This window comes from Curvibacter sp. EU05-FHT14A10 (genome assembly GCF_058791075.1).
Window position 1 is genome coordinate 223397 of sequence record NZ_JBYTDE010000007.1, and the last position, 114002, is coordinate 337398.

Consider the following 114002-nt stretch of genomic DNA (forward strand, 5'->3'; position numbering starts at 1 on the left):
TTTCTGTATCAAAGCCCAGAAGTTCGCATGTCTCTATGCCAACTGCCTCGAGGGCAGAGTAGTCGGCAATGAGGTTGTTGCGTGTGGTTAACATTACATTTGAGCTGCCAAGCTGGTCATGCAATTGTTTGAGAGATTCCAGAAAGGTCTGGAGGTCAAAGCCCTCCTGAAATAGTGATGCTAATTCGTCTAGGCCATCGATGATTACAATTAGATTGCCACATACCACAGCTAGGTCGAAAGTCGACCGATCGAACAGACGGCCGTGTCCCTGCAATTTGGCGTAGATTTCATAGATGTCGTATATGGTATGAATCCGCGTATGTGCGATACCGTGCTCAGCGACGTACTTCTTGATCGACTCGGCTTGGATCAAGATCACTGATGATCGTAGATCATCTCGAAAATGAAGTTTCTCTGCCACAGAGAGGCAAAGTGAAGTTTTTCCCATGCCGCCAGGTGCAACAACTAAGTGCGCCGACGTCCGTGAAGGCTTCAATAGTGTGTCGACCATATAGTCGACAGCGGACTCCGCCTGACGAGGTTCTCCGGTCTCTGGGTCAAGGTATGAAAGCACCTGATTGGTGTAATTTTCGATCGGACTGGGAGGATCGATTGCCTTCAGAGAGGCATCGATGCAGTAAGTCCAGATGTATTCTTTGTATGTCAGTTCGTCCACGGCTGTTCTAAGCTTTGATTGCTCAAAAAGCCCCGCGACCAACTCTTGACCCGGTGCAGGCGCACGTGGACGTAGCACTGTAATATGTCTTGGTCGGATTTTGGCATTGCGAAAAGCCTCCGCAGCCCTCGGTATAATTTGACTGATGGTGCCACTCGGTAGCAACGCCAGAAAGTAGCTTATTGCTGGTGACTTAGTTTCCCATAGTTCGAACTTTATGCGGTTTACGCCGGAATAATCAGTTCCCTGTTCCGAATTTACGATTGCCCTCCGGTTGGGATGTGTTACCTGAATTAGTTCTTCGACTCGCGTGAAGTCGTATAAAGCATCCGGGATGCCAGTGATGCTCCGACGTTTCTTGGGGCGCTCGTACGCAGCCTGTCCTTGCAGGAGTCGCAGAAGCTCGTCGAGTTTGGTCGGAAACAAAACATCTTGAGTGAAGTCGATATGGAAATGCCCCTCGAGATAGCGAGGCGTGGAGTCCGGTTCGCGTTGCACAGTGATGATATTGCTACGCTTGTCTTTGAGCATGCCCTTCCAATGTAGATTGCTCATCAGGAACGTCTCGATGCCAACACCACCTATTCTTTTGTCAGCTTTAGTTTTGTAGGAGGATGTCGTGATCGCCACGACGAAGTCGACGTCATGAACAGCGTTCTCCATGAAAAAGTTCTTATCGATCAAGCTGTCGAGGTCGTACCCATCCCAGACTGTTGTGATCTCCTCGATCTCTTCTAGTGAATCCACGAGCTTCTTTACCCATGCACGATGCAGATCACCATCCCAGCTATAAGAAACAAAGACCTTGATTTTTTTCATGTTCTCTCTTTGTGGCGTATCTCCCCATTTCTGCAACAGCTCAGTGAGGAGATCACTATGAAAATTGGCTACTTATAGCGATAAATGTATCACTGCATCAGGCATCGGAATGCAGTGACATCTCGCCCATTGGTTGTAGTTCCACCGGTCAGCCCATGCTAGTCCCAATGGCTGGTTGAGATTGCTGTCACCCTTTGCAGTCTCCCGGATATAGCCATTCGGCCTTCACCGGCCTTTCAACACGCGACCTGGATTTTTTGAACGGAATGGGTACATGAGTGGGCACCGTTTTATCGTGCTGGTTTCAGCTTAGCCACGGCCCCATAGTGCCGCTGTGTCAGTCGCTTGTCGTCATGCTGCAGCAGTGCACTGGCTTCGTCCAATCCTCCCGCCAATTGAGCTGCCCGCTTACGCATGTCGCGCAGGACCATGCGCCGAATCTGGCGCATGAATTCGTCATCGTTGGCGATGGCCGCTTTGACGTAGGCCTGGTTTCGGGCTTGGTCATACCTGTACCGCAGCATGCCATGGGTCACACGCTTGCCGTCCATTGTGGACAGTAGGAACATGTGCGTGGCCTTGATCGATTTTCGGCGGGCAATCAGCCCAGGCAAAACTTGGCTGACGTTGAGGTCGTAGTCGGCCTCCTTGCCTGTTTTGCTGGCTTCCAGGCGCAGCGATTCTGTGCGCGGCATCAGCACATTAATGCAGTCGGTTAGGCGCATGCCAGTGGCTGTGCTGAGGTCCATGCAGTCGCGCAGCAACTGATCGCCCTCGTTGTAGACGGCTTCGAATAGCTCATCGAACACGACCATTCGGCGTGGCGTTTCCTTGTTTTTCCACTTCGATCGCTCCATGCCGGCCGCCGGCCAGGGCACGCGCGTAATGCCTTCGCCCCGTGCCCAGTTCCAGATGATCGATAACAGCGACATCTCTCGGTTGCCTTGGGTCTTGGCCGTGCGGGCCTTCAGATACGACTTGATCGCTGGCAGATCGACTTGATCCCAGGTGGAATCTTTGAACACCGGGCGTATGGTGCGCAGGTTCTTGGTGTAACCCTTGACGGTTTCCCTGCTGGTGTAAGTCGGTAGCACCTCTTTCTCCCATCGGGCAAAGGCCTCTTCGAGCGTTCCAGCGAGACGCGGCGCTTGGTTGTGGAGTTCATCCCATTTCTTGATGGCCTCGTCATAGTTGGTGCCCAGTGGCACGTCTGGCTCGCCAAGCAAGCGTCGATCGTAGAAATAGTAGGTCACCACACGTCCGCTTTTGCGCTTGCGCGTGTGTGACCTTAGGCGGGGGTACTTTCCAGTCATTTCACCAGAGCCAGGTTGATGCCGCGGGAAGGCGTTACGACTCGCCCGGAAAGCCATTCGCGAGTGTGGAAGCGGGACACGATCATTTGCCGGCCGCGGCGTTTGTATGGGATGCCATCGGCTTTCAAGACGCGCTCCTGATCATCGAGGCGGCGCACCCCGGTGATTGCCCGGACCTCATCTGGCGTCAGAAACTCGTTTTCCATGGTCCTCTCCGGTTTTCAATGGCAGGCATGAATCGATGGACTTCAACTTCCTTTTGGTTCGCGCGGTCCTTGAGTGGGGCTGCAGCCGGGTGGCCCCCGGCGCCAAGCGCGAAAGTGACTCGTTGGGTCATACGGCAGCCTCCGACCGCCCGCCGCGGTAATGCAGTGTCTTGCTCATCCGACTCGGCAGCGCAAACGCATCCATTGCCCTAGGCCGCCCATCAAAGGGCCGCAGCTCTGGGGCCTTGTAGGACTCGACAGACGCCCGGCAAGCCGATACCGGCTGCAGATGCGCCGTTTGGGGGGGGGCGGCGGGCGTCGGCACCGCCACCACCAGCGTGTGCGGCACCAGGTTGCCCTGACCATTGGCCACGGCGTTGACGGCCTAGAGGCCCCTCTTGGTGATGGCGTAGCGGGCTGGCCTGCTCATGTCCACGCGGGCCACCGTGCCGCGCTTGGGCTGCTGCCGGCTCGCAGGACACCTTGTTAGGGTGGGCTCGGCGTAACCTTCAGGGCGCAAAAAAGCCACCTCAATGGGTGGCTGTCGGTCAAAAGCGGAACATCACGTTGAACGGATGCAGAACGTTTCTTTGCTCTTACCCATCAATCGCACGTAAGTGCTTGATCTGTAAGTGGTGCCCGGGGCCGGAATCGAACCGGCACGCCTTGCGGCGGGGGATTTTGAGTCCCCTGCGTCTACCAATTTCACCACCCGGGCAAAAAAACGCTAGAACGAAATTATGGCACAGTGTTGGGCATGAATTACCCAACCATTGAAGATGCAGTCGGCAAAACGCCGTTGATTGCGCTGCAGCGCATCGGTGTGGCCGACAACCAGCGGCGTGGCAATGTGGTGTTGGCCAAGCTGGAGGGCAACAACCCGGCAGGTTCGGTGAAAGACCGGCCGGCACTGTCGATGATCCGCCGTGCCGAGGAGCGGGGCGAGATCAAGCCCGGCGATACCTTGATCGAGGCCACCTCGGGCAACACGGGGATTGCGCTGGCGATGGCGGCGGCCATCCGGGGTTACCGCATGGTGTTGATCATGCCCGAGGACCTGTCGATCGAGCGTGCGCAGACCATGAAGGCTTTTGGTGCCGAGTTGTTGCTGACGCCCAAGAGCGGTGGCATGGAGTACGCCCGCGATCTGGCCGAGCAGATGCAGCGCGAGGGCAAAGGCCGGGTGCTGGATCAGTTTGGCAACGCCGACAATCCGCGCATCCATTACGAGACCACCGGCCCCGAATTGTGGGAGCAGACCGGCGGGCGCATCACCCACTTCGTGAGCGCCATGGGCACCACCGGCACCATCACCGGTGTGGCCCGGTTTCTGAAAGAAAAGAACCCGGCGGTGCGCATCATCGGTGCCCAGCCCAGCGAGGGGTCGCGCATCCCGGGCATCCGCAAGTGGCCAGAGGCTTACCTGCCCAGCATCTATGACGCCAGCCTGGTGGATCAATTGGTCTACGTGTCGCAGGACGATGCCGAAGAGACCTGCCGTCGCCTGGCGCGTGAAGAAGGTATTTTTGCCGGCATTTCTGCGGCCGGGGCCTGCTGGGTCGCGCAAGAGATTGCACGGGGCTGCGAAAACGCCACCATCGCGTTTGTCGTGTGCGACCGGGGCGATCGCTACCTGTCCACGGGCGTGTTTCCGGCCTGACAGCGCAGGCCAACGCCGTTCAACACCGCTTGCCGATCGCCCGAGGAGGGGTTTCATGGCTGCAGAATTCCGCTTTTGTCCGCAATGCGCCACGTCGCTCGAATGGATCTCTCAGGCTGAAGACGGGGGCGACAAGCTCCGGCTGCGTTGCATGGCCTGCGACTGGACGCACTGGAACAACCCCACGCCGGTGCTGGCCGCCATCATCGAGTACCGGGGGCAGGTCTTGCTGGCCCGCAATGCGGCCTGGTCGGGGCGCATGTTCGCCTTGATCACGGGCTTCATGGAGGCCGGCGAAACCCCCGAAGAGGGCATTGCGCGCGAGATCAAGGAAGAGACCAACCTGGATGTGTTGTCGCTGGACCTGGTGGGGGTGGCTGATTTTCAGCGCATGAACCAGGTCATCATCACCTACCACGCGGTGGCCGAGGGCGAGATCAGCCTGTCGCCCGAGTTGGTCGAATACAAGTTGCTTGATCCGCAGGATGTGATGTGTTGGCCGGCCGGCACCGGGCTGGCCCTGGCCCAATGGTTGCGGGCGCGTGGCATCGAGCCGCGCTTCATCGAGTTTCCACGACGCGAAGATTGATCGGCCATGATCGCCATCCACCGGGCTGGTCCTGCGTAGAATTGCCCAAGACTGAGGAACCCAGATGGACATCCACAAAGAAATCGACACGCGTGGCCTGAACTGCCCGTTGCCCATCCTGAAGGCCAAGAAGGCGCTGACGGACATGCTGAGCGGCCAATTGCTCAAGGTGGTGGCCACCGACCCGGGCTCGACACGCGACTTCCAGGCCTTTGCCAAGCAGACCGGCAACGAGCTGGTGGAGCAGAAGGCCCAGGGCGACGAGTTCATTCACGTGCTGCGCCGCCGCTGAGCCGGGCACGTCGCCAAACAAAACAGCCACCCGGGTTGGAGCCCGGGTGGCTGTTTTTTTAAGCGTCACGTTGACTGGGGGCAGCGCTTTGGGGCCAGGCCTGGCCCCGGGGGCCTCAGAGCGTCAGGCCCTTGAGGTATTCGCGGAAGCCGGCGCCCACCTCGGGGTGTTGCAAGGCCAGTTCCACGGTGGCTTCCAGAAAGCCTTCCTTGCTGCCGCAGTCGTAGCGCTTGCCTTCGTACTGCCAGGCGTAAACGGCCTCGGTGGTCATCAGGCGGGCGATGGCATCGGTCAGCTGGATCTCACCACCGGCACCGCGGGGCTGGTTGGCCAGCATGTCGAAGATGGCCGGGGTCAGCACGTAGCGGCCCGCCACGCCCATGCGTGAAGGGGCAACTTCGGGCATGGGCTTTTCAACAATGTGGCTGACCTTGAGCACGCGGTCATCCACCGGCTCGCCCACCACGATGCCGTAGCGGCGCACGTGTTCCAGCGGCACTTCCTGCACGGCCAGGATCGATCGGCCCAGCTTGGCAAACTGGCGTGTCATCTGCGCCATCACGGGCTCGCCACCGGTGGGGGCGGACATCAGGTCGTCGGCCAGCAGCACGGCAAACGGCTCGTTGCCCACCAGGTGGGCGGCGCACAGCACAGCGTGTCCGAGGCCCATGGAGCGGGGCTGGCGCACGTACGAGAAGGTCATGCCCTCGGGGCGCAGCTCGCGCAGTCGGGCCAGCATCTCGGTCTTGTGAGCGGCTTCGAGTTCGGCTTCCAGTTCGTAGGCGGTGTCGAAGTGGTCTTCGATGGCACGCTTGCTGCGGCCGGTCACGAAGATCATGTGGTCGATGCCCGCGGCATGGGCCTCTTCAACGGCGTACTGGATCAGCGGCTTGTCGACCACGGGCAGCATTTCCTTCGGGCTGGCCTTGGTGGCCGGCAGGAAGCGCGTGCCCAGCCCTGCGACCGGAAAAACCGCCTTGCGAACAGTCTGCTTGATATTCATTTATTTCATCCTCCTGAGTTGATCTTCGATACCGGCCAACTTGGTCGAGAAGTCGGCCATCCGCTTTTTCTCTTGTTCAATCACCGCCGGTGGGGCCTTGGCCACAAAGGCTTCGTTGGACAACTTGCCTTGCGCCTTCGCAATCTCGCCTTCGAGGCGGGCCGCCTCTTTGGCCAGGCGGGCCTTCTCGGCGGCCACATCGATTTCCACGAACAGGCACACCCGGGCCTGACCCACCACGGCCACCGGGGCGGCCTGGGCGGCTTCGGCCCATTCGGCTTCGGTGGCGAACAGCTTCACTTCGCTCAATTTGGCCAGTGCCTGCAGTATGGCGGCCGATTGTTGCAGGAAGGTGGCTTCCTCGGGCTGGCTGGCCACGGCCAGCAAGGGCAGGCGGGTGGCGGGCGACACGCCCAGCTCGCCACGCAGGTTGCGGCAGGCATCGACCAGGGCCTTCAGGCGCTCGACATGTGCGATGGCGTCGGGGTCGATCTTGGACGGCTGCGACTCGGGGTAGCGCGTCACGCTGATCGATTCGCCCTGGAGGCCGGCCACAGGGGCCACGATTTGCCACAGTTCTTCGGTGATGAAAGGAATGATGGGGTGCGCCAGACGCAGGATGGCTTCCAGCGTGCGGATCAGCGTGCGACGGGTGCCCCGTTGTTGTGCCACATCACCGGTCTGGATCTGCACTTTGGCGATTTCCAGGTACCAGTCGCAAAATTCGTTCCAGACAAAGTCGTACAGGCGGTTGGCCACGTTGTCGAGGCGGTATTCCTCAAACCCCTTGGCCACATCGGCCTCGACCTGTTGCAGCACCGAGGCGATCCAGCGGTCGGGCTGGCTGAAGCTCATGTAGCCATGGGCCTTGCCACCCACGGCGCAGTCGGCCTTGGTGTGCTCCATCAGGCCGCAGTCGTGGCCTTCGCAGTTCATCAGCACAAAGCGGGTGGCGTTCCAGAGCTTGTTGCAGAAGTTGCGGTAGCCCTCGCAGCGCTTGCTGTCGAAGTTGATGCTGCGCCCCAGCGAGGCCAGCGCCGCAAAGGTGAAGCGCAGCGCATCGGCACCGTAGGCCGGAATGCCTTCGGGGAACTCTTTCTGGGTGTTTTTGCGCACCTGCGGGGCGGTTTCGGGCTTGCGCAGGCCGGTGGTGCGCTTCTCCAGCAGGGGCTCCAGCGAGATGCCGTCGATCAGGTCCACCGGATCGAGCACATTGCCTTCCGACTTGCTCATCTTCTTGCCCTGTGCATCGCGCACCAGGCCGTGGATGTACACATGCTTGAAGGGCACCCGGCCCGTGAAGTGGGTGGTCATCATGATCATCCGGGCGACCCAGAAGAAGATGATGTCGTAGCCCGTCACCAGCACGGTGCTGGGCAGGTACAGGTTGAAGTCGTCGGTGGCCGAATCGCCCTGGTTGGGCCAGCCCAGTGTGCTGAAAGGCACCAGAGCCGCGGAATACCAGGTGTCCAGCACGTCTTCGTCGCGGCGCAGCGTCTTGCCCGGGGCCTTGGCCTGGGCTTCGGCTTCGTTGCGGGCCACGATCACGTTGCCGTCTTCGTCGTACCAGGCCGGAATCTGGTGGCCCCACCACAGTTGGCGGCTGATGCACCAGTCCTGGATGTTGTTCATCCACTGGTTGTAGGTGTTGACCCAGTTCTCGGGCACAAACTTGACCTCGCCGCTGGCCACGGCGTCGATGGCCTTCTGGGCGATCGATTTGCCCGTGGGGTCTTGCTCGCTGACCTTGCTCATGGCCACGAACCATTGGTCGGTCAACATCGGTTCAATGACCTGGCCGGTGCGGGTGCAGCGCGGCACCATCAGCTTGTGCTTTTTCACCTCGACCAGGGCGCCGGCGGCTTCCAGGTCGGCCACCACGGCCTTGCGGGCCACAAAGCGGTCCAGGCCCTGGTATTTGGCGGGGGCGTTCTCGTTGATCTTGGCTTCGAGCGTCAGCACGCAGATCATCGGCAGGCCGTGGCGCTGGCCCACGGCGTAGTCGTTCTGGTCGTGCGCCGGGGTCACCTTGACCACGCCGGTGCCGAACTCACGGTCCACGTAGTCGTCGGCAATCACCGGGATCTCGCGGTCGGTCAGCGGCAGCTTCACCATCTTGCCGATCAGGGCGGTGTAGCGTTCGTCTTCGGGGTGCACCATCACGGCCACGTCACCCAGCAGGGTTTCGGGGCGGGTGGTGGCCACGGTCAGGCTGCCCGAGCCATCGGCCAGCGGGTAGGCGATGTGCCACAGGCTGCCGTCTTCTTCTTCGCTTTCAACTTCGAGGTCGGACACGGCCGACATCAGTACCGGATCCCAGTTGACCAGGCGCTTGCCGCGGTAGATCAGGCCTTGCTCATACAGGCGCACAAAGGTGTCGGTCACCACGCTGGAGAGCTTGTCGTCCATCGTGAAGTACTCGCGGCTCCAGTCGACGCTGTCGCCCATGCGGCGCATCTGGGTGGTGATGGTGTTGCCGGATTTCTCTTTCCACTCCCACACCTTGCTGACGAAGTTCTTGCGGCCCAGGTCATGGCGGCTGAGCTTTTGCTCTTGCAGCTGGCGCTCCACCACGATCTGGGTGGCGATGCCGGCATGGTCGGTGCCAGGCACCCAGACCGTGTTGAAGCCTTTCATGCGGTGGTAACGCGTGAGGCTGTCCATGATGGTCTGGTTGAAGGCGTGACCCATGTGCAGCGTGCCGGTCACGTTGGGGGGCGGCAGCTGGACGGCGAACGAGGGTGCTTCGGCCTGGGCCGCGCCGGTGCCGCGGAAGCCGGCGGCACCGTAGCCTCGCTTTTCCCATTCGGGGCCCCACTGGGCCTCGATGGCAGCAGGTTCAAAGGATTTCGAAAGGCTGTTCAGCCCGGGCTGTTGAATGGTGTCGCTCATGGCGTGGCAAATGGAAACGGCACCCTGGGGTGCCGTTGGAGACTGTTGCAGGATGAGGCCGATTTTAGCGGCCCAGCGGCCCATATCCCCGGCGCCCGTTCAGATTCGCATGGCCCGGCCCGTGCTGGCGGGTCAAACAGCACCTGCTATTGAAACTGAAGCGGCGGCTGGGCCCCTGGCCCACAGGGCGCTGCGGGGGCGTCTGGGGGCCTTGTGAGTGGGGGCTTGGTGGGCGGGCGCATGCCGCTCAGCAGCGCTGGCCGGTTGATCCGGACCCATAATTGCGATCTTATGAACTCGATCGTCACGGAGCATCGCCTGGCCTGGCCCAAGGTCTTGGCTGCGCCATGGGGCAGCCGGGGGTGGGGGGCGCGGATGCTGGCTTGTGCGGCCTTCAGCAGCCTGCTCGGCGCCGCCTGGGCCGATCAAGGCACTGCCGACGCGGCAGAGCCTGCGTCGGCGCCCACCTCGGCTGCGGCACCCGATCACCCCTACAAACTCACCTTCGGTCTGTACCCCATGCAGGGTGGCGGGCAAGCTGCCAGCACGGGTGCCGACCTGAACCTGCGCTATGGCTACGGCAGTGGCAATGTCTGGCTGGGGCGCTACCAGGCCGATGGCCAGGGCACGCAATGGCGTGGCGGCTGGGACCGATCGGTGCCGCTGCCCGGGGGCTGGCGCCTGCAACCCTCGTTGCAGCTGGCCTCGGGCGGCTTTGCCGGGGGCAGCCTGGGCCTGGAGCGCGGGGAGCATTGGGTGGCGGGGGCGGGCCTGGGGCGCACCAATCTGCGGCCTTATGTCAACCTCAACTTCGACCCCAACGATGCCTGGATGGCCTGGGCGGCTTACCGCCCCTCTGAATCCCGCTCGTTGTCGGTGCTGGTGGTGCGCGACAACCGGCAGAACCCCGATCAGCAGCACCTGCACCTGGTCTATCGAGGTCCGGTGGCCGATGGGCTGCGGCTGACGGTGGATGTGTTGCGCAAGACCGGGCTGGTCGATGGCCAGGGCATCCGGCGCCTGGGGTGGTCGCTGGGGCTGGACGGCGCGCGCACCTTTGTGCACCTGGCCTGGGACCCCAACGTCAATTTCAGCAGTCAGAACATGTGGCGCCTGTCCACGGGCTGGCGGTTTTGAGGGAGCCAGAACAGATGGACAGGATCGACATCGATACCTCGGCCCAGGCCTTGCGCGTGCAGGCCCTGGTGCGCCGTGACACCGGGCAGGTGCTGAGCCCCGACGGCCTGGCCGAGTTGCTGGCGCTCACCGGCCAGGGCGTGCAGGCGCCCTGGAGCGGCCCGGTGCATCAGCGTGAGGTGACGGTGGTGCTGGCCGATCTGCGCGGCTTCACGGCGCTCACGGCCACCCAGCCCGCCGGCGTCATCATCGCTTTGCTGAACCGTTGCCTGGCCGTGCTCAGCGAAGTGATCCTGCGCCACGGCGGCACCATCGACAAGTTCATGGGTGATTCGGTGATGGCCTTGTTCGGGGCGCCCGAGGGGCGTCCGGACGACGTGGAGCGGGCCCTGGTGTGCGCGGTCGAGATGCAGCTGGCCATGGCCGAACTCAATCGGGAGGGGCCGCCGCAGGGCCTGCCCGAGCTGTACATGGGCATCGGCATCAACACGGGGCAGGTGATCGCGGGCCGCTTTGGCTCGGCTGCCTATTCGCAGTACACGGTGATCGGCGATGAGGTCAACCTGGCCTCGCGCATCGAATCCTTCAGTCTGCGCGGGCAGGTGCTGGTCAGCGAGCACACCTACCAGCGCTGCGCGCATCTGGTCGAGGCCTCCGGCCCCATGGAGGTGCATGTCAAGGGCAAGAGCGAGGCCGTCCGGGTGCGTGAGGTGGTGGCCATCCCGTCGCGCGGGCTGCATGTGCCACGCGCTGAAGTGCGGCGCAGCCACCGTGTGGAGGTGCGCCTGCCCTGCACGATGCAGGAGCTGCAGCACAAGGTGGTGCTGCCGTCGCACTGGCCTGCCGTGATCATCGACGTGGGCTACTACGGACTGCAGATCGAGCTGGACCAGCCACTGGAGCCCTTTTCCGAGCTGAAGCTGGAGTTCCCCTTGCTGCTGGTTGATTTCACGGTCAGCGATGTGTACGCCAAGGTGGTCAAGTGTCGCCCCTTCGAGGCGCGTTGGCGCGCCGGGCTGGAGTTCACCGCCATCGGCGTTGAGAGCAGCGCCCGGCTGCAGACCTTTGTGCAGCTTTTGGTGGCGGCGCGCTGAGGCGGCCCCAGTGCAGGGCAGGCGCCAAAAAGCCGCCGGCACCCAGGGGCTGCGGCGGCTTGTTCAGGCAGGCATCAATGATGCCCGCTGGCCGATCACTGCTTGACGGCTTCCACTTGCACCACCAGGTGCACGTTCTTCGGGAAACCCCAGTCGATGCCGTAGTTCATGCCCCATTGGGTGCGGTCGATGGTGGCTTCGAAGTCGCCGCCGCACACTTCGCGCTTGAGCATGGGGCTTTGGTAGCAGTTGAACTGCTTGGCGGTCAGGGTCAGCGGGGCGGTCTTGCCCAGCAGGGTCAGGTTGCCGGCCACGCTGCTCACCTTGTCACCGTCGAAGGTGAACTTGTCACCCACGAACTTGAAGGTGGGGAACTGCGGCGCGTTGAACAGGTCGGCGCTTTGCAGGTGCTTGTCGAAGGCAGCGGTGCCGCTGTTGATCGAGGTGGCGTCGAAGGTGATCTCGACCTTGCCGGTCTTGGCGGCCTTGTCCAGTTGCACGGTGCCTTCCTTCTTGTCGAAGCGGCCACGGTTCACGGCGGCACCAAAGTGGCTGATTTCGAAGGTCGCGAAGGTGTGGGTCGGGTCAACGCCGTAGGTGGCGGTTTCAGCCTGGGCCAGACCGGCAGAGAGGGCGGCAGCAGCGGCCAGGGCGATCATCGAAATACGCATGGTAGAAAACTCCTGTTGGAAAGGAAAAGGGAACGGGGGAAAAGAAAATGGACGGGATTCAGGAAGCAGCACGGATCAAAGCTTGCCCACGCCAGTCAGCGCAAACTTGAACTTCACCTGCACGTCGTCGGCCACCATGCCGGTGTCCGACCATTCGCCCTCGCCGATCTTGAAGACCAGGCGCTTGATGGGCAGCACGCCAGTGGCCAGGGTGGTGGCGCCGTTCTGGGTCAGGGTCACGGGCACGACCACATCCTGGGCATGGCCCTTGATGCTCAGCTTGCCGCTGATTTCAAACTTGCCGCCGCCCAGGCCCTTGGCCGAGGTCGACTGAAAGGTGGCCTGCGGGAACTTGGCGGTGTTGAACCAGGGGGCCTTGGGCAGTTCGGCATCGCTTTCAGGCACGCCCAGGGTGGCGCTGGCCACATCCACCGTCATGGCGATCTTGCTGGTTTCGGGCTTGGCCGGGTCAAAGCTCAGTTGGGCGTCGAACTTCTTGAAGCGGCCTTCCACCGGCACACCCATCTGCTTGCTGACGAACACGATCTCGCTTTGGGCGGGGACCAGCTTCTGGTCGGCGTGAGCCGGGGAAAAGGCTGCGATGGCACTCAGGGCCAGTGAGGCGGCGAGAGCACGCTTGAAAATCGTCGTCATGGTTCACTCCTGTTGCGGCCAACGGGCCGGCTGGAAAAGATGGAAATCGGAGAGCAGAAAGAAGGGGCCCGGTTCAGCCGCGGCCTGGCAGCATGCGGTTGATCAGACCGTCGCGGTCGATCAACTGGTGCTTGAGGGCGGCCGCCACGTGCAGGGCTGCCAGGGTCGCCAGAGCCCAGGCTGCGATCTCGTGCCAGGGCTTGACCAGCTCGGCCAGGGCCTTGTCGGGGGCCAGCAGGTCAGGCATCGGCAGCACGCCAAACAGCACCACCGGGAAGCCGGCGGCCGAGCTGTAGGCCCAGCCGATCAGGGGCACGGCAAAGAACAGCAGGTACAACAGGTGGTGGGTGCCATGGTGGGCAGCACGCTGCCAGGCCGGCATGGCTTGCTCGACGGCCGCCGGCAGTGCGGGCGGGCGGTGCGTGAGGCGCCACAGCAGCCGCAGCACCGACAGGATCAGGATCGACATGCCGGCCCATTTGTGCCAGCTGTAGTACTTGAGACGTTGCGGTGAGAAAGGCAGATCAGCCATGTACAGGCCGAGGCAGAAGGTCCCCAGCAGCGCAGCCGCCAGCAGCCAGTGCAGGGCCATGGCCAGCGCGCTGTAGCGCTTGGGGGTGCCGTGTGAAACAGAGGTCATGGATGAAACCCGGATTGAAGACGTTGTGTGGACTGTTTGATCAACAACAAGTTCCTGAACTGTCTGCAGTGTAGGAAGCGCGTCCGCCTCCGGGTTTCAGCGTGATTGACGCTTCGATTCAAAAAAATTGAATGCCCAACGCGATGGCGCGGCGGCCAAACCGCCTTCAGGGCATGAAGCGGCGCTCAAGGGCAAAGGGCGGCGTTGCGCCAGGCAGCCGCCGCGGCAGGCTCATCGCCGCGCCGTTCGGCCAGCAGGGCCAGTGCCCGCCAGGCGTTGCGCTGCATGGGGCCGGCCTCCAGGTGCTGGCTGGCCTGGCTCAGCAGTTGCTGGGCCTTGCCCCACAGCTGGCGCTTGAGGCAGGCCACGCCGGCCAGATACTCCAGCCGGGCGTTGCGCGGGTTGGCCTGCTGGGCGCTTTCGATGCGCGCCAGCCAGGAGGCGTCCAGCGATTCCATGCTGTGTTCCAGGGCTTCGATCAACTTCTGTTGCAGGTGCTCCGGCAGCGAATCGGGCAGGCTGACCATGCGTTCCCACACCGGCAGCAGCCAATGCCGGGCCTGCACGTCGTCACCGCCGAGGTGGTTCAGTCGCAGCGCGGCCTGCAGGGCCAGTTCGGGCATCTGGCGTTCAGCCGGGTCGAGCTGCTGCCAGACCTGCTGCAACTGGGCCGGGTCGTGGGCCGAGTTGAGCAGCTCGGCCGCCAGTCCGCGCACGATGCTCTGGGCGGCGGCCGTGGAGAAGGCGCGGTGCTTGGCCAGCAGGCGGGCGGTTTCCAGGGCCATCAGGGTCTGCCCGGCCAGGCGCGCTGCCTTGAGGCGGGTGCGCAAGGCAATGGTGCGCCGCGAGGCGCCCTGGGGCAGGTCTTCGAGTCGGGCCAGGGCCCCGGAGGCGTCGCGGTCGTCCAGCATCCAGCGGGCCGAGCGCAGCTGGGCGCCTTCGTGCAGTTCCTGGGTCTGCGCGTTCTGGCGCAGCGCGGTTTCTTCCAGCGCCTGGCGCAGGTGCTCATCGCGGCGGGGTCGGTCTTGCAGCGCATGGGCACCATCGGCGGCCACCAGGTGGGCCAGGGTGCGCAGTTGGTGGCCGGCACCGCCGTAATGGGCACTGGCGCTGAGCGAGTGCTCCTGCGCCAGCGCGGCCTCGGCGGCCTTGCTGGCCCGCACAAAGCGGCCCGACAGCAAATGCATCATGCCGTCGAGCAGGGCGCCATGCATGGCGCGCTCTTTCTGCTGCAGGCGCCAGCGGCGCGCCTGGTGGGGCATCTCGAACAGGGCGGCCAGGGCCTGCAGGGCGGCATGCAGCACCACGAAGCCGCCCACCAGCAGCAACAGCACCATGTTCAGGGACAGGTCGATCCGGTAGGGCGGCCAGAACAGGGTCACCGTGCCCTGGTTGTTGCCGGCAAACAAGGCCATGGCGACGGCAATGCCGAACAGGGCCAGAAACCACAAGGCTGCGCGCATGGTGGGCCTCTTTTCCTCAGCGGCCCGCGGCGGCCGTGGCCAGCGCGGTCAGGGTTTCGTCCAGGCGCGGCAACTCGACCGCCTTGAGCTGGCTTTGCAGTTGCTGCAGCAAGGTGGCGGCGCTTTGGGTGCGGCGCGAGGCTGGATCGAAATACTTGTTGATCTGCGTGGCGGCAGCGGCCAGATCGGCGCGGGCCGACTCGGTCTGGCGCGCCAGCACGCCCAGGCGGGCATTGAGCAGCTTCAGCTTGAGGTTCTCGCGCAGGAAAAAGCTTTGTTCAGGCGCCAACAGCGCGGCTTCGGGCTGGTCGATGCGGCTCACGCGGACCAGGTTTCGCATTTCGTCGCGCACCAGGGCCAGGGCCTTGCCGGCGGTGTTGTCCCACCAGTCCTGGGCCTGGGCGGCAGCGCTGGCCGGGGCGGTGGCGGTGGTGGTGGTGGGTGGGGCCGGTCGGCGCCCTGGGGCATTGGCCACGGCATTGAGCACGGGCAGTTCGTCGACCTGGCGGGCCAGCTCGTCCAGGCGCGCCAACAGGCCGGGCGTGTCGGTGACGCTGGCCGACTTGATGCGGTCGCTGTCGTGCTGGATCGCCCGCTGCAAGGGGGCCAGGCGGGGTTGTGCCGCGCGGGCGATGCGTTGGTCGGCCGTTTTGAGGGCGGCCAGCATGGGCTCGACGCTGCCTGTCAGCTGGGCCTGTTGCTGGGCCAGTCGCAGCGAGGATTCGATGTCGACCACCAGGTTTTCGTCGCGTGAGCGCGACAGGCTTTGCATCAGCTCTTCGAGCTGGGTGCGCTGCAGGGCCACTTCACTGAGCCGGGTTTCATTGAGGCTGACCCGGGCCGCGGTATCGCGTGCCTGCTCCTGGGCCTGGCGGGCCAGGGCGCGGGCTTCAATGGCCTGGCTGCTGCTGTCGGCCGACTGGCGCGCCAGCTGCTCTTGCAGGTTGCCGATCTTCTGCCACAGGGAAACACTGGCCACCAGGGCCAGGCCCGCCACGGCCAGGGCAGCCCAGGTCAAGGGCTGGCCGGGCCGGCTGAAGGCGGTGCGCGGTGTTGCCGGCGCGTCCGCAGTCGGCTGAGGCGGACGGGACTCGTCGGTCGGGGTGTCGATCGGTGGCACTGAACTCATGTCAGGGATTCTATCGAGGCCGCCACGTCTTCGAGCGTCGGGCGGGTGGCGAGCACCTGTCCAAAGCCCGCGCGGGCCGCCGCTTCGGCGATGCGTGGGTGGGTCACCAGGGCGCGTGCGCCTTGCCAGCGGGCCTCGGGCAACCAGCTTTGCAGGTTGCGCACCGCTTCGGAGCTGCTGAACAGCCACACCGTGCCATCACCTGCCGCGGCCAGGGCGCGCTCACGCAAGACCCCGGCCGGGGCCGGTGGGCGGCGCTCATAGGCCACATGGTGGCTGACCTGGCCACCCGCCTCGGTGATGCGCTGGCTCAGCCACTCGCGCCCCGAGCCCCGGCCGGCCTGCTCTGGGGGCAGGGCCGCAGCCGGATCGGCAGGGGCGTCGACGCCGCGCACGATCAGCACCTGATCACCGGGCTGGATCTGGGCCTGCACCTGGGGCCACAGGTGTTCCGAGTCAAACTGCCCGGCTTCGGCGGGCGGGGTGTCAATGCGTTCAGCCGGCACGCCGGCGGCCAGCAGGGCGCGGGCCGTGCCCGGCCCGGGGGCCCAGCAGCGGGCCTCGCTCAGGCAGGCCTGGGCGCCGGGTGTGGTGGCAAAGTGATGCACCGCATTGCCGCTGACAAACATCAGGGCGCGCCACCGGGTTTGCGCCAGGTGCTGCCCGCCGGCGCGGGGCGCGGCGATCTCGATCAGGGGCAGGGCTTCGGCCCGCAGGCCGCGCAGGCCCAGTTGCCGGGCCCAGTCACTGGCCTCGGGTTCGGGCCGGGTGACCAGGACGCGCGGGGCGGACATGGCGTGGCGGGTGTTCAGGGGATTTCAGGCGTGGGCAGCACGCGGCGTGCGCCGCCGGCTTGCAGCAGCTCAGCCACTTCGTCGCCCAGCTCGGCCGCACTGGCCAGGGAGTCGAGGCTGCGTTGGCCGCTGGCCTGGACCAGGGCCACGTTGGCGCTGTCCGGGTCACCCCAGGCCGCGCGCAAGCGCAGTTCGTCGCCGTGCCATTCGCCGTGGGCGGCCAGCGGCATGGAGCAACTGCCACCCATGGCGCGGCTGATGGCGCGTTCGGCGGTCACGGTCAACCAGGTGCGCTGGTGGGCCAGGGGCGCCAGGGCCGCACGCAGGTCGGCGCGCCCACTTCGGATCTCGATGCCCAGGGCGCCCTGGCCGGCGGCCGGCAGCATGTGGTCAGGTTCGAACACGGCGCGGATGCGCTCGGCCAGGCCCAGGCGCTTCAGGCCGGCGGCCGCCAGCACGATGCCAGCGTACTGGCCGTCGTCCAGCTTCTTGAGGCGGGTATCCAGGTTGCCGCGCAGGGGCTCGATGCGCAGATCAGGGCGCAGCGCGCGCAGCAGCACGGTGCGGCGCAGGCTGGAAGTGCCGACCACGGCGCCTTCGGGCAACTCGTGCAACGAGGCGTACTGGGGCGAAACAAAGGCGTCGCGCGGGTCTTCGCGCTCCATCACGCAGGCCAGCTCGAAACCGTCGGGCAGGTCCATGGGCACATCCTTGAGCGAATGCACGGCGATGTCGGCACGGCCTTCTTCCAGGGCCACTTCGAGCTCTTTGACAAACAGGCCCTTGCCACCCACCTTGGACAGCGAGCGGTCCAGGATCTGGTCGCCCTTGGTGGTCATGCCCAGCAGGGTGACGGTGTGGCCTTGCGCTTCCAGCAGGGCCTTGACGTGTTCGGCCTGCCACAGGGCGAGCCGGCTTTCGCGCGTGGCGATCACGATCGGAGCGCGTTGGGGGGTGACGATGGGGGCGGCTGGCTGGCTCAAGCTCGTAACCTTTTTGTAATCTTCAAGCGGTCTTGGATGCTAGCATGCCCCGCATTACGCCCTAAGCCGACCGCCTGTGTCCCAGCGGTCGGATTTGAGCCGCGCCCGCCACACCCTCTTGGAGACAGACGCATGAAACGATCCGACAAGGACCAGCCCCTGATTGACGACATCCGCCTCTTGGGGCGCATTCTGGGGGACGTGATCCGTGAGCAGGAGGGCGTGGCCGCCTACGAACTGGTGGAGCAGGTGCGCAAACTGTCGGTGGCCTTCCGCCGCGACGCCGATCAGGAGGCTGACCGGGCGCTCAAGAAGCTGCTGAAGTCGCTGTCGGGCGACCAGACCGTGAGCGTGATCCGCGCCTTCACCTACTTCAGTCACCTGGCCAACCTGGCCGAGGACCGGCACCACATCCGGCGCCGCACCGTGCACGAGCGCGCTGGCGACACGCAAGAGGGCAGCATCGAAGTGGCCATGGCGCGCCTGCGCTGGGCGGGCATCGCCCCCAAGACCATTTCGCAGACCCTGGCGCAGAGCTATGTGGCGCCGGTGCTCACGGCCCACCCGACCGAGGTGCAGCGCAAGAGCATCCTGGACGCCGAGCGCGACATCGCCCAGTTGCTGACCGCGCGTGATGAGATCCGGCTGCGCGCCCTGGTCTACAACACCTCCAAGGATGCCCTGACCCCGCGTGAGCTGGCTGCCAACGAAGCGCTGCTGCGCGCCCGCGTGATGCAGCTGTGGCACACCCGTCTGCTGCGTTATTCCAAGCTCACCGTGGCCGACGAGATCGAGAACGCGCTGAGCTACTACGAGGCCACCTTCCTGCGCGAGATTCCCAAGCTGTACGCCGATCTGGAGCGCGAACTGGGCAACCATCCGGTGGCCACGTTCTTCCGCATGGGGCAGTGGATTGGCGGGGACCGCGACGGCAACCCGAACGTCAGTGCCGGCACGCTGGAGTACGCGCTGAAGCGCCAGGCCGAGGTGGCGCTGCGCCACTACCTGACCGAGGTGCACTACCTGGGTGGCGAGCTGTCGATGTCGGCCCGCCTGGTGGGCGTCACCCCCGAGATGCAGGCCCTGGCCGAACATTCGCCGGACACCAATGAACACCGCCAGGACGAGCCCTATCGCCGCGCCCTGACCGGCGTCTATGCCCGCCTGGCCGCCAGCCTGAAAGACCTGACCGGGGGGGATGCAGCCCGCCATGCCGTGGCGCCGCAGAACGCCTACCCCGATGCCGCCGACTTTTTGGCCGATCTGCGCGTGATCGAGGCCTCGTTGAATGCCCACCATGGCGAGGCCCTGGTCAATGAGCGCCTGCACCCGTTGATCCGCGCGGTCGAGGTGTTCGGGTTTCACCTGGCCACGGTCGATTTGCGCCAGAGCTCGGACAAGCACGAAGAGGTGGTGGCCGAATTGCTGGCCACGGCCCGGATTGAGCCGGACTACAGCAGCCTGCAGGAGGCGGCCAAGCGTGCCTTGCTGGTCAAGCTGCTCAACGACGCGCGCCCGTTGCGTGTGATGGGCGCCAGCTATTCGGCCCACGCCCGCAGTGAGCTGGCCATCTTTGAGGCGGCGCGCGTGATGCGCCAGCGCTATGGGCATCAGGCCATCCGCCACTACATCATCAGCCACACCGAGACCGTCAGCGATCTGCTGGAGGTGATGCTGCTGCAAAAAGAGGTCGGCCTGGTGCGCGGGCTGCTGCAGGAGCCGACGGCCAGTGCAAGCCCTGCGGTCAGTGACCTGATCGTGGTGCCGCTGTTCGAAACCATCGAAGACCTGCGCAATGCCGCGCCCATCATGCGCGAGTTCTATGCCCTGCCGGGCATGGCCGAGCTGGTGCAGCGCAGCGGTGGCGAGCAGGACATCATGCTGGGCTACTCCGACAGCAACAAGGACGGCGGCATCTTCACCAGCAACTGGGAGCTCTACCGCGCCGAAATCGCCCTGGTCGAGCTGTTCGAGGAACTGGCCGCCAGCCATGGCATCCAGTTGCGCATGTTCCATGGCCGTGGCGGCACGGTGGGGCGTGGTGGTGGTCCCAGCTACCAGGCCATCCTGGCTCAACCCCCGGGCACGGTGCGGGGCCAGATCCGCCTGACCGAGCAGGGCGAGGTGATCGGTTCGAAGTACGCCAACCCCGAAATCGGGCGCCGCAACCTCGAAACCCTGGTCGCCGCCACGCTGGAGGCCACGCTGCTGCAGCCCACCAAGCCGGCTACCAAGGCCTTTCATCAGGCCGCGGCCGAGTTGTCGCAGGCCAGCATGGGGGCTTACCGGGCCCTGGTCTATGAGACCAACGGTTTCACCGACTATTTCTTCGGCTCCACCCCGATCCGGGAGATTGCCGAACTCAACATCGGCTCGCGCCCGGCTTCGCGCAAGGCCAGCCAGCGCATCGAAGACCTGCGCGCCATTCCCTGGGGCTTCAGCTGGGGCCAGTGCCGCCTCACCCTGCCGGGCTGGTTCGGCTTTGGTTCGGCCGTCGAGGCCTTCCTGTCCCGCCCGGCAGCCGCGGGCAAGGATGGTCGCAAGGAGGCCCTGGCCCTGTTGCAGCGCATGTACCGGCAGTGGCCTTTCTTCCGCACCCTGTTGTCCAACATGGACATGGTGCTGGCCAAGAGCGACCTGGCCCTGGCCTCGCGCTATGCGGAACTGGTGAGCGATTCGCGCCTGCGCAAGAAGGTGTTCGCGATGATCGAAGCCGAGTGGCACCGCACCGCCGAGGCGCTGACCCAGATCACCGGCGACAAGCAGCGCCTGGCCCACAACGAGGCGCTGGCGCGTTCCATCCGGCACCGCTTCCCCTACATCGACCCGCTGCATCACCTGCAGGTCGAACTGGTGCGGCGCTACCGCTCGGGCAGCGACGCGGACGAGCGTGTGCAGACCGGTATCCACATCTCCATCAACGGCATCGCCGCCGGTTTGCGCAACACCGGTTGAGGGTGTTGTGGCCGGTTTGAGGCCGGCGGGGTGCACACTGGCGCACAAATTGCAAAGAACAAAAGCAGGCCCTCGGGCCTGCTTTTGTTCTGGCGTTTCTGTTTTTTGCAACAAGGTATTCAAGAGGGTGGCCCGATGTGGAGTCCGATGTGGAGTTCGATGTGGCACTGGGGTTGGCAGCCCGGCTGGCACTACAAATTTCTGCTCAAGGGGGTGCGTGCCCTGATCGCGCTGGGCACGGTGGTGGCCGGCGCCTGGTGGCTGGACCAGACGGCGGCGCTGATCCCGTTGGTGCTGGGGGTCAATGCCAGCGCCCTGGCCGAGACCGATGACAGCTGGCGCGGGCGCCTGCGCGCGCTGCTGATCACCCTGCTGTGCTTTGCCGCCATGGCACTGGCGGTGCAGTTCACCCTGCACAGCAAACCGGCCCTGATGGCGGTGCTGGCCCTGGCTGCGGTGGGCCTGGCCCTGCTGGGTGCCTTGAGCGAGAGTTACCGGGCCATCGGCTCGGCGACCCTGATCCTGGGCCTGTACACCGCCTTGGCCGCGCATGGCAACGACTCGGCGGCCCCCGGCTTGCCGCATGCGCTGTTGCTGTTGGCGGGCGCGGCCTGGTATGGGCTGCTGTCGGTGTGTTGGGCGGCCTGGTTCCCCAACCTGCAGGTGGTGCAGAACCTGGCCCTGCTGTACGAGGCCCTGGGGGAGTACCTGCGTCTGAAGTCGCGCCTGTTCGAACCCGTGCGGGGGGTGGACATCGAGCGCCGCCGCGTTGGCCTGGCCTTGCAGAATGGCCGCGTGGTACAGGCCCTGAACCAGACCAAGGAAAGCCTGCTGAGCCGGCGCCCGCGCCACGCTGGCCCGACGCTGGAGACCGCTGGCCCGCGCTGGCTGCGCCTGGCCTTGCAACAGTACCTGGTGGCACAGGACCTGCACGAGCGCGCCAGCTCTTCTCACGAAAACTACGAGTTGCTGGCGCAGAGCTTCTTCCACAGCGATGTGCTGTACCGCTGCCAGCGTGTGCTGGCCGGGGTGGGGCAGGATTGCACCCGGCTGGCGCAGGCGCTGCGCCTGCAAGGCCCGGTCGAGGCGGTGAACGACAGCCAGCCGGCCCTGGAGGACTTGCAGGGCTCGATCGCTTTGCTGGCGTCTTTGCCGGAGCTGGCCTGGGCGCAGCGTGAGCAGGGTGTCGGGGCACCGCTGCGACTGCGCTCGCTGCGCGCCCTGGCGCGCAATCTGGCCGGCATGCAGAAGGTGATCCGCAGTGCCCTGTGGCCTGAGCAGTACCCCTTGCTGGAGGCGGACACGAGCCTGCTGGACAGGGGGCCGCGCAACCTGGCCGAGGCCTGGGGGCGCATCCGCCAGCAATTCAGTGCCAGTTCGGTGCTGCTGCGCCATGGCCTGCGCCTGGCGGTGGCGCTGATGGTGGCCTTTGTCTGGATGACGGTGAGTGGCGACGAGCACGGCTTCTGGATCCTGCTCACCATCGTGTTCGTTTGCCGGCCCCATTACGGCGACACCCTGCGCCGCCTGGGGCAGCGGGTGGGGGGCACCGTGCTGGGCCTGATGGTGGGCTGGGCCTTGCTCAAGCTGTTTCCGGGGTTGTTGCTGCAATCGGTGTTCACCGTGGTGGCCGGCGTGGTCTTTGTGGCGGCGCGCCAGACCCGTTACACCCTGGCCTCGGGGGCCATCACCATCCTGGTGCTGCTGGCCTTCAACCAGGTGGGCAATGGCTTCGACCTGATCTTGCCGCGCCTGCTGGACACCTTGATCGGTGCCTTGATTGCCGGCCTGACGGTGTGGTTGGTGCTGCCTGACTGGCAGTCGCGGCAATTGCCCAAGCTGTCTGCCCAGTTGCTGCGCAGCCAGGCGGCCTACCTGCGCGAGATTGCGCGTCAGTACCAGTCTGGCAAGCGCGAGCACCTGGACTACCGGCTGGCCCGGCGCAACGCCCACAACGCCGATGCGGCGCTGTCCGGGGCTTTGCGCGAGGTGTTTGACGAGCCAGCCTACCTGCGCCGCCATGGTGCGGCCGGCATGCGTTTCATGGTGCAGGCGCACACGCTGTTGAATTACCTGTCGGCTCTGGGGGCCCATCGGCTGGAGGGGCAGGCCCAGGAGTTCGCCCCCGATGTGGCCCAGGCCGTCGAATGGCTGCAGAACGCGCTGGCGGACACGGCCACGGCCATCGAGGGTGGGGCCTTGCCCTCGGCCCCGATCGATGCTGCGGCACTGGCCGCACCGCCGGTGGCGGATGCTGATGCCGGGCCTGATCTGGTGCTGCGTTCGCAGCTTCACCTGGCGCTCAGCCTGGTGCCCGAGTTGCAACGTCAGGCGCTGGCGCTGGTCGGGCGCTGAGGGCGCCCCTCGCCCAAGGTGCGGGGGAGGGGGCTCGTCTATTCGGCCTGGATGCCGGCCCGCAGCGCGATGGCGCGCATGCGCGGCAGCTCGGCATCGATCAGCTTGCTGACGGACTGGGCCGAGGCCCAGTCCTTTTGCATGCCGGCCGCTTGCAGCTTGTCGCGCAGTTCGTTGTCGCTCAGGCTTTCTGCCAGCGCCACCTGCAGGCGCTGCCGGGCCTCGGCGGGCAGGCCACGGGGGGCCATCAGGGCCAGCCAGGCATCGAAGGCGAAGTCGGTGCCGGTGCTTTCAGCCACCGTGGGAACCTCGGGCAGCAGGGGGGAGCGCTGGGGGCCCGTGAGCGCGATCACCTTGATCTTGCCGCTGCGCACATGGGGCAGGGCCGCAGCCACCGTGTCGATGCTGATGGGCACCTGGCCGCCGATCAGGTCGCTCATGGCCGGGGCGCTGCCTTTGTAGGGCACGTGCAGCAGCTTGATGCCCAGGGCACTCCAGACCAGCTCACCGGCAAAGTGCGAGCTGGTGCCACTGCCGAACGAGGCATAGGCATAGCGATCGGGTGCCTGCTTCACGGCGGCCACCAGTTGCTTGAGCGTGTCGATGGGGACTTGTTTGTTGACCAGCACCGCCATGGGCACGCGGGCGGCCATGCCGATGGGCTCGAAGCTTTTCACAGGGTCGTAGGGCAGGCGGGGGTTGAGGGCCGGGTTCAGGGTGAAGGTGGAGCCCGAGCTGAGCAGCAGGGTATAGCCGTCAGCCGGCGCGTTGGCCACCACGGTGGCCCCGACCACGGTGCCGGCGCCAGCCCGGTTGTCGATGACCACGGCCTGGCCCAGGCGTTCGCCCAGCTTCTTGCCGATCAGGCGGCCTGCCACATCGGTGGCACCGCCGGGCGGGAAGGGGATCACCAGCTGCAAAGGGTGGTTGGGAAAGGTCTGGGCGCGGGCCTGGCCGAGGGGGAGCAGCGAGGCCGCCAGGGCCTGGGTGAACTGACGCTTGGTGAGTTTCATGGTGGGGCAGCGAGGAGAAGGACTTGGGGGGGGGGGGGTGGGGTCTGCCGTGCCAGGGCAGACCGGCCCGAGGGCCAAAGGCACATGTCTCCTTGTCGCTGCGCGGGCCCTGTGAGCGTCAGGGGCGCCGCGCGCCGGGGGCGGCCTTGGCGGGCCGCCGCACCATGGATCAACCGTTGCGGAACAGGAAGCTGTAGGCGTTGAGCGCTGGCACGCCGCCGAGGTGTGCGTACAGCACACGCGAGCCAGCCGGGAATTCGCCGTTGCGCACCATGTCGATCATCCCGTGCATGGATTTGCCCTCGTACACCGGGTCGGTCAACATGCCCTCCTGGCGGGCGCACAGGCGGATGGCCTCCAGCGTGCCTTCGTTGGGCAGGCCGTACTCGGGGCCGCCGTAGCGGGTGTCCAGCACCACGTCTTCGGCCGTGATCTCCTGGCCCAGTTCGACCAGCTTGGCGGTGTTCTGTGCAATGCGCAGCACCTGGGCATGGGTTTGCTCAGGCTTGGCCGAGGCATCAATGCCGATCACGCGGCGGGCCCTGCCGTCGGCCGCAAAGCCCACGACCATGCCGGCCTGGGTGCTGCCGGTGACCGAGCAGACCACGATGTAGTCGAACTTGAAGCCCAGTTCGGCTTCCTGGGCCCGCACCTCTTCGGCAAAGCCCACAAAGCCCAGGCCGCCGTAGGGGTGCTCGGAGCAACCTGCGGGCACCGGAAAGGGCTTGCCACCGGCTTGGCGCACGTCTTCCATGGCCTGCTCCCAGCTGGGGCGGATGCCGATGTCAAAGCCGGCTGCGTCCAGGCGCACATCGGCGCCCAGAATGCGCGACATCTCGATGTTGCCCACCCGGTCGTAGACCGCATCGCTGTAATTGACCCAGTTCTCTTGCACCAGCACGCACTTCATGCCCAGGTGGGCAGCGACTGCGGCCACCTGGCGGGTCTGGTTGGACTGGATGCCACCGATGGACACCAGGGTGTCGTAGCCGCCGGCAATCGCTTCGGGGATCAGGTACTCGAGCTTGCGGGTCTTGTTGCCGCCAAAGGCCAGGCCGCTGTTGCAGTCCTCGCGCTTGGCGTACAGCTCGACCTTGCCGCCCAGGTGGGCGCTCAGGCGCTTCAGGGGCTGGATCGGGCTGGGGCCGAAGGTCAGGGGGTGGCGGGGGAATTTCTGCAGGTTCATGGTTTTCTCAAAGGGTTGAAGGGTGGCGACCCAGGCCTCGAAGCTGGCGAAGAAGCTAGGCATCGACACACCTTTCAGGGGCTGGGTTGGTGTGACAATGCTATGAAATATGGCGATTAACAGGATTGCAAAATCAATCGATTCAATCATCGAAAATGACGACAATATCAATCTGGTGATTTGAAAATTTTTTGAAAATGACCATGAGCACAACAAAAATTCGTTCAAAGAGTGCGCCTGAAAAGAGCGATTCAGCCCCGCTGAACCCCGAGCTGGACCGCACCGATCGAGCCCTGCTGAAGCTGCTGCAACGGGATGCCTCGTTGTCGAACGTGGCATTGGCCGAGAAGGTGCATCTGAGCCCGCCGGCCTGCCTGCGCCGGGTCGATCGCCTGCGCCAGGCCGGCTACATCCAGCGCACGGTGGCCTTGCTCAACCCGCAGTCCTTGGGGGCCGGCATGGTGGTGCTGATCGGGGTGGTGCTGGACCGATCCACGCCCGAATCCTTCGAGGCCTTCGAGAAGGCGGCGGCCAGGATCTCGGGCTGCATGGAGTGCCATGTGGTCACGGGCGAGTTCGACTACTTCATGTTGGTGCGCACACGCAACAGCGAGACCTTCAACCAACTGCACGCCGAACAACTGCTGTACCTGCCCGGGGTGCGGCAGATCCGCTCGTTCATGGGGCTCAAGCAGGTGCTGTCGACCACCCAACTGCCCCTGTCTTGAGGAATGGCAGGCATTCCGGGCTTTCTTTGGCCGATGCGGCCGGCGCCGGGCCGATAGCATCGGGTGCGATGACAAGCGTTAAAAGGTGTGTGAGCATGAAGCCAAGCTGTTGGACCCCTCTGGTGCTGGGTGCCGCCCTGCTGGCAGGCGGCTGCAGTTCGCTGGACGTGCCGCGCGCCGACAACTACCCGATCAGCAGCCAGAAGAAGGCGCGCTCGGTGCACCACTGGGACGTGCTGGCCGATGATTCGGCCCGGCGCATTGCCGACAAGATCCGCAGCTACCCGATGGCCTTGCCGGCGGTGTATGTGGTGCCGGCTGCACCGGGCACCTTCAACCAGAGCTTTCGCGAGTTGTTGCTGACCCGCCTGGTGGACCATGGCGCCATCGTGTCGCGCCAACCCGGGCCGCTGGTGGTGCGTTTTGAAACCCAGTTGATCGAACACCCCAGCGAGGTGGAGAACCAGAGCCCCATGCCCGCCTTGGGCCTGGCCGCAGGCATCTCGGTGGTGCGCGACCTGTATGCCTACGACCACGTGACCGGCAACTATGTGGGCAGCCTGTTGTCTCTGGGGGCGATCACCGACCTCTCGCGTCGCTGGCGCGATGGCACGGCAGCGGGCGGCCCCACGCGCACCGAGGTGCTGATCACCACCTCGCTGGAGCGCGAAGACACCTTTTTGGCCCGCACGGCCGATGTCTATTACATCGACGGTGAGGACGGGGGCCTGTATGTGCCCAAGCCGCTCAAGGCGGCCGACGCCGGCCCGCCCCCGGTGGCCACGCGCAACTGGAAGGTGGTGGGCCCATGAGGCAACCCCGACGCCGCCACCTGCTGGGCGTGGCCGTGGCGGGCGTGACCGCCCTGGGCCTGGGCGCCTGCTCGTCCACCCCGCCGGTGGACGAAAACGTGCGCACCGACCTGATCGATGTCAACTACAAGGCCGCCGACGCCTTGGTGGCCGGCCTGCAACTGGACCGCAAGCAACCGTTGTTGGTGGCGACCTTTGTGAACCTGGAGGTGCTGACCGAGTCGTCGCGGCTGGGGCGCCTGTTCTCGGAGTTGGTGGGCGGGCGCCTGGCCCAGCGCGGTTACGCGGTGAAAGAACTCAAACTGCGCGAGAACCTGTTCATGAAAGCCTCGCAGGGCGCGCTGCTGTTGTCGCGTGAGGTGCAGGACATCAGCCAGACCCAGTCGGCCCAGGCGGTCATCGTGGGCACCTACACCTCGTCGGGCAAGATGCTTTACCTCAGCGTGAAGCTGGTGGTGCCCGAGGGCAATGTGGTGCTGGCGGCCCATGACTACGCCATGCCCATCGACGCCAACATCAAGGGCCTGCTCAAGTAGAACGGGTTTCAGCCCCAAGACAAAACGCCCCGCGGCGCTAGCCGGCGGGGCGTTTTGTCGAAATGAAGGAGGCGGAGGGGGTCAGTGCACCATCAGGGCGCCGCTGGCCTTGCTCTTGCCGGCGCGGGCCGGGGGGTTGCACAGGCCGCACAGGAAATGGCGGGCGTTTTCGTAGGGCTCGGTGACGAACTTGCCGGCACAGCGCGAGCAGGCGGTCATGGTGAGCATGTCGGCGTCGACGAACTTGACCAGGCGCCAGGCGCGGGTGAAGGACAGCAGGGGCTCGATCTCGGCGGCCTGGACCTGCTCGTTGTACAGGCGCCAGGCCTTGGTGAGCAGGTCGATGCTGTCCATGTCGGCGGCCTTGGACAGGTACTCGTAGATGTTCAAGAACAGCGAGGAGTGGATGTTCTCCTGCCAGGTGAGGAACCAGTCGGTGGAGAAGGGGAGCTGGCCCTTGGAGGGGGATTTGCCGGCGATCTCTTTGTACAGGCGGATGAGGCGCTCGTAGGAGAGGGTGGTTTCAGACTCCAGGACCTGCATGCGGGCGCCCATGCGGATGAGCATGGCGGCGCGCTCGATCTGGCGGGACTCGTTGAGCACGCTCTTGGCGGGGGCCTTGGCGGCGGCAGGAGCGGCGGCGGTGCTGGGCTCGGCGGCGGTGGCGATAGAGGTGCTCATGAGGGTCTCCAGGGTCAGGGTCGGTAGGAAGCGGAAGTCCGTTTAAAGGATTTCAGCCAAACGGCCGGCCATGAGGATGTTGGCGTGCAGCTTGTTGGTGGCTTCGTTGCCGACCTTTTGCTGGGTGTTGTGGTTGGTGAGCAGGCTCCAGACGAGTTCGTCGTCGACGCGGAAGCGGGCCAGCAAGGTGTTGCGCGAGGCGAGCTTCATGACCTGGGAGGGGGAGAGTGCGGAGAGGATGTCGGCGGACTCTTCGTTGAGGCCGAGGCGGAAGATGGCTTCGGCCTTGTCCAGGCGGATGAGGGACTGGGCCAGCATCAGGTAGGTGAGGTTGGCTTCGCGGATCTCGGCAAGCATTTGTTCGCTGGTCATGGTCAAACTCCTTGTTACGGAGCCGCTGTCGCTGCCTTATGCAGGGTTTCGCGATCCGTTGAAATGGATTGTGAAGATCCCGTAAAAGAAAATTAAGTCAGGTAACGGATGTGTGCTTTGTCTGGTTTTTTACCTGGCTTGTCAGGTTTTTTCTGACATGGCGTGCAGGGACGGCGGGCTTTGCCATTGGAGCGGCCTTGCTGCGAGGCGATGCGAAAAAAAACCGGCCACAAGGGCCGGTTTTCTGAGGATCGCCAAAAATAAATCGATGGTTTTTTCAGCCTTTGGCCATGGGGCGTTGCAAATCGCTGCACCACTCGCTCCAACTGCCGGCAAAAAGGGCGGTGGAGCCCAGGCCGGCCACCTCCATGGCCAACAGGTTGGGCAGTGCGGTGACACCGCTGCCGCAGTGGTGCACCACGGTGGCCGGGGTGCGGCCCGCCAGCAGGCCTTCGAAGGCGGTGCGCAACTCGGTGGCTGGCTTGAATCGGCCTTCGGGCGTCAGGTTGTCGGTGAAAGGGCGGTTCAGGGCGCCAGGGATGTGGCCCGCCACCGGGTCCAGAGGCTCGACCTCGCCCCTGAAGCGCGGTGTGGCGCGGGCATCGATCAAGGTCTGGCTGGGGTGCCCCAGGGTCTGCAGGACCTCGCTGGCCGTGACCAGGCGGCGCAGCGGTGCACGCAGCACGAAGTTGCCGGCGGGCAGGGCCGCGGCCGGGCCCGCCTCGACCGCGCCACCTTCGGCCTGCCAGGCGGCCAGTCCGCCATCGAGCACCGCCACCGCACCGTGTCCGGCCCACTGCAGCATCCACCACAGGCGAGCGGCATAGCTGTTGTTGCTGCGGTCGTAGGCCACCACCTGCATGTTCTGGTTCAGGCCGGTGGCGGCCAGCCAGGCGGCAAAGTTCTCGCGTGTGGGCAGGGGGTGGCGTCCGCCTGACGCCTTGGGGCTGTCATCGTGCACGCTGAGATGCCGATCCAGGTCGGCGTGAAGCGCGCCTGGGAGGTGGGCCTGGGCGAATTGGGCCTGGCCGGCCTCGGGTTGAGCCAGATCGAAACTGCAGTCGAACACCATCAGGGGCTGGCCCTGGGTTTGCAACTGTTGGAGTTGGGCGGCGGAAATGAGGGTGGAGTACATGGCTGCTGAGGCGGACCTGGACCTGTAACGCAATGAGGCTGTGATCGTATAGCGAAAAATCCTCTGTCACCGGGCTTCAGGCCGGAGGCCAACTGGGGCGGGGCCTGAAGCTGCGGGTGTTTTCGCTGGGGGGCGGCGCCTGGCTGTTGAGCCAGCTGTCCTGTGCGCTGGGCGGGCCCTCTGTGGTGTCTTCGGCGGCGGGGGCGGCGCGGTCCTGGCTGAGCCAGCTCAGGCGCCAGATCAGCCCCATGGTGACCAGGGCCAGCAGGGCGCTCAGCGCCATGAGCCATTCGCTCCAGGGCGGCAGCACGCTGGGTTCGGCCAAGGGCTTGGTGGTGGCGCCACCGCGCCGTGGCGCCTGGGGCGGTGGGCAGTCAGTGGGTGGGCGTGGTGGCGAGGCCGGGTCTGCCTGGCTTGCCGGGGGGCACCGTGCGGCTGCCGCCAGATCGGCGGCGGTCGTGCGCCCCGGGGCAGAGCTGCGTTTGGGGCTTGCAGAGCGTGCGGCAGCAGGCGTGGCGGTGCCGGGCTGGCCGCAGCCGCGCCATGCCGGCTCGATCTCGGTGGCTTCGGTTTGGGTTTGATCCTGCAGGCGATTGGGGCAGAGGGTGACCTGGCTCAATTGGGTGGGGCGCTCAGGCAGCGGGCCACTCAGTTGGTTGCCCTCGACCTGCAGTCGCTTGAGCAGATGCAGTGCGGACAGATTGGGCAAAGGCCCGGTGAAGAGGTTGTAAGCCAGGTTCAGCTGGCTCAGCTGCGGCAGGTCGAGCACCCGTGGCAGGGGGCCGGACATCTGGTTGTGGTCGAGTGCCAGCAACGACAGCGCTGGCAGATTGCGCAGCGCTGGCAGTGGGCCGGACAGTTGGTTGCCGCTGACGCTGAGGCTGTGGAGCTGGAGCAGGCCCGAGGGGTTGGGCAGCGGCCCCTGGAAATGATTCCAGTCGGCCAGAAAGCTGCTGAGCTGGCTCAGGTGGCTGAGCTCGGGCAGGGGGCCGCCGAACTGATTGAAGCTGAGGTCCAGGGATTGCAGGGCACCGAGCTGGCCAAGCGGGGGCAGCGTGCCGCTGAGCTGGTTGTGGTTGAGGCGCAGGTTCTGCAGTGAAGGCAGGCCCGACAGGTCCGGCAAGGGGCCGGTCAGCAGGTTGTTGCTCAGCACCAGGCTTTGCAGCCTGGGCATGCGCAAAGGGCTGGGCAAGGGGCTGCTGAACTGGTTGAAGCTCAGGTTCAGCTGGGTGAGCGCCGGCAGCTGATTGAGGGGGGGCAGGGGCCCTGTCAGACCGAGGTTGCCGCGCAGGTCCAGAGACTCCAGGGTGTCCAGTGCCGCGAAAGAGCGGGGCAGGGTGCCTTCCAGGCGATTGCCCGGCAGGTGCAGACCGATCACCGACTGCCCATCGGCGGCGCAGCTCACGCCCTGCCAATGTTGCAGGCAGGGGTCGCCTTGCAGCCAGTGGGTGTTCTGGCGCCAGCGTGGCCCCTGGGTGGTCTGGTAGAGATCCATCAGTGCCTGCCTCTGGGGCGGGGGCAGTGCGCCCTGCGCCGCGGTGCAGCCCCACACCAGCAGCCCGTACAACATCGGGCGGCCCAGTTGCTGCGGGTGTCGTTGCAGGCCATCGCGAGCCGATGGCCGCAAGGGTGGCGTTGGCGCGGCGCTGGCTGGCTCAACGTGTTCAGGTTCGGGCGTCAGGTCTGCCAGACCCCTGCGCTGGGGGGGAGTCGGGATCGGCGCGGGGCGCGCCGCAGGGCAGATCTGGGGCCTTGGGTTCATGTCCGAGTGGTGTGCGGCCTGGTGGCCTTCTGGGCATCGGGGGTGAACAAGGTAGCGCCAAAATTCGACTTTTCAGATGTAAGTGACGTAAGTGGTTTGAGTCCCGTGAAAGGAAGGTAGGGATTTGTTGTTGTGCCAGCCTGCGAACAGGTTGGTACGCCGGCCCGGGGTCGCTCAGTGCTCTTCGGCGGGCGCGTTCGGGGCGGCCTTGCCGCGCAGCACCGTGGCCCCGATGCCGCTGCCGACAATGAGTGCCATGCCGGCCCAGGCCACCAGGGGCAGGTGGTCCCCGAACAGCAGCACGCTGTAGATGCCGGCGAACACGATGCCGGAGTACTGCAGGTTGGCCACGACCAGCGTGCCTCGCTGGTTGCGCGCCGTGGCGTAGGCGCGGGTCATGCACAACTGGCCCAGCGAGGCCAGCACGCCGATGGGCAGCAACCACAGGGCCCCCGGAAAGGTCAGTGGCGAGGCCCCGGCCACGCCCATGCCCAGCCCCCCGGCCAGAGCCGAGCCGACGGCGAAATAGAACACGGTGCGGGTTTCGGGCTCGCCGATGCGCGACAGCGCCATGACCTGCATGTAGGCAAACGCGGCACACATGCCCGACAACAAGCCGATCAGGGCGGCAAACATCTGGTCGCCCTGCAGGGAGGGGCGCAGCATCATCACCACGCCGGCAAAACCGGCCAGCACGGTGAGCACGAGCGGGCCTTGCAGCATCGGCCGGGATTCGGTGGCCGAGGGGCGCCAGGCCATCAGCGCGCCACCCACCAGAAAAGCCGCCACCCAGACGCTGCTCATGTAGTTCAGCGTCATGGCCGTGGCCAGGGGCAGGTGCCCGATGGCGTAGAACCAGGCCCCCAGCGAGGTCACCCCGACCAGGCTGCGCCAGGCGTGCATCAGGGGGTAGCGGGTGCGCAGGCTGATGCCGCTGTAGCGGGCCAGGGCCCACATGAAGAAGATGCCCAGCAGGCCCCGGTAGAACACCAGTTCGGCGGCGTTGAACTGACTGGATGCGATCTTGACGCACACCCCCATGGAGGCAAAAAAGAATGCCGCCACCACCATCCACATCGCCTGCATCGGGTTCGCTTTCGAGAGTTGTCCAGGCGCGGGCCCGGCGGGCCTTTGCTCGAAACGCACGATGTTACGAAAAAAAAGCGACCCGTGGGTCGCTTGTGTGTCAATGCATGGGCCTGGGGCGGTGCATCAGTAGTTCGCCCCGTGGGTGCCCATGGTTTTGCGATACCACTCATGGAAGTGCTGCATGCCGTCTTCCATCGGGCTCTGGTAGGGGCCCACCTCGTTGTCGCCGCGGGCCAGCAGGGCGCGGCGGCCCGCGTCCATGCGCTCGCCGATTTCGTCGTCCTCGATGCAGGTTTCCATGTAGGCGGCCTGCTGGGCTTCGACGAAATCACGCTCGAAGGCTGTGATTTCTTCAGGGTAGTAGAACTCGACCATGTTGAGTGTCTTCTGCGGGCTGACGGGGTGCAGGGTGGACACGGTCAGCACATGGGGGTACCACTCGACCATGATGTGCGGATAGTAGGTCAGCCAGATGGCCCCCCGCTCGGGCAGCTTGCCCTCGCGGTACTTGAGCAGGACCTCATGCCAGCGCTGGTACACGCTGGAGCCGGGGCGATTGAAGCCGCCCGACACGCCCACGGTCTGCACCGAGTAGTGCTCTTTGAACTCCCACTGCAGGTCGTCGCAGGTGACGAACTGGCCCAGGCCGGGGTGGAAAGGGCCCACGTGGTAGTCCTCAAGGTAGACCTCGATGAAGGTCTTCCAGTTGTAGTTGCACTCGTGCAGCTCGACGCGATCAAGCGAGAAGCCCGTGAAGTCGAGTTCGGCGCGGGGGCCCATGTGAGCCAGATCGGCCTCGATGTCGCGGCCGTTGTCTTCAAACAGCAGGCCGTTCCACTCGCGCAACTTGTAGTTGTTGAGGTTCAGGCACGGGTCGTGTGCAAAGTGGGGGGCGCCCAGCAGCTCGCCACTGGCCTTGTAAGTCCAGCGGTGCAGGGGGCACACGATGTTGCCGCCGGCACTGCCCGGGGCGGTGTCGTGCAGCGAGCCGCGGTCCTTGAGCATGATGGCCTGGCGGTGGCGGCACACATTGGAGACCAGCTCAATGCCGGTCGGCGTGTGCACGAGCGCACGGCCACCGTTTTCTTGCGGCAAGGCGTGGTAGTCGCCCACATTGGGCACGCTCAGACGGTGCCCCACATAACGGGGCCCGCGCTGGAAGATGATGTCCATCTCGCGCTGGAACAGCGCATCGTCAAAATAGCTTGAAACTGGTAGTTGGCTTGCGGCCTGCTGCAGTTGAAGACTTAAATCAGACATGGGTGACCTGACCTAAAGACTCCCCACAGGGAGGTAAAAGCGCGCCGGGGCATTTGGCCAGGGGCCAGGCCACGGGCTGGAGCGCGGTGGTGGGAACCGGCGTTGCCGGCGAGGGGAACCGCGGATTGTACCCTGGGGGTGCTGGATTCGCCAACGCGGCCCTACCGGTGTACGGCTTTCATGACCCAGCGCAAAAGCGCATCCCCTGGTCGACCCATGGCCGCCATGGGGCCCCATGCACCATCCTGGCTTGCGCCCGCGGTGTTGTCGGGCCAGACACCGCCTAGAATTCAGGGTTTGCCCGTTAATGCTCTCTGACATGCCTCCAGCCTTTCTACAGACGGTCCTGCCTGTGTTGCCCTTGCATTGTTCGTCGGCGTTCGTGGGCGTGCAGCCTGGGCCTGGATGGGGCCAGGGGCAGGTTGGCAATGAATACAAATCGGGGGGGCAGGCATGACTGCTGGGGTATCGACGATGGAATGGGATGTTCGAGCCTGGAGCCAGGGTCATCTGGTGCGGGTTGAACAGGCCCTGAGTGAATGGGTGGGGCAGGATGCGCCGGCCAACCTGGGCGATGCCATGCGCTATGCGGTGCTGGATGGGGGCAAGCGCCTGCGGCCCTTGCTGGTGCTGGCGGCTCAGGAGGCCGTGCAAGGCTTGCCGGCCGCCGGTTTGCGGGCCGCCTGCTCGGTGGAGTTGATCCACGCCTATTCACTGGTGCACGACGACATGCCCTGCATGGACAACGATGTGTTGCGTCGTGGCAAGCCCACCGTGCATGTGCAGTATGGCGAGGCCGGTGCCTTGCTGGCCGGCGATGCCTTGCAGGCGTTGGCCTTTGAGTTGCTCACCCCGGACGATGGCAGTGTGCCCGATGCCATGCAGGCGGTGCTGTGCCGACTGTTGGCCCGAGCGGCGGGCAGCGAGGGCATGGCGGGTGGGCAGGCGATTGACCTGGCCAGCGTGGGCAAGGCCCTGGATGAGGCCAGCCTGCGCCGCATGCATCGTCTCAAGACTGGCGCCCTGTTGCAGGGCAGCGTGCTGATGGGGGCTGCTTGTGGCCCCTGCACGCCGCAGGCCCTGCAGGCCTTGCGTCGCTATGGCGCCGCCATGGGGCTGGCGTTCCAGGTGGTGGATGACATCCTCGATGTGGTGGCCGATTCGGCCACGCTGGGCAAGACGGCCGGCAAGGATGCGGCGCAAGACAAGCCGACCTATGTGTCCTTGCTGGGGCTGGAGCCTTCGCGCGCCTATGCTGGCGAACTGCTGCAAGAGGCGCTGACGGCATTGGCAGACAGCGGTCTGCCCGACACGCAGGCACTGGCGGCGCTGGCCAACATGGTGGTGAACCGTTCCAACTGAATCAACACGAGTTGCCCCATCGGCCCTGGTGATGGACGCCCGGGCAACTCGACCAACGAATAGCAACCCGAGATGCAATCCACGAGCTACCCCCTGCTGCAGAAGGTGAACGATCCTGCCGATCTTCGGCGGCTGACGCGCAGCGAGCTCAAGCAGCTCAGCGACGAACTGCGGGCCTATGTGATCGACAGTGTGTCCAAGACCGGCGGGCACCTCAGCTCCAACCTGGGCACGGTCGAGCTCACGGTGGCTTTGCACGCGGTGTTCAACACCCCGCAAGACCGCCTGGTGTGGGACGTGGGCCACCAGACCTACCCACACAAGATCCTGACCGGGCGGCGCGATCGCATGGGCTCGCTGCGTCAGCTGGGGGGGCTTTCGGGCTTTCCGCAGCGTGCCGAGAGCGAGTACGACACCTTTGGCACGGCGCACTCCTCGACCAGCATCTCTGCCGCCCTGGGCATGGCCATTGCCGCCCGCCAAAAGGGTGAGGACCGGCATGCCGTCGCCATCATCGGTGATGGCGCGATGAGTGCGGGCATGGCCTTCGAGGCTCTGAACAATGCCGGCGTTCAGCACGACTGCAAGCTGCTGGTGATCCTGAACGACAACGACATGTCGATCAGCCCGCCGGTGGGGGCCCTCAACCGCTACCTGGCCCAGCTCATGAGCGGGCAGTTCTACGCCGCCGCCAAAGAGGTGGGCAAGTCGGTGCTCAAGCCGCTGCCCCCTTTGTTTGAACTGGCCAAGCGCCTGGAGGAGCAGGCCAAGGGCATGGTGGTGCCGGCCACCCTGTTCGAGAAGTTCGGCTTCAATTACGTGGGCCCGATCGATGGCCACGACCTCGACTCGCTGATCCCCACACTGGAGAATTTGCGTCACCTGCGAGGCCCGCAGTTCCTGCACGTCGTCACCAAGAAGGGGCAGGGTTACAAACTGGCCGAGGCCGACCCGGTGGCCTACCACGGCCCGGGCAAGTTCGACCCTGCCGTGGGCCTGCAAAAGCCCAGTACGCCGGCCAAGACCACCTTCACCCAGGTCTTCGGTCAGTGGCTGTGCGACATGGCCGCAGCCGATACCCGCCTGGTGGGTATCACGCCGGCCATGCGCGAGGGCTCGGGCATGGTCGAGTTCGAGAAGCGCTTTCCGGGGCGCTACCACGATGTGGGCATCGCCGAACAGCACGCCGTCACCTTCGCGGCGGGCCTGGCGTGTGAGGGCCTGAAGCCCGTGGTGGCAATCTACTCGACCTTCTTGCAGCGGGCGTATGACCAGTTGATCCACGACGTGGCGCTGCAGAACCTGCCCGTGGTGTTTGCACTCGACCGCGCGGGCCTGGTGGGGGCCGATGGCGCCACCCACGCCGGGGCCTACGACATTCCTTTCCTGCGCTGCGTTCCCCAGGTCAGTGTGGCCTGCCCGGCCGATGAGGCCGAGTGCCGCCAGTTGCTGACCACCGCCTATGAGCAGAACCACCCGGTGGCGGTGCGCTACCCGCGTGGTGCTGGCGTGGGCACCGTGCCGGCCACGGATCTGCAGCCGCTGCCTTTTGGCAAGGGTGAGCTGCGCCGTCAGGGACAGCGCATCGCCATCCTGGCCTTCGGCACCTTGCTCTACCCCGCACTGGAAGCGGCCGAAGCACTGGATGCGACCGTGGTCAACATGCGTTGGGCCAAGCCCCTGGACACCGAGTTGCTGCTGACGGTGGCACGCGGCCATGACGCGCTGGTGACGGTGGAAGAGGGAGCCATCATGGGCGGCGCCGGTTCGGCCGTCCTGGAGGCCTTGCAGGCAGCCGGTCTGGTGCGGCCGGTGCTGCAGTTGGGCCTGCGCGACGAGTTCATCGAGCATGGCGACCCGGCCAAGCTGCTCGGCCTGCAGGGGCTGGATGCCGCGGGCATTCGACAGGCCATTGAACAGCGTTATGTGCTGCAAGCCGATCAGAACTGATCGGGTGGAGGCCTGGGTGGCGGCGAGGTGTCGCACAAATCCTTGCAGAACCCTGAAGCCTTGCGCAGGCAGCGCCTGATCGCAGGGTAAACCCGTGCCGGGCGCGCGCGGGCGCTTTCTACAATCCAGATTCCTCATTGCAGGCCCGCCTGTCGCGCGCGGCACTGGCCTGCGGGTTTTTCACACAGTTCGGAGTCAAAACCACATGGATCGTCGTTCAATCCTTAAAAACGCAGGCATCGCAGGCGTTCTGGCCGCTGGTGCCGCCCCCGCCGTGCATGCCCAGGCCGCCGTGCGCTGGCGCCTGGCCTCCAGCTTCCCCAAGTCGCTGGACACGATCTATGGCGCGGCCGAAGTGTTCGCCAAGAAAGTCAAGGAACTGTCGAGCGGCAAGTTCGAGATCTCGGTCCATGCCGGTGGCGAACTGATGCCCCCGTTGGGCGTGGTCGACGGCGTGCAGCAGGGTTCGGTCGAAATGTGCCACACCGTGCCGTACTACTACTTCGGCAAGAACGAAGCCTTCGCCATCGGCGCAGCCATCCCCTTCGGCATGAACTCGCGTCAGATGACCTCGTGGATGATGCACGGCAATGGTCGCAAGCTCATGAACGAGTTCTACGCCAAGTTCAACATCGTGAGCTTTGCCGGCGGTAACACGGGTGCCCAGATGGGGGGCTGGTTCCGCAAGGAGATCAAGACCCCGGCCGACATCAAAGGCCTGAAGTTCCGCATCGGCGGCTTTGCTGGCCGCGTGATCGAACGCATGGGGGGCGTGCCCCAGAACATCCCGGGCGGTGAGATCTATCAAGCGCTCGAAAAAGGCACCATCGACGCCGCCGAGTGGGTGGGTCCTTACGATGACCAGAAGCTGGGCTTCAACAAGGTTGCGCCCTACTACTACTACCCCGGCTGGTGGGAAGGCGGCCCCGAGGTCGACTTCTTCATCAACAACAAGGCTCTGGACACGCTGTCGGCTGAAAACAAGGCCATCATCGAAGCCGCTTCGGCCTATGCCCACGTCGACATGCAGGCCAAGTACGACGCCCTGAACCCCACCGCCCTGAAGCAACTGGTGGGCGCCAAGACCAAGGTCGTGTCTTTCCCCAAGGAAGTGCTGCAGGCTTCGTTCGATGCCTCGATGACCATCTACGCCGAACTCGAAGCCAAGAACCCCGACTGGAAGAAGATCTACTCCGACTACCGTGCTTTCCAGAAGGACCAGATCCTCTGGTTCCGCTTTGCCGAAGCCCGTTTCGACAGCTTCATGCAGACCGCCAAGCTGTGATTCAGCGGTGCCGGCATGACCGGCATCGAGGCGCCAGGCGCCACGTCAAAAACGCACCTACGGGTGCGTTTTTTTTCGTCACATGCGGCGAAACTCGGCCAGCTCACGCAACAGGCGCTCGAACTCGGCGCGCAGCGCGGGTGAGGCCGCGTAGAACACCGCAAATTTGCCGCCCAAGGTGCGCACATAGAGTCGGGGGGCGATCAGCCATTCCAGCCCGCGCACCCGGATCAGCTTGCCATAGGCCAGATCGGCCAGGGGCATCACCTTGTCGCCCACCCAGCGCTGGCGCAGCTCGGTGCGGTCGAGCCGGGTGCGGCTGACCACGATGAACCAGGCCGTGCAACTGATCATGGCCTGGGCGGCCAGAAACCACAGACCCGCAGAGCGGGCGTGCAGCACGGGCTGGTCCTGCCACCACAGCTGGGCCAGCCACCCCCCGCAGCCCACGGTGACCAGCAGGGCCAGCGCCTTGACCAGGCGCGGGAAGGCTGGTCCTTCAACCGATCCCCCCAGGGGCTCGAAAACAAAGGGCGGGGGCCCCATGCGAGGCAGCTCGAACGGCGCTTCTGCTTCGGGCTGAGGGTGGGGTGAAGGCGTCGGGTTGCTCATGCTTCGGTCCAAGAAAAAGCCCCTGACGGGCAGGGGCTGTAGGGAAGAGGGCAGCGGGCTGCCGTGCTGACTTGTTTACCTGCTCACTTGCTGTCGGCCGGCTTGTCGGTCGAGGGTTTGAACAGCTCCTCGAGTTTCTTCTGCTCGGCGTCTGCGTCTTCTGCCGAAGGATCGTCGGCCTCAGGCGGCGGTGCGTCGATCTGCACCTTGTTGACGTCGATCACGGCTTCCTTGGGGATGAACATGGTCACGGTTTGCGGCACGAAGATCACCACGGCCACCAGAATCAGCTGCATCAGCACCCAGGGGATGGAGCCCATGTAGATGTCGGCCGACTTGATGGGCGCCTTGATGCGGCCTTCCTTGAACAGCGTGTCGGCAATGCCGCGCAGGTAGAACAGCGCGAAGCCGAAGGGGGGGTGCATGAAGCTGGTCTGCATGTTCACGCACAGCAGCACGCCGAACCACACCAGGTCGATGCCCAGCTTGTCGGCCACCGGGCCCAGCATGGGCAGGATGATGAAGGCGATCTCGAAGAAGTCGAGGAAGAAGGCCAGGAAGAAGATGAACACGTTCACGGCAATCAGGAAGCCGGTCTGGCCGCCTGGCAGGCCGCTGAGCATGTGCTCGACCCACTTGGCACCGTCCACACCCTGGAACACCATCGAGAAGACGCGTGCGCCAATCAGGATGAAGACCACCATGGCGGTCAGGCGCATGGTGCCCTGCATGGCTTCCCAGATCAGGCCGCGGCTCAGGCGCTTGTGCATGGCGGCCAGCACCATGGCCCCCACCACGCCCATGGCGCCAGCTTCGGTCGGGGTGGCAATGGCGGTGTCGATGCCCGGCAGGCCGCCCATCGATCCCAGCACGGCAAAGATCAGCACGGCCGAGGGGATGATGCCGCGCAGGCACTTGGCCCAGAGCGCCCAGCCCACCAGGGTGCGCGCCGACTTGGGCACGCCCGGAATGTGCGAGGGCTTGATCACGCCCAGCGCAAAGGTGTAGCCGGCAAAGATCAGCACCTGCAGGATCGACGGGCCCCAGGCCCCCTTGTACATGTCGCCCACCGAGCGGCCCAACTGGTCGGCCATGACGATCAGCACCAGCGACGGCGGCACCAGCTGCGTGATGGTGCCCGAGGCGGCCAGCACGCCGGTGGCGTATCGCATGTTGTAGCCGTAGCGGATCATCACCGGCAGCGAGATCAGTGCCATGGCGATCACCTGGCCGGCCACGGTGCCGGTGATGGCGCCGAGGATGAAGCCCACAATGATCACCGAGTAGCCCAGCCCGCCCTTGACGGGGCCGAACAGCTGGCCCATCGAGTCCAGCATGTCTTCGGCCAGGCCACACTTTTCGAGCAAGGCGCCCATGAAGGTGAAGAACGGAATGGCCAGCAAGAGGTCGTTCGACAGGATGCCGAACATGTTGAGGGGCAGGTTCGACAGGTAGCTGGCCGGGAACCAGCCTTGACTGATGGCGAAGAAGCCTGAGGCCAGGCCCAGGGCCGCCAGCGAGAATGCGACCGGGAACCCGATCAGCATCACCAGTACCAGCCCCCCGAACATGAAGGGCGCGAAATTTTCCATCTGCATTTTGAAGAGTCCTGAAATCCGGTGGTTGAAGGTGAAGGTGTCAGCGCTGGGCTGGCATCACTGCACCGGCTTTTCGTAGCGGGTATCGAGCTCAAGGTGGCCAGTCAGGTAGGCCACACGCTTGATCACCTCAGACACACCCTGCAGGAACATCAGGCCGAAACCTGTGGGCAGCAGCAGCATGGCGGGCCAGCGGATCAGTCCCCCGGCATTGCCCGACATCTCGCCCGTCAGGTACATCTTCATGAACAGGGGCCAGCTCAGGTAGGCCAGCAGGCCCATCACCGGCAGCAGGAACACCACCAGGCCCAGCAGGTCGACCACCACCGGGCCCTTGCCGCGCAGCTTGCCGTACAGGATGTCGACGCGCACGTGCTCGTTGAACTTGAGCACGGCGGGCGCACCCAGCATCACGGTGGCAGCGAACAGGTACCACTGGATCTCGAGCCAGCCGTTCGAGCTGATGTCAAAACCATAGCGGATGAAGGCATTGCCGGCCGAGATGAGGGCAGCGAACAGGACGGTCCAGGCGGCCACATGCGACATGCGCACGCTGATCCAGTCCACCAGCGCAGAGAGTTTGAGTAAGATTGACACGCTGTGTCTCCAGTGATTTTTTTGAGTTGCATACCCCAGCACCCGGTTGGGCGAGTGCTTCAGGTCTGCAACCTTGGCGGGTGGGCAATGGTAGCGCCAGCTCACTGAAAAAACCCTGACTACCTGAGGCCGGGTTTCCCCCAGGCATCCTCGGGGCCGGCCGTTGTCAGTGCCCGCCCCCCACTTCGCCCCGACCGCCGTCTGGGGCCCGCTGCAAGGAGTATTTTTGTCACCTGATCTCATTCACCTGATGGCCGCGGCCGTGTTTGCCATTGCGCTGGTCCATACCTTTGCAGCCAGTGCCATCGAGCACCTGGCCCAGCGCCATCCGCGTCACGCCGGCTTGCTGCACCTGCTGGGCGAGGTCGAGGTGGTGTTCGGCTTCTGGGCCTTCGTGCTGTTGGGCATGATGGCCTTGGTGCAGGGCACGGCCAGCGCCGTGGCCTATGCCGAGTCGCGCCAGTACACCGAGCCGCTGTTTGTGTTTGTGGTCATGGTGGTGGCGGCCTCGCGCCCGGTGCTGGTGGCGGTGTCGTCCGTGCTGCAGGCCCTCAGCGGCCTGTTGCCGCTGCGCCGCCCGGTGGCCCAGGCCTGGCTGGTGCTGGCCGGAGTGCCCCTGCTGGGCTCCCTGATCACCGAGCCTGCGGCCATGACCATTGCGGCGCTCACGTTGGCGGGCACGGTGTTCCGCCCTGAGGTGCCGGTGCGCCACAAGTATGCGGCGCTCGGGGTGTTGTTCGTCAACGTGTCCATTGGCGGCACCCTCACCTCCTATGCCGCACCCCCGGTGTTGATGGTGGCGAGCGCCTGGCAGTGGGACTCGGCCTTCATGCTGACGCACTTCGGCTGGAAGGCCGCCGTGGCCGTGGTGTTCAATGCCACGGTGCTGGTGGGCTTCATCCGTGGCTCCCTGCAGGAGCCCGAGAGCCCCCGCCAAACGCACGAAATGCGCGACACGCGCGAGCCGAATGGGGCCGTGCCCTGGGTGGTGACGGCGGTGCACCTGGGTTTTCTGGCCGCAGTGGTGCTGATGGCCCACCATCCGGTGATCTTCATGGGGCTGTTCATGATGTTTCTGGGCTACACCCAGGCCTACAGCCGCTTTCAGGCCCCCCTGATCATCAAGGAGGGCTTGCTGGTGGGCTTTTTCCTGGCCGGGCTGGTGGTGTTGGGCGGTTTGCAGCAATGGTGGTTGCAGCCCCTGGTCTCGGGCCTCTCACCCACGGCACTGTTTGTGGGGGCGACGGCCTTGACCGCCATCACCGACAACGCGGCACTCACCTACCTGGGTTCTCTGATCGAAGGCATTTCTGACGGCGCCAAATACATGCTGGTGGCCGGGGCCGTCACGGGCGGCGGCCTCACCGTGATCGCCAATGCCCCCAATCCGGCCGGTGTGGCCCTGTTGCGCAACGGTTTCCCGGATGGTGCGATCAGTGCCGGTGGCCTGTTGCTGGGGGCGCTGGCGCCCACGGTCGTGGCCGCACTGGCCTTCTTCTTTCTTTGAGCCCCTGGCCTGACCCGCCGCTCCGGCCATGCCCCATCCCGCACTGAACCCCTCGGCCGCGATCGATTCGCCCCAGCTCTGGTCGGCCGGCCCCTCTCTGCTGTCGCTGGCCTTGATGGATGCCCGCAATCACACGCTGGCCCTGCTGGCGCGCTTTGAAGAGGCCGAGGACAGCGGGCATTGGCGCTGGCAGCCTGGGCCCGGCGTGGAGCCGCCGTTGTGGCTGGCCGGCCATGCCGGCTGGTTTGCCGAGTACTGGGTGGGGCGCAACACCCGGCGCGCCTTGGGGTTGAACTGCCCGCCCGACGCCTTGCGGCTGCCTTCTTCAGACCCGGCAGCCGACCGCCTGTGGGACCCACGCTGGCGCAGTGCTGCGCAGCGAGCCGCCGAGGCCTTGCCCCAGCGTGCGGCGGTGCGATCGTGGTTGCTCGACACGTTGGAGTCCACTCTGGATCTGCTGGACCGGTTGCCTGAAGACGATGCTTCGCTGTATTTCTTCCGATTGGCTCTGTTCCATGAGGATCTGCTCGGCGAGCGCATGATCCGGCTGGCCCAGGCCCAGGGCGTGCCGCTGGACCTGCCCGAGCCCGCAGTGCTGGCGGCACGCGACCCCTTGCTGATCCCGGCCACCCGCTGGGCCTTGCCGCACCGCAGTGGTGGCTTCCACCCCGAGGGCGAGCCTGGCCAGCTCAGCGTGGCCGTTCCTGAGTTCGAGATCGATGCCCAGGCGGTGAGCTGGGCCCAATACATCGAGTTTGTCGACGATGGTGGCTATGACCAGGCCGAACACTGGCTGCCCGAAGGTTGGGTCTGGTTGCAGGCGCAGGTGGGCCGCACCGCGCCGCGCCACGTGGAGCACATGGGGGCGGCTCGCCCGGGCAGCAGCGGCGGTGTGCTGCAGAACCGTTTTGGTCGCCGCGTGCGCTTGGCCGGGGCCCACCCGGTGGTGCATGTGAGTTGGTGGGAGGCCGATGCCTGGTGCCGCTGGGCCGGTCGGCGCCTGCCTGATGAAGTGGAATGGGATCTGGCCGCCCACACCGCAGCCCGCCGTGGCTGGCGCTGGGGTGAGGTTCATGAATGGACCGCCAGCCGCCTGCGCCCCTGGCCCGGGGCTCAGCCCGGCCCGTGGCGTGACTACGCCTGGCCGCTGATGGAGCAGGCCCGGGTGCAGCGCGGGCATTCGCTGGCCAGCCGGGCGCGCCTGCGCGATCCGGGCTGGCGCTGGTTTGGCCAGCCGCACGAAGACGATGCCTTCGTGGGTTTCCGTTCCTGCGCGATCTGAGCTGGGTTGTTCGGGCTTGGCTTCAGGCCAGGCGCACCGCCGGCGGGCGTTCGGCCACGGTCTCGGGCTGGGCGGCTTCGCCTGGACGCAGCCGGATGACGGTCTGGGCCAACTGGGCCACGTCCTGCGGGTCGTGGGTGACCAGCAACACCGGGATGCGGATCTGTTCCAGCAAGCTCTGCAATTCGTCGCGCAGGCGCAGGCGCAACTCGGTGTCCAGGGCCGACAGCGGCTCGTCCAACAGCAGCAGGCGCGGCTGGGCCGCCAGTGCACGGGCCAGTGCCACGCGCTGGCGTTGGCCACCGGACAGGTGCCGCGGCCAGGCGGGGGCCAGTTCCTCCAATTGAAAGCGGGCCAGCATCTCATTCACCCGATCGTCGGCCTGCGGGCTGCGGGGCTGACCGGGTCGGCGCACGCCGAAGGCCACGTTCTGGCGCACGGTCATGTGTGGAAACAGCGCGTAATCCTGGAACACATAGCCCACGCCACGTTCCCGAGCACTCAGGTGCAGCCCCTGCTGGCTGTCCTGCAACGTCAGGTCTTGGACGCGCACATGGCCCGGTGCGTCAATCAGGCCCGCCACGGCCTGCAGCGTCATGGACTTGCCCACCCCCGACGGGCCCAGCAAGGCCGTGCGCAGGCTGGTCGATTCAAAGGCCACCTGGAGCGCGAAATGCCGCCCCGGGGCATGGGCCTCAAGTTGCAGCTGGATGTCCAGCACGGGCGGCGTCGGGGGGCGGGGTTGAGCGTGCGGCATGGTGGGCAGGGGTGGGGTCAGTGTCGCGCCTGAAGCAGCCGGCCGGAGCCCACCAGCACCAACACGCAGACGGCGGAGATGAGGCCGGTCAGCCACAGGGCCTGGGCATCATTGCCGGCCTGCACGGCGTCGTAGACCGCGATCGACAGGGTTTGGGTCTTGCCCGGCAGGTTGCCCGCGATCATCAGCGTGGCGCCAAACTCGCCCATGGCCCGGGCAAAGGTGAGCATCAGGCCGGCGGTGATGCCGCGCAGCGCCATGGGCAGGCTGATGCGCCAGAACACCTCCAGCTCGCCCGCCCCCAGGGTGCGCGCTGCCTGGGCCAGGCGGGGGTCGGTTTCTTCGAAGGCGGCGCGGGCGCCCTTGTAAATCAGGGGCAGCGACACCACCGCAGCGGCGAGCACGGCCCCCTGCCAGGTGAACATCAGGTTGATGCCCAGCCATTGGTCCAGGTAGCGCCCCAGCAGCCCGTTGCGCCCGATCAGCACGATCAGGTAGTAGCCCAGCACGGTGGGGGGAAGCACCATGGGCAGCATCAGCAAGGCATCCAGCAGGGCGTGGCCGACAAAGCGGCGCCGCGCCATCCACCAGGCCAGGCCCACGCCCAGCACGCCGCTGGCCACGGTGGCCAGGCAGGCCACCTTCAGGGTCAGCCACAGCGGGATCAGGGTCGATTCAGGCATGAAGCGGGCGCAGGATACGGTTGAGGGGGTGGTTCGCTATTCCGCACTTGAATAGCGCAATTGGCTTGAGTTTAGCGCCAGCCGTGCCAGCCCGCCGGAATGGTTAAAGTTCAGGGCATGGTCAGCGCCCTCAGCCCGGAAACACCGATGCCTCAGATTTTCGCCCCCGCTCCCGTCCTGCACTGGTCGGAGGCGCTGGGCCACAGCCCCAGTGACAAACGCCTGGAGATCCTGCGCGGCATCGCGGCAGGCGGCAGCATCTCGCAGGCCGCGCGCGATGCGGGTGTGAGCTACAAGGCCGCCTGGCAGGCGATCGACACCTTGAGCAACCTGGCCGGTGCCGAGCTGGTGCAGCGGGCGGTGGGGGGGGCGGGCGGCGGTGGGGCCGTGATCACCCCGCAGGGCGCCTGGTTGCTGCGCGTGGCAGACGCCCTGGCGGTGGCACGTCAGCAGGTGCTGGCTGAGCTGGCCGGCGCTGGCGCGGCAGCGGGCATGGGCAGTACGGGCACCCAGTCCCCCGCGCTGGGCTTGCGCACCAGCATGCGCAACCAATGGCCGGCCACCGTGACGGCACTGCGGCGCCAGGGCGCCGTGGTGCTGGCACAGCTCAGCCTGGCCGGGCCGGATCGGCTGCAGGCCTCGCTGACCCGCGAGAGCGCCGAGTTGCTGGGCCTGCGCCAGGGGCTGCCGGTGCTGGCCTTGTGCAAGGCCACGGCGGTGCGCATCCTGCCCCTGGGGCCGGATGAAAGCGAGGGCGAGGACCGCCTCGATGCCGTGTCGAGCGTGACGGGCCGGGTGGCCCGCACCACGCGCGCAGGCGAGCTGCAGGAGGTGGTGCTGACCTCGGAGGGCGGGCTGCAATGGGTGGGTTTGACGACCCAGGGCGGGACGCTCAGGCGCGGTGCCCTGGCCCGGGCCGTGGTTGAACCCGCTGCCGTGGTGCTGGGTTCTGTCGATTGAGGGGGCGGCGAACCCGTCAATCGCCGGTCGGGCGTGCTTTCTGTCCCAGTTTGCGGTAGACGGTGGCCCGGCTGATGCCCAGGCGCTGGGCTGCTTCGGCCACATTGCCGCGGGCTTCTTCCACCGCCTGCCGGATCAGCGCGGTTTCCAGGTCGCGCAAGGGCCTGGCGGCCGCAGTGCCGCCCTCCTGCCGTGCAGCCGCCGTTGCCTGGGGCGTCGCGCCGCGCAAGCGGGCCAGCGCCTGCAGCCGCAGGCCAGACCACAGCGGCACATCCAGCGGCGGTGCCTGGCGCCGGGCGTGGTCGACCAGCATGCCCCATGGCACGGCGAACAGATCGTCGGCCTGAAGGCGGGCGCCAGGCCGCAGCAGCGGGCGGGGCAGCATCTGGCGGCCCGCAGGGTTGCAGGCCAGCACCGCACCCTCGGTGTCCAGGCACAACAGGCCTTCGGCATCGGCTGCCGGGCCTTCGGGCATGGGGGCCCCGGGCCAGTTCAGGCGCAGCATGATGTGCCAGGGGCTCTGCAGCACCAGTGCGTTTTCGATGTGCCGTGCCGCCCGCGTCACCAGGTGGCGCAGCTCGGGGCGTTCCGGCACCTCTACCCCGGTCAGGTCCAGCATGCCCACGCAATGGCCTTCGGGGCCGATCAAGGGGGCGCCAGCGCAGCTGTAAATCGCGTGCTGCTCAAAGAAATGCTCCCCCTGGTGCAGCCACACCGGTTGCAGCTCCGTGAGTGCCGCGCCGATGGCCGTGGTGCCCACATGGCGCTCGGAAAGGTCCACCCCCACGCGGGCAATCGTGGTGGCGGCCTCTTGTTGGGGGTCGATGGGGCCGTGCACGTCCACCACCACCCCCTGGGCATTGGTCAGCAGGCTGAAATAGCGGGTGCCTGCAATGGCGCGCGAGAGCTGGGCCAACACCGGGCGTGCCGCGTTGATCAGGTCGCGGTTACCCTCGGTCAGTTGGCGTTGCGTGCTGGCGCTGACCGGGCCGAACTCGACGCTTTGGTGGGGCCGCAGGCCGTCGGCCAGGCAACGTTGCCAGGAGCGAGTGATCCAGGGCTCGATCGGGGTGTGGCCGAGGCTCGGTGACCCGCCCAGGCCGCCATTCAGCCAGGCCTGCCGGGCCTGCCGGATCAAGGCCTGTCGGTCATGAGCGGGCGGGGATGCTCGCAAGGAGGGTGTGTCAGTCGCTGGCATGGGCCTGGGGCGGTGGCTGGATGACTGGGGTGGGCAGGCTCGTTGAGGGGCACCGGGACTGCCCGGGCACTGGGCGCGAACGGTGTCCTGAAGACGTCAAACGGTCATGTTTGTCGCAAATTGAGAATATCCGAGTCATGCCGTCTGGATCCTAGGGTTTTGCCTAGCCAACGAGGACCGGGGCCGCGAAAAGATGCCAGCTGTTCCAAGCCTCTACTTTTCAAGGAGATGGTCCATGCAGGTTGAACTCAAGGTGAATGGCCGTGTGGCCCGGGCGGATGTGGCGCCCAATACCCTGTTGGTGCAGTTGCTGCGCGAGCAACTCACCCTCACGGGCACCCATGTCGGGTGCGATACCAGCCAGTGCGGTGCCTGCACCGTGTTGCTGGACGGCCGGGCCGTCAAATCGTGCACCGTGCTGGCCGCCCAGGCCCAGGGAGCCGAGGTCACGACCATCGAGGGTCTGGCCCAGCCCGATGGCACGCTGCACCCGATGCAGGCCGCCTTCAAGGAGTGCCATGGCCTGCAGTGCGGCTTCTGCACTCCGGGCATGGTGATGAGCGCGGTCGATCTGTGCCGGCACCACCCGAAAGCCGGCGAGGGCGAGATCCGTGAGCTGCTGGAAGGCAATCTCTGCCGCTGCACCGGCTACCAGAACATCGTCAAGGCCGTGGTGCAAGGCCGGGACGCCATGGCCGCAGGCGGCTGAGCCCCTGGCGAGCTCGTTCAGCGCATCAACCCTCGGCCCGCGCCAGATGGCGATGGGCGCTTCGATTCCCGAACATCAGGAGACAAAGACATGGGTGCCTCAGATTTTGCCAACCTTCCGCACATCGGTGCCGCCGTGCGCCGCAAGGAAGACTACCGTTTTCTGACCGGGGCCGGCCAGTACACCGACGATGTGGTGCTGGCGGCCCAGGCCAACGCGGTGTTCGTGCGATCGCCTCATGCGCATGCCCGCATCAATGCCATCGACATCGCGGCCGCCCAGGCCGCGCCGGGTGTGCTGGGGGTGTTCACCGGGGCGGATGTCGCAGCCGCCGGCATCAACGGCCTGCCATGTGGTTGGCTGATCACCAGCACTGACGGTCAGCCCATGAAAGAGCCACCGCACCCCATCCTCGCGCAGGGCAAGGTGCGTTACGTGGGTGACCATGTGGCCATGGTGGTGGCCGAGACCTTGCAGCAGGCGCGCGATGCAGCCGAGCTGGTGAACGTCGATTACGAGGTACTGGACGCGGTGGTGCAGGTGGCTGACGCCGCCAAGGGCCCGGCGCTGCACGACAACGCGCCGGACAACCACTGCTTCAAGTGGGCCATTGGTGACAAGGCCGCGGTGGACGCCGCCTTCACCGGCGCGGCCCACGTGACCCGGCTGGACCTGGTGAACAACCGCCTGGTACCCAACGCCCTGGAGCCGCGCGCTGCCATCGGTTCGTACAGTCGAGCCAATGATGAGTACACCCTGTACGTGTCCAACCAGAACCCACACGTCGAGCGCCTGCTGATGACCGCGTTTGTCATGGGGTTGCCCGAGCACAAAGTGCGGGTGATTGCCCCGGACGTGGGGGGCGGCTTCGGCTCCAAGATCTACCTGTATGCCGAAGACGTGTGCCTGACCTGGGCCTCCAAGAAGCTCAATCGCAACATCAAATGGGTGGCTGACCGCAGCGAGGCCTTTTTGTCGGATGCCCACGGTCGCGACCATGTGAGCCACGCCGAGATGGCCATGGATGCCCAGGGCCGCTTTCTGGCCATGCGTGTCCACACCGATGCCAACCTGGGCGCCTACCTGAGCACTTTTGCCAGCGCCGTGCCCACCATCCTCTACGCCACCTTGCTGGCGGGGCAGTACACCACGCCGCAGGTCCATGTCGAGGTGGACGCCTGGTTCACCAACACCGCGCCGGTCGATGCCTACCGGGGTGCCGGGCGCCCCGAGGCCACCTACCTCCTGGAGCGTCTGGTCACGCGCTGCGCCTGGGAGATGGGCCTGAGCCAGGCCGAGATCCGGCGTCGCAACTTCATCACCAGCTTCCCCTACCAGACCCCGGTGGCGCTGCAGTACGACATCGGCGACTACCCGGCCTGCCTGGATCAGGCTGAGCAACTGGCCGATGCCGCCGGCTTCGAGGCCCGCAAGTCGGCCAGCGCCGCCAAGGGGCTGCTGCGCGGCATCGGCTACAGCAGCTACATCGAAGCCTGCGGCATTGCGCCGTCGAACATCGCCGGTGCGCTGGGGGCCCGGGCTGGCCTGTTTGAATGCGGCGAAGTGCGGGTGCACCCGACCGGCAGCGTCACGGTGTTCACCGGATCGCACAGCCATGGTCAGGGCCACGAGACCACCTTTGCCCAGGTGGTGGCCGCCCGCCTCGGGCTCACTCCGGATCAGGTCGACGTGGTGCACGGCGACACCGGTCGCGTGCCCTTCGGCATGGGCACCTATGGCTCGCGATCGATTTCGGTCGGTGGCGCGGCCATCATGAAGGCGCTGGACAAGATCGAGACCAAGGCCAAGAAGATCGCAGCCCACCTGCTGGAAGCCAGCGATGTCGACATCGACTTTGCGAACGGCGAATTCACGGTGCGTGGCACCGACAAAAAGGTGACCTTTGGACAGGTGGCGTTGACCGCCTATGTGCCGCACAACTACCCGCTCGACAAGCTGGAACCCGGGCTCAACGAAACCGCCTTCTACGACCCGACCAACTTCACCTTCCCGGCCGGCACCTACATCTGCGAAGTCGAGGTCGACCCGGCCACCGGCACCGTGCGGGTGGACCGTTTTGCCGCGGTGGATGACTTTGGCACCATCATCAACCCGATGATCGTCGAGGGGCAGGTCCATGGGGGGCTGGTGCAGGGCATCGGCCAGGCGCTGATCGAGAACTGTGTCTACGACCGCGAGACGGGCCAACTGCTCACGGGCAGTTTCATGGACTACGCCATGCCGCGCGCCGATGATTTCCCGGAGTTCAAGCTGGGCCACGTCTGCACGCCTTGCACGCACAACCCGCTGGGCACCAAGGGCTGCGGTGAGGCCGGGGCCATTGGCTCGCCACCCGCCGTGATGAACGCCGTGCTCGACGCGCTCAAGCCCCTGGGGGTCCAGGATCTGGACATGCCCGCCTCGCCCGCCCGGGTCTGGTCGGCCATCCAGGCTGCCCGGGCTTGAGCCCCATTCCGGCACCCCGAATCCCCGAACAAGGAGAATCGCACCATGTACGCCTTCACTTTTGAAGCCCCCGCCACCGTGGCGGAAGCCGCAGGTCTGGCCCAGGCCGGCGGCAAGCTGCTGGCGGGTGGCCAGAGCCTGCTGCCCTCGATGAAGCTGCGCCTGTCCGCCCCTGAACAGGTGGTCGACCTCAACCGCATTCCTTCGCTGGCCGGCATTCGGCGCGAAGGCCAGTCCATTGTGATCGGCGCCATGGCGCGCCATGCTGATGTGGCCGCGAACGCCGAGTTGCAGGCGGCCATTCCGGCACTGGCCGATCTGGCAGCCCACATCGGGGACCGCCAGGTGCGGGCCCGGGGCACCCTGGGGGGCTCGGTGGCCAACAACGACCCGGCGGCCTGCTACCCCAGCGCCTTGTTGGCCCTGGGCGCCACGGTGATCACCGACCGTCGCGAGATCGCTGCCGATGACTTCTTTCTGGGCATGTACACCACGGCCCTGGAGGACGGCGAGATCATCACGGCGGTGCGTTTTCCCATTCCGCAGCGCGCGGCCTACATGAAGTTCAAGCAGGCTGCGTCGCGCTTCTCGCTGGTTGGGGTGTTCGTGGCACAGACCCCTGCCGGCGTGCGGGTGGCGGTGACCGGGGCCGCCAGCGCGGTGTTCCGTCATGCCGGTCTGGAGGCGGCGCTCAGCCAAAGCTTCACACCCGAAGCCGCTGCACGGGTGAGCATCGATGCGGCCGATCTCAACAGCGACATCCACGCCAGTGCGGTCTACCGCGCCAACCTGATCAGTGTGCAGACTCAGCGTGCCGTGGCCCGGGCCCTGGCTGGCTGAATCCCGACGCAAGGAGACCCCCTCTGGTGCTCGCATCCATCGACGCGCTTCAACAGGCCCTGGCGGGGGTCGGATACCTGGCCGACCGGCGCCTGGCCACGGCCGTCTTTCTGGCCCTGAAGCTGCAGCGCCCGCTGCTGCTGGAGGGCGAGCCCGGGGTGGGCAAGACCGAACTGGCCAAGGCCTTGTCCCAGGTGCTGCAGCGACAGTTGATCCGCCTGCAGTGCTACGACGGCCTGGAGCAGCGCGAAGCCCTTTATGAATGGAACTATGCGGCCCAGTTGCTGCACCTGCGGGTGGCCGAGGGGCGCTCCCAGGGCCTGGGGGAGGGGGACGATGCTGAGCGAGAGGTCTACCAGGGCCGCTACCTGATCCGGCGCCCGCTGTTGCAGGCGCTGCAAGCCCCGGCCCCCGGGGCCGTGTTGCTGATTGACGAAGTGGATCGGGCCGACGAACCCTTCGAGGCTTTTTTGCTCGAGTACCTGGGCGAGTACCAGGTCAGCATCCCCGAACTGGGGACCATCAGCGCGGCGTGCAAGCCTGTCACCCTGCTCACCAGCAACCGCACGCGCGACCTCAACGATGCGGTCAAGCGCCGCTGCCTGTACCACTGGCTGGACTACCCTGATCGCGAGCGCGAACTGGCCATCGTGCGGGCCCAGGTGCCCCTGGCCAGCGCGGCCTTGGCTGAGCAGGTGGCCAGCTTTGTGGCCAGGTTGCGCAGCACCCCTTTTGCCAATGCCTTTCAGCGTGCGCCAGGCATTGCGGAGAGCGTTGAATGGGCCAAGGCCCTGGTGGCCCTGGACACGCTGGCGATCGACCCCGAACTGGCCTCGGACACCGCCGGCATCCTGTTCAAGCAGCGCGAAGACGTGGCCGCCCTGACCCATGAACTGGCCACCCAATTGCTCAAACCCGACGAGGTCTGAGGAGGCTGGCCATGAATCCCCGCTTGGGCGATGCGCGCAGCGGCAAGCTGGCCGACAACATCACGGGCTTCGGGCGTACCTTGCGCCGGGCCGGTGTGCCGCTGGATGCCTCGCGCATGGCACTGGCCTTGCAGGCCGCGCAATGGGTTGACCTGGGCCGTCGCGACGACCTGTGTGCGGCGCTGGAGACGGTGCTGGTGAGCCGCGAGGCTGACCGTGCCGTGTTCCGCGAGCTATTCGACGCTTATTTCCGCGACCCTGACATGGCCCGTCAATTGCTGGCCCAGATGTTGCCCACGGCCCAGGGGCGTGCCGAGCCCTCGCGCCGGCGTCCGCGCGTGAACGAAGCCTTGTCACCCCCGAAGGCGGCCGGTCAGGCCGGCCCTCCCAAAGCCCCTGACGACAAGATTGAACTTGATGCCGCCATGACGGCCAGTGAGGCCGAGCGTTTGCGCCGAGCCGACTTCAACGGCCTGTCGGCGTCTGAATACCAGTTGGTGGAGCGCCTGGCGCGACGCATCGCGCTGCCCATGCCGGTGTTCGAGTCGCGCCGCACCCGGGCTGGCGCGGGCGGCGCGCGCATCCATTGGCCCGGTGTGATGCAACAGGCCGCCCGCACCGGTGGTGAGTTGTTGCACCTGCCGCGCCTGCGTCGGCGTGTGCAGCCGCTGCCTTTGCTGGTGCTGGTGGATGTGTCGGGTTCGATGGAGCGGTACGCACGGCTGCTGCTGGCCTTTTTGCATGCCGCTACCGCCGGCCTGCCACGGCGTGACGTGTTCGCGTTTGGCACCGGCCTGACCGATCTCACGCCGGCTTTCCGTCTGGCCGACACCGACGCCATGCTGGCCCAGGCCAGTGCCCGCATCAGCGACTTTGCCGGCGGCACCCGGCTGGGTGATTCTCTGGCCCAGTTGCGGCAGCGTCATGCGCGGCGTCTGCTGGGGCGGCGCACCCTGGTGTTGCTGATCAGCGATGGGCTCGACACGGGCGAGCCGGCCGCACTGGGGCGCGAGCTGGCCTGGCTGCGTCGCCACACGGGCCGCCTGCTGTGGCTCAACCCCCTGCTGCGCTTCGAGGGCTACGCCCCGCTGGCGCGTGGGGCCATCGAGCTGCATGCCCAGGCACACGGCATGCTGGCGGTCCACAATCTGAGCCGGCTGGAGGATCTGGCCGGCAGCATCGCGGCGGTGCTGCGGCGTTGAGCCGCGGCAGGCAGCCCCTTTTCCGACTCCAAGAAAACCGAGGAACCGATCATGGACATGCAAGGAAGCCGGCCACTGGCCATCACCCAGCAGCAGGCCTGGGATGCGCTCAACGACCCGGAGGTGCTCAAGCTGTGCATTCCCGGTTGCGACAAGGTCGAGCCCACTGGCGAGAATCAGTACGCCGTCGGCATGGCCGTCAAGATCGGCCCGGTGTCGGCCAAGTTCAGCGGCAAGATCACGCTCAGCGACATTGTCCCGCCGCAAAGCTACACCATCGGGTTCGACGGGCAGGGCGGTGTGGCGGGCTTTGGCAAGGGCAAGGCCCAGGTCAGTTTGCAGCCCAACGAAGGGGGCTGCGAGCTGAGCTACACCGTCAACGCCCAGGTGGGAGGCAAGATTGCCCAGTTGGGCCAGCGCCTCATCGATGGGGCGGCCAAGGGCATGGCTGAAGATTTCTTCAAGCGTTTTGATGACGAAATGCAACGCCGTCACCCGGCGCCTGCCTTGGCCGCGGCCGAGGTGTCTGCCCAGCCCGCACCGAGCGAGGCGGCACCCGCTGCACCCGTGGCTGGCAGCCCGGGCGTGCCGGTCTGGGCCTGGTGGGTGGGAGCGGTGGTGCTGGCTGCCCTGGTGCTCTGGCTGCGTTGAGTTCGTCTGGAAGGCGGGCGGGCACATGAGCCCCCCCGGAAAGTGAGATCGAGATGGAAAACCTGGATGTGATGGTGCTGCGCAAGCTGCGCGAATGGCGGCTGCAGGGCTTGCGGGCCATGCTGGTCACCGTGGTGCGGACGTGGGGGTCTTCGCCACGGCCCGTGGGCTCCATCATGGCCTTGAGCGAGCAGGGGCAGGTGGTCGGGTCGGTGTCGGGCGGTTGCATCGAGGACGACCTCATCGACCGCCACACCCGGGCTTACGCCCAGAGCCCGTTGCCTGAGGCGGTGAACCGCCATGAACACACGATTCCCAGTGGCCCGCCGGCCTTTGTGAAGTACGGCATCAGCGCCGATGAGGCCCATCGCTTTGGCCTGCCTTGCGGTGGCACGCTGGAGCTGATGCTCGAATTCGACCCCGATGCAGCCAGCCTGGGCCAGCTGATCGAGGCCCTGGAGCGGGGCCAGTTGATGCAGCGCCGGGTGCGTCTGGTCGACGGCATGGTGAGCCTGCTGGCGGCCGACGCCCCGGCCGAATTGACCGTGGCCGAGGGGCTGCTGAGCAACACCTTCGGCCCCGAGTACCGCATGCTGCTGATCGGTGCCGGTCAACTGACCGAATACCTGGCCACCATGGCCTTGTTCAGCGGCTTTGCCGTCACGGTGTGCGATCCGCGTGAAGAGTACCGAAGCACCTGGCGGGTACCGGGCGCGCGGGTGGTGAGCGACATGCCTGATGACGTGGTGCGTGCCTTCCAGCCCGACCGGCGCAGCTGCGTGGTGGCCCTCACGCATGACCCCAAGCTCGATGACCTGGCCTTGCTGGAGGCCCTGGACAGCGAGGCCTTTTACGTGGGGGGCATCGGCTCACGCCGCAACAATGAGGCCCGGCGCGCCCGCATGATTGAGCATTTTGACCAGACTGAGGCCGGCCTGGCGCGTCTGCGCGGGCCGATCGGGATCTACATCGGCAGCAAGACCCCGCCCGAGATCGCGGTCAGCGTGATGGCCGAGATCCTGGCCGTGAAAAATGGGGTCGCCTTGCCGCGCGACATGGCGGTGGCCGAAGCCAAGAACGAGCGGGAAAAACCCCACAACGACCCGGGGGCCGAGGTGTGCGGCCTGCCGCGCCGGGCGGCCTGAGCGGGGCCGTTCAACGTCGACAGCCCACCACGCCGCTTGGGTGTCGGCGCATCATGCCCGCTGGGGGCGGTTGACCGGCTGCGTTCAGCCGTAGTTGGCAATCCACTCCAGGCCCTGGGCATAGGCGGCCTCAACCGCAGCCTCGGGTGTGGTGTAGTCACCGCGACGCACCGCGATCTCGCGCGGGCGCGTCGGCCAGACCTGTTTGGTGATGACCAGCAAGGGAACGTACTCGCCGTTGTCCAGCACTTTGGCGCTGCATTTCAACTCGTAGTTCTGATGCTGGCAAATCTTCGTCGCTTGCGTCATCGATGCCATCCTGCTCCGAAAGATAGCAGTATGCACCGCTTGTGTGACGCCGTTGTCCTCGCCCTTCAAATCGTGCGGCGAGCGCTTGCTGCGAGGTTGACTTACTTCACACAAGCGGTCCCTTCGACTTGAGCAAGCCAGGACCACTGGTAGCAAAGTCATTGACACCTGCTTGCCCTGCAATACAAACTGAAACCAATCCAGCAGGCCGGAGTCCAACTGAGCAGAACCATCCTGCTGCTGGTGGCAAAGGAGTGACGCCATGCGTAGTTGCTTTCCTGACCCGATGTCGACGATGACCCATTTGCGATCTGCCTGCCAGACGCACCCCTGGCGGGCTTGGGGCCGGTCTGACACGCCGGCACCTGTCGAGGCCTGTGGCCTCTCCCCGATCCGATGTCATCCCCTGTGGCCTCACGGCCGTTGAATCCCTAGCCTGTCCGTTCCATTTCCCATGGAGGTGTGCCATGTCATTGCTGGCCCGATACCAAAGTGCTTACCTGGCGGCGCAAGAAGAAGAGATGTCTCTTCAGGACTACCTGGAGCTGTGCAAAGCCGACAAGATGGCCTATGCCAGCGTGGCCGAACGCATGCTGGTGGCCATCGGCGAGCCTGAGCTGGTGGACACGCGGCTGGATCCGCGCCTGTCCCGCATCTTCGCCAACAAGATGCTGCGCATCTACCCGGCCTTCAGGGAGTTCTATGGCATGGAGGAGGTGATCGAGCATGTGGTCTCGTACTTCCGGCATGCGGCCCAGGGGCTGGAGGAGAAAAAGCAGATCCTTTACCTGCTGGGCCCGGTGGGCGGTGGCAAATCGTCGCTGGCCGAGCGGCTGAAGCTGCTGATCGAAAAGGTGCCGTTCTATGCCATCAAGGATTCTCCGGTTCATGAGTCGCCGCTGTCGCTGTTCAATGTGAACGAGGACGGTCACATCCTGGAGCAGGACTACGGCATCAGTCGACGCTACCTGGGGGGCATCATGAGCCCCTGGGCCGTCAAGCGACTGCGCGAGTTTGGGGGCGACATCAGCCGCTTCCGGGTGGTGAAGATGCGGCCCTCGGTGCTGTCGCAGATCGCGGTGTCCAAGACCGAGCCAGGCGATGAGAACAATCAGGACATCTCCTCGCTGGTGGGCAAGGTGGACATCCGCAAGCTGGAGCACTATTCACAGAACGACCCTGACGCCTACTCCTACTCGGGGGGGCTGTGCCTGGCCAACCGGGGCGTGCTGGAGTTCGTGGAGATGTTCAAGGCGCCGATCAAGGTGCTGCATCCGTTGCTCACGGCCACCCAGGAGCAGAACTACAAAGGCACCGAAGGCTTTGGCGCCATTCCTTTCGACGGCTTGGTGCTGGCGCACTCGAACGAAGCCGAGTGGACCACCTTCAAGACCAACCGCAACAACGAGGCCTTTCTCGATCGCATCTACATCGTCAAGGTGCCGTACTGCCTGCGCGTGACCGATGAGATGCACATCTATGAAAAGCTGCTGGCCAACTCTTCGCTGACGCATGCACCGTGTGCGCCCGACACCCTGCGCATGATGGCGCAGTTCTCGGTGCTGTCGCGCCTGAAGGATCCGGAGAACTCCAGCATCTACAGCAAGATGCGCGTCTACGATGGTGAGAACCTCAAGGACACCGACCCCAAGGCCAAGAGCTTCCCTGAGTACCGCGACTTTGCCGGGGTGGACGAGGGCATGACCGGGCTGTCGACCCGTTTCGCCTTCAAGATCCTGTCGCGGGTCTTCAACTTTGACCACCGTGAACTGGCTGCCAACCCGGTGCACCTGATGTATGTGCTGGAGCAGCAGATCGAGGCCGAGCAGTTTCCCACCGAGGTCGAGGAGCGCTACCGCCGTCACCTCAAGGAGTTCCTCAGCCCGCGCTATGCCGAGTTCATCGGCAAGGAGATCCAGACCGCCTACCTGGAGAGCTATTCCGAGTACGGCCAGAACATCTTCGACCGCTATGTGACCTATGCTGATTTCTGGATCCAGGACCAGGAGTTCCGCGACCCCAACACCGGTGAGATCCTGGACCGCGGGGCGCTGAACGACGAGTTGGAGAAAATCGAAAAGCCCGCCGGCATCAGCAACCCCAAGGACTTCCGCAACGAGGTGGTCAACTTTGTGCTGCGCGCTCGCGCCAAGCACGATGGTCACAACCCCTCATGGACCAGCTACGAGAAGCTGCGCGCGGTGATCGAGAAGAAGATGTTCTCCAACACCGAAGACCTGTTGCCAGTGATCTCGTTCAACGCCAAGGCCAGCGCCGAGGACCAGAAGAAGCACCAGAACTTTGTCGACCGCATGATCGACAAGGGCTACACCGAAAAGCAGGTGCGCCTGCTGTGCGACTGGTACATGCGCGTGCGCAAGTCTTCGTGAACCCAGGGTGGGCAGCCTGTTGGCCCACCCTTGCCGGAGAGTCCTCATGACGGTTCGAATCGTTGACCGCAGGCTGGACAGCCGGAACAAGAGTTCCGTCAACCGCAGCCGCTTTCTGCGCCGTTTCAAGACCCAGGTGCGGCGTGCCGTGTCGGATGCGATCGCCAAGCGCAGCATCCGCGACCTGGACAGCGGCGAGAAGATCGGCGTGCCGGGGCAGGACATCGGCGAGCCTCAGTTCCACCACGGCCGCGGTGGTGTGCGTGAATCGGTGCACCCGGGCAACGATCGCTTCAGTCATGGTGACCAGATGGACCGGCCGCAAGGTGGCGGGGGGCAGGGCAGCGGCCGGGGCGCTGCCAGCCCGGATGGCCAGGGCGTGGACGAGTTTCTGTTCACCCTGAGCCGCGATGAGTTCTTTGACCTGTTCTTTGATGAGTTGGAGCTGCCTCGCATGGTCAAGCGGCAGTTGGCGCGCATCAATGACTACAAGCTGGTGCGCGCGGGCTACACCCAAAGCGGTGTACCCACCAACATCCACCTGTTGCGCACCCTGCGCAGCAGTGCGGCCCGGCGGGTGGCAGCGGCGGCGCCCTACAACGTCCGCCTGCGCGAACTCGAAGAGGCGCTGGCCCTGGCACTGGCCCAAAGCCCGCCGGACGAGGCCGTGCTGCAGCAGCTGCGCAGCGAGATCGAGTCGCTGCACCTGCGCCGCCGGGCGGCCCCCTTCATCGACCCCATCGATCTGCGCTACAGCAACCGCATCCGCGTGCCCGAGCCCTCGACCCAGGCCGTGATGTTCTGCCTGATGGACGTCTCGGGCTCGATGGACGAGGCGCGCAAGCAGATGGCCAAGCGCTTCTTCATGCTGCTGTACCTGTTCCTGAACCGCAGCTACGAGCGCATCGAGGTGGTCTTCATCCGCCACCACACCGCGGCTGAAGAAGTGGACGAAGAGGCCTTTTTCCATTCGCGCGACACCGGCGGCACCATCGTGTCGAGCGCACTGAAGCTGATGACCGAGATCCAGCAGGCTCGCTACTCGGGCAGCCAGTGGAACATCTACGTGGCCCAGGCTTCCGATGGCGACAACTGGGGGGGCGATTCGGAGGTGTGTCGCGATTGGGTCGAGCAGCACATCCTGCCTGTGGTGCAGTACCACGCCTACGTGGAGATCACCGATGGTGAACCGCAAAACCTGTGGGAGGAATACGAAAAGCTGGCCCGGTCCCACCCCGGGCATTTCGCGCTGCAGCGCATCCGCACCCCGGGCGACATCTACCCGGTGTTCCGCGAACTTTTCAGAAAGCGCCTGACATGAGCCGCCCCCGCAAATCCGATCCGCCGTTGCTGGCCCAGGGCAGCGACTGGACATTCGAGGAGCTGGACCGCTGCGATGCCGAAATCGGTCGCGTAGCGCGTGACTACGGGCTGGACGGCTACCGCCACCAGCTGGAGATCATCACGGCCGAGCAGATGATGGACGCCTACGCCGCCATCGGCATGCCGGTGTATTACCACCACTGGTCGTTCGGCAAACACTTTCTCGAGACCGAGAATCGCTACAAGCGGGGTCAGATGGGCCTGGCCTACGAGATCGTCATCAATTCCGACCCCTGCATCGCCTACCTCATGGAGGAGAACTCCATGGCCATGCAGGCCCTGGTGATCGCCCACGCCGCCTATGGACACAACTCGTTCTTCAAGGGCAACCACCTGTTCAGGCAGTGGACCAGCGCCGACAGCATCGTCGACTACCTGGTGTTCGCCCGCAACTACATCACCGAATGCGAGGAGCGCCATGGGCTCGACGAGGTCGAGCGCCTGCTGGATGCCTGCCATGCGCTGAGCAACCTGGGCGTGGACCGCTACCGGCGCGCCGGCCCGCTGTCGCTGGACAAGGAGCGCGCCCGTCAGCAGGAGCGCGAGCAATACCTGCAAAGTCAGGTCAACGATTTGTGGCGCACCCTGCCGCCCCGTCCGCTGGAGACCGCCATCACCCCCGAGCCCCGCTTTCCCGCCGAGCCCGAGGAGAACCTGCTGTACTTCATCGAGAAACACGCGCCCTTGCTGGAGCCCTGGCAGCGTGAGATCGTGCGCATCGTGCGCAAGATCAGCCAGTACTTCTACCCCCAGCGCCAGACCCAGGTGATGAACGAAGGTTGGGCCACCTTCTGGCACTACACCCTGCTCAACACCCTGTACGACCAGGGGCGGCTGGGTGACGGCTTCATGCTCGAGTTTCTGCAGTCGCACACCAATGTGGTCCACCAGCCGGCCTACAACAGCCCCTGGTATTCGGGCATCAACCCCTATGCGCTGGGCTTTGCCATGTGGCGCGACATCCGGCGCATCTGCGAGGCGCCCACGCCCGAGGACCGCGCGTGGTTCCCGGACATCGCCGGCAAGCCCTGGCGCGATACGTTTGACTTTGCCATGCGCGAGTTCAAGGACGAGAGCTTTGTGGCGCAGTTCCTGTCACCCCGGCTGATGCGTGAGCTGCGCCTGTTTGCCGTGCTCGATGACGACCGCAGCAACAAGCTCGCGGTCAGTGCGATCCATGACGAGCCCGGTTACCGCGAACTGCGGCGCAAGCTGGCCGACCAGTACAACCTGGGCAGCCAGGAGCCCAACATCCAGGTCTGGAACGTGGACCGTCGCGGCGATCGCTCACTGACCCTGCGCTACTTTCCCTACCAGCGCCGCCCCTTGTCAGAGCAGACCCCGGTGCTGCTGCGCCACCTGGCCACGTTGTGGGGCTTCAAGGTGCGCCTGGAGCAGCAGGCGGCCGACGGGTATGTCACCCTGCTGGGCGAGCACGTGATGGAACGCCGGCGTTGAGCGTGGCCTACATGGCCTTGAACAGGTGGGCGTACAGTCGGCTCACTCCCAGCCGCTCGGCCCGGCCGCGCAGGCTGATGCGAAGCTTGCCGGCCTCGTCGCGCGTCACGGTGTCAATGGCGCTGGCGCGCACCAGTGTGCCGCGGTGGACCTGCCAGAACACCTGGGCATCGAGTTGGCCGATCAAGTCCTTGAGCGGGGTGCGGATCAGGTATTCCTGGGTGTCGGTCAGCACGCGCACGTACTTGTCGGCCGCTTCGAAATACACCACCTCTTCGATGGGCACCAGGCGGATGCTGCTGCCTCCGCTCAGGCTGGCCTGGATCACCTTGAGGCCGCCGGCGGGCGGGCCACCCGGAGCGGGCTCGGCAGGTGGGTGACCGATCTGGGCGGCCAGCAGCTGGCGCAATTGGGCCAGGGCGGGCTCCAGCAGGTCGGCCTGCGCGGCCCTTGTTTTTTGGGCGCCCGCCCGCCGGCCCTCCAGCACCTGCTGCACCCGTTGCACGGTCTTGTGCAGGCGCGGGCCCTGCACCGGCTTGAGAACGTAGTCGACGGCCTGAGCTTCGAAGGCCTGCACGGCGTACTGATCGTAGGCCGTCACAAACACCAGGGCGGGAAAGGGCGGGGCATCGCTGCCGGTGGGCCATTGCTCGGCCAGCTCGGCTGCCGCGTCGATGCCGCTCTGGCCCGGCATGCGGATGTCCAGAAACAACACGTCAGGGCACAGCGCCAGGGCTTGGCGCACGGCACTCAGGCCGTCACCCACGGTGGCTGCCAGGCGCAATTCGGGCCATTGGCGCTGCAGTTCGGCCTGCAAGGCCAGTGCCAGCAAGGGTTCGTCTTCGGCGATCAGGGCGGTGATGTCAGGCATGGTCGGGGCGCTCGGCAAGGTCGTCGCTGGTGTTGTTTGGAGGCAGGGTTTGCAGGGCATAGCGCAGTTGCACCACGGTGCCACCACCGGGGCCGTGTTGCAGGCTCAGGCTGGCACGCGGCCCGTACAGGGTGCGCAGGCGTTCTCGCACCTGGGTCAGGCCAAAGCCGCGCCCCAGGTCGCTCGCCTGTGGGGGTGGGGCCTCGTGGCGCAGGCCAACGCCGGTGTCCGCCACGGTGATCTGCAGCAGGGCAGGCGTCTCGTCGGTGGCGGGCAGGGCCTGGGCCTCGACGGTGATGCGTCCCCCTTCCACCTTGGGCTCCAGGCCGTGGCGGATGCTGTTCTCCACCAGCGGCTGCAACAGCAGGGGGGGCACGCTGGCCTGGCGCAGTGCGTCGGGCAGGTCCAGGGTGTAGCTCAGGCGGGGGCCCATGCGCACCTCCATCAGGGCCAGGTAGTCGCGCAGCCGGTCAAACTCGGCCTGCAGGCCATGCTCGGTGGCGCGCGATGCGCTCAAGGTGGCGCGCAGGTAGGCGATCAGGTGGTCCAGCATGTGCTGGGCACGTGCCGGGTCAATGCCCACCAGTACCCGCAGATTGGCCAGGGTGTTGAACAGCATGTGGGGCTCCAGCTGGGTCAGCAGCAGGCGCAGTTGGGCCTCTGTGGCCTGGCTTTCGACCACCTTCATGCGACGCTGCAGGGTCATGCTCTTGCCCTGCAGGTAGAAATAGCTGCTGATCACTACCCCGGCAATCACGGTCACGATCAACGAGGATCGCAAATCACGCGGCTGCAAGGAGCGCCAGGACGACCACCCAAACCAGTAGTCAGACAACAAGGTACCGACGGTATAGCCTGTGACCATGCCAAAAGCCACCAGGGCCGGCCCACGCCAGCCCCTTGGCCAAGCCGTCATGGGATCGACGCCCACCACGAAACGGCCCATGTCGGTGATGAACCAGGTGCAGATGCCGATGCTCAAGGAATAGACCAAGGGCACTTCGTAAGGGCGATCGGGCTTGAATACATATTGCACAGCAGAAATCACCAGGCTGAAGGCCAACACTTGCACAAAGTGCCGGGTGGTGTGCAGCAGATCGGGCTTCATGGCAGCAGATGGCGGTTGAAAAAGGTCACGATCTTGTCAAACGTGGCGGGTACCTCGCTGGCGCGCTTGAAGCCCGGTGGGTCCATCAGAAAGCGGTCGACTTCTGCGGCACGCTCGTTGGACCAGGGCGACAGCACGGCGCCATGCCCGCCTTCGGGCAGATCGGCCACCCGCTCGCAGCGGGGGCCACAGGCCTCCAGCACCGGGTCGATGTGAAATCGGGGCACCAGCCACTCGTCCCGGCGGGCCTCGACCAATCCCAGTGCGGGGGGCTTGGGCAGGGCCGGGTGGCTGATCGAGTCCAGATCGATGGGCGCGGCCATGGGCACCGCAGCCACCACCGCCTTCACCCGTTCATCAGTGTGCGACTGCGTCTCGGTGTCGTGGCCGTAGCGCAGATTCACATACCAACGCGCCAAGGTGATCTTGACGCCGTCCCAGCCGTTGCGATGCACCATGCCGCCGGTGCAGGCCACGGCGTCTTCGTCGGCGTGCTCATCGCAATGCTGCGCAAAGCGGGCTGGCGACCAGTGCGCACCGGCCAGGGTCAGGGCCGTCAGGCCGCCGGCCGACATGCCATAGACCCCCACCTGCCGGGCATCGAACAAGGGACTGAACCGGCTGTCCGCGCTGAGTCGGTCGATGGCCTCAGACACTTCTTGCGGCCGGATCTTCCAACTCGGCGGGCCCACCCGGCGATGGTCGTGCCAGTTGTCGCCCCGGTGTTCGGGCAGGGCCACCACATAGCCGGCATTCACCAGGGCACTGGCCAGATCGGCCTGCGGCCAGGGCGAGCCACCCGAGCCGTGCGACAGCACCACCAGCCGGTGATTGCCCGGCACCGGGGCCGCTTGCCAGGCCACATCCAGGGTGAAAGTGCCGCGCTTCAAGGGGGCGCTGGCTGTCTGGGCCGGGTAGAACACGGTGACCGGGCCCTCGTCGCCCTGGCCTGGCAGCACATCCAGCCCCACGGAGGCCTGAGCCCAGGGGCTCAGAAAGAAGGCCGCGGCCACCAGGCCGCAGGGGATGAATTTGGGCAGGTGCATGGGGAGCTCCGCTCAGGGTTGAGAGTGGTCGTCGTGCTTGAACTGGCGACGCAGGCGCTCGCGCTCACGTTCCACCAGCTTTTCGCGCAGGCCGCTGCCCGAGCCCAGCACAAACACCGAGACCCCGTGCAGCAGCACGCCCAGGCCCCAGCCCGCGGCCGGAAAGACGGACCAACGGTGCATGCCAAACTGCGTGGACAAGATGAACAGCGCGGTGTTCACCACCAAGTACACCGCCAGGTGGATGAACCAGCCCATCTTGGCGCCAGCACGGCGCTGTGCCAGGCGTTCCAGGTCTTCGGGGGTGCGGTCAGGTCTCATGGTCCATGGGGGCGTGCAACGCGCAGGTGGGGTGGGTGGGGTGGGGGCGGGACGGCCTTTGCATTGTCGATCATGCCAAAGCGGCCGTTGGCGATCTGCCGCGCTTCATGCCGTCTTCAAGCCACCGGGCTGCTGACATCCCACCGGCGGGCGGCCCGGTCGGTGCGCACGGCCAGGGCCCACAGGCGCCAGACCCGGCCCACGAACAAGCCGCTGAAGGCGCCATACACGGCACTGCACACGAACGGAAAGCTGGCGTCCTGCACCCAGGCGGCCTGCACAGCCAGGGCCGCACCGACGGCGTACTTGGTCATGAACAGGCCCAGCATGGTGACCAGCGGTACCCAACTGCCGGGCACGGTGAAGCGGTGTTGATCCGGGTCGTAATGGGTGCCGGTCGGCAGGGCTTGACGCAGCACCCAGCCTCCGGTGGCGGCTGCCGCCACCAACCAGCCCAGCAGCGTGAGCGTTTGTGTGGGCCAGGCGCTGAGCACGCCATACAGCGAAAAAGCCGTCAGCCCGAGCGCAGGCAGCAGAACGCGGGTGAGCGTCATCTGACGGCTCAGGGTCTGCCGCAGTCCCAGCCACAGCAGGGCGATGAACAGGGCGAACACCCACCGTGGGGTGTGTTGAAGGATTTGCAACAGCATGAAATGGCTCCTTGGGTTTGGGGTGGCAGAGGGTTGACCGCCACTGTGCCTGTCCCCACTGAACCCGGACATCTCCATGCGACGAAACCCCTTTCATCTGGCGCGAATCGTCAATTGATGGCGTGAGATGAGGCCTCAGTCGGGCAGATCCCGGCTCATCAGCGGGCCTTCTTCCATCTGGTTGATGGATTGTAAAAATGGCAAAAATAACGTAATTGACATTTTTAAGATTTATTGAAATCATATATGCAGTTATGATTCGGAATCAATCGATGATATAAAAAACATGACCAATCTTGTGAAAATGACTTTTAGTGATTTTTGGTGTTTTTAGTGATGTTTTTGTGCGCCCATAGAAGAGCCTCAAAGAAAGCGCGTGATGCGTGGATGAACGCGCCAATTACGTCGCTCGAGGTGCTTTTCAGAGCCTTGGGCGCGATAGGTGGCCCAGCTTGGGCCCGTGATGCCGCTTGTAGCCAAGGTCGTCAAAGCCTGATTGGGCTTGTGGTGAGCGTTCGATCTTGAGCGCAGCAACGACCACCTGTCGGGTTTTAGCGAGATATCTGGTCTGAATGAGGTGTTTGTCAAGGTCATTTTTATCGTTAAAAATTTCGCGACGAGCATTCAAATGATGAAAGTGATTTTCTTTTGTTGCGGACTACCGTGGCTGGGCAAGGCCTTGCGACTTGGGCCTTGGCTGAGTCATGGCTCAATGCCGATCAGGCATTGGAGCGTTGCGGTTGCGGTGGCATTGCTGATGGGGCTGATGACATCGGGCAGCCAGGCTGCGACATACACCGTGACCACCTTCACGGACACGGCATCCGGTGGCGCGGCGGGCACCGGCGCGGGTAGTGCTGGAGATCTCCGGGCACAGATCCTGGCCGCCAATGCCTCGCCGGGTGCGGATGTGATCAATTTCTCGTGTGCATCGGCCCCTTGCACCATCACGCTGGGCGGCCCTTTGCCGCCCATCACGGACAGCTTGACCATCGACGGCGGCCAACTTGGCAACATCGTCATTGACGGCGCCGGCAGCTACCGCGTGTTCTTTGTTGACACGGGTACGGTGGCCCTGAAAAACATGACCCTCCAGAACGCCAAGGCCCAGGGCGGTAAAGGGGGTGGGGGCGGCGGTGGGGGCGGCGGCGGTGCCGGACTCGGCGCAGGGGTGTTTGTGAATCAGTCTGGTGCAGCCGTCACGCTGAGTCAGATGCGCTTTCTCAGCCTGTCCGCGGTAGGCGGGGCCGGCGGAAGCTACGCCAGCCTCAGTTACACGGCGGGCGGTGGGGGCGGCGGTCTTGAATTCAGCGGCGGTGCTGCCTTGGGCGCTTCGGGCGGTGGTGGTGGTGGCGGTGTGTTGTCTGCGGGCTCGTATTCGGGCACCAATGGGGGCGGCAACGGCGGCGCCGGTGGTGGTGGTGGTGGTGGCAAGTTCTATGCAACCGGGGCCGGTGTGGTGGGCGTCGGCGGTTCCGGCTATGCGACCAACCCCGGGGGGGCCAGTCCATCGGTGGCACAACAGGGAGGGGCCGGGGGGTTTGGCGGCGGTGGCGGTGGCGGCAGTGCCTACATCGGCGGCCCCGGCGGCTTTGGTGGCGGCGGGGGCGGCACGGCAGGCGCCACGGGCGGCAATGGTGGCGCAGGCGCTGGGGGCGGTGGCGGCAGCGCCAGTGGCGCGGGCGGCTCCGGTGGTGCTCTGGGCGGCGGCGTGGCGGGGGGCAATGGCGGCGGCGGCTCGGGTGGCGTGGGCGGCGGCGGTGGTGGCGCTGCCGCCGGCCCGGCCGTGTTTGTCAATGCGGGCACATTGGTCATCACAAACTCCACGGCCTCGGGCATGTCAGCGGCCGGCGGTGCTGGCGGCTCCGGCAACGGGGGTTACAACGGCAGCGCGGGCTCTTCCAACCCGGTCTCCGTCTTCAACGCAGCGGGGTCGGTCAACGGATCTTCAACGGTCGGGGCCAACGCGGCACTGGATGCCTCATTGGGTCTGACCGTCACCAGCCAGGGCGGGGTGGGCGACTTCGTCTTCACCGGCAGTGGCGCCTGGGTCCCTCAGACCATCACGACCACCACACCGGGGGGGGCCGTTGTGGGCAATGCGCAGGCCCTGAGTTACGGCAACAGTGTGACCGTGAACCTGGTCTCACCGTCGGCCTACGTCATCAGCGCCGTCAGTTGCACGGGCATGGGCAGTGGCAGCGTCTCCAACACCAGCAGCAGCATCACGCTGAGTGCGACGGCGTTGGCCGTCAACAATGCGGTCGGATGCTCGGTCACCCTGACCCGCATGCCCCAGCTCAGTGTGACCTTCACCGTGCCCAGCAGTGCCAATGCCACGCTGGGCCTCAACCCAGATGCCAGCAATGGCAATGGCTGGGCCGCCAGCTCGGTCACCTTCGTCAGCGGCGGGGCCGCCTCACAGACCGTGGCCGCGCAAACCCTCAGTGCCGCCAATGCCGCCACGCGGCTGAACCAGATCACGCCCACGCCCGCCACCTACAGCCTGGGCACGGTCACTTGCACCGATGCCAACGATGCCGTCAGCGGCAACCCCTCGGGCCCGTTCACGACCTCGACACCCGTGGCGGGCTCGTTTCAGATTGCAGCGGCGAATGTGGTGATCGGCGCGCAGCTCAATTGCGTCGTGCCCTACCTGCTGCCGGCCTCGGCCGCGCAGTCCACCCTCACGCTGGCGCCGGCCGGGCCCCTGGTGGCCGGCGCCGCCAGCTACACCGTGACCGCCTCGGCGCGTGATGCCAACGGGGCCCTGGTCACCACCAGCCCCTACACCTTCAACTTCAGCAACTCGGGGGGCAGCCTCAGTGCGGCCAGTTGCACCACCGCCACCAGCGGTGGCAACGCAGGCACTTGCTCGGTCACGCTGAGTTCGCCCTTGGTTGGCAGCTTCAGCGTGAGTGCCACCCAGGGCGGCACCTCGATTGCTGGCAGCCCGGCCAGTGCGGTGTTCGTGGCCGGTAGCGCCACGGCGGGCAGCTCGCGCGTGGCGATCAGCAGCGGCCCCAAGACGGCCAATGGCAGCGATGCCTACACGATCACGGTCAGTGCGCTGGACGCCAACGGCAACCTGAACACGGCCAGCGCCACCACCTTCAGCCTCAGTGCCCCGGGCACGGGGGCAGTGCTGAGTGGGCTCACCTGCACCACGGCCACAACAGGGACGAGTGCGGGCACCTGCTCGGTGACGCTGACAGCGACCACCGCAGGCAGCTATGCCATCACGGCCCGCCTGGGCGCCACGCTGTTGGGCGGCAGCAACCCGGTGACCGGGGTGTTTGTGGCGTCAGGCCTGGATGCAGGCCAGTCGCGGGTGAGCATCAGCCTGAACGGCGCGACCAAACTGGCCAACGGTGTGGATTCGTACACCATCACAGCCAGCGCCTATGACAGCCAGGGCAACCTGAACACCTGGCAGCCGCAGACTTTTGCGTTCAATTGGCGCGAAGGGGTCGTGACGCGCGTCTTGAACAACCGGGCCTTGAAGCAGGCCGTGAGCGCCCGGTCGGCCAACCAATGGACGGCCCTGAGTGCGGCGACCTGCACCACCACCACCAGCGGCGCCCAGGCCGGCAGTTGCTCGGTCACGCTGAGTTCGACCCAGGCAGGTTGGTTCACGGTGCTCGCCGAGGCGGGTGGGCTGCCGGTGGGCAGCGGCACCGGGGGGCAGGCCGCAGCGCAGTTTGTGGCCGGCCCGGCGGTGGCGGCCAACTCGCTGATCACCATCAGCCCAGGCAGCAAACAGGCCGATGGGGTGGACACGCACACCGTGACCATCACGGCGCGGGACGCCTTTGACAACGTGCAGGCGGAGGTGTCGACCCTGTTCACCTTCAGCCCGCCGGCGGCGGGGGCCAGCCTGAGCGCCAGCAGTTGCAGCACGGTGACCACGGGGGCCGACGCGGGCAGTTGCTCTGTGACGCTGAAGGCCACGACACCGGGCACCTATGCCGTGGCGGGCAGCACGGGAGGGCAGCCCGCGGGCAGCCCGGTGCAAGGGCAGTTTGTTGCGCCCACGGTCGGGGCGGTGACTGCGGTGCCCACCTTGAGCGAGTGGGCCTGTGTGGGCTTGGTGCTGGGCCTGGGCTTGCTGGGGGTGGTTTCAGGGGGCCTCAATCGCCGGTCGGGTCGCCGGCCAGCCAGACCTGGTTGCGTCCCTTGTTCTTGGCCAGGTACATGGCCTGGTCGGCGCGGCGGATGAGGTACTGGGGGTCGGGGTGCTGGTCGTAGAGTGCCACCCCGATGCTCACGGTGAGTCCGATGTGGCGCCCCTGGCCGATCAGGAATTCGGTGTCGGCAAAGCGTTGGCGCAGGCTCTCGGCAATGCGCAGACTGGCTTCGGCGTCCACCTCCACCAGCATCACCAGCATTTCCTCGCCGCCGTAGCGGAACACGAAATCGCCGTTGCGCACCCCATTGAGCAGCAGCGCAGCTGCCTGTTGCAGCACCAGGTCGCCCGCATCGTGTCCATGTTCGTCGTTGACCCGCTTGAAGTGGTCCACATCGACCAGCAAAAGGGCAAAGCACTTGCCCTGGCTGTTGGACAGCGCGATCTCGCGGCTCAGCACGGAGGGCAGAAAGCGCCGGTTCAGCAAGCGGGTCAGCGTGTCGCGCCCGTTCTCCACCTCCAGTTGGTGCTCAAACAGGCCCGACAGGAAATATTTCAGGTTGTCCAGCTCCTGTTGCAACTCCAGTACCAGTCCGGCGGCATGGTGTGCTGAGTGATCGGCCCCGGCCAGCCGGGGCAGTACGGTGGCGTCGATGCGCTCGATGCTGTCCCGGATCTGCTCCATCTCGGGTGCCCCCTCGAACAGGGTGGCCGCCTTGTGATGGAACCACAGCCCGAACTCCGAAACGCCCAGACGCGGCAGCACGCTGGGCCTGGGAACACGGTGCAGGGAGAACATCAGCTCTTGCCCCCACTCGAGCAAGACGGAGCGCTGCTTTTCGCGCTCGACAGACATGTTCTGGCCCAGTGAGAACAGGCGATAGGCCTCGTCGTTGCGGGCCCCGCGCTGAGAATTGCGCAAAAAGGCTTCGGTCATCAGCTCCAGTGCCATGTCAAGCAGTTCGCTGACATAGGCCACGGCCTGGCGGTGCAAGGGGTCGTCCTGGCGGCAAGCCGCATCCAGCCGCTCAAACAGGGCGCGCTTGAGCACCCGCGCGCCACGCGCCACCAGATGGATGGGCAACTGGATGCGTGCATGCACTTCGCCCACATGGCGCTGCAGCGCCACGATGGCGGCCGGGTCGCTCATGGGATGGGCCAGTACCTCGCAAATCCAGCGTTCCATCGAGGCCTGCAGGCGTTGGTGCACGATGTCGTGGTTCAGGAACCGGGCGGCCTGGGGATGCCCCTGCATGCTGTCGTAGAAGTGCTGCGCCAGCTCAACGCAATGCGCCTGCGCCAAACTGGCGACCAAGTCGCGGCAGGCCATGGGCGCCGTTTGCACGGCCTTCGCCCATTCCTGCTCGGGAAGGTCGTTGGTGGGGCTGGAGTGAGCTTGCATGGGTGACGAGAACCGACGGCCACAGGGGCGCGATTGGTTTCTTATCTGCTTGGTTTGTAACGGCATGCAAGTATAAGCAGGTGCTCCGGGCCTGCTGCCAGGGGATTCATGCTGCACTGCGGCGATAATTTCAAGCTGCACTGAAAGGGAAATTCGTGGATATCGTTTTGCTGGCCAAGGCGGCCATCATGGGGGTGGTGGAGGGGTTGACCGAGTTCCTGCCGATCTCGTCGACTGGCCACCTGATCCTGGCCGGAGCCCTGCTGGGCATGGATGACGACAAGGCCAAGGTGTTTGATATCGCAATCCAGACCGGCGCCATCTTCGCGGTGGTGATGGTGTACTGGCAAAAGATCCGCGACACCGTTGCGGCCCTGCCGGTGTCCATGCGGGCCCGTTTGTTCGCCTTCAATGTGCTGGTGGGCTTTTTACCGGCCGTGGTGCTGGGGCTGCTGTTCGGCAAATTCATCAAGGCCCACCTGTTCACGCCTGAGGTGGTGGCCAGTACCTTCATCCTGGGGGGGCTGGTGATCCTGTGGGCCGAGCGGCGTCCCCAAAGCGATGCCCATGTGCAGAACGTTGACAGCATGACGGCCATCGATGCCCTCAAGGTCGGCTTGGTGCAATGCCTGGCCATGGTGCCGGGCACCAGCCGAAGCGGTGCCACCATCATCGGGGGCATGCTGTTGGGCCTGAGCCGCAAGGCCGCGACCGATTTTTCGTTTTTCCTGGCCATCCCGACGCTGATCGGGGCTGGGGTCTACAGCCTGTACAAAGAGCGGGCGCTGCTGTCGATGGCCGATCTGCCCCTGTTCGGCGTGGGCCTGCTGTTCTCGTTTGTCAGCGCCTGGCTGTGCGTGCGCTGGTTGCTGCGCTACATCAGCACCCACAGCTTTGTGGCCTTTGCCTGGTACCGCATCGCCTTCGGCATCGTGGTGCTGGCCACCGCCTGGAGCGGTCTGGTGCATTGGGCGGCGTGAATGTAGGCCCCCACGGTCGTGCACTTCGTGTCACTCCCTGCCCCCCGAGGGGGCCGCAGCCCGCCTTGGGGCGGCCCGGCGGCGGGCTGACCGCTTCGTTGCAGGCCTGTGGGGTGCGGGAAGGTAGGGAGATTGGGTGGTCCTTGGGTGGGCTCACATCGTGTCGCCCCTGACCCCGAGGGGGCCCAGCCCGCCTTCGGGCGGCCGGGCGGCGGGCTGACTGCTTCGTTGCAGGCCTGCTGATGCGGGGAGGGGGCCTGGCGGCCCCCCGCATTCACTCACTTCGTTTCGTTCACTGGGTCACGAGTGCCGCCAGGTCTCGGCCCGACCTGTTTGTTTCAGGCCTTGGCGGTTTCGAGGTTGCGCAGGCTGGCCTCGATGGCGGCGGCGGTGGCCAGGGGCTTTTCCATGGGGAAGAGGTGGCTGCCGTCAAGCATCATGATGCGGCCTTTGACCACTTTTTCAGTCATGGTCATGCCCACTTGCTGCATCTCTTGTGAGGCCAGGCCGCCGATGAAGGCCGCCGGGCAGCGCAAGGGGTGGCGGGTCAACAAGCCGTCGAGGTTGTGCGGCAGGGTGTTGTAGATGGCGGTTTCCACGTCGCGGTCGAAGCACAGCACGCGGCGCAGGCCTTGCGGGCCGTCTTCGTCCCGGGTGCCGTGGGTGATGTAGTCCTCAAGCACCTGCGGGTCCCAACGCGCGAAGGCCTTCTTGTGCTGGAAGTGGGCCAGGGCTTCTTCGGCGCTGGCCCAGGCGTTGCGTCGGCGCCGGCTGATCTTGCCGGGCGACACAGAGCCAACCAACTGGGTCTGCTTGATCACGCCCAGCGCATTGGCGCGCCAGCCGCCCAGCAGCGGTGAGTCGATCAGCAGCACGCCCTTGACACCGTGTCCCCCCAGTTTGGGGTGCCTGGCCGCGGCCATCACACTCAGAAAACCGCCCAGCGAGTGGCCCACCAGAAAGGCGGGTTCGCCGGCCTTGGTGATCTCGCGCTCGGCAAAGTCGGCCAACTGCTGCACCAACTGCGGCCAGTTGCTGGTGACGGGGTAGCGCTCGTCGTGTCCGAACTGTTCCAAGGCCTTGACCTTGAAGCCGCGTTGTCGCAACTGCTTGAACAAGACCTGGTAGGTGCTCGCCGGAAAGCTGTTGGCGTGGGAGAAGATGATCAATGACATGGATGCCGTGGTGCCCAGAAGGGCCGCTTCAGATCAGCTTTTCCTGCGGGGTGGCGATCTTGTGCAGCGGCTTGCTGCGCGGGCTGTGCACCATCAGCGGCACCTCGGTCTGGCCATCACCCCACATCGGGTCTTCGATGCTGTCGAACACCTCCCGCAGCTTCTGGCCCCAGCTGCCATGGACCATGCGGAAGTAGGGGTTGTTCTCGTCGATGCAGATGACCTTGTCGGTCTTGAACTGGTGGGCGTCGTACACGACCAGGTCCAGCGGCAGGCCCACCGACAGATTGGACTTGAGGGTCGAATCCATCGACACCAGGGCGCATTTGGCCGCCTCGTCCAGCGGTGTGGTCGGGGTGATGACGCGGTCGAGCACGGGCTTGCCGTACTTGGATTCGCCAATCTGGAAGTAGGGGGTTTCGGGGGTGGCTTCGATGAAGTTGCCGGCCGAATAGACCTGGAACAGGCGCATGCCTTCGCCCTTGATCTGGCCGCCGAAGATCATCGATACGTTGAACTCGACACCGGCCTGGCGCAGCGAGGCGGCATCGCGCTCATACACCCGGCGCACGGCCGAACCCAGCACGCGGCAGGCGTCGAACATGCTCTTGGCGTTCCAGATGGTGATGGGCTCACCGCCTTCATGGTCCTTGAGCTGCTCGACCTGCAGGATCTCGCGGATGGACTGCGAGATGCTCAGGTTGCCGGCCGACAGCAGCACCATGAAGCGATCGTCCGGCTTTTCATAGACGATCATCTTGCGGAAGGTGCTGATCTGGTCGAGACCGGCGTTGGTGCGCGAATCGGACAGGAACACCAGGCCCGCATTGAGTTTGATGGCGACGCAATAAGTCATTGGGAAGACGCTAGTTTTTTCAGGGAGTAGATCAGGTCCAGCGCCTCGCGCGGACTGAGGGTGTCGGGGTCGATCTCGGAAAACCTTGATTCTAAGGCGCTGGGTGCTATGGATTCAGTAGCTGGTGGCGGTGCAAACAGGTCGACCTGGGCCTGCGATTCGCTGGCCCGGAGCTCCAGTGCCTCCAGGGCATGGCGCGCATGGTGCAGCACGGCCACGGGCATGCCTGCCAGACGGGCCACCTGGATGCCGTAGCTGCGGCTGGCCGGGCCGTTCTGGATCTCATGCAGAAACACGATGTCCGAGCCCGACTCGGTGGCGCTCACGTGCACGTTCACGGCCTGGTGGTGTTTGGCCGGGAATTCCGTCAGCTCGAAATAGTGGGTGGCAAACAGCGTGAAGGCCTGGGTGCGGTCGTGCAGTTGCGTGGCAATGCCCGAGGCCAGTGCCAGGCCGTCGAAAGTCGAGGTGCCGCGGCCGATCTCGTCCATCAGCACCAGGCTGTGGGGCGTGGCGCTGTGCAGAATCTGGGCGGCTTCGGTCATCTCCAGCATGAAGGTCGATTGGGCGTTGGCCAGGTCGTCAGCAGCACCGATCCGGGTGTGGATCGCGTCGATGGGCCCGAGGCGGCAGGCCTCGGCCGGCACATGGCTGCCCATGCTGGCCAGAAGCACGATCAATGCCACCTGGCGCATGTAGGTCGATTTACCGCCCATGTTGGGGCCGGTGATGATCTGCATGCGCTGACGCAGGCCCAGCCGGGTGTCGTTGGCAATGAAGCTGCCGCCCGAGGTCTCGGCCAGCCGGGCCTCGACCACCGGGTGGCGGCCGCGGGTGATGTCGATGCAGGGCTCTTTGGCAAACACCGGGGCGTTCCAGCCCAAGGTCAGGGCGCGTTCGGTCAGGGTGCACAGCACATCCAGCGTGGCCATGGCGCGCGCCACCCGGCTCAGCGCCGGCACGTGGGCCTGCAAGGCGTCCAGCACCTGCTCGTAAAGCCATTTCTCGCGCGCCAAGGCCCGCTCTTGGGCCGACAGGGCCTTGTCCTCGAAGGTTTTCAGCTCGGGGGTGATGAAGCGCTCGGCGTTTTTCAGGGTCTGACGCCGGCGGTAGTCGGCCGGCACCTTGTCGAGCTGGCCCTGGGTGACTTCGATGTAGAAGCCGTGCACTTTGTTGTATTGCACGCGCAGGTTGGCGATGCCGGTGCGTTCACGCTCGCGCACCTCCAGTTCGACCAGAAAGCTGTCGGCATGGTCCTGGATGTGGCGCAGCTCGTCGAGTTCGGCGTCAAAGCCTTCGGCGATCACGCCGCCGTCGCGCACCAGGGCCGCGGGCTCGGGCTGGATGGCGCGTTGCAGCAGCGCGGCGCATTCTGGCGGGGCCTGCAGCTCGGTGGCCACCTGGGCCAGGGTGCCGTCGGGCCATTGGCCGATGCGGGTCAGGCCCTCGGCCTTGATCAGCGAAACCTGCAGGGCCACCAGCTCACGCGGGCGCACCTGACGCAAGGCAATGCGCGCGGTGATGCGTTCCACATCGCTGCTGCCCTTGAGCTGGGCGCGCAGCGCGTGCCAGGGACCGGCACCGTTGCTGCCCTTGAGCACGGCAATCGCGTCCAGGCGGGCCTGGGCGATGCTGCGGTCGCGCGGGGGCTCCAGCAGCCAGGTCTTGAGCAGGCGACTGCCCATGCCGGTCATGCAGGTGTCCAGCAGCGAGTAGACGGTGGGCGAATCCTCCCCGCGCAGGGTCTTGACCAACTCCAGATTGCGCCGGGTGGTCACCGGCAGCTCGATCAGTTCGCCGCTGCGCTGAACACGCAGCGCGCGCAGGTGGGGCAGGGACCGGCCCTGGGTGTGCTCGGCGTAATTCAGCAGGGCGGCGGCGGCGGCATGGGCCTGGGGCAGGTCTTCGGCGTGCCAGGTGCTGAGGCTGGCCACTTGCAGCTGCTCCAGCAGCTTGCGCTGGCCCAGGGCGGCGTCAAACTGCCATTCGGGGCGCTGGCTCATCGGCAGGCCGGCGGTGGCCCGGGCCTGGCGCAGGCTTTGCTCGAAGCTGGGGGTCACATCGGCACTGAAAATCAGTTCGCTGGGGGCGATGCGCGCCAGCCAGGCCTCCAGCTCGTCACTGGCGCATTCGGCCAGGTGGATGTCGTCTTGCGTGACGCTGAGCCAGGCCAGGCCGCAGCGGTTGCGTGGGCCCTGGTGCACCGACAGCAGCACGGCATCGGCCTTGTCGCCCAGCAGTTCGGCATCGGTCAGCGTGCCGGGGGTGACCACGCGCACCACTTTGCGCTCGACCGGCCCCTTGGCGGTGGCCACATCGCCCACCTGCTCACAGATGGCCACCGACTCACCATGGCGGATCAGGCGCGCGAGGTAGTTCTCCATCGAATGGAAGGGCACACCGGCCATGACCACGGGCTGGCCGGCCGATTGGCCGCGCCGGGTCAGGGTGATGTCGAGCAGGCGTGCCGCTTTTTCGGCGTCGTCATAGAACAGCTCATAGAAGTCGCCCATGCGGTAGAACAGCAGCGTGTCCGGGTGGTTCGCCTTGAGGGCGAAGTACTGCTGCATCATTGGGGTGTGGGCAGCCAAGCCAGCGGGCTCGGGGGCGGAATCGGGTTTTTCCTTGGACATCAGTCACTCAGCAGGCAAAAGCCTTCCTTCATTGGTCTTCTCGGGGTCGCGCGCTCTGGGGCCCGTTCATGGGGACTGGGGCAGGGGACTGCCGGCCCAGAATCGGTCGGATGGCGCCGGATGGCTCCGGGCATCGGCGAGGCCGGGGGGCTCAGGCGGGTGCCTGGATTGTAGGAGGCCCCAGGCCAGTCGGCGGCGGCGGCGCCCAATCGACCGGCATGAATGGGGCAGACAGGGGCGGCCCTTCATCATCCCTTAGGATGGGGGCTCTTCACGGAGGTGTGCGCGTGCCGGCAGTCAAAACTTGCAGGATCGACAGTTACGCCTTGTTGCAGGGGCAGCGGGCCGTGGCGCAAGGCCCTCAGCGGGGTGTCCGATGAGGTCCGCCCCGCCCGCCCGCCCCGTCCGCACCGGCTTGTGGTGGCAAGACCTGCCTTTGTGGCGCCTGCAGGCCTGGCGATCGCTGCTGGGGGTGCTGGTGGTGTCGCTGGCCCTGGTCTGGGCCGCAGATCAGCTTCTGTTGGCTCGGCGCAGTGCGGCTGAGCGTGAGCGCATGGCCCAGGTGCTGGAGCAACTGGACAACACCTTTCAATCGCTGACCCTGCGCAGCGAGTCGGTCGGGGCCCTGGTGATGCTGGGCCTGAACGAACCCCTGATCAAGCAACTGGTGCGGGGGGCGCGTGGCGTGCGCGCCGAGGAGGCCCATGCCCGCCTGCAAGTGCCGCGCGAGCGGTTTGCGCTGGACAGCATCTACCTCCTGGACGCCGATGGGCGTGTGGTGGTCCACGACACCGAGGGGCGTTCGTCAGTGGGCCGGGATCTGCAGCACCAGCCCTATGTGCAGCAGGCACTCAAGGGGGTGGTCAATGCCTATGCGGCGGTGGGGCGCAGCACGCCTGAGCGCTGGCTTTATCTGTCGGCTCCGATCTATGACACGGGCGATGCCAACAGCCCTGTGATCGGCACTGTGCTGTTTCGCATGCCGTTCCAGAAAGCAGACGATGCCCTGGCCTTCAGCGGGCAAGACGCCGTGCTTCTGACCCCTGATGGGGTCGCCTTTGCGGCCACCCGGCCCGAATGGGTGTTTGCGCTGGCCGGCAGCGTGACCCAGCAGCGGGTGCAAACCTTGCCGGGGCGTGAACAGTTCGGGCGGCAGTTTGCCAACGGGGTGGCCTCGCGATTGCCCTTTGATGTTCAGCGTGATGGCGCCGATTTCGAGGGCAAGGCGCATCTGCTGGCCCACCGGGCCCTGGATTGGAACGACCCGGGCGGTTCCTGGCATTTGTTGATGCTGCAGTCGGTGGATGCCCTGGTCAGCCCGGCCGAGCGCGCGGTGCAGGCCCTGGGCCTGTGGCTGGTGCTGATGGCCGGTGGCGTGGCTGGCCTGATGGTTTGGCAGCAGCGCGCACGCACCCGGGCCACCCGGGCCCGCTTCCACATCCTGGGCACGGCGCTGGAGGTCAGCCCGGTGTCGGTGATCGTCACCGACTTGTCCGGGCAGATCATGTGGGCGAACCCGCAATTCCAGCGCAACACCGGCTATTCGCTGGCCGAGGTGGTGGGCAAGAAGCCCTCCCTGCTGTCGAGTGGCATGACCTCGGTGGCCACCTACCATGACATGTGGGCCAGCCTGTTGGCGGGCAAGCCCTGGAGCGGCCAGTTCGTCAACCAGCGCCGTGATGGCTCGATCTACCACGACCAGGCTTCGCTGTCGCCGGTGGTGGATGACGATGGCCGCTGCATCGGCTTTGTCGGTCTGCACGAGGACATCACTGAGCGCATGCGCGAGCGCGAGGAGCTGGCGCGGCGCGAACGGCGCCTCAATGCCTTGCTGGATCAGCAAAAGGCCATCTTCGACAACGCCCCGCCCATCGTGCTGGCCAGCAGTGGCAAGCTGGCCGAGTTCAACCCGGCTTTTGTGGCCATGATGAAATCTTCGGCCGAGGCGCTGCGCGGCAGTGCTGTCCACACCGTGTTCGGTGGCCGCGAGCTGTACCAGGCCTTTCTGACCAAGGTCCGCGAGTCGCTGGTCAAGAATGAGCCGGTGCGCATCGACTGGAGCCTGCGCCGCGGCGATGAATCATTTGACGTGCGCATTTCGGGGCGCCGCGTGCAGATGGAGGGGCATGAGGCCGCCTCGCTCTGGGTGATCGAGGATCTGACGGATGCCCAGCGCGCCGAGAAGGCCCTGCACGAGGCCCATGACCGGCTGGAGATAGCGCAGGATGCCGGCCGGATCGGCATTTTCGACATCCACCTGCAGGAGACACAGGCCTTCTGGAGCCGGCAGTTGCTGGACATCTACGGCCTGGAAGACTCACCGGGCTATGTCAGCCGGGATCGCTGGGCCACCCTGTTGCACCCGGACGATGCGGCTCAGGCGGTGGCGCAGTTTCAGGCGGCGCTGGCTGGCGAGGCGGTGCAATACCGCAACTCCTGGCGCATCCGGCGCCCCGATGGCGAGGACCGCTGGGTGCTGAACGCCGGTCGCATCATGCGCAACGATAAGGGTGTGCCCGAGCGGGTGGTGGGCGTGATCGTCGACATCCATGACCAGAAGCTGTTGGAGGCCCAGGTGGCCGAGCAACTGGTGTTTCAGGAGGTGCTGGTGGACACCATTCCGGTGCCGCTGTTTTACAAGGGGCCGGACGGTCGTTATCTGGGGTTCAACCGGGCTTACGAACAAGCCTTTGGTGTGAGCCGCGAGGACCTGATCGGCAAGACGGTGCTGGACTTGGGCTACCTGCCGCCAGCCCACCGCGATCTGTTCAATGGCATGGCACAGCGCGTGCTGCAGGGGGCCGCGGGCGAGCAGGCGTCGCTGCGCTTGCAGTATGCCGACGGGGCCTGGCACGATGTGTTGTTCTGGGTGCGTGGGTTTCAACGCGCCGACGGAACACCCGGCGGCTTGATCGGTACCTTTGTCGACATCACCGATCAAAAGCGCGCCCAGCAGGAACTGGAGCGGGCCAAGGAGCTGGCCGAAGAGGCGACCGAGCTCAAGAGCCACTTCCTGGCCAACATGAGCCATGAGATCCGCACCCCCATGAACGCCATCATCGGCATGGCGCACCTGGCCTTGCGATCGGGGCTCACGGCCCAGCAGCGTGCCTATGTCGACAAGATCCAGCAAGCCGGGCAGCACCTGCTGGGCGTGATCAACGACATCCTGGACGTGTCCAAGATCGAAGCCGGGCGCCTGGGTCTGGAGAGCACGCCTTTCCAGTTGGACAAGGTGCTGGAGAACGTGGCGGATGTGGTGGCCCACAAGGCCACCGAAAAGGGGCTGGAGCTGATCTGCGACGTGGCCCCCGATGTGCCGGACAGCCTGATTGGCGACCCGCTGCGCCTGGGCCAGATCCTGATCAACTACCTCAACAACGCCATCAAGTTCACCGAGCAGGGAGAGATCGAGATCGTGGTGCGTCGGGTGCCTGCGGCGCCAGGCGTGGCAGACCCGTCGTTGTCGCTGCGTTTTGAAGTGCGCGACACCGGCATCGGCTTGAGCGAGGGTCAGATCGGGCGCCTGTTCCAGAGCTTTCAGCAGGCGGATGCCTCGACCACCCGCCGTTATGGCGGCACCGGCCTGGGGTTGTCGATCTGCAAGAGCCTGGCCCAGCTGATGGGGGGCGAGGTGGGGGTGCACAGCCAGCCCGGCCAGGGTTCGGTGTTCTGGTTCACGGCCCTGCTGCAGGTCGGACCGGGCACGCCCCGCACCCTGCTGCCCGACCCGGATCTGCGCGGCCGTCGGGCGTTGGTGGTGGACGACAACCAGCATGCGGCAGCGGTGCTGGCCGACCTGCTCAAGGGCATGAGTTTCGAGGTGTCGGTGGCCCACTCCGGGGCCGAAGCGCTGGCCTCGCTCAGCGAGGCCGCCCGGCAGAACCGGCCGGTGGAGGTGCTGGTGCTCGATTGGCAGATGCCCGGCATGGACGGCCTGGAGGTGGCTCGCCGCCTGCCCGAGCTGAAGCTCCCGCTGCTGCCCTGGTCGGTGATGGTGACGGGCTTCGGGCGCGACGAGCTGCTGGAAAGCGCCCGCACCCTGGGGGTGGGCGAGGTGCTGGTCAAGCCAGTCAATGCGTCCCAGATGTTTGATGCCTTGATGCGGCTGATGGGGCAGCCCCATGCCCAGCCCGAGCCCGAACTGGCCCCAGGCAGCTCGCCTTTCGAGGCGCTGAGCCCGCTGCGCGGCGCGCGCCTGCTGGTGGTGGAGGACAACGAACTCAATCAGCAGGTGGCAGCCGAGTTGCTCAGCGACGCCGGCTTTGTGGTTGAACTGGCAGGCAACGGGCAGGAAGCGCTGGCCAAGCTGCGCCAGCAGCCGGTGGATCTGGTGCTGATGGACATGCAGATGCCGGTCATGGATGGGCTGGAGGCCACGCGCGCGATCCGAGCCCAGCCCGGGCTGCGACACCTGCCTGTGATTGCCATGACCGCCAATGCCATGGCGGCCGACCGTGAGCATTGCCTGGCGGCCGGCATGAATGACCACCTGGGCAAGCCCGTCAACCCCGACGATCTGTGGCGTGTGCTGGCCCGCTGGCTCAAGCCGACAGGGCGCCAGCAGGGGCCCGTGCCGGTGCGTGAGGGCGAGGCCTTTCCGGTCAACCTGCCGACCGAGATTGCGGGCCTGGACGTCAGCCTGGGTCTGAAACGGGTGATGGGCAAGCGCAGTCTGTACCGCTCCATGCTGGCTCGCTTTGTGGCCGGGCAACAGGCCACGCTGAGTGAGCTGCCACAGGCCCTGGCCGCACAGGATTGGCCCTTGGCCGAGCGACTGGCGCATAACCTCAAGGGGCTGGCCGGCAACCTGGGTGCCAGTGCCCTGCAACAACAGGCCGCCGAGCTGGAGGCGGCGATGGGGCGACGCGAGAAGTCCGAGCCACTCAAGCGCCTCAGCGAAGCGGCCTTGCTGACACTGGCCGCCTTGTTGGCCGACCTGCAGGCCTGGCTGACGGCCCAGGCCGGCGTCTCGCCTGTCGAGCCCCAGGCTGCGGCGCCACAGGCGCTGGACGGGGTGGTTCTGGGCTTGCTGCAGCACCTGCGTGCGTTGTTTGTCGACAACGACTCAGCGGCACTGGAGGTGGTGAAAGAAAATGCCGCTATGCTGCGGAATACCTTGGGGGATGCATTTCATGCCGTCGAGCAGAAAGCGCTTGCGTTTGAGTTTGAGCAGGCAGTCGAAGCCTTGGACTCCATTCTCCCGGTCACGACCCAGTCCGCCTGATGGAGCAGACGCGGGCCTTTTTACAGGGTGAATCTGATGGCCGCCGTTCCCGTGTCTGCTGATGTGTCCTTGCTGGTCGACAAGCCGATCGCCACCGTGCTGGTGGTGGATGATCTGGCCGACAACCTCAGCCTGATGAGCTCGCTGCTCAAGGACCATTACCGGGTGAAGGTGGCCAACCAGGGTGAAAAGGGGCTGCGCATCGCGGCCCAGTCGCCGACCCCCGACCTGATCCTGCTCGACATCATGATGCCCGGCATGGATGGCTACGAGGTGTGTCGCCGCCTCAAGGCCGACCCCGCCACCCGTGACATTCCGGTGATCTTCCTGACTGCGCGCGCCGATGTGGCCGACGAGGCCCAGGGCCTGGCGTTGGGGGCGGTGGACTACATCACCAAGCCGATCAGCCCACCGATCCTGCTGGCCCGGGTGCAGACGCATCTGGCGCTCAAGGCCACCGCTGATTTTCTGCGCAGCAAGAGCGACTACCTGCAGCAAGAGGTGGCCCTGCGCACCCTGGAGGTGCAGGCCATCCAGGATGTGACCATCATGGTGATGGCGGCCCTGGCCGAAACCCGCGACAGCGAGACGGGCAACCACATCCGGCGTACGCAGTTGTATGTGAAGGCCCTGGCCGAGCGCTTGCGCGAGCACCCGCGCTTTGAGGCGGTGCTCAGCGAGCGCAACATCGAATTGCTCTACAAATCGGCGCCTTTGCACGACATCGGCAAGGTGGGGATTCCGGATTCGATCCTGCTCAAGCCTGGCAAGCTCACGGTGGAGGAGTTCGAGGTCATGAAGCGCCACCCCGAGATCGGGCGCGATGCCATCGAAGAAGCAGAGCGGCGCCTGGGCATCAAGGTGAAGTTCTTGACCTTTGCCAAAGAGATTGCCTACGGCCACCAGGAGAAATGGGACGGCTCGGGCTACCCAAAGGGCTTGGCAGGGGATGCGATTCCGGTGTCGGCCCGCCTGATGGCGGTGGCCGACGTCTATGACGCGCTGATCAGCAAGCGGGTCTACAAACCCGCGTTCTCACATGAGCAGGCCTGCCAGATCGTGGTGCAGGGACGTGGCCAGCACTTCGATCCGGACATCGTCGACGCATTCATTGAGATTGCCGACGATTTCCGCGTCATTGCCTTGCGCTACGCCGACTGAGCGGCATCGCCGGTCACCGGGCCCTTGGAGCCTGTTCAAGGTCTCGCACGGGCCGAGGCCGACTTTGAGCAGGCCCTCAGAACGGGGCGTCGCCCTGTGCGGTGGCGGGGGCGGCACCGTCGGCCGGGGTGTCGGCAGTGTCGGCTTCGCTGCTGTCGGCCGCGCCGCTGTCCTGGCCCAGGGCCTGACGCACGGCGGCCTTTTCACCGGCGCCGGCAAACTTGCTGTATTTGCCCAGGATCGTGACCAGCTGACCGTAGATGCGCGGGTTGCCGGCCAGGCATTCTTTTTGTTCCAGAAAGTCGGCTTCACCGGTGAAATTGCCGATCAGGCCACCGGCTTCGGTCACCAGCAGCGAGCCGGCAGCGATGTCCCAGGGCGACAGACCGGTTTCGAAGAAGCCGTCGCAGAAACCAGCGGCCACGTAGGCCAGGTCCAGGGCGGCGGCGCCGGGGCGGCGCAGGCCGGCGGTGCGGGGCATGATGTCGGCCATCATGGCCAGGTAGGCCTTGAAGTTGTCGCCAGGGCGGAAGGGGAAGCCGGTGGAGATCAGCGACTCGCCCAGGCGGGTGCGCTTGCTGACCCGGATGCGGCGTTCATTGAGGTAAGCGCCGCGGCCCTTGGTGGCGGTGAACAGGTCGTTGCGGCTGGGGTCGTAGATGACGGCTTGTTCGATCTTGCCGCGCACGGCCAGCGCAATGCTGACGCAGTACACCGGAAAACCGTGGATGAAATTGGTGGTGCCGTCGAGCGGATCGATGATCCAGACGAACTCAGAGTCTTTGGCGCCGTGCGCCTGACCCGATTCTTCGGCCAGGATGCCGTGGCCAGGGTAGGCCGTGAGAAGGGTCTCGATGATGATGTTTTCGGCCGCCTGATCGACTTCCGTCACAAAGTCATTCACCTGCTTTTGCGAGATGCGCACGGATTCGACATCGAGTGCCGCGCGGTTGATGATGGCGCCAGCGGCGCGTGCGGCCTTGATGGCCACGTTGAGCATGGGGTGCAGGTTGGATGACATGAATTGTGAGGAAGAGCGTGGGAGGCCTGCCCGTCCAGGCGGATCAGCCTGGTCTTGTGGGGCGGGAACTGAACCTCGCCGGCGATGCGGGAGGCGACAATAGCGGGATTTTACCCGCCGTTGCTCCCCGCGCGCCAGCCCCCTGTCTCAGAGACCCTGTGTCAAGCCCATGAAAACCCGATTTATCCTGATCCAGACCAGCCATGCCGGCAATGTCGGCGCGGCTGCCCGCGCCATGAAAGTGATGGGTTTTGATGACCTGGTGCTGGTGGCGCCGCGTTGGCCCGACGTGCTTCAGCGTGAAGAGACCATCCAGCGTGCCAGCGGCGCCGAAGACGTGCTGAACCGGGCCCGCGTGGTGCAGACCCTGGATGAGGCCCTGGATGGCATGACCCACCTGTGCGCCACCGCCATGACCCCGCGCGACTTCGGCCCGCCGCTCAAGGCGCCGCGCCCCCACTTCGCTGAGCTGTCGCAGGACCCGTCGCAGGCGGTGGCCTTTCTGTTTGGGTCGGAGCGCTTTGGCATGCACAACGACGACGTGTACCGTTGCCACACCTGCCTGAGCATTCCGACCCAACCGGACTTCGGCTCGCTCAATCTGGGCGCGGCCATCCAGGTGATTGCCTATGAATGGCGCCAGGCTCTGGGCGGCTTTGAGCTGCAATCGGCGACCGCGCCGGTGCGCCCGGCCGATGCCCAGCAGGTGGCCGGCATGCTCGGGCATTGGGAGCGGGCGCTGGTCGACATCGGCTTTCTGGACCCGGCGGCGCCCAAGAAGCTGATGCCGCGCCTGAACCAGCTTTTCAACCGCGCTGATCTCACCCAGGAGGAAATCCACATCCTCAGAGGTGTTGCCAAGGCCATGATCGAAACCGCCGCTCGCAGCAGCCGATAGACTGTCAACTCATATCGATACATCTTCAAGTCATGTTCTCCCGCCTCCGATCCGACATCCAGTGCATTCTTGACCGCGACCCTGCCGCGCGCAGCACCTGGGAGGTGATCACCTGTTACCCGGGGCTGCATGCCGTGGTGCTGCATCGGCCGGCCCATTGGTGCTGGACGCATGGCCTCAAGTGGCTGGGGCGCTTCATCTCGCATGTGGCGCGTTTTCTGACCGGCATCGAGATCCACCCGGGCGCCAAGCTGGGGCAGCGGGTGTTCTTCGACCATGCCATGGGCGTGGTGGTGGGTGAGACCGCTGAGATCGGTGACGGCTGCACCATTTACCAGGGTGTGACGCTGGGCGGCACCTCGCTGTACAAAGGCGCCAAGCGCCATCCCACCCTGGGCAAGGATGTGGTGGTGAGTGCCGGTGCCAAGGTGCTGGGGGGTTTTGTGGTGGGCGACGGCGCCAAGATCGGCAGCAATGCGGTGGTCATCAAGCCGGTGCCGGCCGGCGCCACGGCGGTGGGCATCCCGGCGCGCATCCTGCCCTCCAAAGAGGGCGCCAGTGCCGACGCCACCCCCGAGCGGGCCAAGTTCTCGGCCTACGGCGTCACCCTGGAGGACGACCCGGTGAGCCAGGCGCTCAAGGGCCTGATCACCAGCGCCTCGTCGCAAGAGCACCAGATCGCGCTGCTGTGGCAGGCCATCGAAAAGCTCAGCAGCCGTCCGGCACCGGGGGACTGCGTGCCCAAGGACGCCCAGCGCAGTGAATGCTTTGAGGCGGCCAAGCTCAACGACCTGGTCGGCAAGTGAGCCTGGGGCTGCTACGGTCACCCCAAAGAAAAAGCGACCCGAGGGTCGCTTTTTTGCGGGCGCGGCAGATTCAGGCCTGGCGCGGTGGGCGCTGTGCCGTCTTCGGTCGGAAGGCCTTGCAGACCTCGTCGCGGGTCTCGAGGTAGGGGCCGCCGATCAGGTCGATGCAGTAGGGCACGGCGGCAAAGATGCCGGGCACCAGCGTGCTGCCATCGGCGGCCTTGAGGCCTTCCAGCGTTTCCTGGATCGCTTTGGGCTGGCCTGGCAGGTTGATGATCAGGCTCTGGTGCCGGATCACCGCCACCTGGCGTGACAGGATGGCCGTGGGCACAAAGCGCAGGCTGATCTGGCGCATCTGCTCGCCAAAGCCGGGCATCTCCTTGTGGGCCACGGCCAGCGTGGCTTCGGGGGTGACGTCACGCAGCGCCGGGCCGGTACCGCCGGTGGTCAGCACCAGGTCGCAGCGGGCCACGTCGACCAGGGCGGTCAGGGTGGCGCTGATGGTGGCCTGTTCATCAGGGATCAGCCGGGGCTCGAACTGGATCGGATTGTGCAGCGCCTGGCTCAGCCAGTCCTGCAGGGCCGGCAGGCCCTTGTCCTGGTAGACGCCGCTGGAGGCCCGGTCACTGATCGAGACGATGCCGATGCGCACGGGCTCGGCCGGAGGCAGGGTGCAGGCACCCGGGGCTTCAGTCGTCGTGCTCATCGGCGTTGTCGGCTTCTTCGGCCTCGAAGGCCTCGGGGTTCAGGTGGCGCCGGACCAGGCGGAACAGCTCGCGGTAGGCGCGGCTCTGGCGTGGGGCCAGGCCTTGCGACACGGCGGCCTTGTCTGCGGGGGGCGCGTCCTTGCGGGCCTGGCGGATCAGGGCGCGCAACTGCTGGGTGTCGGTGTCGGGATGTTGGTCCATCCAGACGCCCAGCGCCTCTTCGGTGCCGATCAGGCGGTCGCGCCATTGCTCGGCCAGGTGCAGGGCGGCCGTGTCGGCCGCCGAGCCCTTGCGTTGCACTTCGAGCGCGGCCTTGACGGCGTCGACCGTGTCGGCATCGAGCAGGCGCATCAGCTTGCCGACGAACTGCATCTGGCGCCGTTTGCCTTCGAAGTTGGTGATGCGCTTGGCCTCGGCCAGGGCATCGACCAGCTTGTCGGACAGCGGCAGCTTCTCCATCAGGTCGGCGCGCAGCGTGAGCAGGTCTTCACCCAGCTTTTGCAGTGCGGTGCTTTCGCGTTTGAGATCGGTTTTGCTGGCTTCATCGGTGCCTTTCAGCTCAGCCTTGAGCTGGAGGTCCAGCTCGCTGCCTTCGGCAACGAACTGGCCACGGACGTAGTAGCCTTTTTTGGGTTTGCGTGACATGTTGGGGGTATCTGGGGTGAGGGCCACACGGGCCCTGAGCGGCAAGTATCATAGCTTCCGCTATGAAGAAACCCCAGACAATGGCCGCCAGCGGCTTCAGCTACCCCCGAGAAACCTTTGAATACTTGGTGGATACCGCCTTGGCGCATGCGCTCAAGCTCGGTGCCACCGACGCTGGCGCGGAGGCCTCCGAGGGCTGCGGGCTCAGTGTCAGCGTGCGCAAGGGCGAACTTGAAAACGTCGAACGCAACCGCGACAAGTCGCTGGGTGTGACTGTCTACCTGGGGCATCGCCGAGGCAATGCCAGCACCTCCGATTTCTCGGAGGGGGCCATCCTGCAGACCGTGCAGGCCGCCTACGACATCGCCCGCTTCACCGCCGAAGACCCTTGTGCCGGCTTGCCCGATGAGGCCGATATCGTCACCGAGCAGCCCGATCTGGACCTGTTCCACCCCTGGGTGCTGAATGCCGAGCAGGCCGTCAGCCTGGCCCAGGTCTGCGAAGCCGCCGCCTTGGCCACCAGCCGGCGCATCACCAACAGCGAGGGGGCGGGTGTATCGGCCCAGCAGTCGCATTTCTTCAGCGCCCACACCCATGGGTTTCGCGGCGGCTACGCCAGCTCGCGTCACAGCCTGTCGGTGGCACCGATTGCTTCGCTGCCCGGCAAGAACGCCGACATGCAGCGCGACGCCTGGTACAGCTCGCAGCGCTGTGCCGACGATCTGGCCAGCCCCGAGGCCGTGGGGCGCTATGCGGCCCAGCGTGCCCTGAGTCGCCTCAAGTCACGCAAGATCGCCACCACCCAATGCTCGGTCCTGTTCGAGTCACCGCTGGCCGCCGGCCTGCTGGGCAGCTTTGTGCAAGCCGTGAGCGGCGGTGCGCTGTACCGCAAGAGCACCTTCTTGCTCGACTCGCTGGGCAAAAGGGTGTTTCCCAAGCACATCGACGTGCTGGAGGACCCCTTTGTGCTGCGCGGCAAGGGCAGCTCGCCCTTCGATGAGGAGGGCGTGAAGGTCGGCGCCCGCAAGGTGGTGGATGCGGGCAGCGTGCAGGGGTATTTTCTGACCAGCTACTCGGCCCGCAAGCTGGGCATGCGGACCACGGGCCATGCCGGTGGCTCGCACAACCTGACGCTGCGTTCGCGCCTGACCCGCGCCGGTGATGATCTGGACGCGATGCTGCAGAAGCTGGGCACGGGCCTGTTCGTGACCGAGCTGATGGGCCAAGGCGTGAACTACGTGACCGGTGACTACTCGCGCGGTGCCAGCGGCTTCTGGGTCGAGAACGGCCGCATCGCCTTCCCGGTGCAGGAGATCACCATCGCGGGCAACCTCAAGGACATGTTCAAGGGCATCGAGGCCATCGGGGCCGATGCCTACACCTATGGGGCCAAAACTGTCGGCTCGGTGCTGATCAACCGCATGAAGGTGGCAGGCAGCTGAGCCTGGCCCTGGCCTGAGTTGTCCCAATGCCCCTGGCGCGCCAAGCGCCTGGGGCATTTTTTCGTGGGCGCGAAGGCCTCACTGGGTGTTGCTGCGCACTTCGGGGCGCTCGGAGACCGGCGCGCCAAGCCGGCCGCCGCCGTTGATCTGAATCCCCGGGCGCACCAGGTTCTCGCGGTTTTCGCGCGGTGCTGACGAGGGCTGGCGCTGCTGTTGTTGCTGTTGCTGCTGTTGCTGCTGTTGTTGCTGTTGTTGCTGCTGGTGCTGTTGTTGCTGCTGGTGCTGGATCTGTTCCCGCATCTGCTGTTCGCGCAGTGCCTGTTCTCGTTGCTGTTGTTGCAACTGCTGCTGCTGCTGCATTTGCTGCTGCATCTGGAACTGCTGGTGCTGCTGTTGTTGCAGGGCCTGGCGTTGGCGCTCTGCTTCGGCCTGTTGTTGCTGTTGCTGTTGTTGTTGCTGCATTTGCAGTTGTTGCTGGGCTTGCTGCTGAAGCTGGCGCTGGGCCTGCTCTTGCTGTTCGCGTTGCTGCGCCTCGCGCCACTGCCGGTCAGCCTCGGTGCGGGGGGCGTTGTTGGGCACCGGGCTCACCTGCTGCACGACGCCGGGGCGGCCCATGGGCTGGCCCGCGGGCGCAGGGCTGGTTTGCAGCGCGGGCGCAGGGCTCATGTTGGGGCGGCGCTCGCTCTCCCGGCCCTGCCATGGGGTGTTGCTCGCGCCTGTGCCCACGAAGGGGTGGTCGCTCGGTCGCTCGGGCACAAGCTGCACTTGAGGGCGCGGCAGTGGCTGTGGCGGCTGCGGTTGAGCCTGGAAGCCCGATCCGCCCGAGGCAGTACCGCCTGCCGGGTGCTGAGACCACACCGGCTTGCCCCCTTGCGCCTGGTGGGTGATGGCGTCCGGGCGTTGCTGGTTCAGGTAGCTGCCTGGGCGTGGCAGGCTGCCGACCGAGCCAGGGCGGCCGGCCCCCCAGGCGGGCTGCCAAGCCTCACCCGGGGCCAAGGGTACCCAACCCACGTCCGGATGCCGCACCTGAGGGCGCGAGCCTGCCTGCGGGGTGCCCAGAAACCCCACCAGGGCCGGGGCATAGCTTGGGCGGCGGTTGCGTTCGTAGCGTTCGGGCACCCAGCACCAGCGCGGCCCGGTCTGCACCCAGCGGCCGTAGTGGAAAGGGGCGAAACCCCAGGGGGCGTCGTCGATCCAGGTCCAGCCCCAGGGTTCGATCCATTCCCAACGCCCGTAGCGGTAAGGCGCCCAGTCGCTCACGGTGACGGTCGGGTACCACACCGTGCCCCAGGTCGGGTCGGTGCGCCATTCGCCCCAGCCATCCAGTTGCTGGTAGCCGATGACCTCGCGCGGCAGGTAGCGCGCGGCCTGCGATTGGTCTTCGATCTGGTTGCGTTGCGCCACCCATTGGTCAAATCCGTCCGGCCGCAACACCAGGGGCGTTTGCAGCTGCGCCAGCAGGCGCCCGCCAAAACTCCATTGCAAGCCCTGTGGCAGGGACTGGCTGGCGCCGTTCTCGCCGTAGGCCACCAGGCTGCCTTGCTGCACGCTGACCCGGGTGTTGCCTTGTTCCAGGCTCACGTCCAGGCGGTAATCGCCGGGCTGCTGTACCAGCACGGCCAGGTTGGGGGTGTCGATCTCGATGCGCTCTCCAGGCACCATTTGGCGCACCCTCAGGGCCAGGCGGCCCTGGCGCAGTTGCATCTGGGTGGTCTGGTCGTCGAGCTGGGTGATGTCGAGCTGGCCCGGGCCTTCCATTCGCCAGCTGCTGGTGCCCGTGCTCATGTCGAGCCGGGCCCCTGGGGCTGGAATCAGGCGGTTGCCACGGGTCAGGGGCTGGTTGTAGAGCGCCATCTCGGCGTCCGGTGTGTTGGTTTGGCCGGTCTGCACCACGCCTTCGATCAGGTTCAGGTAACCCACGCGGCCCGGTGCGATCTGGGCCAGGGTCAGGCCACCGATCAGGGTCAGGCCCAGAACCAAGCCCTGGCAGGCCTGTCGGGTGCGGCGGGCCCAGGTGAAGGCCTGGCCGGGTGGGGAGGAAGGCTTGAAGAACATGGTGATCTCGTCAGGTGTTGGCGGATTAACGCGCCAGCCCCCCAAAAGGTCAACGCGCCTGGGCAGGCGGCTGCAATTGCTCACAAAAAAAGGGCGCAAAAAAGCCACCCGCATCCTCGAATGCGGGTGGCTTGCTGGTGAGGGCCGGGAGGCTCAGCCTGCCAGGGCGGCCTTCACGGCGGCAGAGACCAAGCCCATGTCGGCTTTGCCGGCCAGGCGGGTCTTGACCGCGCCCATGACCTTGCCCATGTCGCCTGGGCCGGAGGCGCCCAGCTCGGCCACGATGGCCTTGACTTCGGCGGTGACCTCCTCGGCGCTCAGGCGGGCCGGCAGGTAGGCCTGCAGCACCTTGAGTTCTGCCGACTCCTTGTCGGCCAGATCCTGGCGGGCGGCCTGCTCGAAGGCGGCGATCGAGTCCTTGCGCTGCTTGATCAGTTTGTCGACGATGGCCACCACGCCAACGTCGTCCAGGGTGATGCGCTCGTCGACCTCGCGCTGCTTGATCGCGGCCTGCAACAGGCGGATCGTGCCCAGGCGCTCCGAGTCCTTGGCGCGCATGGCGGCCTTCATGTCTTCGGTGATCTGTTCCTTGAGGGACATGGTGTTCTCCGTTCGAAATTGGGTTTCAGAATGCAAAAACCCGCGCCTGGCGTCCCGAGCGCGGGTTGTGTCGACTGCTGTGAACCAGCAGGCGGGCTGCGATCAGTACAGCTTCTTGGGCAGTTGCATGCTGCGAACGCGCTTGTAGTGGCGCTTCACGGCAGCAGCCTTCTTGCGCTTGCGTTCAGCGGTCGGCTTTTCATAGAACTCGCGGGCGCGCAAGTCGGTCAGCAGACCCAGTTTTTCGATGGTGCGCTTGAAACGACGCAGTGCGACGTCGAAGGGCTCGTTTTCTTTAACACGGATGGTGGTCATTACGTAATGTTTTCCAATGAGGTGCTCGGGGAAGATCGGGCCCACAAGCGAGGTTCCCCGCCTAAAAAATTGATCAGGCCGGCGGGGCATTTGCCAGCAAAGCCTGCGATTATAGCGTTCTGGCTTGCGCAAACAAGATTTTTGTGCATCCAGGCCTCAGACAGCGCTCACATCAGCCCCGCCCGGGCCGCCAGGCCCTGGGCGCAGGCATGCGCGCTGGCCCAGGCCCACTGGAAGTTGTAGCCCCCCAGCCAGCCCGTCACATCCACCACCTCGCCAATGAAATACAGGCCGGGCTGCTTGGATTCCAGGGTCTGCTGCGACAGATCGCGCGTGTCCACGCCACCCAGGGTGACCTCGGCCTTTTTGTAGCCTTCGGTGCCGGTGGGGATCAGCTCCCAGCGCGACAGGCGCTCGGTCAGGGTGTGCAGGGCCTTGTCGGTCACCTCGTTGCAAGGCCGCTGCAGGGCCGGGTCCTGCTGCACCCAGGCCTCCGCCAGTCGGCTGGGCAGGCTGTGCGCCAGTTCATTGACCAGCAGCTTGCGCGACACGGCCTTGGCGCGGGCCAGGGTTTCGGGCAGGTCCAACTCGGGCATCAGGTTGATGCGGATGGGCGTGCCGGCCTGCCAGTAGCTTGAAATCTGCAACACTGCCGGGCCTGACAGGCCGCGGTGGGTGAACAGCAGGTCTTCCAGAAAATGCCCGCGGCTCTTCTTGCTGCCCGTCTCCATGGCCACCGGCAGGGCCAGCCCGGCCAACTGGGCATACGGTTGCCAGGCGGCACCGTCAAAGGTGAGGGGCACCAGGCCCGGTCGCTGTTCGACCAGGCGCAGGCCGAACTGGCGGGCCACCCGGTAGCCGAAATCGGTGGCGCCGATCTTGGGGATGGACAGGCCACCCGTGGCCATCACCAGGCTGGGGCTGCGCACCGTGCCCTGATCGGTGTCGATCTCGTAGACGGTGCCCGTGCTGCCTTCGGTGCAGCGCACGGCCTTCACGCCACAGCCTTGCCAGCGGGTGACGCTGCCACCAGCAGCCCCCGCCTCGCATTCGCGCAACAGCATCTGGATGATGTCCTCGGCCGAGCGATCGCAGAACAGCTGGCCCTTGTGCTTTTCGTGGAAAGGGATGTCGTGGCGTTTGACCAGGGCGACAAAGTCTTGCGGGGTGAAGCGGCTCAGGGCGCTGCGGCAGAAGTGCGGGTTGGCGCCCAGGAAGTTGGCCGGGCTGGCTTCGCGGTTGGTGAAGTTGCAGCGGCCGCCACCTGAGATGCGGATTTTCTCGGCCACCTTCTCGGCATGGTCCACCAGCAGCACGCGCAGCCCGCGCTGCGCGGCCACGCCGGCACAAAACAGGCCGGCGGCCCCGGCTCCCACAATCACGGCATCGACATTCAAACCAGGCTCCAGGGCAACACGGGGCGCTCACCCCGCGGCAAAAGGCTTGATTATCGTCAGCCAGGTGCCGCAGGGCCGCGTGAAGGCGCTTGGCAAGCGGGCGGCGATCAGGAGAATGGGGATTTACATCTCAAAAACCGGAGGGAACTTCATGGCGACTCTGAACATCGGCGACTGCCTGGGCGCGGCCTGGGCCCAGTACCGCAAGAACATGCTCACCCACATCGTGGCCACGGTGCTGGTCACGGCCATCGGCAACCTGTTTTTCGGCTTGCTGACCGGCCCATTGATGGTGGGCTACATGCGCATGATGCGTGCCGAGGAGGCCGGGCAGCCCATCAGCTTCACCGATGTGTTCAGGGGCTTCGACGACTTCGGGCCTGCCTTGCTGGCGGCCCTGCTGGCCGGCATCCTGGTGGCTGTGGGCTTTTGTTTCTGTGTGCTGCCGGGCCTGCTGCTGCTGCCGCTGGTGCCCCTGGCGCTGCATGAAGTGGCCGAGGGCGAGAAGGACGCCATCCAGGCGATCAAGACGGCCTGGAGCCAGCTTCGGCCCAACCTGTTCATGGCCTTGATCTGCAGCTTCCTGATCTCGGTACTGGCCGGCATCGGGGCGCTGCTGTGCGGGGTGGGCGTGGTCCTGACGCTGCCCCTGGCCTACCTGGGGGCGTATCACATGGCGCGTCAGTTGTCGGGGGATCCCCGGGTGATCCTGGCGCTGTGATGACTTTTGAAGCGGGTCTGCAGCGTTGGGCGCCCGGCCTGCTCTGGCTGGGGGCGTGGCCGGTGGCTGGCGGCTTGAGCCAGGTGCTGTTGCATGGCGAGGCCTTGCCGGTCTGTGCTTTCAAGGCCCTCACGGGTTGCCCATGCCCGCTGTGTGGGGGCACGCACCTGGTCCACGCCCTGGGCCAGGGCGACTGGTCTGGCGCCTGGCAGGCTCAGCCCGGGCTGTTGCCGCTGCTGCTGGGGGCCTGGCTGATGCTGGGTTGGCGCAGGCTGGCCCCTCAGGGAGGGCGCCAAGCCTGGAGCCGGCTTGAACGGCGGCTGTTGGGGGCCGGAGTGGTGTTCTGGCTGGCTGAGTGGGGTTGGCGGGTTGGGTGTGGCTTGGCAGGCGCCTGGGTTGCGGGCGGTTTTGCGGGCGGGTGAACCTGCACCCGCAGGGCTTCAATCTCAATGTTTGACGCCTTGCCGCCCGGCCAGGGACACGGCCTTGAGCGACAGGCCGTCGATTTCGGCCGTGATGCCTGACAGCACGTTGGCCACCACGGCGAATTCGCGGCCGTGCTGGCCAGCCCGTGCCGCCATGACCTGGGCATTGAAGCTCACCACCTTGGCTTCCCGGGCCACGGTCTGGATCGAGGCCACGATGCCGGTCAGTTCGCGCATCATGGCCTGCGATTGGGCGGCCGTGACCTGGTCGAAGGCGGTGGTCGCCCGGTTCAGGGCATCGAGCACCTGATCGGTGCTGTCCACCAGCGAGGCCAGGGTCTCGCTCACCCGGCGGTCTTGTCGCTCGATCTGGTCCTGGGTGGTCCGGAGTTGCGCGATGAAGGTGTCGATGGTCTGCCCTGCCCCGTTGGGGCCCTCGTAGGCCCGCAGAATGACCTGGGCCTGCTCGGCGGGCAGGGCACGGCCGGTTTCACGCAGGTGTTGCTGGCTGGTGGTGAACAGTTCCAGCGATTTGCGCGCGGCGGCCAGTTGTCCGGCATGGCCTTGGGCGGCCAGCACGGTCTGCAGGATCATGCGCTGCGACAACATGCGTTGGCGGGCGGCCATGTTGACCAGGGAGATGTCGCCTTCCCTGGGTTGGCTGGCCGCGCTGATGCTCCTGGGCAGGGCCTGCGGGTAGGCCGAGGCCGGGTGTCGTGCCAATGCAGTCATGTGGACTCTCTTTCCCTGGTGAACACGCCTGACACGAAGCAAATGCCGGGCCAGAATTGTCAGCGCCAAGTCAGTCCTGGTGCCTCTCCCGGTCGGTCCTGGACGTGTCCGTCGTTCTCAAAGCGTGCCGGTGCGCTCGCGCATGGCGTCGACGTCGGCGGGCACTGAGGGGCTGGTGCTCAGGGCATGCACCCCACCGATCACGTCACCCACCACGATCACCGAAGGGCTGCCCAACTGTTCGGTTTGCAGCGTGTGGCACAACTGCGCCAGCGTGGTGATGGCATGGCGCTGCGTGGGCAGGCTGGCCCGTTGCACGATGGCCACCGGGGTGTGGCCGGGCAGGCCTTGCAGCAGCTCTTGCTGAATGCGCTCGGCCCCGCTCACGCCCATGTAGATCACCAGCGTGAGGCGGGCGCTGTGGGCGGTGGCCGCCAGCGCGGGCCAGTCGGTACCGCTGTCGCCGGGCTTGGCGTGGCCGGTGACGAACACCACCCCATGGGCGTGTTCGCGGTGGGTCAGGGGCACGCCCAGCGAGGTCACGGCGGCCAGGCCCGAGGTGATGCCGTTGACCACGCTGACCTCGATGCCGGCGGCACGCAGGTGCTCGACCTCTTCACCGCCACGGCCAAAGATGAAGGGGTCGCCCCCTTTGAGACGCACCACCTGCTCGCCTTCGTGCACCGCGGTGATCATCAGCTTCTCGATGAAAGCCTGCGGGGTCGACTTGCAGCCGCCGCGCTTGCCCACATAGACCACGCGGGCCTGGGGTGAGGCCAGGGCCACGATCTCGTCGCTGACCAGGTCGTCCACCAGCAACACGGTGGCACGCTGCAGCGCCTTGACGGCCTTGAGTGTGAGCAGTTCGGGGTCGCCCGGGCCGGCGCCCACCAGGGTGCAGTGGCCTTGTCGGGCCGATGAGGACCGGGGGTCCGGGGTGAGGGTGTTGGTCATGGGTGCTCCACAAGGCGCAGGATGTGTTCGACCTGGCGTGCGATGGGGGTGGGTACCGGCAGCTTGCCTGCCAGCACCAGTTGAATGTAGTTGGCGGTGGAGGCCGCGCTGATGTCACGGGGCAACTCGGGCAGAGTGGCCAGGGGACCCTGCTGGGCCGCTTGCCAGGGGTAGGCCTGGCCTTCCATGTAGGCGGTCATCTCGGGGGTGCGGCGCGGGTCGGCCACCACCTCGCCCTCGGTGCCGCGCAGCAGCAGGGCGCGCTGACCGGTCAGGGCCAGCGTGGCCGCCATGGACTCGGCGTACTCCGGGTGGGTGTAGCTGCTGACCAGCACACTCGGGCCCTGGCAAGGGCTCATCAGCTTGACCATGCTGTGTGCTGAATTGCGCAAACCCACGGCCCGGCGCACCTCCAGCAGTCGCTTCAGGCCCGGCAGCAACAGGCCGGTGGGTGCGTAGACCAGTTCGCCAGCCTTGAGGGGGCGCACGGCCACCAGCGACGGGGTGCCGAGGGCCGACAGCACCGCGGCGGCCGGCACGCGGGCCTCTTCGGTCGGGGTGCCATGCACCAGCACGCTGGCGCCCCGGCGCGCCAGCAGCAAGGCCAGCAGCGGGGTGAGCACGGGCAGCTTGCGCGCACCGTTGTAACTGGGCAGCACCACCATCGGTTTGAGGGTGGCGGGCATGCGGGTCATGCGGGCGTGGGTGGCATCGAGAAACCCGGCCATCTCTTCGGGGGATTCACCCTTGATGCGCATGGCCAGGCAGAACGCGCCGATTTCCAGATCGGTCACCGTGCCGTCCAGCAGCTGGCCCATGAGGTCGGCCGCCTGCTCCCGGCTCAGGGGGCGTGCACCCTCTTTGCCGCGGCCAATTTCCTTGATGTACTGACTGATTGCCATGTCGTGGTCTGCTTGTTTTGGAAGGTCTGTTGAAACAGAGCCGCGCATTGTCCCTGAAGCCTTCTGACTTTCCGCTATATGCCCAACTTTGGTGCGGCTTCTGCATCGCCACACCTGGATGGGTCTCAGCCCGTCACCGGCTTGATCAATCGCACCATGCGCTTGAGCTCTGGAACACATGAACCACAATTCGTGCCACATTTCAGCGCTCCCTGAAGCTGGCCCAGTCGCTCCTCCTCCTGGCCCTGGCAGCCCGCCAGCGCGGCCTCGATGGCCTGGTCGGTCACCCCCACGCAACTGCACACGGTCCGCCCTTTGCTCACCACGGCCACCGGCGCTTCGGCACCCGGCAGCAACAGCAGCCGCCCATAGGCCCGCGCGGGCAGGTCCTCCTGCAGCAGCGTGCGCAGCCACACTTCGGCGCGGGTGTCGCCACCCAGCAGCAGGCCGGTGATGCGGGTGTCGTCACCCTGGGGCTCCACCCGCACGGTGCGGCGCTGGCCGCGCCGCAGATCGACGTAGTGCAGCGAGTCTTCGTTTTGCAGGCCCAACAGGGTTTCGATCTGCACCAGCACTTCGGCGGGGGGGGCCTCGGGCGCAGCGGCCCGGAACAGCACGCCGGTGGTGGGCGCCGTGGTACCGCCCAGCGCATCCGCCCGGCCAAAGGGGACGCAGGTGCTGAAGGCAAAGGCGCCCATCAGGGGCTTCAGCTTCTCGCGCGCCGCAAGGGCCTCGCCGGTCGGCAACCAGGCCATGGCCACCAGGGACCAGGGCAGCTCCGCCTTGCTGATGCGCACGGCCGCGTGTTTGAGTTCGGGCTGCTTGGAGCTTGGGCAGAAGGTGCTGGGCATCAGCGCGTTGACGCCGGCCAGCGGCTCGCCCGTGGCCGAGCAGCCGCTCAGAAATTCGGCGCCCCAATGCATGGCGATGTAGGCCTGGTTGAGCCCGACCTCGCTGCTGGCCTGCACGGGCAGCACGATGGCGCCACGCCGTGATTGCACCGTCACCAGATCGCCCTCCTGCCACTGGCGGCGGGACATGTCTTGGGGATGGAGTTGGATCGCGGGCTCGGGCACGTGGCCGAACAAGCGGCCCAGGGTGCCGGTGCGGCTCATGCCGTGCCACTGGTCACGCAGGCGGCCGGTGTTGAGCGAGAACGGGTAGCGCGCATCGCGGCTTTCGGCCACCGGCTGGTAAGGGGTGGCGCTGAAACGGGCCCGGCCATCGGGGGTCGGGAACACGCCATCTTCATACAGCCGCGTTTTGCCGGTGGCCGCCCCGGCGGGCATGGGCCATTGCTGGGGACCCAGGCTGTCGAGCAGCTCGTAGCTCAGACCCGTGATGTCCAGGTCGCGGCCCCGGGTCGATTCGCGGTGTTCGCACCAGATGGCTTGCACCCCGGCCTCCGGCGCTTCCGTGGGGTAGGGGAACAGCGTGGCCTGGCCAGGGCGCAGCCGGGCTTCCAGGCGCTGGGCCAGCTGCACGCCGATGGCCCAGTCGTGACGGGCCTCGCCGGCCGGGGGCAGGGCGGCGCGCACGCGGCTGATGCGGCGCTCGCTGTTGGTCACGGTGCCCAGTTTTTCGCCCCAGGTGGTGGCGGGTAGCAGCAGGTCGGCGAATTCGGCGGTGGCGGTGGTGGCAAAAGCCTCCTGCAGCACCACGAATTCGGCGCGCTGCAGGGCGCGGCGCACCGTGGCCTGGTCCGGCATCGATTGGGCGGGGTTGGTGCAGGCGATCCACAAGGCCTTGATCTGGCCGTCGGCGGCGGCCTCGAACATCTCGACCGCGCTCTTGCCCGGGGTGGCGGGCACCTGCTCCACGCCCCAGTGGGCCGCGACTTCGGCGCGGTGCTGCGGGTTGGCCATGTCGCGGTGCGCGCTCAGCAGATTGGCCAGGCCGCCCACCTCGCGCCCGCCCATGGCATTGGGCTGGCCGGTCAGTGAGAACGGGGCCGCCCCCGGGCGTCCGATCTGGCCGGTGGCCAGGTGCAGGTTGATCAGGGCGGCGTTCTTGGCGGTGCCGCTGCTGGACTGGTTCAGGCCTTGGCAGTAGAGGCTCAGCGTGGCGGGCGAGGTAGCGAACAGGCGGGCGGCCTCGTGCAGGTCTTGCGGCGCAATGCCGCAGACCTGGGCCACCCGCTCGGGTGTGCAGTCGCGCACCAGGGTCTTCAGCGCTTCGAAGCCGCTGGTGTGGGCGGCGATGTAGGCCGGCTGCGTCCAGCCCTCCCACAGCATGATGTGCAGCATGCCGTGGAACAGCATCACGTCCGTGCCCGGCTGGATGGCCAGGTGCAGGTCGGCCAGTTCGACGGTGTCGGTGCGCCGCGGGTCGACCACCACGATCTTCAGCCCGGGGCGGGCCCGCTTGGCGTCTTCGATGCGGCGGAACGCGATCGGGTGGGCCCAGGCGGTGTTGCTGCCGGCGATGAAGAGGCAGTCGGCGTGGTCGAAATCGGCATAGCTGGCCGGTGGGGCATCGGCTCCCAGGGTGGCCTTGTAGCCGGCCACGGCGCTGCTCATGCACAGGCGTGAGTTGGTGTCGAGGTTGTTGGTGCCCAACAGGCCCTTGGCCAGCTTGTTGAAGACGTAGTAGTCCTCGGTCAGCAACTGGCCCGACAGGTAGAAGCCCAGGGCGTCCGGCCCGTGTTCGCGCACGATGCGGCTGAGACGGTCGGCCGCCAGGTCCAGGGCGGCATCCCAGGCCAGGGGCTGGGTCGGGCCACGCCGCTCCAGGCGCTGCAGCGGTTGCAGCAGGCGGGTCTGGCGGGTGATGTCGGCGCTGGCCGTGAGGTGCAGGGTGGAGCCCTTGGTGCACAGGCGGCCGAAGTTGGCCGGGTGGGCCGGGTCGCCGCGCACGCCGGTGATGGCCTGGCCCCGGGTTTCGATGATCACGCCACAACCCACGCCGCAGTACGGGCAGGTGGAGCGGGTTTCCTGGAGGAGCGCCTGGGGGACTGGGGTCATGGCTGGGGGCCTCCGTCCAGGGGTTGACGGCAGGCCGGGCCTGCCTGGGGGCGCTGCAGCTCGGTGGCATGGTGCAGCAGTTCCTCGGTATCGAGGTGGACCAGCCCGTCTTGCACCAGCACGGCGAAACGCGGCGTGCAACCCACGTCGGGGGCCTGGGCCTGGCCATCGGCCAGCCCGATGGTCCAGTTGTGCAACGGGCAGGCCACGCTGCGGCCGAAGACGATGCCCTGTGACAGCGGGCCGCCCTTGTGGGGGCAACGATCGAGCAACGCGAAGACCTCGTCTTGGTCGTTGCGGAACAGCGCCACCTCCAGGCCATGATCGCGGCTCACGCGGCGTGCGCCCAGTGCGGGAATCTCGTCCACGCGGCAGATGGGTTTCCAGAGGCTCATCTTGTTCTCCGTTCAGGCCCTGAGGGCCGCATACAACCCGGTGACGCGGTCCATCACCGAGAGCAGGTTTTCGCTCGCCACGAACAGCTCCGACAGCGGCTTGCTGCCAGGGGTGGCCGAGCTGATTTTTTTCAGTGCAGCGTCAAAGAACACCCACTGGCCGTCTGCCAGTGCCAGTTCATCGGCGATGCGGGCAGAGGTTTCGGGGGCTTTGTGCAGGGTGTCTTGCGCCTGCAGGAATTCGCTGCGGGCCCGGGCCATTTCGGTGGCCGCGGCGGCCGGGTCGACCTGCAGCACGCCGGCCAGGTAGAACTTGGCCAGTCGCTGCGACAACATGCGTTGGCGCCCGGCCAGGTTCACCAGGGGGCCGGCGGGGCGGGTCGAGGTCGCTTCGAGCTGGGCGGTGCCTTGCTGGGCCAGCGCCAGGACCTGGGCATCGGCTTGCAGCAGGGCATTGGCCCGGCGGGCCTCGGGTGGGGTAGACAGCGCGTCGCGCAAGGCCTGCCAGGCCGGATCCAGGGCCGCATAGGTGTTGCGGATCGGCGTGCTGGGCGCGTAGGCCTTGAGTTGTTCATGCTGGCGCTCGAACAAGGCCATCGACTGGCTCAACACTTGCTGAGCCGTGGGTGTGGGCGCCTGGGCGGCCAGGGCCAGCCAGGCCTTGACCATGCGCTGCGAGAGCATGCGCTGGCGCCCCGCCATGTTGATGGCATCGGCCAGATCGACCTGGGCCCGGGCGAGGCTCGCCCAGCAGGCGGCCAGGCCCAGCAGGTGTCGGCGTTGCAGAGCCATGGTGTTCATCCGGTGGGGTTTCAGGCCTTGAGGGCGTTGAATTGGCGGGTGTCCACCTCGGCACGATCGAACTCGAACCAAGGGTCGGGTTCGCCGTCGAGGGCAAATTGCAGGCGCTCCCACAGAGCCAGGCGGCCGGCGGCATCGTCCAGGATGCGTTTTTTCACGTGGTCCAGACCGACCCGGCCCACGTAGTGCACGGTGCGCTCCAGGTACCAGCCTTCTTCGCGGTAGAGCTGCATGAAGGCGCCCGTGTATTCAAGCACCTCGGCGGCGGTCTTGAGTTTGGTGAAGAAGTGCGCCACCTCGGTCTTGATGCCGCCATTGCCGGCGATGTACATCTCCCAGCCGCTGTCCACACCGATGATGCCCACGTCCTTGATGCCGGCTTCGGCGCAATTGCGCGGGCAGCCCGAGACGGCAAACTTGACCTTGTGCGGGGCATACATGCGCCACATGGCGCGTTCCAGGTCCTTGCCCATCTGGGTGCTGTCCTGGGTGCCCATGCGACACCACTCACTGCCCACGCAGGTCTTCACAGTGCGCAAGGCCTTGGCATAGGCGTGGCCGCTGGGCATGCCGATGTCTTTCCAGACGTTGACCAGGTCTTCCTTCTTCACGCCCAGCAGGTCGATGCGCTGGCCGCCGGTCACCTTGACGGTGGGGATCTTGTACTTGTCGACCACGTCGGCAATGCGGCGCAGCTCATCGGCCGTGGTTTCGCCACCCCACATGCGCGGGATCACGCTGTAGGTGCCGTCCTTCTGGATGTTGGCGTGGCTGCGTTCGTTGATGAAGCGGCTTTGCGGGTCGTCGCGGGCCTCTTTGGGCCAGCTGCTGATCAGGTAGTAGTTGACTGCAGGGCGGCAGCTCGCGCAGCCGTTGGGGGTCTTCCAGTCCATGACGCGGAACACGTCGGCAATCGTCAGCAGCTTGTCTTTCACGATGGCCTCGCGCACGGCCTGATGGCCGTGCTCGGTGCAGCCGCACATGGCTTTGGTCTTGGGGGTGGCCGAGTAGTCGCCGCCCGCCGTGAACATCAGCAGTTGCTCGACCAGGCCGGTGCACGAGCCGCAGCTGGCGCTGGCCTTGGTGTGTTTGCGCACCTCTTCGAGTGTGAACAGGCCTTTTTCCTTGATGGCCTTGCAAATGGCGCCCTTGCTGACGCCGTTGCAGCCGCAGACCTCGGCCTCGTCGGGCATGGCCGCCGCCTTGCTGTGGCCTTCGTGGCCCACATCGCCGATGTTGGATTCACCGAACATCAGCTTGTCGCGGATGTCGGCCACGCTGCGGCCATCGCGCAACAGCTTGAAATACCAACTGCCGTCCACCGTGTCGCCATACAGGCAGGCGCCGATCAGCTTGTCGTTCTTGATGACCAGCTTTTTGTAGACCCCGGCATAGGGGTCGCTCATCACGATTTCCTCGGTGCCTTCGCCGCCCATGAACTCGCCGGCCGAGAACAGATCGATGCCGGTCACCTTGAGTTTGGTCGAGGTGAGTGAGCCCTGGTAGCGCGCGATGCCGAACTCGGCCAGGTGGTTGGCTGCCACCTTGGCCTGTTCGAACAGCGGTGCCACCAGTCCGTAGGCGGTGCCCCGGTGGGCGGCGCACTCGCCCACCGACCAGATGCGGGGGTCGGTCACGGTCTGCATCGTGTCGCTGACCACGATGCCCCGGTTCACCAGCAGGCCGGCCTGTTCGGCCAACTCGGTGTTGGGTCGGATCCCCACGGCCATCACCACCAGATCGGCCGCCACCTCGCTGCCGTCCTTGAAGCGCACGGCCTGGACGCGACCGTCGGCGCCGCCGATCAAGGCCTGGGTCTGGGCACCGATGCGGAACTGCAGGCCGCGTTGCTCCAGCGACTTCTGCAGCAGTCGGCCAGCCACGTCGTCGAGCTGGCGTTCCATCAGCCAGGCGTTCACATGCACCACCGTCACGCTCATGCCGCGCAGCATCAGGCCGTTGGCCGCTTCCAGGCCCAGCAGGCCGCCGCCGATGACCACTGCATGGCGGTGCGTGGTGGCGGTTTCGATCATGGTGTTGGTGTCGTGGATGTCGCGGTAGGCAATCACGCCCTGCAAGTCCTTGCCCGGAACCGGGAGCATGAAGGGGGTGGAGCCTGTGCACAGCAGCAGGCGGTCGTAGGCCGCCTCGGTGCCGTCATCGGCCCGCACCACACGCCGGATGCGGTCGATCTGCACCACCTTCTTGCCGGTGTGCAGGGTGATGTCGTTGTCCCGGTACCAGTCGTAGGGGTTGAGGACGATTTCCTCCAGCGTCTGCTCACCCGCCAGAACAGGCGACAACAGGATGCGGTTGTAGTTGGGGTGCGGCTCGGCACCAAAGATCGTGATCTCGTACAGCGAGGGGTCGATCTTCAGCAGCTCTTCGATCGTGCGCACACCGGCCATGCCATTGCCGACCATCACCAGCTTGAGTTTTTTCATCGTCATGCTCCGTCGCTTGGGGCCGGGCTGGCGAGCCAGTCGGTCCGGAAAACAAAAAAGGCGTCCACACGATGCGGCCTCGGGGGTGCGAGACTGCATGTGGGGACGCCTTCGTCCCGGGTCGACCCCTGCGCCATTGCAAGGGATCCACCCGGCGGCCCTGAGGCCGTTGGGGGTGTCAAGCAATGGCTGTGCCAGGGCGAACGGCGCCCGCTGGGGCTGCGAAGCGCCCTGGTGCGCGAAATTGGTGCGGTGCACCACCCGGACAGGTGCTGGATGGGCAGCGCAGCGCACCAGCTTCGGGCATGGAACCTGCTTTCCGCTGGTGCATGAGTTTTGATCTCGAATTTGGTTTTGTCTCGCTGCCTGGACGCAAGTCCGAGAACGAGGATTTCGCGGCACTGGTCAGTGGCCAGGGTCACGAGCAGGCCCGTGGGGCGATTGCCGCGATTGCCGACGGCGTGAGCACCGGGGGCTTTGGCCGCGAGGCGGCTCAGACCACCGTGACGACGCTGGTGCGCGACTATTTCGGGACCCCCGAAACCTGGGACACCACGGTGGCCCTGGACCGCGTCATCAGCGCGCAGAACGCTTGGTTGGCGGGCATCAACCGGCGCCGTCAGCCCGCGCTGGGCCTGACCACGCTCACCGCTCTGGTGCTGCGCGGGCAGACCTATACCGTGGCCCATGTCGGCGACACCCGGGCCTACCTGGTGCGCGATGGCGAGATGCAGCAACTCACGGTCGATCATGTGATGCCGCACACCGACTTCGCCCACCAGCTGACCCGGGCCGTGGGGCTGGAGGATCGTTTGCTGGTCGATTACAGCCAGGGCGATCTGCAAAGTGGCGATACCTTCGTGCTGCTGTCCGATGGGGTGCATGGCAGCCTGCCGGGCCGCGACATTCTGGCGTTGTTGGCGCAGGGACTGGCGCCCCAGGCCCTGTGTGAGGCGCTGGTCAAGGCCGCGCTGCGCAGCGGCAGTGACGACAACCTGACGGCGGCGGTGGTGCGGGTGCAGGGGGCGCTGGAAGCCACGCTGCAGGACGAGGCTCGCCACGCCTTGCAACAGCCGGTGCTGCCTTTGCTCAAGGTGGGCGATGGGGTGGATGGGCTGGAGGTGCTGGCACTGGTGGCTGACAGCGGCATTCACCGTCTCTACCAGGTGCGCGATCCGTTGACGCAGCGCTGCTATGCCCTGAAGTCGCTGCACCCCCAGCGTGCGCACGACCCCGAAGAGCGCCAGACCCTGGCTCACGAGGCTTGGGTGGCGCGCCGCATGCAGGGCGGCAGTGCCGCGGGACACCTGGCCCGGCTCCATGACTGGCCACCGCAAGGGGCGGCTGCGGCCAGCGGCTTTTACTTGCTGTACGACTGGTACGACGGCGAGACCCTGGGGGCCTTGCTGCAGCGGCAGGCGGCCCTGCCCCTGGCCCAGGTGCTCAACCTGGTCACCCAGGCCTTGCGCACGCTGGCGGTGTTGCACCGGCAAGGGGTGGTGCACCGGGATGTGAAGCCCGACAACCTGCACCTGGGTGACGACGGCGTGCTGCGCCTGCTGGACCTGGGCGTGGCCTTGAGCGGGCGTGAGCCGGCGGCCACGCGTGAGCTGCATGCCGGTACACCCAGCTACATGAACCCTGAGCAGTGGGCCGGACATGGCCAGGCGGGCCACAAGGCGCAGTTGCCCGATGCCGGCAGCGACCTGTATGCGCTGGGCGTGACGCTGTATCAACTGCTCAGCCTGGGCCGCTTGCCGTATGGCGAGGTGCTGCCCTACCAGAGTGGGCGCTACCACCGCGATCCGCAGCCACCCAGCCGACACAATCCCCAGGTGCCGATCTGGCTCGACCATGTCGCCCTGAAGGCCGTGGCGCGACAGCGCGCACAACGCTTCGAGACCGCCGAGGAGATGCTGCTGGCGCTGGAGCGCGGTGCGTCTCGCCCCCTGAGTGCGCCGGTGGCAACGCCCTTGATCCAGCGCGACCCTGCGGCGGTCTGGAAAATCGCCCTGGTGGTCAGCGTGTTGTTCAATGCAGCGCTGGTTTATTGCCTGCTGTTCCTGCCGCACTGAGCCGCACCAAACACTTGCATCTGCCGGGCGGGCCAGACGGACGGTGTCCGTTGGGTTGGGGGCGCCTTCAGTGGCGGGCGCGACCGCCTTTTTCGGCCCAGGTGCGGGTCCAGCGGATCTGCATCACGCGCAACAGCAGCAGCACCGCCACGGCACAGGCGGCAAAGCAGGCGAAGCCGAGCAGGTAAGAGCCGGTGTACTGCTTGGAGAAGCCCATCAGATTGGGCACCAGGCCGCCGCCCAGTGCGCCGAGTTCGCCGATCATGGAGCCCGCCACCGCGGTGGTCAGCGGCCAGCGCAGGGGTACCAGCTGGAACAGCGCGCCATTGCCCGCGCCCAGGGCCGAGAAACAGACCAGAAACAGCAGCACCGTGACCGGCAGCGAGCCTTGGGCGAAGCCTGCCAGCAGCAGGCTGGCGGCGGTGACGACCAGCACCCCCGTCAGGGTGTTCACGCCGCCCCAAAGATCAGACAGCCAGCCCCCCATGACCCGCAGTGCTGCGCCCAGGAAGGCAGCGAGCATGGTGAGCTGGCCAGCCTGAACTTTGCTGACCCCGAATTGTTCGTAGAAATAGCTGGGCAGAAAGGCCGACAGGCCCACGAAACCGCCGAAGGTGACGGCATAGATCAGGCTGAACGCCCAGCCGTCTTTTTCGTACAGGCAGGACAGGTGCTCGCGCAGCGTGGTGTGGGGCGACAGGTCGGCCGGCTCTTTGGCAAAGACCACCATCACGGCCGCCGGAATGGCCACGCTCAGCGCGGCGATGCCATACACCGTCTGCCAGCCGAAGTTCTGTGCCAGCACTGGCGCCAGCAGCGCTGCGAAGGCCGTGCCGACGTTGCCGGCACCCACGATGCCCATGGCCAGGCCCTTGTAGCGGGGCGGGAACGAACCCGAGCCCAGTGACATGGCCACGCCGAAGCTGGCGCCGGCCACCCCCAGCAGCACGCCCATGGCCAGCAGGTCGTTGAAGCTTTGCACGAAGAAGTAGCCGTAGGCCATGCTCAGGCTGATGCCGCCCATTTCGACCAGGGTGGCGTTTTTGCGTCCGATGTACTGCGCCATCAGACCCAGCGGAAAGCGCATGAAGGCCCCGGCAAAGATCGGGATGGACAGCATCAGGCCCTTTTGCGTGGGACTGAGTTGCAGCGCCTCGGTGATGAAGGGCGCCATGGCACCGTTGATGGACCAGATGGCAAAGGAAAAGCCAAAGTACAGGAAGGCTGACCAGAGCGTGGGGCTGTGACCTGCGCGGTGGAACTCTCGGAAATTGAACATGGGTGTCTTTGCGGCCCCGAGGGCATGGCGGAAAACAAAAAAGGCGTCCGCACCGGATGGCTTTCTGAGAAAGAAGCCAACGGTGGGGACGCCTGTGTCCTGAGGGGCTGCGGTGCATCGTCACGCCACAGCCCCTGACAGCCTTGTGGGGCCGATGCCTTGATTCAAGCAAACTCCGTGCCGCCAAAACAGGCCTTGGAAATGGCTTGGACTCGGTCTTTTTGCCTGGGTTTGGTGCAGCGGACTCGCTTTGAAGGGCAGAGGCCGTCGACTTGGTGCATGCCCGCCCAGGGACGGGGCCGTCTATGAAAAACGCCCCTCGACGGCGCAGGGCCGGGAGGGGCGCCGTGTGAGGGGGCGCGGCTCAGGCGGCGGTCTTTTCGACGTGGGCCTGACGGGTGTAGAGGAAATCAATCACGGCCTTGCGGTAGCCCAGGTACTGAGTGCTTTCAGCCAGCGCAACACGCGAGCGGGGGCGGGGCAGGTCAACCCTCAGGACCTCGCCGATGGTGGCGGCCGGGCCGTTGGTCATCATCACGATCTTGTCGGACAGCAGCACGGCTTCGTCCACGTCGTGGGTCACCATCACCACGGTGGCCTGGGTCTCGGCCACGATGTCCAGCAGTTCGTCCTGCAGCTTGGCCCGGGTGAGGGCATCGAGGGCGCCAAAGGGCTCGTCCATCAGCAGCACCTGGGGCTCCATGGACAGGGCACGGGCGATGCCCACGCGCTGTTTCATGCCACCCGAGATTTCGCCCGGGCGCTTTTGCGCCGCCGCACTCAGCCCGACCAGGGCCAGGGCCGCTTCAGTGCGGGCCTTGAGCTGGGCCTTGCTTTCGCGCTGGCCGAAGACGCGCTCCACGGCCAGGTGGATGTTCTCGTGGCAGGTGAGCCAGGGCAGCAGGGAGTGGTTCTGGAACACCACCGCCCGCTCCGGGCCGGGGCCCTTGATTTCGCGGTTGGCGCACAGCATGGCGCCCTGGGTGGGGGAGGTCAGCCCGGCAATCAGGTTGAGCAAGGTGGACTTGCCGCAGCCGCTGTGGCCGATGAGGGCCACGAATTCACCTTTGGCGATGGTGAGATGGATGTCCCGCAGGGCAGGGAAGGCCCCTTTGGCGGTGCGAAAAGTCTGTTCGACACCCTGGATCTCGATGTACTTGGCGCTGTTCATGGCGTGTTCCTTGATGACGGGGTGGGTCAGCTCTTGACTTCTTCGAAGGTGAAGGCCGTGGCGATGCGGATCAGGGCGTATTCCAGCAGCAGGCCCACGCCGCCGATCACGAAGATGGCAATGATGATGTTCTTGACGTTGAGGTTGTTCCACTCGTCCCAGACCCAGAAGCCGATGCCCACGCCGCCGGTCAGCATTTCAGCGGCCACGATCACCAGCCAGGCCGTGCCCACGGCCAGGCGCACGCCGGTCAGCATGTAGGGCAGCACCGAGGGGAACAGGATCTTGGTGAAGATCTTCCACTCCGACAGCTTGAGCACGCGGGCCACGTTCATGTAGTCCTGCGGCACGCGCTGCACGCCCACGGCGGTGTTGATGATCATGGGCCAGATCGAGCAGATGAAGATGGTCCAGATGGCTGCCGGGTTGGCGCCCTTGAAGACCAGCAGGCCAATGGGCAGCCAGGCCAGCGGCGACACCGGGCGCAGCAGGCTGATCAAGGGGTTGAACATGCGCGAGAGGAACTCAAAGCGACCGATCAAAAAGCCGGCCGGGATGCCCACCAAGGCGGCCAGGCCGAAGCCCATGGCCACGCGCTTGAGGGAGAACAGCACGTTCCAGCCCACGCCCTGGTCGTTGGGGCCCTTGCTGTAGAACGGGTCGCTGAACACCTCCAGGGCCTGCTTGAAGGTGTCGGCCGGCGAGGGGATGGCGCTGGCGGTGGTGATCGACACGATGGCCCACAGGCCCAGCATCAGGCCCAGGCCAAAAACCGGTGGCAGCACGCGCAGCCAGAAGGCGCGCCAGTCAAACGGCAGGCGTGCAGGGCGCGGGGCGGCAGGGACGGCTTTTTTCATGGCGGGGGCCTGAGCGGCAGAGGACTTGGGGGCAGGCACCTGCGAAGCGGGGATTTCGGCGGGGTTGTGGAAGACGGCACTGACCATGGCGGGCTCCTGTTGGGTGGGTGGGGCGCAGGGGAGGCTCAGGCGTGAACCTTGAAGGATTCGGCGTATTTCTTGGGGTCCTTGCCATCCCAGACCACGCCGTCGATCAACTTGCTGCTGCGCATGGGGTCTTTAGGCACGTTGATCTTCAGGGCGCTGGCGGCCTGTTTGTAGAGGTCGATCTGGTTGATCTGCTTGGCCACGGCCAGGTAGTCGGGGTGGTCCTTGAGCAGGCCCCAGCGCTTGTGCTGGGTCAGGAACCACATGCCATCGGACAGGTAGGGGAAGTTGACCGCACCATCGTTGAAAAACTTCATGTGGTTGGGGTCGTCCCAGGTCTTGCCCAGGCCGTTCTGGTAACGGCCAAGGATGCGCTGGTTGATGGCGTCCACACTGGTGTTGACGTAGGACTTGTCGGCAATGGTCTCGGCCATCTTCAGCTTGTTCTGCAGGCTGGCATCGATCCACTGGCTGGCCTCGAGGATGGCCATCATCACGGCACGCGAGGTGTTGGGGTACTTCTTGGTGAACTCGGCAGTGGTGCCCAGCACCTTCTCGGGGTGGTCTTTCCAGATGTCCTGGGTGGTGACGGCCGTGATGCCGATGCCGTCCATGATGGCGCGGTGGCCCCAGGGTTCGCCCACGCAGAAGCCGTCCATGTTGCCCACGCGCATGTTGGCCACCATCTGGGGCGGAGGCACGGTGATGACCTTGGCGTCCTGCAGCGGGTTGATGCCGGCCGAGGCGAGCCAGTAATACAGCCACATCGCATGGGTGCCGGTGGGGAAGGTCTGGGCAAAGGTGTATTCGCGCTTGTCGCTGGCCATCAGCTTGGCCAGGCTGGCCGCGTCGACCGCGCCCTTGTCGGCCAGCTTCTTGGACAGCGTGATCGCCTGGCCATTGTTGTTCAGCGTCATCAGGACGGCCATGTCTTTCTTCGGACCACCCACGCCCAGGTGCACGCCATAGACCAGGCCATACAGCACGTGGGCGAAATCCAGTTCGCCATTGACCAGCTTGTCGCGCACACCGGCCCAACTGGCTTCTTTGCTGGGGATGATCTTCACGCCATACTTCTTGTCAAAGCCCAGCACGGAGGCCATGACCACGCTGGCACAGTCGGTGAGGGGGATGAAGCCGATCTTCACTTCTTCCTTTTCTGGCTTGTCGGAGCCGCCTGCATAGACGACCGAGCGCAGTGCCGGTGACAGGCCGGTGGCAGCCACGGCAGCGGTTTGCAGCACGGTGCGCCGGCTCAGGCGGGTGTTCAACAGGTCGGTCATGGGCTACTCCTTGAAGCTGAAGTCATTCGGAACGTACAAAGCAAAAAGGCGTCCTCACGCAGCAGCCGAGCCCTGTGGGCCAGCCGTGGTGGGGACGCCTTTGTCCTGGCAGCCTATCAAGCCCGCCATTGGACTTGATACGCTGTGTGACCCGGAGAGGTCATGCACCTTCTAAGCAAAGGGTGTGCCAGGCGAAAAAGAGGGCGTTAGGCCTCTGGGCCGGCTTGGCTGGGCGGCCAAGTGGCACATGGCGGTGCGCAAGGTGCGGGCTTGGTGCGTGCCAAAGGCCCCAGTCGGTGCGCCGCACTGCTTTTGTGCGATGCACCAATCCCCGGTCTCATCGGTCCTGCCGAGGTGTCTGCGTGGCCCTGGGTGGGTGGGGGCAAGGCCTTTGTGTCGGTCCGGCGAGGCCGCCAGGGCCTACACTGCGGCACCGAAGTTGAACCGTCTGCCCATGTCCGTGACCGCCTCCACTGCTCCTTTTGCCCCTCACACGCCCAGCCAGGCCCCTGGCCTGGTTCTGGGCATCGAGTCTTCCTGTGATGAAACAGGGGTGGCCCTGGTGCATGCCAGTGCCCAGGGCGTGCCGCGCCTGGAGGCCCATGCCCTGCACAGCCAGATCGAGATGCATCAGGCCTATGGCGGCGTGGTGCCTGAATTGGCCAGCCGCGACCACATCCGGCGGGTGTTGCCGCTGGCGACCCAGGTGCTGGCGAGCGCCGGGCGCAGCCTGGCCGAGGTGGATGTGGTGGCCTACACCCGTGGGCCCGGTCTGGCGGGGGCTTTGTTGGTGGGTTCGGGCGTGGCTTGCGCACTCGGTGCGGCGCTGGGCCGGCCGGTGTTGGGCGTGCACCACCTGGAGGGCCACCTGCTGTCCCCCTTTCTGAGTGCCGATCCGCCGGAGTTCCCTTTTGTGGCCTTGCTGGTGTCGGGCGGTCACACCCAGTTGATGCGGGTGGATGCGGTGGGTGAATACCAGATTCTGGGCGAGACCATTGACGATGCCGCGGGCGAGGCCTTCGACAAGTCGGCCAAGCTCATGGGCCTGGGCTACCCGGGCGGGCCGGCGCTGTCGCGCCTGGCCGAGGCCGGCGACCCTGCCGCGTTCAAGCTGCCCAGGCCCTTGCTGCACAGCGGTGATCTCGATTTTTCGTTTGCGGGGCTGAAGACCGCCGTACTGACCCAGGCCCGCAAACTGGGCGATGACCTGGCCGTGCGCAAGCCTGACCTGGCGGCCAGCACGCAGGCGGCCATTGTTGAGGTGTTGCTGAAGAAGTCGATGGCCGCCCTGCGCCAGACCGGTCTGCGCCGCCTGGTGGTGGCGGGCGGGGTGGGCGCCAACCGCGAACTGCGCCAGTGCCTGAATGCGGCCTGCCAGGTGGCCCGGGTGCGGGTGCATTACCCCGAACTCCATTTGTGCACTGACAACGGCGCCATGATCGCCATGGCGGCGGCCATGCGCCTGCAGGCCGGTCGTGCCCAGGCGGGATGCGATTACAGCTTTGATGTGCGGCCCCGTTGGCCGCTGGATGCCATCGACGCGTGAGTAGGGGCCAGCCCAGAGTGCTAGTGGGTCTTGAAAAACTAATTTTTTCAACTATCACTTTGTTGAACTTGACAATTTATTCGGCAAATTCGGTAGAATTGATTCATGAGCTCCGAAAACAATTTTTCCTCCGTCCCTCCCGCTGGTGAGCACTGCACCACGATCGAGGTGGCTCGTGAATTGGGCATGGCAGTCCGTTCGGTCCAGATGATGGTGGACCGGGGCGAACTTGAGGCCTGGAAGACCCCCGGTGGACACCGACGCATTTCCCGCGTCTCGGTGGACCGCTGGTTGGCCAATCGCCGTGCTGGCCGCCGTGGCAGCCAGCGTGGCAGCCCGGCCAACCCGCGTCGGGTGCTGTTCATCGAGGATTCGGCCCACTACCAGAACCTGGTGTCGCTGATGATGCAGCAGCACTTTCCCGAGGTATCGCTTCATTTGGCCGACGATGGCATCGTGGGCCTGGCCATGTACGGGCAGTTGCAGCCCGATGTGCTGCTGCTGGACCTGTTGCTGCCAGGCATTGATGGTGCGACGCTGCTGACCAGCCTGCGCGCCCACCCGGAGCTGAACCGGAGCCAGTTGGTGGTGGTCACCTCGCTGGACGAGGAGCAGCGCCGCCCTTATGCCTTCGCGCTGCGCGACATTCCGCTGGTCTACAAACCCAACCTCGTCACCGATCTGCCCAAGCTCCTGGGTGAGTTGCTGCACGAGGGAGATGCGAGCCCGTCGACCGCCTCGGAAGCCCGGTCTGCCACGGCCGCCTGATCCATTCCTCCCCGACCGGCCGACGCCGGTCTTTGCCCCGCAGCACCTCACGGTCTGTGGGGTTTTTCATTTTCCAAAGATTGATCGGTCGGTTTCCAGATGCAAAAGGTGATTCTTGCTACCGAAGTGCTCGAAATACCAGGGGTGATCGAGGTGTCCGAGCGTAGTGCTGCAAGCGATCAAATTGACAGTGCTCAAAGTCGGGTGACGCAGGGCTTGCCCAGTGGCGGGCGGCGAAAAAAAAGGCCCTTGACGGGCCTTGTGGGATGGGGCGTTCGGGCAGGTCAGCCGATGTTGATCCGGGTGCCTTGAGGTGGGGGTGGTGCCTTCTTGCCGAGTTGAAGGGTGAGCACCCCATTGACCAATTGGGCCGTGCTGGTGGCGGCGTCAAGCGCTTGCGGCAGTTCGAAGGCCCAGCGATAGCGGCGCGGCGCTTCGGCTGTGCTTTCGATGCGCACCACGCTGCCTTCGATGTCCACCTGGAGTTGTTCGCGGCTCAGGCCGGGCGCGTCCAACTGAAGGCGGTAGCCTTGCTCGGATTCTTCGAGGGGCTGGGTGCTTTCGCGTTGGCGCTGGGCCTGTTGGTGCAGGGTCTGGGCCAGGAATCTTTCGAGGCCGCGGTCCATGGCGCGCAGGCCATTGAGGTGGGCTGAGGAGCGAATCACGGGAGCGAAGATCATGGTGCAAGTCCTTTACACTGCGCGGCTCTCGAACTGAGTGCCGCATGGATCACAGGTGCGATCCAGCGGCTTTTTTTCAAGGATTTTTCTTCATGGAATATCTGCGCAGGTCCCTCTTGAAAAGGGCTTTGTCGACGTTATCTGTCGCGGCTTTGCCGTGGGTGTCGGCGCAGGCAGCCGGTGCGTCCGGCCCGATCCGGGTGGCGCTGATCGAAGGTCTGAGCGGTCCGTTCGCCAATGCGGGTGAGGCGGTTTATCGCAATGTCCTGTGGGCGGTGGAGCGCGTCAATGCGCGGGGTGGGGTGCGCCTGAGCGCTGCTGCGGGCGGGCCGCGCCCCTTGCAACTGGACCGCTACGACAGCAAAGGCCAGAACGAAGAGGCCTTGTCGGCCTTGCGCTCGGCCATTGATGACGGGGCCCGGGTGGTGCTGCAGGGCAATTCTTCGGCCACGGCGGCGGTGTTGCTGGATGCCATCAACAAGCACAACGAGCGGGATCCGGCACGACGGGTGCTGTTCCTGAACTACTCGGCCGTGGATCCGACCCTGACCAACGAGCGTTGCAGTTACTGGCATTTCCGCTTTGATGCCCATGCCGACATGCGCATGGCAGCCTTGATGGAGGTGATCCGGGAGGACCGCTCGGTCAAGAGCGTCTACCTGATCGGGCAGGACTACAGCTTTGGGCAGGCCGTGCTCAAGGAGGCGCGTCGTCAACTGGGTGAGCAACGCCCGGATGTGCAGGTGGCGGGCGAAGAACTGCATCCCATGGGGCGGGTGAAAGACTTCGCACCTTACGCGGTCAAGATCAAGGCCAGCGGTGCGCAAGCGGTGATCACCGGCAACTGGGGCAATGACTTGACTCTGTTGATCAAGGCTGCACGCGAGGTGGGCTACGAGGGGCGCTTTTTCACCTATTACGGCAATGCGCTGGGGGCGCCGGCGGCCATCGGGGATGCCGGCCTGGGCCGGGTGGTGGCGGTGGCGGACTGGCTGCCCAACGTGCCGGGCGCCCAGAGCGAGGCCTTCTACCAGGCCTTCCGGCAGCGCTTTCCCAAACCGGCGGATGACTATGTGCACATGCGCATGCAACTGATGATCGAGGCCCTGGCCCAGGCCATCGAGAAGGCCGGTTCGACCGAGGCTGCGGCTGTGGCCGCGAAGCTGGAGGGCAGCAGCGTGTCTTTGCATGGGCAGTCGGGCACGATGCGAGCCAGCGACCATCAGTTCCAGCAGGGCCTGGTGGTGGGCGTGATGGACAAGCAGGGGCAGCCTGGGGTTCGGTTTGACGTCGAAGGCTCGG

At 65.8% G+C, this 114002-nt stretch carries 94 protein-coding genes and 1 tRNA gene (2 of these 95 running past the window's edge); 39 read left to right on the plus strand and 56 right to left on the minus strand.

The window, feature by feature from the left end; translation table 11 throughout:
- The 4 genes from AC3WUT_RS15660 to AC3WUT_RS15675 all read right to left on the minus strand — a co-directional run.
- A protein-coding gene (locus AC3WUT_RS15660; protein ID WP_492348002.1) for an SEFIR domain-containing protein crosses the window boundary here: on the minus strand, positions 1 to 1498 show its 5' portion. It extends 1394 nt beyond the left edge of the window; the window shows 1498 of its 2892 coding nt (coding positions 1-1498); it begins with the start codon at positions 1496 to 1498; its stop codon lies off the left edge, out of view.
- A gap of 290 nt (positions 1499 to 1788) precedes the next feature.
- Entirely contained in the window at positions 1789 to 2751 is a 963-nt protein-coding gene (locus tag AC3WUT_RS15665) for a site-specific integrase (protein WP_492348003.1), read from the minus strand.
- A gap of 56 nt (positions 2752 to 2807) precedes the next feature.
- A complete protein-coding gene (locus tag AC3WUT_RS15670; protein WP_492348004.1) occupies positions 2808 to 3017 on the minus strand; it encodes a DUF4224 domain-containing protein in 210 nt (69 codons plus the stop codon).
- 633 nt (positions 3018 to 3650) lie between these two features.
- Positions 3651 to 3735: transfer RNA gene (locus AC3WUT_RS15675), tRNA-Leu, on the minus strand.
- A gap of 39 nt (positions 3736 to 3774) precedes the next feature.
- Here AC3WUT_RS15675 and cysM point away from each other — a divergent pair.
- The 3 genes from cysM (at position 3775) to AC3WUT_RS15690 (ending at position 5558) form a co-directional block, all read left to right on the plus strand.
- Positions 3775 to 4677: a cysteine synthase CysM gene (gene cysM, locus AC3WUT_RS15680; RefSeq protein ID WP_492348005.1), complete on the plus strand. Its 903-nt coding sequence runs from the start codon at positions 3775 to 3777 to the stop codon at positions 4675 to 4677.
- A 55-nt stretch (positions 4678 to 4732) separates the two neighbouring features.
- A complete protein-coding gene (locus tag AC3WUT_RS15685) occupies positions 4733 to 5266 on the plus strand; it encodes an NUDIX domain-containing protein (protein ID WP_492348006.1) in 534 nt (177 codons plus the stop codon).
- A gap of 64 nt (positions 5267 to 5330) precedes the next feature.
- Positions 5331 to 5558, plus strand: a complete 228-nt coding sequence (locus AC3WUT_RS15690) for a sulfurtransferase TusA family protein (RefSeq protein WP_492348007.1) — start codon at positions 5331 to 5333, stop codon at positions 5556 to 5558.
- Between the two features lie 115 nt (positions 5559 to 5673).
- Here AC3WUT_RS15690 and galU read toward each other — a convergent pair whose 3' ends face one another.
- A complete protein-coding gene (gene galU, locus AC3WUT_RS15695; protein ID WP_492348008.1) occupies positions 5674 to 6561 on the minus strand; it encodes a UTP--glucose-1-phosphate uridylyltransferase GalU in 888 nt (295 codons plus the stop codon).
- Positions 6562 to 9453 (minus strand): valine--tRNA ligase, encoded by a 2892-nt coding sequence (locus tag AC3WUT_RS15700; RefSeq protein WP_492348009.1) that lies wholly within the window; start codon positions 9451 to 9453, stop codon positions 6562 to 6564.
- A 291-nt stretch (positions 9454 to 9744) separates the two neighbouring features.
- On the opposite strand from AC3WUT_RS15700, the gene AC3WUT_RS15705 reads away from it, so the two are divergent.
- Together AC3WUT_RS15705 and AC3WUT_RS15710 are read left to right on the plus strand one after the other, a co-directional pair.
- On the plus strand, positions 9745 to 10590 hold the full coding sequence (locus AC3WUT_RS15705) for a hypothetical protein (protein WP_492348010.1): 846 nt from the start codon (positions 9745 to 9747) through the stop codon (positions 10588 to 10590).
- 14 nt (positions 10591 to 10604) lie between these two features.
- The gene (locus tag AC3WUT_RS15710; RefSeq protein WP_492348011.1) at positions 10605 to 11684 is read left to right on the plus strand and encodes an adenylate/guanylate cyclase domain-containing protein; all 1080 of its coding nucleotides are present in this window, start codon (positions 10605 to 10607) and stop codon (positions 11682 to 11684) included.
- Between the two features lie 95 nt (positions 11685 to 11779).
- On the opposite strand, the gene AC3WUT_RS15715 is transcribed toward AC3WUT_RS15710, so the two are convergent.
- The 7 genes from AC3WUT_RS15715 to hemC form a co-directional block, all read right to left on the minus strand.
- Positions 11780 to 12355, minus strand: a complete 576-nt coding sequence (locus AC3WUT_RS15715; protein WP_492348012.1) for a YceI family protein — start codon at positions 12353 to 12355, stop codon at positions 11780 to 11782.
- A gap of 75 nt (positions 12356 to 12430) precedes the next feature.
- Positions 12431 to 13009, minus strand: coding sequence for a YceI family protein (locus AC3WUT_RS15720; RefSeq protein WP_492348013.1), 579 nt, complete (start codon positions 13007 to 13009; stop codon positions 12431 to 12433).
- Positions 13010 to 13082: 73 nt separating this feature from the next.
- On the minus strand, positions 13083 to 13649 hold the full coding sequence (locus AC3WUT_RS15725) for a cytochrome b (RefSeq protein WP_492348014.1): 567 nt from the start codon (positions 13647 to 13649) through the stop codon (positions 13083 to 13085).
- 185 nt (positions 13650 to 13834) lie between these two features.
- Positions 13835 to 15112 (minus strand): heme biosynthesis protein HemY, encoded by a 1278-nt coding sequence (locus AC3WUT_RS15730; RefSeq protein WP_492348015.1) that lies wholly within the window; start codon positions 15110 to 15112, stop codon positions 13835 to 13837.
- Between the two features lie 16 nt (positions 15113 to 15128).
- Positions 15129 to 16241: a uroporphyrinogen-III C-methyltransferase gene (locus AC3WUT_RS15735; RefSeq protein WP_492348016.1), complete on the minus strand. Its 1113-nt coding sequence runs from the start codon at positions 16239 to 16241 to the stop codon at positions 15129 to 15131.
- Positions 16238 to 17035 (minus strand): uroporphyrinogen-III synthase, encoded by a 798-nt coding sequence (locus tag AC3WUT_RS15740; RefSeq protein WP_492348017.1) that lies wholly within the window; start codon positions 17033 to 17035, stop codon positions 16238 to 16240. Before AC3WUT_RS15740 ends, AC3WUT_RS15735 begins: the two co-directional genes overlap by 4 nt.
- Before the next feature lie 14 nt (positions 17036 to 17049).
- Positions 17050 to 18018 carry a hydroxymethylbilane synthase gene (gene hemC, locus AC3WUT_RS15745; protein WP_492348018.1) on the minus strand — a complete coding sequence of 323 codons (969 nt, stop codon included), beginning with the start codon at positions 18016 to 18018 and terminating at the stop codon, positions 17050 to 17052.
- A 132-nt stretch (positions 18019 to 18150) separates the two neighbouring features.
- Here hemC and ppc point away from each other — a divergent pair, with 132 nt between their 5' ends.
- Positions 18151 to 20973 carry a phosphoenolpyruvate carboxylase gene (ppc, locus tag AC3WUT_RS15750; protein WP_492348019.1) on the plus strand — a complete coding sequence of 941 codons (2823 nt, stop codon included), beginning with the start codon at positions 18151 to 18153 and terminating at the stop codon, positions 20971 to 20973.
- A 147-nt stretch (positions 20974 to 21120) separates the two neighbouring features.
- On the plus strand, positions 21121 to 23328 hold the full coding sequence (gene yccS / locus AC3WUT_RS15755) for a YccS family putative transporter (RefSeq protein WP_492348020.1): 2208 nt from the start codon (positions 21121 to 21123) through the stop codon (positions 23326 to 23328).
- 38 nt (positions 23329 to 23366) lie between these two features.
- Here yccS and AC3WUT_RS15760 read toward each other — a convergent pair whose 3' ends face one another.
- Positions 23367 to 24341 carry a Bug family tripartite tricarboxylate transporter substrate binding protein gene (locus AC3WUT_RS15760; protein WP_492348021.1) on the minus strand — a complete coding sequence of 325 codons (975 nt, stop codon included), beginning with the start codon at positions 24339 to 24341 and terminating at the stop codon, positions 23367 to 23369.
- A 169-nt stretch (positions 24342 to 24510) separates the two neighbouring features.
- Positions 24511 to 25527 (minus strand): 1-aminocyclopropane-1-carboxylate deaminase, encoded by a 1017-nt coding sequence (locus AC3WUT_RS15765; protein ID WP_492348022.1) that lies wholly within the window; start codon positions 25525 to 25527, stop codon positions 24511 to 24513.
- 203 nt (positions 25528 to 25730) lie between these two features.
- Between AC3WUT_RS15765 and AC3WUT_RS15770 the strand changes: the two genes are divergently transcribed.
- From AC3WUT_RS15770 to AC3WUT_RS15780, 3 genes are all read left to right on the plus strand, one after another.
- Entirely contained in the window at positions 25731 to 26255 is a 525-nt protein-coding gene (locus AC3WUT_RS15770; protein ID WP_492348023.1) for an Lrp/AsnC family transcriptional regulator, read from the plus strand.
- 95 nt (positions 26256 to 26350) lie between these two features.
- A complete protein-coding gene (locus AC3WUT_RS15775; RefSeq protein ID WP_492348024.1) occupies positions 26351 to 27067 on the plus strand; it encodes a hypothetical protein in 717 nt (238 codons plus the stop codon).
- A complete protein-coding gene (locus AC3WUT_RS15780; protein WP_492348025.1) occupies positions 27064 to 27603 on the plus strand; it encodes a FlgO family outer membrane protein in 540 nt (179 codons plus the stop codon). The genes AC3WUT_RS15775 and AC3WUT_RS15780 overlap by 4 nt, the downstream gene beginning before the upstream one ends.
- Before the next feature lie 81 nt (positions 27604 to 27684).
- On the opposite strand, the gene flhC is transcribed toward AC3WUT_RS15780, so the two are convergent.
- The 6 genes from flhC to AC3WUT_RS15810 form a co-directional block, all read right to left on the minus strand.
- Entirely contained in the window at positions 27685 to 28284 is a 600-nt protein-coding gene (flhC, locus tag AC3WUT_RS15785) for a flagellar transcriptional regulator FlhC (RefSeq protein WP_492348026.1), read from the minus strand.
- Between the two features lie 42 nt (positions 28285 to 28326).
- Complete coding sequence (gene flhD, locus AC3WUT_RS15790; protein ID WP_019574875.1) at positions 28327 to 28656, minus strand: flagellar transcriptional regulator FlhD; 330 nt, start codon at positions 28654 to 28656, stop codon at positions 28327 to 28329.
- 277 nt (positions 28657 to 28933) lie between these two features.
- Positions 28934 to 29791 carry a sulfurtransferase gene (locus AC3WUT_RS15795; RefSeq protein ID WP_492348027.1) on the minus strand — a complete coding sequence of 286 codons (858 nt, stop codon included), beginning with the start codon at positions 29789 to 29791 and terminating at the stop codon, positions 28934 to 28936.
- Positions 29792 to 29867: 76 nt separating this feature from the next.
- Positions 29868 to 31553 (minus strand): leucine-rich repeat domain-containing protein, encoded by a 1686-nt coding sequence (locus AC3WUT_RS15800; RefSeq protein WP_492348028.1) that lies wholly within the window; start codon positions 31551 to 31553, stop codon positions 29868 to 29870.
- Between the two features lie 174 nt (positions 31554 to 31727).
- The gene (locus AC3WUT_RS15805; RefSeq protein WP_492348029.1) at positions 31728 to 32639 is read right to left on the minus strand and encodes a DMT family transporter; all 912 of its coding nucleotides are present in this window, start codon (positions 32637 to 32639) and stop codon (positions 31728 to 31730) included.
- 126 nt (positions 32640 to 32765) lie between these two features.
- On the minus strand, positions 32766 to 33902 hold the full coding sequence (locus AC3WUT_RS15810; RefSeq protein WP_492348030.1) for an aromatic ring-hydroxylating oxygenase subunit alpha: 1137 nt from the start codon (positions 33900 to 33902) through the stop codon (positions 32766 to 32768).
- A 453-nt stretch (positions 33903 to 34355) separates the two neighbouring features.
- Between AC3WUT_RS15810 and AC3WUT_RS15815 the strand changes: the two genes are divergently transcribed.
- From AC3WUT_RS15815 to AC3WUT_RS15825, 3 genes are all read left to right on the plus strand, one after another.
- Entirely contained in the window at positions 34356 to 35264 is a 909-nt protein-coding gene (locus AC3WUT_RS15815; protein WP_492348031.1) for a polyprenyl synthetase family protein, read from the plus strand.
- A gap of 72 nt (positions 35265 to 35336) precedes the next feature.
- Complete coding sequence (gene dxs / locus AC3WUT_RS15820) at positions 35337 to 37214, plus strand: 1-deoxy-D-xylulose-5-phosphate synthase (RefSeq protein ID WP_492348032.1); 1878 nt, start codon at positions 35337 to 35339, stop codon at positions 37212 to 37214.
- A gap of 205 nt (positions 37215 to 37419) precedes the next feature.
- A complete protein-coding gene (locus AC3WUT_RS15825) occupies positions 37420 to 38499 on the plus strand; it encodes a TRAP transporter substrate-binding protein (RefSeq protein ID WP_492348033.1) in 1080 nt (359 codons plus the stop codon).
- Between the two features lie 78 nt (positions 38500 to 38577).
- Here the strand turns inward: AC3WUT_RS15825 and AC3WUT_RS15830 are convergent, their stop codons facing one another.
- The 3 genes from AC3WUT_RS15830 to AC3WUT_RS15840 all read right to left on the minus strand — a co-directional run bounded on the left by AC3WUT_RS15830 (position 38578) and on the right by AC3WUT_RS15840 (position 41306).
- Positions 38578 to 39111, minus strand: a complete 534-nt coding sequence (locus AC3WUT_RS15830) for a hypothetical protein (RefSeq protein WP_492348034.1) — start codon at positions 39109 to 39111, stop codon at positions 38578 to 38580.
- A gap of 83 nt (positions 39112 to 39194) precedes the next feature.
- Positions 39195 to 40709, minus strand: a complete 1515-nt coding sequence (locus AC3WUT_RS15835) for a TRAP transporter large permease (protein ID WP_492348035.1) — start codon at positions 40707 to 40709, stop codon at positions 39195 to 39197.
- A 57-nt stretch (positions 40710 to 40766) separates the two neighbouring features.
- Positions 40767 to 41306, minus strand: a complete 540-nt coding sequence (locus tag AC3WUT_RS15840; protein WP_492348036.1) for a TRAP transporter small permease subunit — start codon at positions 41304 to 41306, stop codon at positions 40767 to 40769.
- Positions 41307 to 41556: 250 nt separating this feature from the next.
- On the opposite strand from AC3WUT_RS15840, the gene AC3WUT_RS15845 reads away from it, so the two are divergent.
- Both AC3WUT_RS15845 and AC3WUT_RS15850 read left to right on the plus strand, forming a co-directional pair.
- Positions 41557 to 42813, plus strand: coding sequence for a putative Na+/H+ antiporter (locus AC3WUT_RS15845; protein WP_492348127.1), 1257 nt, complete (start codon positions 41557 to 41559; stop codon positions 42811 to 42813).
- A 28-nt stretch (positions 42814 to 42841) separates the two neighbouring features.
- Entirely contained in the window at positions 42842 to 44095 is a 1254-nt protein-coding gene (locus tag AC3WUT_RS15850; RefSeq protein ID WP_492348037.1) for an SUMF1/EgtB/PvdO family nonheme iron enzyme, read from the plus strand.
- A gap of 22 nt (positions 44096 to 44117) precedes the next feature.
- Here AC3WUT_RS15850 and AC3WUT_RS15855 read toward each other — a convergent pair whose 3' ends face one another.
- The gene (locus AC3WUT_RS15855; RefSeq protein ID WP_492348038.1) at positions 44118 to 44852 is read right to left on the minus strand and encodes an ATP-binding cassette domain-containing protein; all 735 of its coding nucleotides are present in this window, start codon (positions 44850 to 44852) and stop codon (positions 44118 to 44120) included.
- Between the two features lie 17 nt (positions 44853 to 44869).
- On the minus strand, positions 44870 to 45535 hold the full coding sequence (gene modB / locus AC3WUT_RS15860) for a molybdate ABC transporter permease subunit (RefSeq protein ID WP_492348039.1): 666 nt from the start codon (positions 45533 to 45535) through the stop codon (positions 44870 to 44872).
- A 147-nt stretch (positions 45536 to 45682) separates the two neighbouring features.
- On the opposite strand from modB, the gene AC3WUT_RS15865 reads away from it, so the two are divergent.
- A complete protein-coding gene (locus AC3WUT_RS15865; RefSeq protein ID WP_492348040.1) occupies positions 45683 to 46495 on the plus strand; it encodes a TOBE domain-containing protein in 813 nt (270 codons plus the stop codon).
- 16 nt (positions 46496 to 46511) lie between these two features.
- On the opposite strand, the gene AC3WUT_RS15870 is transcribed toward AC3WUT_RS15865, so the two are convergent.
- Positions 46512 to 47693 carry a helix-turn-helix domain-containing protein gene (locus AC3WUT_RS15870; protein ID WP_492348041.1) on the minus strand — a complete coding sequence of 394 codons (1182 nt, stop codon included), beginning with the start codon at positions 47691 to 47693 and terminating at the stop codon, positions 46512 to 46514.
- Between the two features lie 235 nt (positions 47694 to 47928).
- Here AC3WUT_RS15870 and AC3WUT_RS15875 point away from each other — a divergent pair, with 235 nt between their 5' ends.
- The 7 genes from AC3WUT_RS15875 (at position 47929) to AC3WUT_RS15905 (ending at position 55635) form a co-directional block, all read left to right on the plus strand.
- Positions 47929 to 48402 (plus strand): (2Fe-2S)-binding protein, encoded by a 474-nt coding sequence (locus AC3WUT_RS15875; RefSeq protein ID WP_492348042.1) that lies wholly within the window; start codon positions 47929 to 47931, stop codon positions 48400 to 48402.
- Between the two features lie 90 nt (positions 48403 to 48492).
- On the plus strand, positions 48493 to 50868 hold the full coding sequence (locus AC3WUT_RS15880; RefSeq protein ID WP_492348043.1) for a xanthine dehydrogenase family protein molybdopterin-binding subunit: 2376 nt from the start codon (positions 48493 to 48495) through the stop codon (positions 50866 to 50868).
- Between the two features lie 45 nt (positions 50869 to 50913).
- Positions 50914 to 51708 (plus strand): FAD binding domain-containing protein, encoded by a 795-nt coding sequence (locus AC3WUT_RS15885; protein ID WP_492348044.1) that lies wholly within the window; start codon positions 50914 to 50916, stop codon positions 51706 to 51708.
- 26 nt (positions 51709 to 51734) lie between these two features.
- Positions 51735 to 52637: an AAA family ATPase gene (locus AC3WUT_RS15890; RefSeq protein WP_492348045.1), complete on the plus strand. Its 903-nt coding sequence runs from the start codon at positions 51735 to 51737 to the stop codon at positions 52635 to 52637.
- An 11-nt stretch (positions 52638 to 52648) separates the two neighbouring features.
- Positions 52649 to 53839 (plus strand): vWA domain-containing protein, encoded by a 1191-nt coding sequence (locus AC3WUT_RS15895; RefSeq protein WP_492348046.1) that lies wholly within the window; start codon positions 52649 to 52651, stop codon positions 53837 to 53839.
- A 51-nt stretch (positions 53840 to 53890) separates the two neighbouring features.
- The gene (locus tag AC3WUT_RS15900; protein ID WP_492348047.1) at positions 53891 to 54490 is read left to right on the plus strand and encodes an SRPBCC family protein; all 600 of its coding nucleotides are present in this window, start codon (positions 53891 to 53893) and stop codon (positions 54488 to 54490) included.
- Positions 54491 to 54543: 53 nt separating this feature from the next.
- Positions 54544 to 55635: an XdhC family protein gene (locus AC3WUT_RS15905; protein WP_492348048.1), complete on the plus strand. Its 1092-nt coding sequence runs from the start codon at positions 54544 to 54546 to the stop codon at positions 55633 to 55635.
- Positions 55636 to 55719: 84 nt separating this feature from the next.
- Here AC3WUT_RS15905 and AC3WUT_RS15910 read toward each other — a convergent pair whose 3' ends face one another.
- Positions 55720 to 55944: a hypothetical protein gene (locus AC3WUT_RS15910; protein ID WP_027477038.1), complete on the minus strand. Its 225-nt coding sequence runs from the start codon at positions 55942 to 55944 to the stop codon at positions 55720 to 55722.
- A 467-nt stretch (positions 55945 to 56411) separates the two neighbouring features.
- Here AC3WUT_RS15910 and AC3WUT_RS15915 point away from each other — a divergent pair, with 467 nt between their 5' ends.
- The 3 genes from AC3WUT_RS15915 to AC3WUT_RS15925 are packed head-to-tail and all read left to right on the plus strand — an operon-like array spanning position 56412 to position 61175.
- Positions 56412 to 58334, plus strand: coding sequence for a PrkA family serine protein kinase (locus AC3WUT_RS15915; RefSeq protein WP_492348049.1), 1923 nt, complete (start codon positions 56412 to 56414; stop codon positions 58332 to 58334).
- A gap of 46 nt (positions 58335 to 58380) precedes the next feature.
- Entirely contained in the window at positions 58381 to 59655 is a 1275-nt protein-coding gene (locus AC3WUT_RS15920) for a YeaH/YhbH family protein (protein ID WP_492348050.1), read from the plus strand.
- A complete protein-coding gene (locus tag AC3WUT_RS15925; protein ID WP_492348051.1) occupies positions 59652 to 61175 on the plus strand; it encodes a SpoVR family protein in 1524 nt (507 codons plus the stop codon). Before AC3WUT_RS15920 ends, AC3WUT_RS15925 begins: the two co-directional genes overlap by 4 nt.
- 7 nt (positions 61176 to 61182) lie before the next feature.
- Here AC3WUT_RS15925 and AC3WUT_RS15930 read toward each other — a convergent pair whose 3' ends face one another.
- From AC3WUT_RS15930 to AC3WUT_RS15950, 5 genes are all read right to left on the minus strand, one after another.
- Positions 61183 to 62046 (minus strand): LytR/AlgR family response regulator transcription factor, encoded by an 864-nt coding sequence (locus tag AC3WUT_RS15930; RefSeq protein WP_492348052.1) that lies wholly within the window; start codon positions 62044 to 62046, stop codon positions 61183 to 61185.
- Positions 62039 to 63154 carry a sensor histidine kinase gene (locus tag AC3WUT_RS15935; RefSeq protein WP_492348053.1) on the minus strand — a complete coding sequence of 372 codons (1116 nt, stop codon included), beginning with the start codon at positions 63152 to 63154 and terminating at the stop codon, positions 62039 to 62041. Before AC3WUT_RS15935 ends, AC3WUT_RS15930 begins: the two co-directional genes overlap by 8 nt.
- Positions 63151 to 64200, minus strand: a complete 1050-nt coding sequence (locus AC3WUT_RS15940) for an alpha/beta hydrolase family protein (protein WP_492348054.1) — start codon at positions 64198 to 64200, stop codon at positions 63151 to 63153. Before AC3WUT_RS15940 ends, AC3WUT_RS15935 begins: the two co-directional genes overlap by 4 nt.
- A 12-nt stretch (positions 64201 to 64212) precedes the next feature.
- The gene (locus AC3WUT_RS15945; protein WP_492348055.1) at positions 64213 to 64521 is read right to left on the minus strand and encodes a 2TM domain-containing protein; all 309 of its coding nucleotides are present in this window, start codon (positions 64519 to 64521) and stop codon (positions 64213 to 64215) included.
- Between the two features lie 116 nt (positions 64522 to 64637).
- On the minus strand, positions 64638 to 65171 hold the full coding sequence (locus AC3WUT_RS15950; RefSeq protein WP_492348056.1) for a DUF6622 family protein: 534 nt from the start codon (positions 65169 to 65171) through the stop codon (positions 64638 to 64640).
- 799 nt (positions 65172 to 65970) lie between these two features.
- Between AC3WUT_RS15950 and AC3WUT_RS15955 the strand changes: the two genes are divergently transcribed.
- Positions 65971 to 69390, plus strand: coding sequence for a beta strand repeat-containing protein (locus AC3WUT_RS15955; protein WP_492348057.1), 3420 nt, complete (start codon positions 65971 to 65973; stop codon positions 69388 to 69390).
- On the opposite strand, the gene AC3WUT_RS15960 is transcribed toward AC3WUT_RS15955, so the two are convergent.
- The gene (locus AC3WUT_RS15960) at positions 69302 to 70699 is read right to left on the minus strand and encodes a diguanylate cyclase (protein ID WP_492348058.1); all 1398 of its coding nucleotides are present in this window, start codon (positions 70697 to 70699) and stop codon (positions 69302 to 69304) included. The two genes, AC3WUT_RS15955 and AC3WUT_RS15960, sit on opposite strands and share 89 nt — an antisense overlap.
- A 155-nt stretch (positions 70700 to 70854) precedes the next feature.
- On the opposite strand from AC3WUT_RS15960, the gene AC3WUT_RS15965 reads away from it, so the two are divergent.
- Complete coding sequence (locus AC3WUT_RS15965; protein ID WP_492348059.1) at positions 70855 to 71679, plus strand: undecaprenyl-diphosphate phosphatase; 825 nt, start codon at positions 70855 to 70857, stop codon at positions 71677 to 71679.
- A gap of 338 nt (positions 71680 to 72017) precedes the next feature.
- On the opposite strand, the gene AC3WUT_RS15970 is transcribed toward AC3WUT_RS15965, so the two are convergent.
- From AC3WUT_RS15970 to mutS, 3 genes are read right to left on the minus strand one after another with little or no spacing between them, the layout of a single operon-like run.
- Positions 72018 to 72854, minus strand: coding sequence for an alpha/beta fold hydrolase (locus AC3WUT_RS15970; protein WP_492348060.1), 837 nt, complete (start codon positions 72852 to 72854; stop codon positions 72018 to 72020).
- 28 nt (positions 72855 to 72882) lie between these two features.
- Positions 72883 to 73710, minus strand: coding sequence for a proteasome-type protease (locus tag AC3WUT_RS15975; RefSeq protein ID WP_492348061.1), 828 nt, complete (start codon positions 73708 to 73710; stop codon positions 72883 to 72885).
- Positions 73707 to 76343: a DNA mismatch repair protein MutS gene (gene mutS, locus AC3WUT_RS15980; RefSeq protein ID WP_492348062.1), complete on the minus strand. Its 2637-nt coding sequence runs from the start codon at positions 76341 to 76343 to the stop codon at positions 73707 to 73709. Before mutS ends, AC3WUT_RS15975 begins: the two co-directional genes overlap by 4 nt.
- Positions 76344 to 76719: 376 nt before the next feature.
- Between mutS and AC3WUT_RS15985 the strand changes: the two genes are divergently transcribed.
- On the plus strand, positions 76720 to 81570 hold the full coding sequence (locus AC3WUT_RS15985; RefSeq protein WP_492348063.1) for a PAS domain S-box protein: 4851 nt from the start codon (positions 76720 to 76722) through the stop codon (positions 81568 to 81570).
- A 36-nt stretch (positions 81571 to 81606) separates the two neighbouring features.
- Positions 81607 to 82731 carry a response regulator gene (locus tag AC3WUT_RS15990; protein WP_492348064.1) on the plus strand — a complete coding sequence of 375 codons (1125 nt, stop codon included), beginning with the start codon at positions 81607 to 81609 and terminating at the stop codon, positions 82729 to 82731.
- 76 nt (positions 82732 to 82807) lie between these two features.
- On the opposite strand, the gene AC3WUT_RS15995 is transcribed toward AC3WUT_RS15990, so the two are convergent.
- Entirely contained in the window at positions 82808 to 83752 is a 945-nt protein-coding gene (locus tag AC3WUT_RS15995; protein ID WP_492348065.1) for an inositol monophosphatase family protein, read from the minus strand.
- Positions 83753 to 83921: 169 nt separating this feature from the next.
- Between AC3WUT_RS15995 and AC3WUT_RS16000 the strand changes: the two genes are divergently transcribed.
- Together AC3WUT_RS16000 and cysE are read left to right on the plus strand one after the other, a co-directional pair.
- Positions 83922 to 84650: an RNA methyltransferase gene (locus AC3WUT_RS16000; protein WP_492348066.1), complete on the plus strand. Its 729-nt coding sequence runs from the start codon at positions 83922 to 83924 to the stop codon at positions 84648 to 84650.
- Positions 84651 to 84682: 32 nt separating this feature from the next.
- Positions 84683 to 85456 (plus strand): serine O-acetyltransferase, encoded by a 774-nt coding sequence (cysE, locus tag AC3WUT_RS16005; RefSeq protein WP_492348067.1) that lies wholly within the window; start codon positions 84683 to 84685, stop codon positions 85454 to 85456.
- A gap of 70 nt (positions 85457 to 85526) precedes the next feature.
- Here cysE and mog read toward each other — a convergent pair whose 3' ends face one another.
- Together mog and yjgA are read right to left on the minus strand one after the other, a co-directional pair.
- Positions 85527 to 86162 (minus strand): molybdopterin adenylyltransferase, encoded by a 636-nt coding sequence (mog, locus tag AC3WUT_RS16010; RefSeq protein WP_492348068.1) that lies wholly within the window; start codon positions 86160 to 86162, stop codon positions 85527 to 85529.
- On the minus strand, positions 86146 to 86808 hold the full coding sequence (gene yjgA / locus AC3WUT_RS16015; RefSeq protein ID WP_492348069.1) for a ribosome biogenesis factor YjgA: 663 nt from the start codon (positions 86806 to 86808) through the stop codon (positions 86146 to 86148). Before yjgA ends, mog begins: the two co-directional genes overlap by 17 nt.
- Before the next feature lie 62 nt (positions 86809 to 86870).
- On the opposite strand from yjgA, the gene pmbA reads away from it, so the two are divergent.
- Positions 86871 to 88250, plus strand: a complete 1380-nt coding sequence (gene pmbA / locus AC3WUT_RS16020; RefSeq protein WP_492348070.1) for a metalloprotease PmbA — start codon at positions 86871 to 86873, stop codon at positions 88248 to 88250.
- A gap of 78 nt (positions 88251 to 88328) precedes the next feature.
- On the opposite strand, the gene AC3WUT_RS16025 is transcribed toward pmbA, so the two are convergent.
- The 4 genes from AC3WUT_RS16025 to AC3WUT_RS16040 form a co-directional block, all read right to left on the minus strand.
- Positions 88329 to 90305, minus strand: coding sequence for a DUF6600 domain-containing protein (locus tag AC3WUT_RS16025; RefSeq protein ID WP_492348071.1), 1977 nt, complete (start codon positions 90303 to 90305; stop codon positions 88329 to 88331).
- Positions 90306 to 90458: 153 nt separating this feature from the next.
- Positions 90459 to 90905, minus strand: coding sequence for a GatB/YqeY domain-containing protein (locus tag AC3WUT_RS16030; RefSeq protein WP_492348072.1), 447 nt, complete (start codon positions 90903 to 90905; stop codon positions 90459 to 90461).
- A 102-nt stretch (positions 90906 to 91007) separates the two neighbouring features.
- A complete protein-coding gene (gene rpsU, locus AC3WUT_RS16035; RefSeq protein ID WP_007833691.1) occupies positions 91008 to 91220 on the minus strand; it encodes a 30S ribosomal protein S21 in 213 nt (70 codons plus the stop codon).
- 167 nt (positions 91221 to 91387) lie between these two features.
- Positions 91388 to 92617 carry a BaiN/RdsA family NAD(P)/FAD-dependent oxidoreductase gene (locus tag AC3WUT_RS16040; protein WP_492348073.1) on the minus strand — a complete coding sequence of 410 codons (1230 nt, stop codon included), beginning with the start codon at positions 92615 to 92617 and terminating at the stop codon, positions 91388 to 91390.
- A 151-nt stretch (positions 92618 to 92768) separates the two neighbouring features.
- Between AC3WUT_RS16040 and AC3WUT_RS16045 the strand changes: the two genes are divergently transcribed.
- Entirely contained in the window at positions 92769 to 93338 is a 570-nt protein-coding gene (locus AC3WUT_RS16045) for a hypothetical protein (protein ID WP_492348074.1), read from the plus strand.
- Positions 93338 to 93760, plus strand: a complete 423-nt coding sequence (locus AC3WUT_RS16050) for a DUF2752 domain-containing protein (protein WP_492348075.1) — start codon at positions 93338 to 93340, stop codon at positions 93758 to 93760. The genes AC3WUT_RS16045 and AC3WUT_RS16050 overlap by 1 nt, the downstream gene beginning before the upstream one ends.
- Before the next feature lie 24 nt (positions 93761 to 93784).
- On the opposite strand, the gene AC3WUT_RS16055 is transcribed toward AC3WUT_RS16050, so the two are convergent.
- From AC3WUT_RS16055 to nirB, 7 genes are all read right to left on the minus strand, one after another.
- Entirely contained in the window at positions 93785 to 94495 is a 711-nt protein-coding gene (locus AC3WUT_RS16055; RefSeq protein ID WP_492348076.1) for a methyl-accepting chemotaxis protein, read from the minus strand.
- Positions 94496 to 94612: 117 nt separating this feature from the next.
- Complete coding sequence (gene cobA, locus AC3WUT_RS16060; RefSeq protein ID WP_492348077.1) at positions 94613 to 95449, minus strand: uroporphyrinogen-III C-methyltransferase; 837 nt, start codon at positions 95447 to 95449, stop codon at positions 94613 to 94615.
- Positions 95446 to 96351: a DNA-binding protein YbiB gene (gene ybiB, locus AC3WUT_RS16065; RefSeq protein ID WP_492348078.1), complete on the minus strand. Its 906-nt coding sequence runs from the start codon at positions 96349 to 96351 to the stop codon at positions 95446 to 95448. Before ybiB ends, cobA begins: the two co-directional genes overlap by 4 nt.
- A 125-nt stretch (positions 96352 to 96476) precedes the next feature.
- Positions 96477 to 99314: a nitrate reductase gene (locus AC3WUT_RS16070; protein ID WP_492348079.1), complete on the minus strand. Its 2838-nt coding sequence runs from the start codon at positions 99312 to 99314 to the stop codon at positions 96477 to 96479.
- Entirely contained in the window at positions 99311 to 99709 is a 399-nt protein-coding gene (gene nirD / locus AC3WUT_RS16075) for a nitrite reductase small subunit NirD (protein ID WP_492348080.1), read from the minus strand. The genes AC3WUT_RS16070 and nirD overlap by 4 nt, the downstream gene beginning before the upstream one ends.
- 12 nt (positions 99710 to 99721) lie before the next feature.
- Positions 99722 to 100510, minus strand: a complete 789-nt coding sequence (locus tag AC3WUT_RS16080) for a type IV pili methyl-accepting chemotaxis transducer N-terminal domain-containing protein (protein ID WP_492348081.1) — start codon at positions 100508 to 100510, stop codon at positions 99722 to 99724.
- An 11-nt stretch (positions 100511 to 100521) separates the two neighbouring features.
- On the minus strand, positions 100522 to 102954 hold the full coding sequence (nirB, locus tag AC3WUT_RS16085) for a nitrite reductase large subunit NirB (protein WP_492348082.1): 2433 nt from the start codon (positions 102952 to 102954) through the stop codon (positions 100522 to 100524).
- A 329-nt stretch (positions 102955 to 103283) separates the two neighbouring features.
- On the opposite strand from nirB, the gene AC3WUT_RS16090 reads away from it, so the two are divergent.
- Positions 103284 to 105029 (plus strand): bifunctional protein-serine/threonine kinase/phosphatase, encoded by a 1746-nt coding sequence (locus tag AC3WUT_RS16090; protein WP_492348128.1) that lies wholly within the window; start codon positions 103284 to 103286, stop codon positions 105027 to 105029.
- 67 nt (positions 105030 to 105096) lie between these two features.
- Here the strand turns inward: AC3WUT_RS16090 and AC3WUT_RS16095 are convergent, their stop codons facing one another.
- From AC3WUT_RS16095 to AC3WUT_RS16110, 4 genes are all read right to left on the minus strand, one after another.
- A complete protein-coding gene (locus AC3WUT_RS16095) occupies positions 105097 to 106308 on the minus strand; it encodes an MFS transporter (RefSeq protein WP_492348083.1) in 1212 nt (403 codons plus the stop codon).
- A 364-nt stretch (positions 106309 to 106672) separates the two neighbouring features.
- Positions 106673 to 107479 (minus strand): ABC transporter ATP-binding protein, encoded by an 807-nt coding sequence (locus AC3WUT_RS16100; RefSeq protein WP_492348084.1) that lies wholly within the window; start codon positions 107477 to 107479, stop codon positions 106673 to 106675.
- Between the two features lie 26 nt (positions 107480 to 107505).
- Positions 107506 to 108423 (minus strand): nitrate ABC transporter permease, encoded by a 918-nt coding sequence (gene ntrB, locus AC3WUT_RS16105; protein WP_492348085.1) that lies wholly within the window; start codon positions 108421 to 108423, stop codon positions 107506 to 107508.
- A gap of 38 nt (positions 108424 to 108461) precedes the next feature.
- Positions 108462 to 109706, minus strand: coding sequence for a CmpA/NrtA family ABC transporter substrate-binding protein (locus tag AC3WUT_RS16110; protein ID WP_492348086.1), 1245 nt, complete (start codon positions 109704 to 109706; stop codon positions 108462 to 108464).
- A gap of 454 nt (positions 109707 to 110160) precedes the next feature.
- Here AC3WUT_RS16110 and tsaD point away from each other — a divergent pair, with 454 nt between their 5' ends.
- On the plus strand, positions 110161 to 111252 hold the full coding sequence (gene tsaD, locus AC3WUT_RS16115) for a tRNA (adenosine(37)-N6)-threonylcarbamoyltransferase complex transferase subunit TsaD (protein ID WP_492348087.1): 1092 nt from the start codon (positions 110161 to 110163) through the stop codon (positions 111250 to 111252).
- Between the two features lie 105 nt (positions 111253 to 111357).
- The gene (locus AC3WUT_RS16120; RefSeq protein ID WP_492348088.1) at positions 111358 to 112020 is read left to right on the plus strand and encodes a helix-turn-helix domain-containing protein; all 663 of its coding nucleotides are present in this window, start codon (positions 111358 to 111360) and stop codon (positions 112018 to 112020) included.
- Positions 112021 to 112304: 284 nt separating this feature from the next.
- Here AC3WUT_RS16120 and AC3WUT_RS16125 read toward each other — a convergent pair whose 3' ends face one another.
- Positions 112305 to 112700 (minus strand): Hsp20/alpha crystallin family protein, encoded by a 396-nt coding sequence (locus AC3WUT_RS16125; protein WP_492348089.1) that lies wholly within the window; start codon positions 112698 to 112700, stop codon positions 112305 to 112307.
- Between the two features lie 92 nt (positions 112701 to 112792).
- On the opposite strand from AC3WUT_RS16125, the gene AC3WUT_RS16130 reads away from it, so the two are divergent.
- A protein-coding gene (locus tag AC3WUT_RS16130) for a branched-chain amino acid ABC transporter substrate-binding protein (protein ID WP_492348090.1) crosses the window boundary here: on the plus strand, positions 112793 to 114002 show its 5' portion. Its footprint extends 80 nt past the window's final position; the window shows 1210 of its 1290 coding nt (coding positions 1-1210); the start codon lies at positions 112793 to 112795; its stop codon lies off the right edge, out of view.

Bases quoted from the DNA above. Each gene is read 5' to 3' on its own strand.
- AC3WUT_RS15670 (WP_492348004.1), bottom strand. From the start codon at position 3,017: ATGGAAAACGAGTTTCTGACGCCAGATGAGGTCCGGGCAATCACCGGG.
- cysM (WP_492348005.1), top strand. From the start codon at position 3,775: ATGAATTACCCAACCATTGAAGATGCAGTCGGCAAAACGCCGTTGATT.
- AC3WUT_RS15685 (WP_492348006.1), top strand. From the start codon at position 4,733: ATGGCTGCAGAATTCCGCTTTTGTCCGCAATGCGCCACGTCGCTCGAA.
- AC3WUT_RS15690 (WP_492348007.1), top strand. From the start codon at position 5,331: ATGGACATCCACAAAGAAATCGACACGCGTGGCCTGAACTGCCCGTTG.
- galU (WP_492348008.1), bottom strand. From the start codon at position 6,561: ATGAATATCAAGCAGACTGTTCGCAAGGCGGTTTTTCCGGTCGCAGGG.
- AC3WUT_RS15700 (WP_492348009.1), bottom strand. From the start codon at position 9,453: ATGAGCGACACCATTCAACAGCCCGGGCTGAACAGCCTTTCGAAATCC.
- AC3WUT_RS15705 (WP_492348010.1), top strand. From the start codon at position 9,745: ATGAACTCGATCGTCACGGAGCATCGCCTGGCCTGGCCCAAGGTCTTG.
- AC3WUT_RS15710 (WP_492348011.1), top strand. From the start codon at position 10,605: ATGGACAGGATCGACATCGATACCTCGGCCCAGGCCTTGCGCGTGCAG.
- AC3WUT_RS15715 (WP_492348012.1), bottom strand. From the start codon at position 12,355: ATGCGTATTTCGATGATCGCCCTGGCCGCTGCTGCCGCCCTCTCTGCC.
- AC3WUT_RS15720 (WP_492348013.1), bottom strand. From the start codon at position 13,009: ATGACGACGATTTTCAAGCGTGCTCTCGCCGCCTCACTGGCCCTGAGT.
- AC3WUT_RS15725 (WP_492348014.1), bottom strand. From the start codon at position 13,649: ATGACCTCTGTTTCACACGGCACCCCCAAGCGCTACAGCGCGCTGGCC.
- AC3WUT_RS15730 (WP_492348015.1), bottom strand. From the start codon at position 15,112: ATGCGCGCAGCCTTGTGGTTTCTGGCCCTGTTCGGCATTGCCGTCGCC.
- AC3WUT_RS15735 (WP_492348016.1), bottom strand. From the start codon at position 16,241: ATGAGTTCAGTGCCACCGATCGACACCCCGACCGACGAGTCCCGTCCG.
- AC3WUT_RS15740 (WP_492348017.1), bottom strand. From the start codon at position 17,035: ATGTCCGCCCCGCGCGTCCTGGTCACCCGGCCCGAACCCGAGGCCAGT.
- ppc (WP_492348019.1), top strand. From the start codon at position 18,151: ATGAAACGATCCGACAAGGACCAGCCCCTGATTGACGACATCCGCCTC.
- yccS (WP_492348020.1), top strand. From the start codon at position 21,121: ATGTGGAGTTCGATGTGGCACTGGGGTTGGCAGCCCGGCTGGCACTAC.
- AC3WUT_RS15760 (WP_492348021.1), bottom strand. From the start codon at position 24,341: ATGAAACTCACCAAGCGTCAGTTCACCCAGGCCCTGGCGGCCTCGCTG.
- AC3WUT_RS15765 (WP_492348022.1), bottom strand. From the start codon at position 25,527: ATGAACCTGCAGAAATTCCCCCGCCACCCCCTGACCTTCGGCCCCAGC.
- AC3WUT_RS15770 (WP_492348023.1), top strand. From the start codon at position 25,731: ATGAGCACAACAAAAATTCGTTCAAAGAGTGCGCCTGAAAAGAGCGAT.
- AC3WUT_RS15775 (WP_492348024.1), top strand. From the start codon at position 26,351: ATGAAGCCAAGCTGTTGGACCCCTCTGGTGCTGGGTGCCGCCCTGCTG.
- AC3WUT_RS15780 (WP_492348025.1), top strand. From the start codon at position 27,064: ATGAGGCAACCCCGACGCCGCCACCTGCTGGGCGTGGCCGTGGCGGGC.
- flhC (WP_492348026.1), bottom strand. From the start codon at position 28,284: ATGAGCACCTCTATCGCCACCGCCGCCGAGCCCAGCACCGCCGCCGCT.
- flhD (WP_019574875.1), bottom strand. From the start codon at position 28,656: ATGACCAGCGAACAAATGCTTGCCGAGATCCGCGAAGCCAACCTCACC.
- AC3WUT_RS15795 (WP_492348027.1), bottom strand. From the start codon at position 29,791: ATGTACTCCACCCTCATTTCCGCCGCCCAACTCCAACAGTTGCAAACC.
- AC3WUT_RS15800 (WP_492348028.1), bottom strand. From the start codon at position 31,553: ATGAACCCAAGGCCCCAGATCTGCCCTGCGGCGCGCCCCGCGCCGATC.
- AC3WUT_RS15805 (WP_492348029.1), bottom strand. From the start codon at position 32,639: ATGCAGGCGATGTGGATGGTGGTGGCGGCATTCTTTTTTGCCTCCATG.
- AC3WUT_RS15810 (WP_492348030.1), bottom strand. From the start codon at position 33,902: ATGTCTGATTTAAGTCTTCAACTGCAGCAGGCCGCAAGCCAACTACCA.
- AC3WUT_RS15815 (WP_492348031.1), top strand. From the start codon at position 34,356: ATGACTGCTGGGGTATCGACGATGGAATGGGATGTTCGAGCCTGGAGC.
- dxs (WP_492348032.1), top strand. From the start codon at position 35,337: ATGCAATCCACGAGCTACCCCCTGCTGCAGAAGGTGAACGATCCTGCC.
- AC3WUT_RS15825 (WP_492348033.1), top strand. From the start codon at position 37,420: ATGGATCGTCGTTCAATCCTTAAAAACGCAGGCATCGCAGGCGTTCTG.
- AC3WUT_RS15830 (WP_492348034.1), bottom strand. From the start codon at position 39,111: ATGAGCAACCCGACGCCTTCACCCCACCCTCAGCCCGAAGCAGAAGCG.
- AC3WUT_RS15835 (WP_492348035.1), bottom strand. From the start codon at position 40,709: ATGCAGATGGAAAATTTCGCGCCCTTCATGTTCGGGGGGCTGGTACTG.
- AC3WUT_RS15845 (WP_492348127.1), top strand. From the start codon at position 41,557: ATGGCCGCGGCCGTGTTTGCCATTGCGCTGGTCCATACCTTTGCAGCC.
- AC3WUT_RS15850 (WP_492348037.1), top strand. From the start codon at position 42,842: ATGCCCCATCCCGCACTGAACCCCTCGGCCGCGATCGATTCGCCCCAG.
- AC3WUT_RS15855 (WP_492348038.1), bottom strand. From the start codon at position 44,852: ATGCCGCACGCTCAACCCCGCCCCCCGACGCCGCCCGTGCTGGACATC.
- modB (WP_492348039.1), bottom strand. From the start codon at position 45,535: ATGCCTGAATCGACCCTGATCCCGCTGTGGCTGACCCTGAAGGTGGCC.
- AC3WUT_RS15865 (WP_492348040.1), top strand. From the start codon at position 45,683: ATGCCTCAGATTTTCGCCCCCGCTCCCGTCCTGCACTGGTCGGAGGCG.
- AC3WUT_RS15870 (WP_492348041.1), bottom strand. From the start codon at position 47,693: ATGCCAGCGACTGACACACCCTCCTTGCGAGCATCCCCGCCCGCTCAT.
- AC3WUT_RS15875 (WP_492348042.1), top strand. From the start codon at position 47,929: ATGCAGGTTGAACTCAAGGTGAATGGCCGTGTGGCCCGGGCGGATGTG.
- AC3WUT_RS15880 (WP_492348043.1), top strand. From the start codon at position 48,493: ATGGGTGCCTCAGATTTTGCCAACCTTCCGCACATCGGTGCCGCCGTG.
- AC3WUT_RS15885 (WP_492348044.1), top strand. From the start codon at position 50,914: ATGTACGCCTTCACTTTTGAAGCCCCCGCCACCGTGGCGGAAGCCGCA.
- AC3WUT_RS15895 (WP_492348046.1), top strand. From the start codon at position 52,649: ATGAATCCCCGCTTGGGCGATGCGCGCAGCGGCAAGCTGGCCGACAAC.
- AC3WUT_RS15900 (WP_492348047.1), top strand. From the start codon at position 53,891: ATGGACATGCAAGGAAGCCGGCCACTGGCCATCACCCAGCAGCAGGCC.
- AC3WUT_RS15905 (WP_492348048.1), top strand. From the start codon at position 54,544: ATGGAAAACCTGGATGTGATGGTGCTGCGCAAGCTGCGCGAATGGCGG.
- AC3WUT_RS15910 (WP_027477038.1), bottom strand. From the start codon at position 55,944: ATGACGCAAGCGACGAAGATTTGCCAGCATCAGAACTACGAGTTGAAA.
- AC3WUT_RS15915 (WP_492348049.1), top strand. From the start codon at position 56,412: ATGTCATTGCTGGCCCGATACCAAAGTGCTTACCTGGCGGCGCAAGAA.
- AC3WUT_RS15920 (WP_492348050.1), top strand. From the start codon at position 58,381: ATGACGGTTCGAATCGTTGACCGCAGGCTGGACAGCCGGAACAAGAGT.
- AC3WUT_RS15925 (WP_492348051.1), top strand. From the start codon at position 59,652: ATGAGCCGCCCCCGCAAATCCGATCCGCCGTTGCTGGCCCAGGGCAGC.
- AC3WUT_RS15930 (WP_492348052.1), bottom strand. From the start codon at position 62,046: ATGCCTGACATCACCGCCCTGATCGCCGAAGACGAACCCTTGCTGGCA.
- AC3WUT_RS15935 (WP_492348053.1), bottom strand. From the start codon at position 63,154: ATGAAGCCCGATCTGCTGCACACCACCCGGCACTTTGTGCAAGTGTTG.
- AC3WUT_RS15940 (WP_492348054.1), bottom strand. From the start codon at position 64,200: ATGCACCTGCCCAAATTCATCCCCTGCGGCCTGGTGGCCGCGGCCTTC.
- AC3WUT_RS15945 (WP_492348055.1), bottom strand. From the start codon at position 64,521: ATGAGACCTGACCGCACCCCCGAAGACCTGGAACGCCTGGCACAGCGC.
- AC3WUT_RS15950 (WP_492348056.1), bottom strand. From the start codon at position 65,171: ATGCTGTTGCAAATCCTTCAACACACCCCACGGTGGGTGTTCGCCCTG.
- AC3WUT_RS15960 (WP_492348058.1), bottom strand. From the start codon at position 70,699: ATGCAAGCTCACTCCAGCCCCACCAACGACCTTCCCGAGCAGGAATGG.
- AC3WUT_RS15970 (WP_492348060.1), bottom strand. From the start codon at position 72,854: ATGTCATTGATCATCTTCTCCCACGCCAACAGCTTTCCGGCGAGCACC.
- AC3WUT_RS15975 (WP_492348061.1), bottom strand. From the start codon at position 73,710: ATGACTTATTGCGTCGCCATCAAACTCAATGCGGGCCTGGTGTTCCTG.
- mutS (WP_492348062.1), bottom strand. From the start codon at position 76,343: ATGTCCAAGGAAAAACCCGATTCCGCCCCCGAGCCCGCTGGCTTGGCT.
- AC3WUT_RS15985 (WP_492348063.1), top strand. From the start codon at position 76,720: ATGAGGTCCGCCCCGCCCGCCCGCCCCGTCCGCACCGGCTTGTGGTGG.
- AC3WUT_RS15990 (WP_492348064.1), top strand. From the start codon at position 81,607: ATGGCCGCCGTTCCCGTGTCTGCTGATGTGTCCTTGCTGGTCGACAAG.
- AC3WUT_RS15995 (WP_492348065.1), bottom strand. From the start codon at position 83,752: ATGTCATCCAACCTGCACCCCATGCTCAACGTGGCCATCAAGGCCGCA.
- AC3WUT_RS16000 (WP_492348066.1), top strand. From the start codon at position 83,922: ATGAAAACCCGATTTATCCTGATCCAGACCAGCCATGCCGGCAATGTC.
- cysE (WP_492348067.1), top strand. From the start codon at position 84,683: ATGTTCTCCCGCCTCCGATCCGACATCCAGTGCATTCTTGACCGCGAC.
- mog (WP_492348068.1), bottom strand. From the start codon at position 86,162: ATGAGCACGACGACTGAAGCCCCGGGTGCCTGCACCCTGCCTCCGGCC.
- yjgA (WP_492348069.1), bottom strand. From the start codon at position 86,808: ATGTCACGCAAACCCAAAAAAGGCTACTACGTCCGTGGCCAGTTCGTT.
- pmbA (WP_492348070.1), top strand. From the start codon at position 86,871: ATGAAGAAACCCCAGACAATGGCCGCCAGCGGCTTCAGCTACCCCCGA.
- AC3WUT_RS16025 (WP_492348071.1), bottom strand. From the start codon at position 90,305: ATGTTCTTCAAGCCTTCCTCCCCACCCGGCCAGGCCTTCACCTGGGCC.
- AC3WUT_RS16030 (WP_492348072.1), bottom strand. From the start codon at position 90,905: ATGTCCCTCAAGGAACAGATCACCGAAGACATGAAGGCCGCCATGCGC.
- rpsU (WP_007833691.1), bottom strand. From the start codon at position 91,220: ATGACCACCATCCGTGTTAAAGAAAACGAGCCCTTCGACGTCGCACTG.
- AC3WUT_RS16045 (WP_492348074.1), top strand. From the start codon at position 92,769: ATGGCGACTCTGAACATCGGCGACTGCCTGGGCGCGGCCTGGGCCCAG.
- AC3WUT_RS16050 (WP_492348075.1), top strand. From the start codon at position 93,338: ATGACTTTTGAAGCGGGTCTGCAGCGTTGGGCGCCCGGCCTGCTCTGG.
- AC3WUT_RS16055 (WP_492348076.1), bottom strand. From the start codon at position 94,495: ATGACTGCATTGGCACGACACCCGGCCTCGGCCTACCCGCAGGCCCTG.
- cobA (WP_492348077.1), bottom strand. From the start codon at position 95,449: ATGACCAACACCCTCACCCCGGACCCCCGGTCCTCATCGGCCCGACAA.
- ybiB (WP_492348078.1), bottom strand. From the start codon at position 96,351: ATGGCAATCAGTCAGTACATCAAGGAAATTGGCCGCGGCAAAGAGGGT.
- AC3WUT_RS16070 (WP_492348079.1), bottom strand. From the start codon at position 99,314: ATGACCCCAGTCCCCCAGGCGCTCCTCCAGGAAACCCGCTCCACCTGC.
- nirD (WP_492348080.1), bottom strand. From the start codon at position 99,709: ATGAGCCTCTGGAAACCCATCTGCCGCGTGGACGAGATTCCCGCACTG.
- AC3WUT_RS16080 (WP_492348081.1), bottom strand. From the start codon at position 100,510: ATGAACACCATGGCTCTGCAACGCCGACACCTGCTGGGCCTGGCCGCC.
- nirB (WP_492348082.1), bottom strand. From the start codon at position 102,954: ATGAAAAAACTCAAGCTGGTGATGGTCGGCAATGGCATGGCCGGTGTG.
- AC3WUT_RS16090 (WP_492348128.1), top strand. From the start codon at position 103,284: ATGAGTTTTGATCTCGAATTTGGTTTTGTCTCGCTGCCTGGACGCAAG.
- AC3WUT_RS16095 (WP_492348083.1), bottom strand. From the start codon at position 106,308: ATGTTCAATTTCCGAGAGTTCCACCGCGCAGGTCACAGCCCCACGCTC.
- AC3WUT_RS16100 (WP_492348084.1), bottom strand. From the start codon at position 107,479: ATGAACAGCGCCAAGTACATCGAGATCCAGGGTGTCGAACAGACTTTT.
- ntrB (WP_492348085.1), bottom strand. From the start codon at position 108,423: ATGGTCAGTGCCGTCTTCCACAACCCCGCCGAAATCCCCGCTTCGCAG.
- AC3WUT_RS16110 (WP_492348086.1), bottom strand. From the start codon at position 109,706: ATGACCGACCTGTTGAACACCCGCCTGAGCCGGCGCACCGTGCTGCAA.
- tsaD (WP_492348087.1), top strand. From the start codon at position 110,161: ATGTCCGTGACCGCCTCCACTGCTCCTTTTGCCCCTCACACGCCCAGC.
- AC3WUT_RS16120 (WP_492348088.1), top strand. From the start codon at position 111,358: ATGAGCTCCGAAAACAATTTTTCCTCCGTCCCTCCCGCTGGTGAGCAC.
- AC3WUT_RS16125 (WP_492348089.1), bottom strand. From the start codon at position 112,700: ATGATCTTCGCTCCCGTGATTCGCTCCTCAGCCCACCTCAATGGCCTG.